122 protein-coding genes and 2 tRNA genes (1 of these 124 cut by a window edge) are annotated in these 108793 nt (G+C 62.6%); 51 read left to right on the top strand and 73 right to left on the bottom strand.

Annotation, left to right across the window (positions count from 1 at the left end; genetic code table 11):
* Positions 1–197, bottom strand: the start of a protein-coding gene (gene hisB, locus ACQ4OD_RS07270) for an imidazoleglycerol-phosphate dehydratase HisB (RefSeq protein ID WP_028688464.1). It extends 397 nt beyond the left edge of the window; the window shows 197 of its 594 coding nt (coding positions 1–197); its start codon is at positions 195–197; its stop codon lies beyond the left edge, outside the window.
* A gap of 249 nt (positions 198–446) precedes the next feature.
* Positions 447–2105: an OFA family MFS transporter gene (locus ACQ4OD_RS07265; protein ID WP_430944098.1), complete on the bottom strand. Its 1659-nt coding sequence runs from the start codon at positions 2103–2105 to the stop codon at positions 447–449.
* Positions 2106–2554: 449 nt separating this feature from the next.
* On the opposite strand from ACQ4OD_RS07265, the gene ACQ4OD_RS07260 reads away from it, so the two are divergent.
* From ACQ4OD_RS07260 to ACQ4OD_RS07235, 6 genes are all read left to right on the top strand, one after another.
* Positions 2555–4804 carry an AsmA family protein gene (locus ACQ4OD_RS07260; RefSeq protein WP_139674258.1) on the top strand — a complete coding sequence of 750 codons (2250 nt, stop codon included), beginning with the start codon at positions 2555–2557 and terminating at the stop codon, positions 4802–4804.
* Entirely contained in the window at positions 4801–5868 is a 1068-nt protein-coding gene (gene mutY, locus ACQ4OD_RS07255; protein WP_430944097.1) for an A/G-specific adenine glycosylase, read from the top strand. The genes ACQ4OD_RS07260 and mutY overlap by 4 nt, the downstream gene beginning before the upstream one ends.
* Entirely contained in the window at positions 5865–6137 is a 273-nt protein-coding gene (locus tag ACQ4OD_RS07250; RefSeq protein WP_139674262.1) for an oxidative damage protection protein, read from the top strand. The genes mutY and ACQ4OD_RS07250 overlap by 4 nt, the downstream gene beginning before the upstream one ends.
* Positions 6138–6227: 90 nt before the next feature.
* Positions 6228–6303, top strand: a tRNA-Phe gene (locus tag ACQ4OD_RS07245).
* Positions 6304–6488: 185 nt separating this feature from the next.
* Positions 6489–7499, top strand: coding sequence for a polyphosphate kinase 2 (gene ppk2 / locus ACQ4OD_RS07240; protein ID WP_139674265.1), 1011 nt, complete (start codon positions 6489–6491; stop codon positions 7497–7499).
* An 89-nt stretch (positions 7500–7588) separates the two neighbouring features.
* Positions 7589–8032 carry a hypothetical protein gene (locus ACQ4OD_RS07235; protein WP_430944096.1) on the top strand — a complete coding sequence of 148 codons (444 nt, stop codon included), beginning with the start codon at positions 7589–7591 and terminating at the stop codon, positions 8030–8032.
* A 164-nt stretch (positions 8033–8196) separates the two neighbouring features.
* On the opposite strand, the gene gabP is transcribed toward ACQ4OD_RS07235, so the two are convergent.
* Entirely contained in the window at positions 8197–9582 is a 1386-nt protein-coding gene (gene gabP / locus ACQ4OD_RS07230; protein WP_110697283.1) for a GABA permease, read from the bottom strand.
* Between the two features lie 606 nt (positions 9583–10188).
* Here gabP and ACQ4OD_RS07225 point away from each other — a divergent pair.
* The 5 genes from ACQ4OD_RS07225 to ACQ4OD_RS07205 are packed head-to-tail and all read left to right on the top strand — an operon-like array spanning position 10189 to position 14458.
* On the top strand, positions 10189–10962 hold the full coding sequence (locus tag ACQ4OD_RS07225) for an ABC transporter ATP-binding protein (protein WP_139674271.1): 774 nt from the start codon (positions 10189–10191) through the stop codon (positions 10960–10962).
* Between the two features lie 11 nt (positions 10963–10973).
* On the top strand, positions 10974–11735 hold the full coding sequence (locus ACQ4OD_RS07220; RefSeq protein ID WP_102681817.1) for an ABC transporter substrate-binding protein: 762 nt from the start codon (positions 10974–10976) through the stop codon (positions 11733–11735).
* A gap of 57 nt (positions 11736–11792) precedes the next feature.
* The gene (locus ACQ4OD_RS07215; protein WP_094010996.1) at positions 11793–12485 is read left to right on the top strand and encodes an ABC transporter permease; all 693 of its coding nucleotides are present in this window, start codon (positions 11793–11795) and stop codon (positions 12483–12485) included.
* Positions 12486–13175 (top strand): ABC transporter permease, encoded by a 690-nt coding sequence (locus ACQ4OD_RS07210; RefSeq protein WP_110697277.1) that lies wholly within the window; start codon positions 12486–12488, stop codon positions 13173–13175.
* 59 nt (positions 13176–13234) lie between these two features.
* Positions 13235–14458: a methyltransferase gene (locus tag ACQ4OD_RS07205; protein WP_430944095.1), complete on the top strand. Its 1224-nt coding sequence runs from the start codon at positions 13235–13237 to the stop codon at positions 14456–14458.
* Between the two features lie 225 nt (positions 14459–14683).
* On the opposite strand, the gene mdtI is transcribed toward ACQ4OD_RS07205, so the two are convergent.
* Both mdtI and ACQ4OD_RS07195 read right to left on the bottom strand, forming a co-directional pair.
* Positions 14684–15001 carry a multidrug/spermidine efflux SMR transporter subunit MdtI gene (gene mdtI, locus ACQ4OD_RS07200; RefSeq protein WP_023629978.1) on the bottom strand — a complete coding sequence of 106 codons (318 nt, stop codon included), beginning with the start codon at positions 14999–15001 and terminating at the stop codon, positions 14684–14686.
* Entirely contained in the window at positions 14995–15354 is a 360-nt protein-coding gene (locus ACQ4OD_RS07195; protein WP_023629979.1) for a multidrug/spermidine efflux SMR transporter subunit MdtJ, read from the bottom strand. Before ACQ4OD_RS07195 ends, mdtI begins: the two co-directional genes overlap by 7 nt.
* 457 nt (positions 15355–15811) lie before the next feature.
* On the opposite strand from ACQ4OD_RS07195, the gene ACQ4OD_RS07190 reads away from it, so the two are divergent.
* From ACQ4OD_RS07190 to ACQ4OD_RS07155, 8 genes are all read left to right on the top strand, one after another.
* Positions 15812–16390: a hypothetical protein gene (locus ACQ4OD_RS07190; RefSeq protein ID WP_198755336.1), complete on the top strand. Its 579-nt coding sequence runs from the start codon at positions 15812–15814 to the stop codon at positions 16388–16390.
* Positions 16391–16399: 9 nt separating this feature from the next.
* On the top strand, positions 16400–16606 hold the full coding sequence (locus ACQ4OD_RS07185; protein WP_023629980.1) for a helix-turn-helix domain-containing protein: 207 nt from the start codon (positions 16400–16402) through the stop codon (positions 16604–16606).
* A gap of 18 nt (positions 16607–16624) precedes the next feature.
* The gene (locus tag ACQ4OD_RS07180; protein ID WP_046853791.1) at positions 16625–17011 is read left to right on the top strand and encodes a hypothetical protein; all 387 of its coding nucleotides are present in this window, start codon (positions 16625–16627) and stop codon (positions 17009–17011) included.
* A 22-nt stretch (positions 17012–17033) separates the two neighbouring features.
* Positions 17034–17285: a hypothetical protein gene (locus ACQ4OD_RS07175; RefSeq protein ID WP_371918090.1), complete on the top strand. Its 252-nt coding sequence runs from the start codon at positions 17034–17036 to the stop codon at positions 17283–17285.
* Positions 17286–17383: 98 nt separating this feature from the next.
* Positions 17384–17459: transfer RNA gene (locus ACQ4OD_RS07170), tRNA-Thr, on the top strand.
* 108 nt (positions 17460–17567) lie between these two features.
* Entirely contained in the window at positions 17568–18167 is a 600-nt protein-coding gene (locus ACQ4OD_RS07165; RefSeq protein ID WP_430944094.1) for a DUF4145 domain-containing protein, read from the top strand.
* A gap of 480 nt (positions 18168–18647) precedes the next feature.
* Positions 18648–19007: a hypothetical protein gene (locus ACQ4OD_RS07160; RefSeq protein WP_430944093.1), complete on the top strand. Its 360-nt coding sequence runs from the start codon at positions 18648–18650 to the stop codon at positions 19005–19007.
* 587 nt (positions 19008–19594) lie between these two features.
* Positions 19595–20497: a hypothetical protein gene (locus tag ACQ4OD_RS07155; RefSeq protein ID WP_430944092.1), complete on the top strand. Its 903-nt coding sequence runs from the start codon at positions 19595–19597 to the stop codon at positions 20495–20497.
* A 37-nt stretch (positions 20498–20534) separates the two neighbouring features.
* Here ACQ4OD_RS07155 and ACQ4OD_RS07150 read toward each other — a convergent pair whose 3' ends face one another.
* The 24 genes from ACQ4OD_RS07150 to ACQ4OD_RS07035 form a co-directional block, all read right to left on the bottom strand.
* Complete coding sequence (locus ACQ4OD_RS07150) at positions 20535–21503, bottom strand: hypothetical protein (RefSeq protein WP_430944091.1); 969 nt, start codon at positions 21501–21503, stop codon at positions 20535–20537.
* Positions 21476–22186, bottom strand: a complete 711-nt coding sequence (locus tag ACQ4OD_RS07145) for a hypothetical protein (protein WP_430944090.1) — start codon at positions 22184–22186, stop codon at positions 21476–21478. The genes ACQ4OD_RS07150 and ACQ4OD_RS07145 overlap by 28 nt, the downstream gene beginning before the upstream one ends.
* Positions 22183–22725: a DNA-binding protein gene (locus ACQ4OD_RS07140; RefSeq protein WP_430944089.1), complete on the bottom strand. Its 543-nt coding sequence runs from the start codon at positions 22723–22725 to the stop codon at positions 22183–22185. Before ACQ4OD_RS07140 ends, ACQ4OD_RS07145 begins: the two co-directional genes overlap by 4 nt.
* Entirely contained in the window at positions 22722–23645 is a 924-nt protein-coding gene (locus tag ACQ4OD_RS07135) for a hypothetical protein (protein WP_430944088.1), read from the bottom strand. Before ACQ4OD_RS07135 ends, ACQ4OD_RS07140 begins: the two co-directional genes overlap by 4 nt.
* Positions 23642–24208 (bottom strand): hypothetical protein, encoded by a 567-nt coding sequence (locus tag ACQ4OD_RS07130; protein ID WP_430944087.1) that lies wholly within the window; start codon positions 24206–24208, stop codon positions 23642–23644. Before ACQ4OD_RS07130 ends, ACQ4OD_RS07135 begins: the two co-directional genes overlap by 4 nt.
* A gap of 11 nt (positions 24209–24219) precedes the next feature.
* The gene (locus ACQ4OD_RS07125) at positions 24220–26082 is read right to left on the bottom strand and encodes a phage tail protein (RefSeq protein WP_430944086.1); all 1863 of its coding nucleotides are present in this window, start codon (positions 26080–26082) and stop codon (positions 24220–24222) included.
* An 8-nt stretch (positions 26083–26090) separates the two neighbouring features.
* Positions 26091–26615, bottom strand: a complete 525-nt coding sequence (locus ACQ4OD_RS07120) for a phage tail protein (RefSeq protein WP_430944085.1) — start codon at positions 26613–26615, stop codon at positions 26091–26093.
* On the bottom strand, positions 26608–27783 hold the full coding sequence (locus ACQ4OD_RS07115) for a baseplate J/gp47 family protein (RefSeq protein WP_430944084.1): 1176 nt from the start codon (positions 27781–27783) through the stop codon (positions 26608–26610). Before ACQ4OD_RS07115 ends, ACQ4OD_RS07120 begins: the two co-directional genes overlap by 8 nt.
* Positions 27780–28100, bottom strand: a complete 321-nt coding sequence (locus tag ACQ4OD_RS07110) for a DUF2590 family protein (protein ID WP_430944083.1) — start codon at positions 28098–28100, stop codon at positions 27780–27782. The genes ACQ4OD_RS07115 and ACQ4OD_RS07110 overlap by 4 nt, the downstream gene beginning before the upstream one ends.
* The gene (locus ACQ4OD_RS07105) at positions 28100–30082 is read right to left on the bottom strand and encodes a phage tail tape measure protein (protein WP_430944082.1); all 1983 of its coding nucleotides are present in this window, start codon (positions 30080–30082) and stop codon (positions 28100–28102) included. The genes ACQ4OD_RS07110 and ACQ4OD_RS07105 overlap by 1 nt, the downstream gene beginning before the upstream one ends.
* A gap of 5 nt (positions 30083–30087) precedes the next feature.
* Complete coding sequence (locus ACQ4OD_RS07100; RefSeq protein ID WP_413697903.1) at positions 30088–30231, bottom strand: DUF6890 family protein; 144 nt, start codon at positions 30229–30231, stop codon at positions 30088–30090.
* Positions 30232–30251: 20 nt separating this feature from the next.
* Entirely contained in the window at positions 30252–30539 is a 288-nt protein-coding gene (locus ACQ4OD_RS07095; protein WP_430944081.1) for a putative phage tail assembly chaperone, read from the bottom strand.
* The gene (locus tag ACQ4OD_RS07090; RefSeq protein ID WP_430944080.1) at positions 30536–31030 is read right to left on the bottom strand and encodes a lysis system i-spanin subunit Rz; all 495 of its coding nucleotides are present in this window, start codon (positions 31028–31030) and stop codon (positions 30536–30538) included. Before ACQ4OD_RS07090 ends, ACQ4OD_RS07095 begins: the two co-directional genes overlap by 4 nt.
* Entirely contained in the window at positions 31027–31557 is a 531-nt protein-coding gene (locus ACQ4OD_RS07085; RefSeq protein WP_430944079.1) for a lysozyme, read from the bottom strand. The genes ACQ4OD_RS07090 and ACQ4OD_RS07085 overlap by 4 nt, the downstream gene beginning before the upstream one ends.
* Positions 31554–31760, bottom strand: coding sequence for a hypothetical protein (locus ACQ4OD_RS07080; RefSeq protein ID WP_430944078.1), 207 nt, complete (start codon positions 31758–31760; stop codon positions 31554–31556). The genes ACQ4OD_RS07085 and ACQ4OD_RS07080 overlap by 4 nt, the downstream gene beginning before the upstream one ends.
* Positions 31757–31969 carry a TraR/DksA C4-type zinc finger protein gene (locus ACQ4OD_RS07075; protein WP_430944077.1) on the bottom strand — a complete coding sequence of 71 codons (213 nt, stop codon included), beginning with the start codon at positions 31967–31969 and terminating at the stop codon, positions 31757–31759. Before ACQ4OD_RS07075 ends, ACQ4OD_RS07080 begins: the two co-directional genes overlap by 4 nt.
* Entirely contained in the window at positions 31969–32418 is a 450-nt protein-coding gene (locus ACQ4OD_RS07070) for a phage protein (RefSeq protein ID WP_095155755.1), read from the bottom strand. Before ACQ4OD_RS07070 ends, ACQ4OD_RS07075 begins: the two co-directional genes overlap by 1 nt.
* Before the next feature lie 12 nt (positions 32419–32430).
* The gene (locus tag ACQ4OD_RS07065) at positions 32431–33537 is read right to left on the bottom strand and encodes a DUF2586 domain-containing protein (RefSeq protein WP_430944076.1); all 1107 of its coding nucleotides are present in this window, start codon (positions 33535–33537) and stop codon (positions 32431–32433) included.
* An 11-nt stretch (positions 33538–33548) separates the two neighbouring features.
* Positions 33549–34229: a phage virion morphogenesis protein gene (locus tag ACQ4OD_RS07060; protein WP_430944075.1), complete on the bottom strand. Its 681-nt coding sequence runs from the start codon at positions 34227–34229 to the stop codon at positions 33549–33551.
* Positions 34219–34665 (bottom strand): phage tail protein, encoded by a 447-nt coding sequence (locus tag ACQ4OD_RS07055; protein ID WP_430944074.1) that lies wholly within the window; start codon positions 34663–34665, stop codon positions 34219–34221. Before ACQ4OD_RS07055 ends, ACQ4OD_RS07060 begins: the two co-directional genes overlap by 11 nt.
* On the bottom strand, positions 34662–35123 hold the full coding sequence (locus ACQ4OD_RS07050; RefSeq protein WP_330126130.1) for a head completion/stabilization protein: 462 nt from the start codon (positions 35121–35123) through the stop codon (positions 34662–34664). Before ACQ4OD_RS07050 ends, ACQ4OD_RS07055 begins: the two co-directional genes overlap by 4 nt.
* A 96-nt stretch (positions 35124–35219) precedes the next feature.
* Positions 35220–35954 carry a phage terminase small subunit gene (gpM, locus tag ACQ4OD_RS07045; protein ID WP_430944073.1) on the bottom strand — a complete coding sequence of 245 codons (735 nt, stop codon included), beginning with the start codon at positions 35952–35954 and terminating at the stop codon, positions 35220–35222.
* On the bottom strand, positions 35951–36970 hold the full coding sequence (locus ACQ4OD_RS07040; RefSeq protein WP_330126128.1) for a phage major capsid protein, P2 family: 1020 nt from the start codon (positions 36968–36970) through the stop codon (positions 35951–35953). Before ACQ4OD_RS07040 ends, gpM begins: the two co-directional genes overlap by 4 nt.
* 1 nt (position 36971) lies before the next feature.
* Complete coding sequence (locus tag ACQ4OD_RS07035) at positions 36972–37892, bottom strand: GPO family capsid scaffolding protein (protein WP_430944072.1); 921 nt, start codon at positions 37890–37892, stop codon at positions 36972–36974.
* A 170-nt stretch (positions 37893–38062) separates the two neighbouring features.
* On the opposite strand from ACQ4OD_RS07035, the gene ACQ4OD_RS07030 reads away from it, so the two are divergent.
* The 3 genes from ACQ4OD_RS07030 (at position 38063) to ACQ4OD_RS07020 (ending at position 41241) form a co-directional block, all read left to right on the top strand.
* Positions 38063–40120, top strand: a complete 2058-nt coding sequence (locus ACQ4OD_RS07030; protein ID WP_430944071.1) for a terminase large subunit domain-containing protein — start codon at positions 38063–38065, stop codon at positions 40118–40120.
* On the top strand, positions 40032–40889 hold the full coding sequence (locus tag ACQ4OD_RS07025) for a phage portal protein (protein WP_430944105.1): 858 nt from the start codon (positions 40032–40034) through the stop codon (positions 40887–40889). Before ACQ4OD_RS07030 ends, ACQ4OD_RS07025 begins: the two co-directional genes overlap by 89 nt.
* A gap of 88 nt (positions 40890–40977) precedes the next feature.
* On the top strand, positions 40978–41241 hold the full coding sequence (locus ACQ4OD_RS07020) for an ogr/Delta-like zinc finger family protein (protein ID WP_371349921.1): 264 nt from the start codon (positions 40978–40980) through the stop codon (positions 41239–41241).
* A 42-nt stretch (positions 41242–41283) separates the two neighbouring features.
* On the opposite strand, the gene ACQ4OD_RS07015 is transcribed toward ACQ4OD_RS07020, so the two are convergent.
* Positions 41284–41466, bottom strand: a complete 183-nt coding sequence (locus ACQ4OD_RS07015) for a hypothetical protein (protein ID WP_250164529.1) — start codon at positions 41464–41466, stop codon at positions 41284–41286.
* 88 nt (positions 41467–41554) lie between these two features.
* Positions 41555–41893: a helix-turn-helix domain-containing protein gene (locus tag ACQ4OD_RS07010; protein ID WP_430944070.1), complete on the bottom strand. Its 339-nt coding sequence runs from the start codon at positions 41891–41893 to the stop codon at positions 41555–41557.
* An 84-nt stretch (positions 41894–41977) separates the two neighbouring features.
* Between ACQ4OD_RS07010 and ACQ4OD_RS07005 the strand changes: the two genes are divergently transcribed.
* From ACQ4OD_RS07005 to ACQ4OD_RS06920, 18 genes are all read left to right on the top strand, one after another.
* Positions 41978–42178 (top strand): DNA-binding protein, encoded by a 201-nt coding sequence (locus ACQ4OD_RS07005; protein WP_430944069.1) that lies wholly within the window; start codon positions 41978–41980, stop codon positions 42176–42178.
* 29 nt (positions 42179–42207) lie between these two features.
* Complete coding sequence (locus ACQ4OD_RS07000) at positions 42208–42687, top strand: YmfL family putative regulatory protein (protein WP_430944068.1); 480 nt, start codon at positions 42208–42210, stop codon at positions 42685–42687.
* On the top strand, positions 42684–42923 hold the full coding sequence (locus tag ACQ4OD_RS06995) for a hypothetical protein (RefSeq protein ID WP_430944067.1): 240 nt from the start codon (positions 42684–42686) through the stop codon (positions 42921–42923). The genes ACQ4OD_RS07000 and ACQ4OD_RS06995 overlap by 4 nt, the downstream gene beginning before the upstream one ends.
* Positions 42924–42990: 67 nt before the next feature.
* On the top strand, positions 42991–43224 hold the full coding sequence (locus ACQ4OD_RS06990; RefSeq protein WP_430944066.1) for a hypothetical protein: 234 nt from the start codon (positions 42991–42993) through the stop codon (positions 43222–43224).
* A gap of 8 nt (positions 43225–43232) precedes the next feature.
* The gene (locus tag ACQ4OD_RS06985; protein WP_430944104.1) at positions 43233–45923 is read left to right on the top strand and encodes a toprim domain-containing protein; all 2691 of its coding nucleotides are present in this window, start codon (positions 43233–43235) and stop codon (positions 45921–45923) included.
* Positions 45924–45928: 5 nt separating this feature from the next.
* Entirely contained in the window at positions 45929–46192 is a 264-nt protein-coding gene (locus tag ACQ4OD_RS06980) for a hypothetical protein (RefSeq protein WP_430944065.1), read from the top strand.
* A gap of 81 nt (positions 46193–46273) precedes the next feature.
* Positions 46274–46519 carry a hypothetical protein gene (locus tag ACQ4OD_RS06975; protein ID WP_430944064.1) on the top strand — a complete coding sequence of 82 codons (246 nt, stop codon included), beginning with the start codon at positions 46274–46276 and terminating at the stop codon, positions 46517–46519.
* Positions 46520–46721: 202 nt separating this feature from the next.
* Positions 46722–47126 (top strand): DUF2528 family protein, encoded by a 405-nt coding sequence (locus ACQ4OD_RS06970; RefSeq protein ID WP_430944063.1) that lies wholly within the window; start codon positions 46722–46724, stop codon positions 47124–47126.
* Positions 47123–47356, top strand: a complete 234-nt coding sequence (locus ACQ4OD_RS06965; RefSeq protein ID WP_430944062.1) for a hypothetical protein — start codon at positions 47123–47125, stop codon at positions 47354–47356. Before ACQ4OD_RS06970 ends, ACQ4OD_RS06965 begins: the two co-directional genes overlap by 4 nt.
* A 12-nt stretch (positions 47357–47368) precedes the next feature.
* Positions 47369–47662 carry a hypothetical protein gene (locus ACQ4OD_RS06960; RefSeq protein WP_250164521.1) on the top strand — a complete coding sequence of 98 codons (294 nt, stop codon included), beginning with the start codon at positions 47369–47371 and terminating at the stop codon, positions 47660–47662.
* Positions 47663–47750: 88 nt separating this feature from the next.
* On the top strand, positions 47751–47963 hold the full coding sequence (locus ACQ4OD_RS06955; RefSeq protein ID WP_430944061.1) for a DUF4224 domain-containing protein: 213 nt from the start codon (positions 47751–47753) through the stop codon (positions 47961–47963).
* Positions 47960–49132 (top strand): site-specific integrase, encoded by a 1173-nt coding sequence (locus ACQ4OD_RS06950; protein WP_430944060.1) that lies wholly within the window; start codon positions 47960–47962, stop codon positions 49130–49132. The genes ACQ4OD_RS06955 and ACQ4OD_RS06950 overlap by 4 nt, the downstream gene beginning before the upstream one ends.
* A gap of 306 nt (positions 49133–49438) precedes the next feature.
* Positions 49439–50758, top strand: coding sequence for a tyrosine-type recombinase/integrase (locus tag ACQ4OD_RS06945; RefSeq protein ID WP_430944059.1), 1320 nt, complete (start codon positions 49439–49441; stop codon positions 50756–50758).
* 1386 nt (positions 50759–52144) lie between these two features.
* A complete protein-coding gene (locus tag ACQ4OD_RS06940; protein ID WP_430944058.1) occupies positions 52145–52999 on the top strand; it encodes a hypothetical protein in 855 nt (284 codons plus the stop codon).
* Positions 52992–53729, top strand: coding sequence for a hypothetical protein (locus ACQ4OD_RS06935; RefSeq protein WP_430944057.1), 738 nt, complete (start codon positions 52992–52994; stop codon positions 53727–53729). The genes ACQ4OD_RS06940 and ACQ4OD_RS06935 overlap by 8 nt, the downstream gene beginning before the upstream one ends.
* Positions 53730–53917: 188 nt before the next feature.
* Positions 53918–54736, top strand: a complete 819-nt coding sequence (locus tag ACQ4OD_RS06930) for a hypothetical protein (RefSeq protein WP_430944056.1) — start codon at positions 53918–53920, stop codon at positions 54734–54736.
* A gap of 517 nt (positions 54737–55253) precedes the next feature.
* Positions 55254–56399, top strand: coding sequence for a copper-containing nitrite reductase (gene nirK / locus ACQ4OD_RS06925; RefSeq protein ID WP_267302582.1), 1146 nt, complete (start codon positions 55254–55256; stop codon positions 56397–56399).
* Positions 56400–56477: 78 nt separating this feature from the next.
* Positions 56478–56711 carry a DUF3079 domain-containing protein gene (locus tag ACQ4OD_RS06920; protein WP_430944055.1) on the top strand — a complete coding sequence of 78 codons (234 nt, stop codon included), beginning with the start codon at positions 56478–56480 and terminating at the stop codon, positions 56709–56711.
* Here the strand turns inward: ACQ4OD_RS06920 and ACQ4OD_RS06915 are convergent.
* From ACQ4OD_RS06915 to ACQ4OD_RS06905, 3 genes are all read right to left on the bottom strand, one after another.
* Positions 56692–57885 carry a type II toxin-antitoxin system HipA family toxin gene (locus ACQ4OD_RS06915; protein ID WP_430944054.1) on the bottom strand — a complete coding sequence of 398 codons (1194 nt, stop codon included), beginning with the start codon at positions 57883–57885 and terminating at the stop codon, positions 56692–56694. The genes ACQ4OD_RS06920 and ACQ4OD_RS06915 overlap by 20 nt on opposite strands.
* Positions 57882–58133, bottom strand: coding sequence for a helix-turn-helix domain-containing protein (locus ACQ4OD_RS06910; RefSeq protein ID WP_094010985.1), 252 nt, complete (start codon positions 58131–58133; stop codon positions 57882–57884). The genes ACQ4OD_RS06915 and ACQ4OD_RS06910 overlap by 4 nt, the downstream gene beginning before the upstream one ends.
* An 88-nt stretch (positions 58134–58221) precedes the next feature.
* Positions 58222–60498: a TonB-dependent siderophore receptor gene (locus ACQ4OD_RS06905; protein ID WP_430944053.1), complete on the bottom strand. Its 2277-nt coding sequence runs from the start codon at positions 60496–60498 to the stop codon at positions 58222–58224.
* A gap of 159 nt (positions 60499–60657) precedes the next feature.
* On the opposite strand from ACQ4OD_RS06905, the gene ACQ4OD_RS06900 reads away from it, so the two are divergent.
* Both ACQ4OD_RS06900 and ACQ4OD_RS06895 read left to right on the top strand, forming a co-directional pair.
* Positions 60658–61377: a response regulator gene (locus ACQ4OD_RS06900; RefSeq protein ID WP_430944052.1), complete on the top strand. Its 720-nt coding sequence runs from the start codon at positions 60658–60660 to the stop codon at positions 61375–61377.
* Position 61378: 1 nt separating this feature from the next.
* Positions 61379–62758, top strand: coding sequence for an ATP-binding protein (locus ACQ4OD_RS06895; protein ID WP_430944051.1), 1380 nt, complete (start codon positions 61379–61381; stop codon positions 62756–62758).
* On the opposite strand, the gene ACQ4OD_RS06890 is transcribed toward ACQ4OD_RS06895, so the two are convergent.
* From ACQ4OD_RS06890 to ACQ4OD_RS06855, 8 genes are all read right to left on the bottom strand, one after another.
* Complete coding sequence (locus ACQ4OD_RS06890) at positions 62759–63172, bottom strand: type II toxin-antitoxin system HicB family antitoxin (RefSeq protein WP_110697254.1); 414 nt, start codon at positions 63170–63172, stop codon at positions 62759–62761.
* 16 nt (positions 63173–63188) lie between these two features.
* Positions 63189–63380 (bottom strand): type II toxin-antitoxin system HicA family toxin, encoded by a 192-nt coding sequence (locus ACQ4OD_RS06885; protein WP_102681827.1) that lies wholly within the window; start codon positions 63378–63380, stop codon positions 63189–63191.
* A gap of 179 nt (positions 63381–63559) precedes the next feature.
* Entirely contained in the window at positions 63560–64105 is a 546-nt protein-coding gene (locus ACQ4OD_RS06880; RefSeq protein ID WP_102681828.1) for a phosphonate degradation HD-domain oxygenase, read from the bottom strand.
* A gap of 91 nt (positions 64106–64196) precedes the next feature.
* Entirely contained in the window at positions 64197–65219 is a 1023-nt protein-coding gene (locus ACQ4OD_RS06875) for a putative 2-aminoethylphosphonate ABC transporter substrate-binding protein (protein ID WP_110697252.1), read from the bottom strand.
* Positions 65220–65249: 30 nt separating this feature from the next.
* Positions 65250–66974, bottom strand: coding sequence for a putative 2-aminoethylphosphonate ABC transporter permease subunit (locus ACQ4OD_RS06870; RefSeq protein ID WP_430944050.1), 1725 nt, complete (start codon positions 66972–66974; stop codon positions 65250–65252).
* A 1-nt stretch (position 66975) separates the two neighbouring features.
* Positions 66976–68034 (bottom strand): putative 2-aminoethylphosphonate ABC transporter ATP-binding protein, encoded by a 1059-nt coding sequence (locus ACQ4OD_RS06865; protein ID WP_430944049.1) that lies wholly within the window; start codon positions 68032–68034, stop codon positions 66976–66978.
* 217 nt (positions 68035–68251) lie between these two features.
* Entirely contained in the window at positions 68252–69121 is an 870-nt protein-coding gene (locus ACQ4OD_RS06860; RefSeq protein WP_139674305.1) for a LysR family transcriptional regulator, read from the bottom strand.
* A gap of 30 nt (positions 69122–69151) precedes the next feature.
* A complete protein-coding gene (locus ACQ4OD_RS06855) occupies positions 69152–71407 on the bottom strand; it encodes a heavy metal translocating P-type ATPase (RefSeq protein ID WP_430944048.1) in 2256 nt (751 codons plus the stop codon).
* A gap of 111 nt (positions 71408–71518) precedes the next feature.
* On the opposite strand from ACQ4OD_RS06855, the gene cadR reads away from it, so the two are divergent.
* Positions 71519–71962 (top strand): cadmium resistance transcriptional regulator CadR, encoded by a 444-nt coding sequence (gene cadR, locus ACQ4OD_RS06850; protein ID WP_023630699.1) that lies wholly within the window; start codon positions 71519–71521, stop codon positions 71960–71962.
* A 120-nt stretch (positions 71963–72082) separates the two neighbouring features.
* Here the strand turns inward: cadR and ACQ4OD_RS06845 are convergent, their stop codons facing one another.
* Genes ACQ4OD_RS06845 through ACQ4OD_RS06835 form a run of 3 tightly spaced genes read right to left on the bottom strand, consistent with a single transcriptional unit; the run spans position 72083 to position 74711 of the window.
* A complete protein-coding gene (locus ACQ4OD_RS06845) occupies positions 72083–73054 on the bottom strand; it encodes a thymidylate synthase (RefSeq protein ID WP_046853772.1) in 972 nt (323 codons plus the stop codon).
* 48 nt (positions 73055–73102) lie between these two features.
* Positions 73103–73912, bottom strand: a complete 810-nt coding sequence (gene lgt, locus ACQ4OD_RS06840) for a prolipoprotein diacylglyceryl transferase (RefSeq protein ID WP_110697244.1) — start codon at positions 73910–73912, stop codon at positions 73103–73105.
* 16 nt (positions 73913–73928) lie between these two features.
* On the bottom strand, positions 73929–74711 hold the full coding sequence (locus ACQ4OD_RS06835) for a sulfite exporter TauE/SafE family protein (protein ID WP_028688501.1): 783 nt from the start codon (positions 74709–74711) through the stop codon (positions 73929–73931).
* Between the two features lie 132 nt (positions 74712–74843).
* On the opposite strand from ACQ4OD_RS06835, the gene ACQ4OD_RS06830 reads away from it, so the two are divergent.
* Complete coding sequence (locus ACQ4OD_RS06830; protein WP_430944047.1) at positions 74844–75590, top strand: NRDE family protein; 747 nt, start codon at positions 74844–74846, stop codon at positions 75588–75590.
* 48 nt (positions 75591–75638) lie between these two features.
* Here the strand turns inward: ACQ4OD_RS06830 and ptsP are convergent, their stop codons facing one another.
* From ptsP to ilvA, 4 genes are all read right to left on the bottom strand, one after another.
* Positions 75639–77912, bottom strand: a complete 2274-nt coding sequence (gene ptsP, locus ACQ4OD_RS06825) for a phosphoenolpyruvate--protein phosphotransferase (protein WP_046853769.1) — start codon at positions 77910–77912, stop codon at positions 75639–75641.
* 22 nt (positions 77913–77934) lie between these two features.
* On the bottom strand, positions 77935–78414 hold the full coding sequence (locus tag ACQ4OD_RS06820) for an RNA pyrophosphohydrolase (protein ID WP_028688498.1): 480 nt from the start codon (positions 78412–78414) through the stop codon (positions 77935–77937).
* 204 nt (positions 78415–78618) lie between these two features.
* Positions 78619–79044 carry a DUF2269 family protein gene (locus ACQ4OD_RS06815; RefSeq protein WP_102684730.1) on the bottom strand — a complete coding sequence of 142 codons (426 nt, stop codon included), beginning with the start codon at positions 79042–79044 and terminating at the stop codon, positions 78619–78621.
* Between the two features lie 79 nt (positions 79045–79123).
* Positions 79124–80638 (bottom strand): threonine ammonia-lyase, biosynthetic, encoded by a 1515-nt coding sequence (gene ilvA / locus ACQ4OD_RS06810; RefSeq protein WP_430944046.1) that lies wholly within the window; start codon positions 80636–80638, stop codon positions 79124–79126.
* A gap of 134 nt (positions 80639–80772) precedes the next feature.
* On the opposite strand from ilvA, the gene rpiA reads away from it, so the two are divergent.
* The gene (gene rpiA, locus ACQ4OD_RS06805; protein ID WP_038707000.1) at positions 80773–81447 is read left to right on the top strand and encodes a ribose-5-phosphate isomerase RpiA; all 675 of its coding nucleotides are present in this window, start codon (positions 80773–80775) and stop codon (positions 81445–81447) included.
* Positions 81448–81550: 103 nt separating this feature from the next.
* Here rpiA and ACQ4OD_RS06800 read toward each other — a convergent pair whose 3' ends face one another.
* The 4 genes from ACQ4OD_RS06800 to ACQ4OD_RS06785 all read right to left on the bottom strand — a co-directional run bounded on the left by ACQ4OD_RS06800 (position 81551) and on the right by ACQ4OD_RS06785 (position 85652).
* A complete protein-coding gene (locus ACQ4OD_RS06800; protein ID WP_430944045.1) occupies positions 81551–82450 on the bottom strand; it encodes an SdiA-regulated domain-containing protein in 900 nt (299 codons plus the stop codon).
* A gap of 86 nt (positions 82451–82536) precedes the next feature.
* Positions 82537–83457, bottom strand: coding sequence for an SdiA-regulated domain-containing protein (locus tag ACQ4OD_RS06795; RefSeq protein ID WP_139674325.1), 921 nt, complete (start codon positions 83455–83457; stop codon positions 82537–82539).
* A 105-nt stretch (positions 83458–83562) separates the two neighbouring features.
* Positions 83563–84228 (bottom strand): fumarylacetoacetate hydrolase family protein, encoded by a 666-nt coding sequence (locus ACQ4OD_RS06790; protein WP_046853765.1) that lies wholly within the window; start codon positions 84226–84228, stop codon positions 83563–83565.
* Between the two features lie 26 nt (positions 84229–84254).
* Complete coding sequence (locus tag ACQ4OD_RS06785; protein WP_430944044.1) at positions 84255–85652, bottom strand: FAD-binding oxidoreductase; 1398 nt, start codon at positions 85650–85652, stop codon at positions 84255–84257.
* A gap of 171 nt (positions 85653–85823) precedes the next feature.
* Here ACQ4OD_RS06785 and serA point away from each other — a divergent pair, with 171 nt between their 5' ends.
* Entirely contained in the window at positions 85824–87053 is a 1230-nt protein-coding gene (serA, locus tag ACQ4OD_RS06780; protein ID WP_110697229.1) for a phosphoglycerate dehydrogenase, read from the top strand.
* 73 nt (positions 87054–87126) lie between these two features.
* Here serA and ACQ4OD_RS06775 read toward each other — a convergent pair whose 3' ends face one another.
* Positions 87127–87603, bottom strand: a complete 477-nt coding sequence (locus ACQ4OD_RS06775; RefSeq protein WP_277502287.1) for a DUF4399 domain-containing protein — start codon at positions 87601–87603, stop codon at positions 87127–87129.
* Between the two features lie 226 nt (positions 87604–87829).
* Between ACQ4OD_RS06775 and ACQ4OD_RS06770 the strand changes: the two genes are divergently transcribed.
* Positions 87830–88312, top strand: a complete 483-nt coding sequence (locus ACQ4OD_RS06770) for a transporter substrate-binding domain-containing protein (protein WP_139674334.1) — start codon at positions 87830–87832, stop codon at positions 88310–88312.
* A gap of 81 nt (positions 88313–88393) precedes the next feature.
* Here ACQ4OD_RS06770 and ACQ4OD_RS06765 read toward each other — a convergent pair whose 3' ends face one another.
* Positions 88394–88891 (bottom strand): DUF523 domain-containing protein, encoded by a 498-nt coding sequence (locus tag ACQ4OD_RS06765; protein WP_198755013.1) that lies wholly within the window; start codon positions 88889–88891, stop codon positions 88394–88396.
* Positions 88878–89501 carry a 2OG-Fe(II) oxygenase gene (locus tag ACQ4OD_RS06760; RefSeq protein WP_110697221.1) on the bottom strand — a complete coding sequence of 208 codons (624 nt, stop codon included), beginning with the start codon at positions 89499–89501 and terminating at the stop codon, positions 88878–88880. The genes ACQ4OD_RS06765 and ACQ4OD_RS06760 overlap by 14 nt, the downstream gene beginning before the upstream one ends.
* Before the next feature lie 121 nt (positions 89502–89622).
* Between ACQ4OD_RS06760 and ACQ4OD_RS06755 the strand changes: the two genes are divergently transcribed.
* Positions 89623–90375 carry a DUF2059 domain-containing protein gene (locus tag ACQ4OD_RS06755; protein ID WP_139674339.1) on the top strand — a complete coding sequence of 251 codons (753 nt, stop codon included), beginning with the start codon at positions 89623–89625 and terminating at the stop codon, positions 90373–90375.
* Position 90376: 1 nt separating this feature from the next.
* Here ACQ4OD_RS06755 and ACQ4OD_RS06750 read toward each other — a convergent pair whose 3' ends face one another.
* Positions 90377–91303 carry an alpha/beta hydrolase gene (locus ACQ4OD_RS06750; RefSeq protein WP_430944043.1) on the bottom strand — a complete coding sequence of 309 codons (927 nt, stop codon included), beginning with the start codon at positions 91301–91303 and terminating at the stop codon, positions 90377–90379.
* A gap of 125 nt (positions 91304–91428) precedes the next feature.
* Between ACQ4OD_RS06750 and ACQ4OD_RS06745 the strand changes: the two genes are divergently transcribed.
* Complete coding sequence (locus tag ACQ4OD_RS06745; protein ID WP_139674345.1) at positions 91429–91986, top strand: DUF6436 domain-containing protein; 558 nt, start codon at positions 91429–91431, stop codon at positions 91984–91986.
* Here the strand turns inward: ACQ4OD_RS06745 and ACQ4OD_RS06740 are convergent.
* Positions 91965–92531, bottom strand: coding sequence for a sugar O-acetyltransferase (locus ACQ4OD_RS06740; RefSeq protein WP_139674348.1), 567 nt, complete (start codon positions 92529–92531; stop codon positions 91965–91967). The two genes, ACQ4OD_RS06745 and ACQ4OD_RS06740, sit on opposite strands and share 22 nt — an antisense overlap.
* Positions 92532–92619: 88 nt before the next feature.
* On the opposite strand from ACQ4OD_RS06740, the gene ACQ4OD_RS06735 reads away from it, so the two are divergent.
* Together ACQ4OD_RS06735 and ACQ4OD_RS06730 are read left to right on the top strand one after the other, a co-directional pair.
* Positions 92620–94983 carry a penicillin acylase family protein gene (locus ACQ4OD_RS06735; RefSeq protein WP_430944042.1) on the top strand — a complete coding sequence of 788 codons (2364 nt, stop codon included), beginning with the start codon at positions 92620–92622 and terminating at the stop codon, positions 94981–94983.
* Positions 94984–95030: 47 nt separating this feature from the next.
* Positions 95031–95849, top strand: a complete 819-nt coding sequence (locus ACQ4OD_RS06730; protein WP_217867928.1) for an alpha/beta fold hydrolase — start codon at positions 95031–95033, stop codon at positions 95847–95849.
* 119 nt (positions 95850–95968) lie between these two features.
* Here ACQ4OD_RS06730 and ACQ4OD_RS06725 read toward each other — a convergent pair whose 3' ends face one another.
* The 15 genes from ACQ4OD_RS06725 to oscA all read right to left on the bottom strand — a co-directional run bounded on the left by ACQ4OD_RS06725 (position 95969) and on the right by oscA (position 108632).
* Positions 95969–96841: a transporter substrate-binding domain-containing protein gene (locus ACQ4OD_RS06725; protein WP_110697209.1), complete on the bottom strand. Its 873-nt coding sequence runs from the start codon at positions 96839–96841 to the stop codon at positions 95969–95971.
* A complete protein-coding gene (locus tag ACQ4OD_RS06720; RefSeq protein ID WP_023631066.1) occupies positions 96838–97623 on the bottom strand; it encodes an amino acid ABC transporter ATP-binding protein in 786 nt (261 codons plus the stop codon). Before ACQ4OD_RS06720 ends, ACQ4OD_RS06725 begins: the two co-directional genes overlap by 4 nt.
* Positions 97620–98279, bottom strand: a complete 660-nt coding sequence (locus ACQ4OD_RS06715) for an amino acid ABC transporter permease (protein ID WP_430944041.1) — start codon at positions 98277–98279, stop codon at positions 97620–97622. The genes ACQ4OD_RS06720 and ACQ4OD_RS06715 overlap by 4 nt, the downstream gene beginning before the upstream one ends.
* On the bottom strand, positions 98260–98925 hold the full coding sequence (locus ACQ4OD_RS06710) for an amino acid ABC transporter permease (RefSeq protein ID WP_102684747.1): 666 nt from the start codon (positions 98923–98925) through the stop codon (positions 98260–98262). Before ACQ4OD_RS06710 ends, ACQ4OD_RS06715 begins: the two co-directional genes overlap by 20 nt.
* Before the next feature lie 477 nt (positions 98926–99402).
* A complete protein-coding gene (locus ACQ4OD_RS06705; protein ID WP_094010961.1) occupies positions 99403–100188 on the bottom strand; it encodes a MetQ/NlpA family ABC transporter substrate-binding protein in 786 nt (261 codons plus the stop codon).
* Positions 100189–100369: 181 nt separating this feature from the next.
* A complete protein-coding gene (locus ACQ4OD_RS06700) occupies positions 100370–101317 on the bottom strand; it encodes a sigma 54-interacting transcriptional regulator (protein ID WP_102684748.1) in 948 nt (315 codons plus the stop codon).
* A gap of 64 nt (positions 101318–101381) precedes the next feature.
* Entirely contained in the window at positions 101382–101963 is a 582-nt protein-coding gene (locus ACQ4OD_RS06695) for an alpha/beta hydrolase (RefSeq protein WP_046853749.1), read from the bottom strand.
* Positions 101964–102155: 192 nt separating this feature from the next.
* Positions 102156–102557, bottom strand: coding sequence for an ExbD/TolR family protein (locus ACQ4OD_RS06690; RefSeq protein ID WP_198755008.1), 402 nt, complete (start codon positions 102555–102557; stop codon positions 102156–102158).
* Between the two features lies 1 nt (position 102558).
* Entirely contained in the window at positions 102559–103281 is a 723-nt protein-coding gene (locus ACQ4OD_RS06685) for a MotA/TolQ/ExbB proton channel family protein (protein ID WP_038707008.1), read from the bottom strand.
* Between the two features lie 30 nt (positions 103282–103311).
* Positions 103312–104106 (bottom strand): energy transducer TonB, encoded by a 795-nt coding sequence (locus ACQ4OD_RS06680; protein WP_430944040.1) that lies wholly within the window; start codon positions 104104–104106, stop codon positions 103312–103314.
* A 391-nt stretch (positions 104107–104497) separates the two neighbouring features.
* The gene (locus ACQ4OD_RS06675) at positions 104498–105487 is read right to left on the bottom strand and encodes a sulfate/molybdate ABC transporter ATP-binding protein (protein ID WP_008093195.1); all 990 of its coding nucleotides are present in this window, start codon (positions 105485–105487) and stop codon (positions 104498–104500) included.
* A 3-nt stretch (positions 105488–105490) separates the two neighbouring features.
* Positions 105491–106363, bottom strand: a complete 873-nt coding sequence (cysW, locus tag ACQ4OD_RS06670) for a sulfate ABC transporter permease subunit CysW (RefSeq protein WP_046853746.1) — start codon at positions 106361–106363, stop codon at positions 105491–105493.
* Positions 106364–106376: 13 nt separating this feature from the next.
* Positions 106377–107195, bottom strand: coding sequence for a sulfate ABC transporter permease subunit CysT (cysT, locus tag ACQ4OD_RS06665; RefSeq protein ID WP_023629656.1), 819 nt, complete (start codon positions 107193–107195; stop codon positions 106377–106379).
* 199 nt (positions 107196–107394) lie between these two features.
* On the bottom strand, positions 107395–108402 hold the full coding sequence (locus ACQ4OD_RS06660) for a sulfate ABC transporter substrate-binding protein (protein WP_102684754.1): 1008 nt from the start codon (positions 108400–108402) through the stop codon (positions 107395–107397).
* Positions 108403–108449: 47 nt separating this feature from the next.
* The gene (gene oscA, locus ACQ4OD_RS06655) at positions 108450–108632 is read right to left on the bottom strand and encodes a sulfur starvation response protein OscA (protein ID WP_003258557.1); all 183 of its coding nucleotides are present in this window, start codon (positions 108630–108632) and stop codon (positions 108450–108452) included.
* Positions 108633–108793 lie beyond the last annotated feature (161 nt).

Here is a 108793-nt window from a genome sequence, read left to right as displayed (position 1 = left end):
TGGTCGTCGATATGCAGGTCGCCCTTGCACTCGATATCCAGGTCGATCAGCCCATGCCGGGCGATCTGGTCGAGCATGTGTTCAAGGAAAGGCACACCGATTTCGAATCGGGCCTTGCCGCTGCCATCGAGGTTGATCGAGCACTTGACCTGGGTTTCCAGGGTATTGCGCTCGACGGAAGCCTTACGTTCGACCATCACCAGCTCCGCAAAATCATTGGGCGAAAAGGGCTCCATTATAGGCCCAGAACGCGCCGGCTTGAAACGCGGATGACATATGGCAGGGCAAGCAATTACGGGGGGATAACAGGCTTACAGGTCTATACAAGCGTGTAGTTGGGGCTGCTTTGCAGCCCTTTCGCCACGACAAACCGGCCCCCACAGAGATCGCGGCAGTGCAATACCTGCGGGAGCCGGCTTGCCGGCGATGAGGCCAGTACAGCTATATCAATGGAACAGAACGGCCGTCTTCTGCAGGGTGATCCACACCCCCCAGGCCAGCGGAATCACCACCACCGCCCAGGCCACCAGCACCAGCGGCAGGCTGCCCGGTGCCGCGTGCCACTCCAGCGAACGCGCGGAGTCAGTGCCCTTGTCATGGCTCAGTGCGCGCTCGGCCGCCAGTTCGGCGTCGCTCATGAAGTACTTGTCCGCCACCGGGCGCACCAGCATGTTGCAGATGAAGCCCAGCACCAGCAGGCCGGCCAGGATGTACAGGGTCATGTCGTAGGCCGCGGCCCGCTCCACGCCCGCCGCCAGCTGCGCCTCGCGCAGGTAGGTGATCAGCACCGGGCCGAGCACGCCGGCCGCCGCCCAGGCAGTCAGCAGGCGACCATGGATGGCACCGACCATCTGCGTGCCGAACAGGTCGGCCAGGTACGCCGGCACGGTGGCGAAACCGCCGCCGTACATCGACAGGATGATGCAGAACGCCGCCACGAACAGCGCCACGTTGCCGATGTGGCCCATGTTCGGTACCAGGCTGTAGAGGCCCACGCCCAGGGCGAAGAAGGCGAAGTAGGTGTTCTTGCGGCCGATGTAGTCGGAGAACGACGCCCAGAAGAAGCGCCCGCCGATGTTGAACAGGCTCAGCAGACCAGTGAAACCGGCGGCGATCGCGGCAATCTGCGCCAGTTGCGCGGCATTCAGCTCACTGAATGTCAGCTCGTTGCCCAACAGCTTGCCGGCGAACACTTCCTGCAGCAGTGGCGAAGCCATGCCGAGAATGCCGATACCGGCCGAGACGTTCAGGCACAGCACCAGCCACACCAGGGCGAACTGCGGGGTTTTCCAGGCCACACTGACGTGCACGTGGCGGTCGGTAACCATGGCGTTGGCTTTCTTCGCCGGCGGAGTCCAGCCTTCGGGCTTCCAGCCGGTCGGCGGCACGCGGTAGGCCAGGGCACCCGCGGTCATGAACACGAAGTAGATCGCGGCCATGGCGACAAAGCTCTGCCATACACCCACCTCGGTCGCGCTGCCGAAGTGGCCCATGAGCGCGGTGGCCAGAGGAGCGCCCACCATGGCACCTCCACCAAAGCCCATGATCGCCATGCCGGTTGCCATGCCGCGCTTGTCCGGGAACCACTTGATCAGGGTCGATACCGGCGAAATGTAGCCCAGGCCCAGGCCGATCCCGCCGATCACCCCCGAACCCAGCCACATCAGCCACAGCTGGTGGGTCTTCACGCCAATCGCCGAGATCAGCAACCCGCCGCACCAACACAGTGCCGAGACCAGGCCGGCCTTGCGCGGGCCGGCGTGCTCCAGCCAGCCGCCGAGCACCGCGGCAGAGCAGCCGAGGAACACGAAGAACAGGGTGTAGATCCAGCTGAGCATGGAGATCGGCCAGTCGCACTCGGCGCTGAACAGGCGGGCGACGAAGCCCATGTCGGCGGCGCAGGCCACCGGAGCGCTGACACCCAGGGCCTGGGACAGCGGCAGCCAGAAAACCGAGAAGCCATAGGCCATGCCGATGCACAGGTGAATGGCCAGGGCCGCCGGCGGCACCAGCCAGCGGTTGAAGCCCGGGCGGGCGATGATGCGCTCCTTCGACAGGAAGCCCGGCGTGCTTGCCGCCGCTCCCGCCGTGATACTGCTGTTCATGGATTGATCCTTTTGTAGGTGGGCTGTGCGCGTGGACGGCTCTGTATGGCTGCACGCAAGGCAGCCCGGCCGTTTCAGGCATCACCCGCGACAATGGGTCGCGGGGCGCCACGGGCGGGCGCAAGATTACCAGCAGCGGGTGACATGGAAGCAATCTGATATCGTGTTTTTTTCGTCAGCTGAATCGGTATTTCGCGTATTCAGGTGAGGTTGTGTCGCCTGTTCTGGCCTCATCGCGGGGCAAGCCCGCTCCCACGCATTGCCGAGGCAGGCGTGCTATCTGCGTGGGAGCGGCGGTGCGCCGATGCGACTTGCCCCGCGATGAGGCCAGAGCAGGCAACAAATGAACTGCCGTCAATCCCATTGTCGAAATGTCGGATAAGCAGTGCCTATACCCACGGCGCTATACTCGCCGCTGAAATTCATAATCGGACTACAAGGACTCGCCCATGAAAGCGTTCGGCAAAATCCTGGGGCTGGGGCTTCTCGGGTTGTTGCTGATCATCGTGGCGCTGGGCTTCGCCCTGACCCACCTCTTCGATCCCAACGACTACAAAGAAGAAATCCGCCAGTTGGCCCGCGACAAGGCCCACGTGGAGCTCACCCTCAATGGCGATATCGGCTGGAGCCTGTTCCCATGGCTGGGCCTGGAGCTGCACGAGGCCAGCATCGCCACGCTGAACAACCCCAAGGTGCCTTTCGCCGACCTGCAGATGCTCGGCCTGTCGGTGCGCGTGCTGCCGCTGCTGCGCCGTGAAGTGCAGATGAGCGACGTGCGGGTCGAAGGCCTCAACCTGACGCTGACCCGCGATGCCAACGGCCATGGCAACTGGGAAGACATCGGCAAGCCATTGCCCGACCCGGCCGTGGCCAATGCCCCGACCGCCACGCCGGGCGAAGCAGCAGCCGCCGAAGCGGAAAAACCGCAAGGCAACGAGCGCTCGGTCAAGCTCGACATCGACAGCCTGACCGTCAACAACGCCCGGGTGCTGTACACCGACGAGAAAGCCGGCCAGACCTACGGCGCCGAAAGCATTCAGTTGAGCACCGGCCCCGTGCACGAAGGCGTGAACATCCCGCTCAAGGCCAGCGCCTTCCTCAGCGCCAGCCAACCGAACCTGAAGGCGCGTACCGAGTTGACCGGCGAACTGCGCTTCGATCGCCGTCTCAAGCGCTACAACCTAGAGGACATGCGCCTGTCTGGCGAGACCTCGGGCGAGCCACTGGCCGGCAAGACCATGACCTTCGCCGCCCAAGGCCAGGTGCTGGTCGACCTGGCGGCCAATGTCGCCTCCTGGAGCGGTCTGAAGGTCTCGGCCAACCAGTTGCGCGCCCTGGGCGAGCTGAACGTGCGCGACCTCGACAAGGCTCCGCAGGTCAGCGGCGGCCTGTCCATCGCCCAGTTCGACCTGCGCACCTTCCTCGACGGTATCGGCCACCCGCTGCCCGCCACTGCGGACGCGGCAGCGTTCAAGAAGCTGGAACTGGTCACCCGCCTGCAAGGCACGCCGAACAGCCTCGCCCTCGAAGACCTGGCGGTGAAGCTGGACGACAGCACCTTCACCGGCCGTGTCGCCGTGGAAGATTTCGCCAAGCAGGCCCTGCGCGTGCGCCTCAAGGGCGACAAGTTCGACGCCGACCGCTACCTGCCGGCCAAGAGCGAGGAAGCCAAGGGTGCCACCGCAGCGCGCCAGGCCGAGGTCAAGCAGCAGGAAGCCACTGCCGTCGCCGGCGCCGGCTCCACGCCGCTACCCGACGCACCGACGCAAGTTGCCTGGAGCAGTGACAAGCTGCTGCCGGTCGACCGCCTGCGCGCCCTCGATCTACAGGCCGACCTGTCGTTCGGCGCGCTGACACTGGACAAGCTGCCGATCAGCGATGCACAGCTGACCGCCAGCGGCCAAGGCGGCCTGGTCACCCTGCAGACCTTGCGCGGCGGCCTGTACAACGGCACCTTCGAGGCCAAGGGCACCGTGGATGTGCGCCCTGCCGTACCGCAGATCGGCGTGAACACCAAGATCAACCGCGTGCCAGTGGAACACTTCATCAAGCGCGAATCCCCGGAGCAGGCGCCGCCGGTCAAGGGCCTGCTGACCCTGAACAGCGACCTTACCGCCACTGGCAACAGCCAGAAGGCGCTGGTCGATACGCTCAATGGCAATGCCAGCTTCACCATCAACGACGGCGTGCTGGTCAACGCCAACCTGGAACAGCAACTCTGCCAGGCCATCGCCACCCTCAACCGCAAGCAGCTCAGCGGTGAGCCCCGTGGCAAGGACACGCCGTTCCAGGAGTTGCGCGGCAGCTTGGTATTGCGTAACGGCGTGGCCAGCAACCCGGACCTCAAGGTGCGCATCCCAGGCCTGACCGTCAACGGTCACGGCGACCTCGACCTGCGCGTGCTGGGCATGGACTACAACGTCGGCGTGGTCGTCGAAGGCGACCAGCGCGCCATGCCCGACCCGGCCTGCCAGGTCAACGAACGCTATGTCGGCGTCGAAGTGCCGCTGCGCTGCCGCGGCCCGCTGGAGCTGGGCGCCAAGGCGTGCCGCCTGGACCAGGACGGCCTGGGCAAGGTGGCCGCGAAGCTGGCCGGCAATCGCCTGAAAGACAAGATCGATGAAAAGCTCGAAGAGAAACTCGGAGACAAGGTGAGCCCTGAACTCAAAGATGCATTGAAGGGGCTGTTCAAGCGATGACACCCCAGCAGTTCTCCAGCGCCGTGCTGGACTGGTACGACCAGCACGGTCGGCATGACCTGCCCTGGCAACAGGGCATCACCCCGTATCGGGTGTGGGTGTCGGAAATCATGTTGCAGCAGACCCAGGTCAGCACCGTGCTCAACTACTTCGACCGCTTCATGCAGGCCCTGCCCACCGTGCAGGCGCTGGCCGAGGCGCCGGAGGACGAGGTGCTGCACCTGTGGACGGGCCTGGGCTACTACACCCGTGCCCGTAACCTGCAGAAAGCCGCGAAGATCGTCGTCGAACGGCATGGCGGCGAGTTCCCGCGCAGCGTCGAGCAGCTCACCGAGCTGCCCGGTATCGGCCGCTCCACTGCCGGGGCCATCGCCAGCATCAGCATGGGCATCCGCGCGCCGATCCTCGACGGCAACGTCAAGCGCGTACTGGCCCGCTTCACCGCCCAGGCCGGCTACCCAGGCGAGCCGAAGGTGGCCAACCAGCTGTGGGCCAGCGCCGAGCGCTTCACGCCGATGACCCGGGCCAACCACTACACCCAGGCGATGATGGACATGGGCGCGACGCTGTGCACGCGCAGCAAGCCCAGCTGCCTGATCTGCCCGTTGCAACGCGGTTGCGAAGCGCACCTGCACGGCGAGGAGACCCGCTACCCCGAGCCCAAGCCGCGCAAGGCCCTGCCCCAGCGCAAGACCCTGATGCCGCTGCTGACCAACCACGAAGGCGCGATCCTGCTCTATCGTCGGCCCTCCACCGGCCTGTGGGGCGGCCTGTGGAGCCTGCCAGAGCTGGACAGCCTCGAGCAGCTCGAAGACCTCGCCTACCAGCACGGCCTGCGTCTGACCGGCAGCCAGGCCCTGGCAGGCCTGACCCACACCTTCAGCCATTTCCAGCTGGCCATCGAGCCATGGCTGGTGCGTGTCGACCCCGTCGGCGCGCACGTGGCCGAGCCCGACTGGCTCTGGTATAACCTCGCCACCCCGCCGCGCCTGGGCCTCGCCGCCCCGGTCAAGAAGCTGCTGCAACTCGCGGCCGACGAACTGATTGCAGGAGAGAAGCGATGACCCGCACCGTGAAGTGCCGCAAGTACAACGAAGAGCTCCCAGGCCTCGACCGCCCACCCTACCCGGGCGCCAAGGGCCAGGACATCTTCGAGCACATCTCGCAGAAAGCCTGGAAGGAGTGGCAGGACCACCAGACCATGCTGATCAACGAGAAGCGCCTGAACATGATGAATGCCGAGGACCGCAAATTCATCCAGGCCGAGATGGACAAGTTCTTCGCAGGCCAAGACTACGCCCAGGCCGAAGGCTACGTGCCACCCTCGAATTGACCCCGAAAACCGTAAGCGACGGAATTAATTTAAATTTTTTCAAAAAAGTCGTTGACGATCGGTTCGGAAATCTATTTAATGCACCTCGTCGCCCAGATAGCTCAGTCGGTAGAGCAGAGGATTGAAAATCCTCGTGTCGGCGGTTCGACTCCGTCTCTGGGCACCACCTTCAGCTTCTGGTGGTTGCAAAGTTACCCGAAGCGACACAAGAAACCCGCCTAGTGCGGGTTTTTTGTTGCCTGCGATTTTTCTTCTAGCTCCTTCATGCCCGGTTGATCGATATCAAAAAGCCACTTGCCATGCGCTCATAGGATGGAAGGTGGACATTCGAACGACCCCGCAAGGACCTCCATGAGCGAAGAATCCGCCACCCTTCTCCTGCCGTCGCCTGCCGAAACCGGCAGCAGCGCCAAGCCCACCCCTCGCACCCGCCGTCCGCGCCAGCGCAAACCTGCCGCCAGCGCCGCCGCGCCAGAGACCATTACCCAGGTCAGCCAGCAGCCCGCCGCCCTGGAAGTGGCCAACGCGCGCAAGGGCAGCAGCGAGGACAGCACCTCGGCACGCCTGCCGGCCAGCTACCCCTACCGCACGCGCATGCGCCGCCAGGACTACGAGAAGGCCAAGCACGACCTGCAGATCGAGCTACTCAAGGTGCAGAACTGGGTGAAGGAAACCGGCCAGCGCATCGTCGTGCTGTTCGAGGGGCGCGACGCCGCTGGCAAAGGTGGCACCATCAAGCGCTTCATGGAACACCTGAACCCGCGCGGCGCGCGGATCGTGGCGCTGGAGAAACCGTCAGAGCAGGAAAAGGGCCAGTGGTACTTCCAGCGTTATGTGCAACACCTTCCCACCGCCGGTGAAATGGTGTTCTTCGATCGCTCCTGGTACAACCGCGCCGGGGTCGAGAAGGTGATGGACTTCTGCTCGCCACTGCAATACCTGGAGTTCATGCGCCAGGCACCTGACCTCGAACGCATGCTGTGTAACAGCGGCATCCTGTTGTTCAAGTTCTGGTTCTCGGTGAACCGCGAAGAGCAACTGCGCCGTTTCATCTCCCGCCGCGACGACCCGCTCAAGCACTGGAAACTCTCGCCCATCGACATCAAGTCGCTGGACAAGTGGGAGGACTACACCGCAGCCAAGGAAGCGATGTTCTTCCATACCGACACGGCCGATGCGCCATGGACGGTGATCAAGTCGGACGACAAGAAACGCGCGCGGATCAACTGCATTCGTCACTTCCTGCACTCGCTGGATTATCCAGGCAAGGACCACAGCGTGGCACATGCACCGGATCCATTGCTGGTCGGGCGGGCGTCGCGGGGGTTCGAGGAAGATGAGCCGGAGGCGCTGGTGAGCTGAATACTTTGGGGCCGCTGGGCGGCCTCTTGGGTTTCTCGCGCAACTACGCTTCAATACGCGCCTTTACCAGTCAGCCCAAGGATCCACCCATGGCCACCAACACCAAGCAACAGAAACGCGCCAAGCGCGCCGCCACCAAGGCCAAGCAGAATCGCATGGTGCGCAGCGGCCAGGCGGTCAAGGCCAGCGCTGGCGACAGTGCCAGTGTCGAGCAGGTGTTCAACAAGGCCATGGAGTCGGGCAGCTACGACAGCCTGTTCGAAAAAATGAAGGAATCCCAGGAAAACGGCCTGGTGCCGATGATCTCGGTGTTCCTGGTCGACCCGCTGCTGGCGTTGGTGCTCAAGGGCCACAAGGAAGAGCACGCCACCGACTACATCGTCATGGTGTTCACCGCCTACCGCGCATGGCTCGACGGCATTGACGAGGACGCGACCATGGCGTGGCTGGAGAGCGACGAGTTCCAGAACGCCTATGTCACCGCCTCGGAGGTCGTGGCCAAGCAGCAGCAACAGCAGAAGCAGTTCGGCTGACCGAACAGTGTGTGTGGGCTTGCCCCGCGAAAGCGCTGCTGGATTCACTGACGCTATCGCGGGGCAAGTCGCAACGGCGCACCGCCGCTCCCACAACCAGCCCCAAAGGCAAACAAAAAGGCCGCGCCCTTCACAGGACGCGGCCTTTTCAGTTCACTTGTGGATCAGCTATCCAGCGCCACACGCGCAGCAGCGCCACGCTTGCGGTGCACCAGCAGACCAGCTGCCACCACACCAATGCTCAGGATTGCCGTGGCGATGATCTCGGCACGGTGATCTTCGCGCAGCGCCATCACCGCCAGCACGGCGATAATGAAGGCGATGGTCGCCCAGGTCAGACCCGGGAACATCCACATCTTGAACGAGATCTTCTCGCCCTTGGCTTCACGCTGGGCACGCATGCGCAGTTGCGACACGGCGATCACCAGGTACACCAGCAGGGCGATGGCGCCGGAGCTGGCCAGCAGGAACTCGAACACCTCGGCCGGGGCCAGGAAGTTGGCGAACACGCACAGGAAGGCCGCGGCGGTGGACAGCAGCACGGCCCAGTGCGGGGTGCCGGCCTTGGTGGTGCGCTGGGCAATGGCCGGAGCGTCGCCGCGCTTGCTCAGGGAGAAGAGCATGCGCGAAGAGGTGTACAGCGCCGAGTTCAGGCAGCTGGTCACGGCGATCAGCACGACGATGTCGACGATCAGCTTGGCGTTCGGCACACCGATCAGGCTGAGGACAGTCTGGTAGGAACCTTTCTCGGCCAGGGTTGGGTCGTTCCACGGCACCATGGCCACGACCAGGAAGATCGACACCAGGTAGAACAGGCAGATTCGCCAGATCACCGAGTTGGTGGCGCGGCTGATCTGCTTGCCCGGATCCTTCGATTCGGCGGCGGCGATGGTGACGATCTCGGTCCCCATGAACGAGAACATGGTGGTCAGCATGGCGGCCAGCACGGCGCCCAGGCCATTGGGCATGAAGCCCTGGGTATCGAACAAGTGGCTGACGCCGCTGATCTGGCTGCTCGGCACCATGCCGAACATGGCCGCGCAGCCGACAACGATGAAGCCGATGATTGCCAGCACCTTGAGCAGGGCGAACCAGAACTCGAACTCACCGTAGTTCTTCACGCTGAACAGGTTGGTGATGGTCAGCGCCAGGGTAATGATCAACGAGAACGCCCACAGGTCCACCGACGGGAACCAGGCATGCAGGATGGCGGCGGCGGCGTTGGCCTCCAGCGGAATCACCAGCACCCAGAACCACCAGTACAGCCAGCCGATGGTGAAACCGGCCCAGCGCCCGATGGCGCGGTCGGCGTAGGTGGAGAAGGAACCGGTGTCAGGCGAGGCGACGGCCATTTCGCCGAGCATGCGCATCACCAAAACGACCAAGGTACCGGCCGCGGCGTAGGCCAGCAGCACGGCGGGGCCGGCGGCGGCGATGGCGTGGCCGGAGCCGACGAACAGCCCTGCGCCGATCACGCCGGCGATGGACAGCATGGTCACATGCCGTTGCTTGAGCCCCTGAGCGAGGTCATTGGAATTGTTACCGCTCATAAAACTACCTTTGTAAGGAGGTGGACTACACGAATGACTGGCCAGCGCGCCGGGGAGTGGATAGGCGTCGCCGCATTCAGTGGTTTGCAGAGGGCAATAAGCGGGCCAGGTGAGAATGACTTTCGTCTGAAATGTTTCTGCCTCCAATAACGGCGCGGCTTGCAGGGCATTGTGCCAAGCTTTGACCGAAAGGTCGCCAAATCCCCATGCCAAGTCTGGATTACGGAAATACCCACTTACAAATGCACCAAAGGTGCTCCTCGGTAACACCTGCGCACGAATTTTGCGCAACAGAAAGCGCAACCAACAGGCGCAACCTTGCCCCCGTCAAGTCCGCGACACAGTGCCACCCGGCTAAAAACGGCTTCCCAGACCGGGCCAAAGCTGGCACCATCGCGCCTTTTTTCATCAAGGCTCCGGTGCTGGGCAAAACGCTATTGCGGACATCCTGGCGACAGTCCACTGCAGCGATGCGACAAACTGTCCCACCAGCGACCCGAGCACCCCGCGACCCGGTTGGCCGCCGTTGCGCCGCTATGCTAGCGTGGCGCTCGCCAGGAAGGCCGCCAACAGCTGGGAACGCACCCGAACACATGAGGACCGCAAATGGCTCAGGCCACGCCCGCGCTGGAAATCCGCAACCTGCACAAACGCTATGGCGAGCAGGAAATTCTCAAGGGCATTTCGCTGACCGCGCGCGACGGTGACGTGATCTCCATCCTCGGCTCGTCCGGCTCTGGCAAGTCCACCCTGCTGCGCTGCATCAACCTGCTGGAGAACCCGCACCAGGGCGAGATCCTGATCGCCGGCGAAGCCCTCAAGCTCAAGGCGCAGAAAAACGGCGACCTGATCGCCGCCGACAACCGCCAGATCAACCGCCTGCGCAGCGAGATCGGCTTTGTCTTCCAGAATTTCAACCTGTGGCCGCACATGTCGATCCTCGACAACATCATCGAGGCGCCGCGCCGCGTACTTGGCCAGAGCAAGGCCGAGGCCATCGAGCATGCCGAGGCGCTGCTGAACAAGGTCGGCATCTTCGACAAGCGCCACAGCTATCCCGCCCAGCTTTCCGGTGGCCAGCAGCAACGTGCCGCCATCGCCCGTACCCTGGCCATGAAACCCAAGGTCATCCTGTTCGACGAGCCAACCTCGGCGCTCGATCCGGAAATGGTCCAGGAAGTGCTTAACGTCATCCGCGCATTGGCCGACGAAGGCCGTACCATGCTGCTGGTGACGCACGAGATGAACTTTGCCCGCCAGGTGTCCAGTGAAGTGGTCTTCCTGCACCAGGGCCTGGTCGAAGAGCAAGGATCGCCGCAGCAGGTCTTCGAGAACCCGACCTCGGCGCGTTGCAAGCAATTCATGTCCAGCCACCGCTAACGGAGCAATACATGCAGACCTACAAGAAGTTCCTCCTGGCAGCTGCTGCCACGCTGGTGATGTCGGCCAATGCCATGGCCGCGGAAAAACTGCGCATGGGTATCGAAGCTGCCTACCCACCGTTCAACAACAAGGACGCCAGCGGCCAGGTCGTCGGCTTCGACAAGGACATCGGCGACGCCCTGTGCGCCAAAATGAAAGTCGAATGCGAAGTGGTCACCTCCGACTGGGACGGCATCATCCCCGCCCTGAACGCCAAGAAGTTCGACTTCATCGTCTCCTCGCTGTCGATCACTGACGAGCGCAAGCAGGCCGTGGACTTCACCGACCCGTACTACTCCAACAAGCAGCAGTTCATCGCGCCGAAGAACGTCGACTTCAAGACTGACGACAAATCGCTCGAAGGCAAGACCATTGGCACCCAGCGCGCCACCCAGGCCGCTACCTGGCTGGACGATCACGGCGGTATGGACGGCAAATTCAAGGTCAATCTGTATGACGGCCAGGAAAACGCCTACCTGGACCTGACCTCCGGCCGCGTCGACGCCATCCTCGCCGACAAGTACGCCAACTTCGACTGGCTGAAATCCGAAGCCGGCAAGAATTACGAGTTCAAGGGCGACCCGGTCAACGAGAGCGACAAGGTCGGCATCGCAGTACGCAAAGGCGACAACGAGCTGCGCAACAAGCTCAACGCTGCGCTGAAGGAAATCGTCGCCGACGGCACCTACAAGAAGATCAACGACAAGTACTTCCCGTTCAGCATCTATTGATTCGCCCCGACAGGCATCGCCGCCCTGGCGGTGCCTGTCCCTTGAACAAACTTACCCATGAATATCGACCTGCACGGATTCGGCCCGGCCATGATGGCCGGCACCCTGATGACCGTAAAACTGGCGCTCTGCGCCTTGCTGCTGGGGCTGGTCCTGGGCCTGCTCGGCGCCCTGGCCAAGACCTCGCCGGTCAAGCCCTTGCAATGGCTTGGCGGCACTTATTCCACACTGGTGCGCGGCGTTCCCGAACTGCTCTGGGTGCTGCTCATCTACTTCGGCACCGTCGGGCTGATGAACAGCCTTGGCGAACTGCTGAACATGCCTGGCCTGGAGCTCAGTGCCTTCACTGCCGGCGTGATCGCCCTCGGCCTGTGCTTCGGCGCCTACGCCACGGAAGTGTTCCGTGGCGCGATCCTGGCCATCCCCAAGGGGCATCGTGAAGCAGGCCTGGCCCTGGGCCTCTCCAAGGGTCGCATCCTGTCGCGGATCATCCTGCCGCAGATGTGGCGCATCGCCCTGCCGGGCCTGGGCAACCTGTTCATGATCCTGATGAAGGACACTGCGCTGGTGTCGGTGATCGGCCTGGAAGAGATCATGCGCCACGCGCAGATCGGCGTGACCGTCACCAAGGAGCCGTTCACCTTCTACGCCGTGGCCGCCTGCATCTACCTGGGCCTGACCGTGATTGCCATGACCGGCATGCACTTCCTGGAAAAGCGCGCCGCTCGCGGCTTCATGAGGGCCGAATAAATGAACTGGGAAGTCATCATCAAGTGGCTGCCACGCCTGGCCCAGGGTGCCACCCTGACCCTGGAGCTGGTGGCCATCGCCGTCATCGCCGGCCTGATCCTGGCCATACCGTTGGGCGTGGCGCGCTCGTCGCGTCACTGGTATGTGCGCGCCCTGCCCTTCGGTTACATCTTCTTCTTCCGCGGCACGCCGCTGCTGGTGCAGCTGTTCCTGGTGTACTACGGCCTGGCCCAGTTCGACGTGGTGCGCAACAGCTCGCTGTGGCCGTACCTGCGCGATCCGTTCTGGTGCACGGTGCTGACCATGACCCTGCACACCGCCGCCTACATCGCCGAGATCCTGCGCGGTGCTTTGCAGGCGATCCCCAAGGGCGAGATCGAAGCGGCCCGAGCACTGGGCATGTCGCGGGGCAAGACGCTGCTCTACATCATGCTGCCGCGTGCCGCGCGCATCGGCCTGCCGGCCTACAGCAACGAAGTAATCCTGATGCTCAAGGCCAGTGCGCTGGCCAGTACCGTCACCTTGCTGGAATTGACCGGCATGGCACGGACCATCATTGCCCGCACCTACCTGCCGGTGGAGATCTTCTTTGCCGCCGGGGTGTTCTACCTGTTGATCTCGTTTGTGCTGGTTCAGGGTTTCAAAGTGCTGGAGCGCTGGCTGCGCGTGGATGCCTGCCAAGGGCGTTGAGGCTGTAAACAACATCGGGGCCGCATGGCGGCCCCCATCGATAGTGCTGCGGTACCTGCATGCCGACCACGCCTTACCTCCACGACCAGCACCTGTTCGAGCGCTTCCAGGCCCTCGACCACTTCCTGCTCCAGCACCAGCAGTTGTGGCGCCCGCGCCCGTTCAACCACTTGCGCCTGGGCTGGGAAGACAAGCACGTCGAGCTGTCCCACTGGCTGCGCCAACGTACCCTTGAGCAAGCTGAAGCACCCGAGCAACCTGCAGCCCCAGCCCCATTTCCGCAACTGGCGGCCCAAGCGTTGGCACTGTCCGTCGTCGGCGAGCTGCCCGATGCCGGCTTGCACCCCGCCGGGCACCGTCTCGACGTCAACGTCCCTGGCCGCAAGTGGCAGCAGATCGAAGCCTTCAGCCGCCGCCTGGCGTTCAGCCAGCCTGCGCAGCACTGGCTCGACTGGTGCTCTGGCAAAGGCCACCTGGGCAGGCGCCTGCTGCAACCCGGCCAGCAGCTGACCTGCCTGGAGTACGACGCCGAGCTGGTCAGCGCCGGCAAGGCACTGAGCGAACATCACCACCTGGCTGCCACCCATGTCCACCAGGACGTCATGGCCATGGACAGCGCCCGGCATCTGGATGGCGACAAGAGCGCGGTCGCCCTGCACGCCTGCGGCGACCTGCATGTGCGGCTGCTGCAACTGGCAAGCCAGCAGGGGTGCCGACAGATCGCGGTCGCACCCTGCTGCTACAACCGCATCCAGGGCAAGCGCTATCAGCCACTCTCCGGCGCCGCCCAGGCCTCGGCCCTGGCATTGACCCAGGAAGACCTGGGCCTGCCACTGAGCGAAGCGGTCACCTCCAGCCAGCGCACTCGGCGCCAGCGCGACCAGTCCATGGCCCGCCGCCTCGGGTTCGACCTGCTGCAGCGCCAGCAACGGGACGTGGACGAATACCTGCCCACCCCTTCGCTGCCGGTCAGCTGGCTGGCAAAGCCTTTCGAGCACTACTGTCGCGACCTGGCCGAGCTCAAGCAACTGACGATCAACGGCCAACCCGACTGGGTTGCCCTGGAGGCAGCCGGCCAGCAACGCCTGGCCCAGGTACGCAACCTCGAACAGGTACGCAACCTGTTCCGCCGGCCACTGGAGATGTGGCTGGTGCTCGATCGCGCCCTGTTCCTGCAGGAGCAAGGCTATTCGGTACGGCTAGGCGTGTTCTGCGATTACCCGCTGACCCCGCGCAACCTGTTGCTGCTGGGTGAGCGCGACGCAACGCCGCAGCGCGGTTGACAGCCTGTGGATAACTCTGTGTACAAGCTTGTGATGAAAATCACGAAATCTTGGATCCTTGGGCTATTTGCGCTGCTTTGCTTATTCCGTCGTGGGCCTCAAAGCCAGTAAAAACAGGCCTTTGCGCAAAGACCGGTGGTAGCGCCTGTCGGCATGCCTTTCGCGCAAGCGGTCAATGCCACTTGTGCATAAGCAATTTTGCCAAGCGCTTTGGCGGGGTAGTTGTCAAGCCAGTTTGAGCAAGCCCATGCCTACCAGCAGCAACGCAAGACCCAACCAACCACGCCCGGCCAGACGCTGACCGAACAAGGCCCAGCCCATGGCCACGGTGGCAAGGATGCCAAAGCCACCCCAGATGGCGTAGGCCAGCGACAGGTCGATGTCCTTAACCGCCTGCGCCAGCGCGGTGAACGCCGCCAGCACGCAGAGGATCGAGGCCAGGCCCAGGCCCTTGCGGCGGAAACCGTCGGAATACTTGAGCAGCAGGTTGGCCAGTACCTCCAGCACGATGGCCAGGCCCAGCCAGGCAAATGGAATCAGCATGGCACGGCCTCACCTTCACGCTCGACGGGCTTGGCGCGGGTACCGGCCTTGACCAGCAGGATGCCGGCGATCATCACCGCCAGGCCCAGGGCCTTGGTCCAGCCCAGGCTTTCACCAAGCCAGAGCACACTGATCAAGGTGATCAGCACGATGCCGAACCCTTCCCACAGCGCGTAGGCCACACCCACCGGCACGCGCTTGACCGCCAGGGCCAGGAAGAAATACGACAGACAGATCATGACGTACATGACGGCATGCCCCATCACAGGGAAATGAGTGGCGGCGAGTTTCATCGACGCCGTGCCGATCACCTCGAAGGTGATGGCGACAATCAGGTAGATCCAGGAACGCATGGTGCCCTCCCATGGGCGACAGCGGCCGAGCGCACAGGCATCGGCGCCGGACAGAGACGTTTACGGCTGTAGAGGGAGGGTGGCGCTAGAGGTCGCCGGTCCAGTGACGTTCACGGGAGACCAGGCGGGAAGAGGAGAGGAGCTTGAAAGCTTTACTGTTCAACATAATGAACACAAGATTAGCTTAGCTGATCGATTTAGTCAAAATGATAGGTTGAGACTAATTATTTTTCGGGAAAAATGGACTTCTCAAGAAGAAACCCCGTAAAGCTTGGTGAAAGCTTCGTAAATTATAATCCCCACACTGTCCATACAGGAGCCAGCTTGCCCCGCAATAGCCAGCAAAGCCAATCCTGCGACAAACCGTCGCCATTGAGAAAAACTCAAAATTAATTATTGTTTTACGATAATTATTCAAGAATAATCCGCTCCGTTCATCACTGTACGGAGGCACCCCATGAACAGTAGATCCGTGGCCTATGCGCGTTCGCGCCTACGCACCATCGGCGCATTCGCCGCCTACCTGGCCTGGACAACCGCGGTCGTCGAGCTGACCATCACGCCCTTGCTCTTCATCTTCGACTTCCCCGAGATTTTCAACGGCTACCTGCAAGCCTACGGCGACCAGATGCCGCTGCTGCTCGAACCCGGCTACCAGGCATCCCCCCTGGCCATCGGCCTGGTACTGGCGGTGGACATGATTCCCACGCTGATTTCCGTTGTGGCCCTCAGCCTGACCGGCCTGTTCTTCCACCGCCTCTCGCGCGGGCAGACCTGGACCTCGGCCAACATCAAGCTGCTGTGGTGGGTCGGCCTGCTGTGCATCTTCACCCCGCTGCTGTGGCCGGTGACCTACACCTTGCAGGGCCTGGCCCTGGCCATCGACCTGCCGGCCGGCGAAAGGAGCTTCAGCTTCTCGATCGGTGTATCATCGCAGGCTGTCTACGAGATCATGAAAGGCATCCTGCTGTGTGCCTTCTCGCTGCTCATGCGTGACGCCAAGACCATCAGCGATGAACACAACTGTTATGTCTGACTGCTTCCTATGCCGATAATCATCCGCCTCGACGTCGTCATGGCCCGGAACAAGATGCGTTCCAAGGACCTGGCGGAAATCATCGGTATCACGGAAGCGAACCTGTCGCTGCTGAAGAACGGCAAGATCAAGGGTTTCAAGATCGAGACCCTGGAGAAGCTGTGTCGCGCCCTGAACTGCCAGCCCGGTGATTTGCTGGAGTTCAGCGACGAATGATCAAGGACTGCAACACCCATGGCACTTTTCCACAATGGCCTGGCCGCCCTCGTGCTGGCCTGCCTGGCCCTGGCCCTGACCGGCTGCGGCCCGAGCTACACCTATAGATACTCGCCACCGCCCAGCGCGCATGGCATGAACTGCATCAACAGCTGTTCGACGGAGCGCAACCACTGCCAGCAGATGGCCCGCCTGCAGGACAACAGCGAACGTGCGCTGTACCAGGCCGAGATGAGGGCCTACCAGTACTGCCAGAACGGCAAGAGCAAGAAGGAAGCGCGTCACAGTTGCCACTACCCGAGCTACCCCTTCAACACAGGGAGCAGCTACAGTTGCGGCAATGACTACGACTCCTGCTACATGGCCTGCGGCGGCACCATCCAGCGCATCCTGAACAAAGACTGATCCCGGAACGGACTCGAACATCGTGAAACACACCAAGCCTTTCGCCCTGCTGACCCTAGCCCTGGCCATGACCGGCTGCGCCAACAGCCTGCCAAGCAGCAAGCCGGCCCCGTTGAACTGGAACATGCCCGGCATGCAGCTGGGCGGTGACCGCGGCCTGCCCCTGCACAACGCCGACGGCAGCTGCCGCAAGCGCGGCTGCGACAACGGCAAGCTGTTCTTCAACCCCGGCCAGCCCGAGCCAAGCGTCAACTCCATCCACCGCGGCTGGTAGGAAAATTCTCCTTTCAGTTCGGTGACTTAGGGTTTTGTGCGGTGGATGCAACGAAGTGGTTTACAGCGCCGAATCCATCGCTATAATGACGCCCCTGTGCCGGTATAGCTCAGATGGTAGAGCAACTGACTTGTAATCAGTAGGTCCCGGGTTCGATTCCTGGTGCCGGCACCATATAAATCAAGGGCTTGCAGCAATGCAGGCCTTTTTTATGGGCGCTACACGTAACAACAGACGTAACAAGGGTGCCCGATAGCGGCTTGGTCAATCCGAGAGATCGACATGAAACAAGACCCTAACCTCGCCTTGGATCGCTGCCCCCATTGCAACGTGGCTATGCCTAACATGGGCAAAACCACCGAGGTGGTTACCACCGATCACGCCCAAAGGAGCAGACGATGGTCCACCTACAGCTGCCGCACATGCGCCGGTGTGGTCCTCACCGTTTCCAACGCCCTGCGCGTTGGCTGGAGTGACATCGATCATATATGGCCATCCGCTCAGATCGTTGACGATGCCTTACCAGCGAGAGCTCGGCAGTTTCTCTCCCAAGCCATCAACAGCATTCATGCCCCAGCGGGTGCGGTGATGCTGGCTGCCTCATCCGTAGACGCGATGCTGAAAGAAATCGGACTGGTCAAAGGCTCTCTCAACAGCCGGATCCTCAACGCAGCGGAACAGCATCTCATTACGGCTGAGATGGCCGCCTGGGCTCATGAGGTTCGCTTGGATGCCAACGATCAAAGACACGCTGATGAGCTTGCGGAGTTACCCGACGAATCGGATGCCCGCAAGTCGATCGACTTTGTCACCGCGCTTGGGCAATTCCTGTTTGTGTTACCGGCTCGCGTCCAGCGGGGTCGTGGCAAGGATGAGGCATAGCAGTATCGCAGTGCGATAGGCCGGGTTTTTCGAGCCGTCGCTGTGTATACGCGTCATACGAAACGCCCCCTGCACGTAGCAAAGAAAAATTTAGGTTGACCCCTCAAAAGCCTGTCAGATTTGTCAGATGGATATTCTTACCTCTGTCTAACCCTTCTATCTCAAGGCCTACAGCGTTTTCATGTAGTGTCAGAAAGGTGTCAGCGGAGTGTCAGAACCTGACAAAACCTGTGTGTCAGATTTAGATTTCTCAAGTTATTGATTCATAAGGCTTTTTATATTGGCCTGTCAGATTTGCCACGAATATCCCAGTTCGTTGTCAGATCGAAAACCCAGTAAATACGCGGCCTCCAGCCGAGTTCTTGACAGATATCCATGTTCTGACAGGGATTTGGGGGTCAGCCTGAAAAACCTGGCATGGGGCACCCCGAAGCTATCCTTCACACTGCCCCGCGTAGCGAATTGATCGAGAGAATCAGCATGCGCAAACCAGCGACCCAAGCGGCACTGCCCATCATCGAAATCATCCAGTCCGGCAAGGCCTGGGAAGTGCACTGGGATTATCAGGAAGCGCCGGAGAGCTCGATACTGTTCAAGCGCCGTGAGTACCTGGACGGTTACATCGATGGGGCGATGGACGCGATCGGTATTGCGCCTGAGAAAGTGGCTTGTGCGAGCGCTCGTACTGGATCAGTGAAGCGCCTGACCGAGGCTCAGGCCCTGCAACTGCGCCACGCCTTGGATAGCCTGCTGACCCCTGTGGTCGCCAAGGAATTCAAGCGCCTGCAGAAAGAAGCCAACATGCCCCACCTCCGATTGGTTGCTGTCGAGCAGGCGTGAAGCGCTGTACAAAGCTGAGGAAACGCAGGAGCCCCACCGCTCGTGGGCTCCAGGCGAATGAACGCTCTGCACCTGGTGCGATCTGCAGCGGTTGAAAAGACCAGGACCAAAATGGAAAACCCAGCAGAACCTGGATTTTCTCACTGCGCCCTCCCGGATTCCGTGGCCTGCAGCGGGACTGCCCACCTACCCCTCCCCCGCCACACAGTGCAACCGAGCCTGCACAATCTTTCATTTCCTTTCACTGTGTGAAATGGCTGGCCCTCTACCAGGCCCCGTAATCGGCGCGGCCTGCAGCTTGGATTGCACCCCACCGCTGGTTTGCACTTTTTCGCGACGAAAAGCGCGTCGGCGGGAGGGGGATAAGTGAATTTCTGCCACTTTTTTTCTTGCGCTGATAAGTTTTGATCGGGTCTCGAGCCTCCTATGCTACGGACGATAGCCCCCATGAGACTGTCGCTGAAGCTGGCAGGAGTATCCAGAAGCCTCGATTTAAATCATAGACTCTGTGATCCCTCCTGATTCATCTAAAAGCACTGGAATGAGCTACTATGTTAGGCTGACATAAAAATCATGAGGGTTACGACATGGAGCTTGGTCGTCTAAAACCAGTCTTGCCGGCACTTATAGCCGTGGCTTTGCTGATCGTTATAAACTTGCTTTATTTTTTTAACTTTGGGCCGGGGATTTCCAAGGATCCTGGTGCTTGGGGGCAATATGGCGACTTCATCGGCGGGGTCTTAAATCCAATCGCCGCACTAGCAAGTGTTTATTTTTTGTATATAACTCTCGCAAGACAAATGGACGATAGTGAGGAACAGGCCAAACTGGCAAGGACGAACTTGGAACTCGCGATGCAGAATATGCAGACGCAACAAGAGCAGCTGAATCTCGCGAGTTCAAATCTAGAAATTTCAATGAGAAGTATTAATGTACAGCAGCAGCAAATAGAGATATCTGCTCGGCAGTTGCGAGATGGTCAGGCCTACAGGCTTATCGACCTGTATAGGGAAATGAGTGATCGTTTCACTACTGCGGGAGGGGATAGGTCTGGTGCAGCAGCATTCAAGTATCTGCGAGAATGTGCAATTGATGAGATGAGGGAGTTTTTAGCTCGTGGGCAAGCAGCCGTCCCGGAACACCTGCACGCTGCTTACGCGAACGCTGCTGAGAGATACTTTTCTGCCGAGCAGCGACATATCAAACAGTTTGTCCTGTCTACGACGTTAACGTTAAGTCTTTTAAGAGACATGGACGAACTCAATGAACAGAAGACATATATTGACATCCTTAAATCTCAGATGACACAGGATGAATTATTTGCGCTGGTGTTTTGGTATATTTCGCCGCACAGCGATGCTGACTTTCGAAGCATGTTTCGCCATAGCAACCTGGCCGAGCATCATATCTCTGACATACCCAGAACAAATGCTGTGGACTTGGTTAGGCGCGCTGATCACAGAAGAGAGATGGCGCAAAGGCCAATTTAGCCCCATGCCAGCAAGGGAGTTCAATTACTCCCTGCGTTTAATTTTCGTCAGAACTGTCTGTGTAAATTATTTGATCTAGCTCAAGATTTAGAGAGGAGGAGGTTTGCGCGGCAATGCTGAACGCTCCCGCATTGTTTGCTATAGGACTTGGCCCGTGGGTGTGTTGCGCCAACTGGATATTCATATTCTCTACGATAATGATTAAATCACTGAGTACCTGAAGTACGTTAACGCTCGAAGATCCGAACCATATCTTTGATGCAATACTACGGCGGATGCCCTGGATCCGCTCCTGCAGGTCGCCACCGACTGTGGTGTTCAGCTTCTGGCCCACCACCAGGTTCAGGTCGCGCCCGGTGGCCTGGTGCAGGTCTCCGACCGCCGCCAGGCTCGCGGATCCGCCCGACAGCAGCTTGAGCGCGCCCAGGGCCTCGATCTTCTTGATGCCGCCCACCGTCTCGGTACTGTGGTCGTCGACCTTCCTGGTGTGGCTCTGGTACTGCTCGGTGTTGCCCAAGGCCTCCACCTCGCGCTCGATCGCCTTGTCCTGGATCTTTCCGTCCGTCTGGCGCAGCCAGTTCCCCTCAGCGTCGACGCGCTGCTGGCAGGCCTCGCTGTGCTGCCACACCTGGTCGCCCTTCGGTACCCGGGGCAGGCTCAGTCCGTGGGCCAGGATCTGCTGGATGAAGGGCTTGTGCGGCAGACCGTAGGCGAATCCCACCACCACGGTGGTGCCTTCCTCGGGGAAGCCGAACATGCCCGCTTCCTGGCCGCCCATCGGCGCCGGCAGCGGCAGGCCGGTCAGCACTGGCAGGTCAGGGTCGGGCTCGCCGTCCGGCAGCAGGATTTCGACGTCGACGCCGAAGCGCGGCCGGAAGTCGTCGCACAGCCCGGGCGCGGCCGGGGCGTCTGGTACCGCGACCACGCGGCCGAAGCGAGGCAGGTGGTAGCCCCCGGTGAGTTCGGGAAATTGCCGCTCTACGCTGCGCTTGATTGCGTTGTCCATTTGATGGCCATCTGGTTGCCGGCCAGCGTCACGTTCGTGATCCGCTCGCCCTGGTTGATCGTTGCACCAGGTCGCAGCCCGGGAAGGGCCGAGATCGTGGCGCTCTGGTTGCCCTGGTACCCGTCGAACAGCTCGATCGGCAGCTGCAGCGGCGAGCGTGCGCCGAAGAAGCTATCCGCCCAACTGCCGGCGAATACCTCGCCGTCGCCCTGCTGCTGCCAGATGAAGTCCGGCACGCCGAACACCTTGGCCAGGTTGTCCATCGCCTGGTACCCGCCGCCCAGGCTATAGAAGTACGGGGCTTTCACCTGGGCGTAGGCCTGCGCCGGCACGCGAAAGCGCAGGTCGGTCTTCTTGCTGATCTCCTCGAGCACGCCCTGCAGGCTGATGTGGCGCAGGTTGAGCGGCAGCGGCGCCTCGAGCACGGTGGCCAGCTCGCGACAGAATAGGATCTGCTGCTGACCGTTTACCGCGGTACTGCGCTCGACGTAGCCGATGAAGTGGCGCTGCAGCGGGCTGTCGTTGTAGCCAATGTCCAGGGTCACCAGGCCCTTGACCGGCGCGCCGGCCTGGACGGTGAAGGACGCGCGCCCAGGGTGACGCAGTTGCAGACGGACCTCGTCCTGGATCAGCGGCAGCTCGACGCCGGCAACGGTCAGCACCTTGTGGAGCTTCATGCTCATGAGCCACCGCCCAGGTAGTCGTCAACGCGCTTGAGCACGGATTCGAAGCCTGTCAGCTCCTGGGCGCCGGTACCGCTGCCCGATTCGCCGCCGGCACCGACCGACTGGCCTGGGGCGGACTGCGCGGTCGTGCCGTTGGCCTTGCGCCGGCTCTCGACCTTTTCCGGGTTCGACAGCTTCTCAGACAGGGTGAACTGGACGATCCACTGGGCCAGCACGTCGTCCTCGCGGGCGCTGACCCCTTCCGCGAACTGCACCTGGCGGATGCCGAACGCGGTAGCCGTGTCGTTCACGACGCGGTACGTCTTCAACTGCCCGCCGCCGGCCGTGGCCTCGGCCAGGCGCATCAGGCTGCGCAGGTTGTCCTTGTCGACGTAGGGAATCGTCAGCGAAACGGTCAGGGTTTTCGGCTTGAAGCCCTTGTGCGCGGTCTCGGTACCGCTGGTTTGCCCCGACATGTCGTCGGCTTCGATGCGCAGGTTCGCGGTGACCTTCATGCGCTTGCCCTGGACCTTCTGACCATCGAGGAGCAGCGTCATAGGCCCACCATTTCCCGCACCAGGGCCAGGCCCGGGAGCGAGCCGACCAGGACAACGCCGGCGCTCAATACCCACTCATGCCCTGGTGCCTCCTCCTGCAGGAGCGCACGGCGCAACTGGCCGACGTCGCCGGGCCCAACCAGGCGGGCTTTCATCCGCTCATCCGGCATGCCGCCGGCAAGCAGTGCGCGCAGATCGGCCATCTGGCCGTCACGCTGCAGCTGCTGCGCGGCCTTGCGCTGCGACAACGCGGCCAGATCAGCCATGGGCGAACTATCGGCCGCATAGCCTTCCAGGACGGCGACCTGGCCGGCCATGGCCTGTTTCATCGTCTTGAGCACCGTGCAGCGCTCCATCGGCAGCGACTGCCAACGCGGCAAAGGCCCAGCAACGGGAATCTCCCACTTTTCGCTCTCCAGGCGGGACAACTGGCCGGCGCGGCGCTCAGCTCTCACCAGGTCAGGCATCGGCATCAAGGCATTGAACCGCGACAGGACGCTGGCCAGGTCGGCAAAACTGGTGCCCAGGAACATGATCGACAGGGCATGAAGTTCGCCGCTGGCCTGGCCCACGGCGCCGTCCTCGAGGAGCTTGTCAGCCATCACCTGGAGCAGGTTCGGGGCCGACAGATAGCGCTGATGCCCGGGCCCTTGGCCAACCCCGCTTTGGAACGGTGTCACCAGCAGGCAGGCCGGCGCCTGGCTCAATTGCTCCTGGAGCGCAGCCCGGCCGGCGGCGATCGCGCCCTGGGCGGCCTCGCCGACCGGCCCCGGGTTGGTCTGCACCTGGTCGGCCAGGCTGGCCAGCCGATCGCCCGTGCTCCCCAGCTCGTGACTGGCCAGCGCTTGGGCGCCGGCCAGTTGATCCATCCAGCCCGTGCTCTGCGCAGGCCATTGCATGTTCACCGACGACCAGGTCATGACGCAGGAGCCTCCCAGCGCAGCGACTCCAGGGTCACCAGGTCGCCCTCGGCCAAGGCCTCGTCGGCCAGTTGGCACTGCTCGTCGGCGCGCTGCAGGAGCTGCATCTTGAACAGCGTGAATTCGTCGCTGACTTTGCGCAGTTGCTCTGCGGTGTGCATCCGGTAGGCCTTCACCAGCCACAGGTCGCGGCACGGGAATGCCATGGGCTCGCCGCGTAGCACCGCGCCGGTGAGGTTCAACTGGTCCTCCTGCTGGCTGTTGTAGCGGTGACGCTCGCCCAGGGCATTCGACCAGAAGCCGCCCGTGATAGTGGCCTCGCACTGGCGCTTGATCTCCGCCACGGTCTGCTGGTGCAGCTTTTTCAGCGCCTCGGCGGGCTCGATCCCGGGGCCCACGGCCGGGACGGCGATCGGCCGGCCGGTGGCCGGATCCGGAACCAGGCGCATGCCCAGGGTTTCAGCTGTCAGCAGCCGCGTGTGCTCCTCTTCGCCGATTTCGTGCACCCCTTCCGAGAGGCGGAAACCAAAGCGCTGATCCTTTTCGATCCAGGTGGCGAACATGGTGATTCCTTTTAAGCAGGGTCGCCGATCGCCAGCCAGAAGGCCGGCCCGACGTTGAGTGAGGTGGATTCGATGACAGCCTGGTTTTCGACTGTGAAACCGGTGGTGGTGACGCCAACCGGCGCGAAGCTGCTGGTGCGCAGGGCGCTAAACGTTGGATACGTCATGTTGCCGATCACAATCGGCTCACTGGCGTACTGCAGCGGGAACGTGACGTTGATCGAGCCGTCCGAGGGGACGTTGGCAGTCTTGCCGAACTGCACCAGCTTGAACTGGACGCGGCCACCGGCGCGGGACGGAATCATGATGTGGCTCGGGCTCGCAGAGCCCAGCAGACCGTTCAGCAGAATGTCGAAGGTGGGGATCCGGGTCGGATAGGCCCCGGTGTGCAGCTCAGACGAGGTACCCAGCCGAGTGCTGTCGAGCGATTCGATCCAGGGTGCCCACGTGTCGTTCAGACCACGCCACCAGTGTTTTCCGGCGTGGTTCGGTGCTGCATAGGGCTCAGCGAACTGTTGCAGGACCGGCGTGCCGCCGGCATTCCCGCGTGCGATCACCTTCACGTAATAGAACCGGTCGTCGCCAGGGCCACCCGGGTTCTGGCCGTGGACGAGCTTGTAGTGATAGCCCACGGCCGTGATGGAGTCCCAATGCGTGGTTGCGGGCTCGACCTCCGAGGTGATCCGGAAAAAGCGGCTGGTGGCTGCAGTCGGGCTCCCGTAGTCCCCAGGAATCAACGCATCCGTGACGCCGAGGTCGCGGATCTTCGTCGGTCGGCTGCCACCGGTGACCTGGCCCCGCGTGTTGACCGACACCTGCGTGTAAGGACCGGCAGGCGTGCCCAGGTCGAACCCAGCGGCCAACCGGCGCAGGGCCTTTGTGGTCGCCAGGATGTAGCTGCTGTCGCTGTCTGGGTCGTCGCTCTTGGCATTCGGCAGGTTCCCCAAGCCGACGTCGTCTGCAGTGGTTGCCCGGGCGCGAAGGTTCGGGTAATCGCCGACGCGGGCGGCGAAGTGCTGGATCAGCGGGCCGGTGATCGACTCCACCGATCGCCGGTCAGTGACGACGCCGGCAGCGGAGATATCGGCCAGCGCGACGCAGTAGTGAGGCACGCCGGAGGCGTCGGTGTAGTCGCTCATCGCGGCGCCGAAACTCACTTTCCAGGTGGCAACGACGTCGCTCAGCTCGCGCTGCAGCGCGACATCGAGCCAGACAATGGTCGGGTAACTGGTGGGGGTGATAGGAACCGTCGCACCGCTGTAGACCCGAACGCCTTCGATGTAGGCGACGCCACCGCCCAGGACGTACGTCGTGTTGACTTTGTTGACCTGCAGGCCGGTATCGAAGAAACAGGCGCGGCCGAAGACGTCCCGGTTGTCCAAGCGCTCGCGCTCATCGATGCCCTTCAAGCGCACAGTGAAGTCGTGCTGCCAGGTCTTGGCGTCGATTGTGATCGCCGTCAGCGCCTTGGCGCCGTCGAAGGCCACCAGGAAGTTGCGGGTGATGTTGTTGCCCACCTGCAGCGGCGGGATGTTCTTGCGCTTCTGCTGCAGCGGCACGTGGGCAGCAGCAAACAGGGTGCCGTCCTCGGCCTCGAGGCCGATCCAGTTGAAATCCCAGTCGCCCAGGTCGGACCCGAGCTGGCAGCTGTAGACGACCTGGTTCGGGTTGACGTAGCCGGCGTTTTCCTGGGGCATTTCGTATGTATGGACGATGCGGGCGGCCGAGGGCCTGCCGGCGGCAGTGCGGTCAACCGCCGCGTTGGGGTCCAGCCCGGGCACGTTGGCAAAGAGGAAGCGGCGAATCACCAGCGGCAGCCGGGCGGCTTGCTGGCGGGCGATCAGGCTTTCCCCGGCGAGGGTAATAGTGGCCATGGGGGCTCCTACAGGCGAGCGACCAGCGTCTGCTGATCGTCATTGAAGTGAACGGCCGCGATCTGCAGCGTCACGGGGGTGATGGTGATGAAGTCGTAGCGCCGGCAAGTGCGGCCGTATTGCTGAATGAGCACGCGCAGCAGCTCGGGGTTCTGCGACAACTGCGAGTCGGACAGGCGCAACATGATCACGTCCCAGTCCCGGCCCGGGTCGCGCTCCTCGATCTCGGCATAGCCGACGCCGAGGCGCACCAGGATCCGCTTCATCCCCGCAACGCTGCCGGCGTCGACGGCGTTGATGTAGGCGTACTTGACCCGCAACCGGTAGAGCGATTCGGGTTCACCCTTGAAGCGGGTGATGTCGCGCTGCCACGCGAGCAGATCCAGGATGACCAGGTGGCAGGCTTCGGCATCGAGCTGCAGCAGCGGCCAGCGCAGCCAGTCCTCGACCCGCTCCCACCAGGACTGCGCGGCGTCCCGGAACTTGGCCAGCTCGACGCCCTCAAGCCAAAACGGCAGTTTCAGCTTAATCATGGGGCTGCACCGTCAGCTTGTTGATGCGCGGGATTTCCAGCTTCGACTCGATGTCCAGGTTCGCGAAGCGTAGCGACTCAATGGCCGGGAACTGCTGGTGCAGCTCCTCGCCCAGGCGGCTGAACGAGAACCGCGACTGCGGGTAGGTCAGGGTCGGGGTGAAGTCGGCGGTTGTGCTCTCGCGGAATGCGGTGCGGATGAACAACGCGACGTCGTCCTGCAGTTGCGCCAGTTGAACGGCGGTCAGGTTGGCCCGGGGCCACAGCTCGACGGTGACGTTGTGCAGCGTCTCCGGCATGACGAGCACAAGGAGGTCGTCGCCATGGCCATGGTTGCCCTGGTCGCGGATGTAAGCGTTGATCTCGGCCAGGAACGTGTCCGCCGGCACGCCGGCATCGAACAGTACGTAGGCGTTCGCGCTGCCCGGGCCACGCGGCGCGCCGTGCTCGAAATACACGCCGTCCGGCCGCACGCCCGGGAAGGCCGAGATCATCGCCCGGTACACGGCGTCGGTGTGGTACTGGTTGACCGCGCTGAACTGGTTGCGCGTGCGCAGCCTCAGCTCGTCGTCGGGCTCGGCGTCGGCGCCCGGGGTGGTCAGCCAGTTTTCGCCGTTGACCACCAGCGCAATGCCGTCCACCGGTACCGGCAGAATTGCGTAGTAGCCGGGGGCAAGGTTGAAGCCGGCGCCGGCCTCGACGGCCTCGACCGGGACATCCAGTTGCATCAGGCCGTCGCTGAAATGCCCCTCCGCCGTGGTCACCAACTGGTAGATGTGGCCATTGATTGCCGGCGACTGGACCACCGTGCCCACCGGCACGGTCAGCGTGCCGCCTGGTGCGGTTCGCGTGAACTGGACGACGCCAATTGCCTTGGTCGAGCCTTTGCGTGTCACATCCACCGCCCATGCCAGCATGTCCAACCAACTGCCGGTCGCGGTCTTGACGAAGAAGTTCGGTAGAACAGTGGTAACCAGGAACTGCAGGATCCACAGCACCGGCGTGGTCACCAGCGCGGTCATCACCCGCCAGAACGGCGAGTAGGCACTGGTGTTGCTCAGCTTGCTGCCCTGGGCGACAACCTCAGCCTCCCAGGCCTGGCGCAGGCCAGCCTCGGTGGTTGGGATGCCGGCGTCCTTGAGCGCCTGGGTGAAATCAACGTCACTCATACGGTCACTCCGATATCGCCGAACCCCAGCGTGGTCGCGGTGACCAGGTAGACGCCGTTGCCCTGCTCGACAATCTGCGCCGTGCCCGGCATCAGGCGCTCGTCTTCTTCCACCAGCAGCTCCAGTTGCTGGATGCAGTCGCGCTGCCGCAAGCGATCACGCTCGGCCACCAGGGTCACCAGCAGGCCGCTGTCGCGGATCATGTGCGCGATGTCCTGGGCGATGCTCGCCCGGTCCTGGATTGGCTCAGGCTGGCGGGCCAGGTCCAGCACCAGGTCGTTGTTCTGGATCAACAGGTCGATGTATTGGCCGTCCATCAGCCCACCGCCATTTCGAGCATGCCTTCCAGGCGCTGGGCGTCCATCGGCTGGCTGTTGTAGATGTTCATGTTCTCTACCTTGTTGCCGGTGTTGTTCTGGGTGTTGGTGTTCTGGATGCTGCTCAGCAACCCGCCTTTGGGCACGGCGTTGGGCCTTGCCGGCGCAAGGCTTGGTACCGAGGGACTTAGGGCCTGCGCGGCGTTCTGCGAGACGCTGGCCGTCTCGACGGCCATCACCGCCTGGTCGACGCCCGGGATGGTCGGCATGTCGCCCAGGCGGGTTTCGATGTTCACGCCGGGGATCTTGTTGATCAGCTCGATCAGGCCGTTAATGGCGCTCTGGAAGATCGAGACGATGCCGTCCCACGCTGCCTTGGCCATGCCAGACCAGCCGCCCATGGTGTCGAACCATGCGGATAAGGCCTGCAGCTGCTCGCTGATCCACTGGAATGCTGCGGTGTTCATCAGCGCGCTGGTCCATTCGTCCCAGTACGCAACGGCGAGGACGACCACGGCGATCAGGGCCGCGATGCCGATCACGATCAGGCCGACCGGGTTTGCGCTGAGTGCCGCGTTCACCAGCCAGATCACGCCCTGCCAGGCCAACATCGCACCCCGTACAAGGCCCATCCAGGTGTACATCGCGACCATGCCGACGACGAACAGGCTCACCATCACGGTGTGGTACAGGAACATCGCTATGCTCTTCCACCCGGTCCAGGTCAGCACCTTCCAGATCGTCACCAGGGACAACCAGGTCGACCTGGACAGGCCCACAACAAAGGTGAGCAGACCCATGCCGGCGGCCATGCCCAGGATCACCAGCGTGGTGATACCGATCACCCGTGTGATGTTAGGGAACAGCTGGGACCAACGGGTCAGTGTTCCGGCGATGCCGACCAGGCGATCCATGAGCGGGGTCAGGATCGGTATCAGGGACTGGCCGAAAGCGATGCGCAGGGCTTGTACTGCGGCGCCGAACTGCTGCCAGGGGTCCACCATCGCCTTGGCCATGCGCTCGGCCTGCTCCAGGCCGTGCACCTTACCCAACTGCTCGATGCCGTTGCGCAGCCGGCCGGTGTCAGTGGCTAGAGCGCCGATCACTTGGGCGCCTTCGCCACCGAAGGCCTCCACCAGCTTGGCGTTGGCCGCGGCATTCTTGAGGTCACCGTACTTACCCTCGAGCTTGCCCAGGATGTCGAGCATCGGCAGGGCCTTGCCGTTGGCGTCGGTGAAGTTCATCCCCAGCTTGTCCGAGGCGTTGGCGATGTTCTCGAAGAACGCCTTGTAGCGCCCGCCAGCATCGCCGCCTTCCATGGTCGACGAGAGAGTGCCGATCACGGCCATCTGCTCCGCCAGGTCAATGCCGGACGCCGTCGCAATCGCGCCGGCTTCCTTGAATGCGTCTTTCATAGCCTCGCCACTGGTGCGGAACAGTTGGGTGGCCAACGCTGTCTGGCCGCCAAGCTTCTCGACCCACTGGCTCGCGCCCATGGCGTCGGCTTGCTGCTTCTGCAGGTTGTAGAGCGTACCGACGTACTCGCTCATCACTTCCTTGTCGGCCTTCGTGGCCTTAGCCAGCACGGCGCTGGTGTTGGTGAAGGCGGCCAGCTGGGTGCCGGCCAAGCCTTCGACCGCGCCCTGAATCTTGTACGCCGAGGCGACGAACTCCTGCGCGTTCTCCCCATAGGCTACGGAAAACTCCAAGGCCTTCGCGTTCAACGACTCAAGGGCGTTCTCAGCCACGCCAAGTGAGCGGACGTCACCCAGGGCGCGGTTCATCTCTAGCGCAGGCTCAAGCGAGGCGTTGATCGCGACGAAGCTGCCAGTCACCCCGGCCAGGCCGATGCCCATCTGCTTGAAGTTCTCCTGGCTCTGCTCGGCCAGGTCGGAAAAGGTCGTCTTCACCTTGCCGATCGGCGCGGTGACCTTGTCGGTCAGGGCCAGGATGAAGTCCAGGCGGGAGGAGCGATCAGCCATGGGGGTTATCCATTGAGCGCATGGGCGATGCCGTTGGCCACAGCGATCTCCATGCGTCTCCAGTGTTCGTCATCCAGCCACTTGGCCAGGCCCATGTTCTCTATCGAGGGCTCTGCACCAGGCAGCCAGCGATTGGTGAGGGCCAGCAACTGGCCCAGCCCGTTTTCCGTCAGGCGGTCGGCGTGCTCGAGGACTTTTTTACGATCACGTCAACGTTGGGGGCGTACTCCTCCATGAGAGCGCCGGCCAGTTGCATGGTCATGACCGGGTTGCCCAGGAGCGGTTTCAGGTTGGCACGCTGGTCTTGGTGCACGGTGGTGACGAGCAGGTTATTGGCCGGTGCGACCTTATTGTTCTGGGTCATGCTGTTGAAGTACTTAGTCACGTCAGCAGGGGTCAGGGTGAAGGTGAAATCCTGTTCGCCCAGCTCCAGGGTGATCTCGCGGCGGTCGGTCATGGTGTTGCTCCAGTGGTTGGTTGGTTGGTGGAAAAGGTGCGAATGTGGTCCTGCAGGCCGAGGATCATTTGCCGGCTGAGGACGAGCTGATCCCGGAGGGTGAAATAATCCGATCGAGCGTCTGCTGCGAGTTCGGCGGGTCCTGCATCAGCCATGCCGGCGCCGGCGGAATCGGTGCGCACAGCGACGGTGGGGCAACTGGCTTTGACGAGCAGCCGCTGATCGCGAAGATCAACAGCGAGCTGCAGATCCTTGTTGTTCTTGAGCGCATCGTTCAGCTCCTGGGTGTGTTTGCTGTCCAGGGCGGCGGCTTTGGCCAGCCGCTCACCGGTGATTCGGGCGGCTTCGCGCAAGCCTGCGGCCTCGTCCTGGGCCAGGTCGCGCTCCGACCGGGCGTTGTCGCGCTGTTGCAGGACTAGGTCGATAGCGAACCAGGCCGCGCCGGCGGCGAGCAGCACGACCAGCAGCAGGCGGAATGGGGAAATGGTCATGCGGCGCACAGCCTCGCTTCATCCAGTCGGCGAGCGTGCAGCCCGGGTACGAACCGCTTGTAGCCCTTGGCATCGCTGACGTAGGCCCAGACAGGGCGGCCATCAGCGCCCCAGGCAAGCGCCCGACAGCCTTCCGCGATGCGGCCCGCATTGATGAGACCCACGGCCCGGCTCGCACAGGTCGACGGTACGCCCACGTTGTGGCCGTGGCTGCTCAGAGCGTCGAACGTGTCCTGGGTGATGTTGGGGTTGGTCAGGCAGTCGGCCAGGGCCAGCTGGCCCTTCTCCACCACCAGCTTTTCCACCTCGGCGCAGCGCTCGGGGGACCAGTAGTCGCCCACGATTACCGGATAGGGGCTGGTGTGGCGGGTGACGCCCATGCACACAGTCGGCAGGCCCCGGGCCAGCTTGTCGGCGTAGACCACGTTCTGGCCCTCGCCTTCCCACTTGCCCAGGAACGCCATCAGGGTGCTGCTGCCCAGTACCAGGCTGATGGTGCCGGCGATGATCCGATTGCGCAGGCTCATGACTTAATCTTCCAGGTGCGGAGCATCTGCCTGTACTTGGGGGCCAGCAGAACGATCTGCAGCACCATGTAGAGCGCGGTCAGCATGTAGGCGACTGAGGACCAGTCGACGGTGCCCGTTGCGCCGGTCGCGGCCACGCCGATCGCGGGTGCGGCCTTGGCAACGGCGATGGCGGTGTCTTGGGCGGCCTGGTTCGCGCTCATCGCTGGGCCCCTTTCTCGAAAGTGGATTGGCACGGTACGCAACGGGTCTTTCCGCCCAGGGCGCGGCGAGCCTGGGGGATCTCGTTGCCACAGTCTTCGCAGTGGCTCAGGCTCGGCCCACTCGACGGCGCCTGGGCCAGGGCTGCGGCGATCGCCTGGTCACGCTGACGCTGTTCCAGGGCTTGGGCGCGATCGAACGGGCAGACCATCAGCTCAGGCCCTCGATCTCGGACGCGGCGAGATACGGCACGCCGTTGATGTGGATGAAGTCCGGACTGGTGACGTCGAACGGCACCTTGTGCTTCGACTTCTCGCCGCCTTTGGGGTCGACGCTGAGCAGGCTGGAGACTTTCAGGCGGCAGCCGAAGGCCTCCACCTTCAGCTCCTGGTCACCTGCAGAGCCGAAGAACACGCTGTCGAATACGCCCAGTTGGCGGAAGCTGCCGGCGGTGCGCGCAGCCTCGATCAGCAGGTTGAAGTTCATGCTGTCGAATTCAAATTCACCGCTGGCCGAGACGTCACCGTCGACGTAGCCGTCCGGTACGCCCCGGGTTTGCGCCACGGCGCTGTTGTCGGTGATATCGAGAGTGCAGGACTCGACGTGCACCTGCAGGTCGCCCACGCTGATATCGAAGTTCTTGCCGCCAATGCGGGACATAGGGACTCCTGGTTACTCGTTGGAAAGGTCGAGGGCGATGTTCGCGGTGAGGTCTTTCGGGCAGTTCAGCGGGGTGAGCTTGATGTAAACCTCGATGCGGGTCTTGGTGACCCAGGTCAGGACGATGTCGCCATCCTTCGGGTGTTCGATCTCCCCAGGGAACTGCTCGCCCGCGAACGTGGTGGACTTGGCCATCGCTCGCAGTGGTTTCATGAACGCAGTGACGGCGGCCGCCATGCTGGCCGGGCTGTTGTTGAGCCGGCGATCACCGACACGGCGGATCAGCAGCGGCCGGATCTGGCGAGCGGCCTTGTCGGCCAGGCGCAGGTACTCGATCACCAGGTAGTCGCTGGCCGGCGCGTCCAGCATGTTGCCATCGCCCCAGTACACTCCCGGGTAGTCCGGGTAAGTCTGGGAAACCGAGAATCGATCGGCATCCAGTGCAGCGCGGACAGCGGATGGGAGCGGAATGCCTTCCTTGTCCTTCGGTACCGCGCCGAGCCCAAGCACTGCGCCGGTTGCCACGCGCATAGGGCTGTCGGCGATGCTCACGGCGGCGTTGGCCAGCCGGCCGGCGAGCACGCCCAGGTCGTTGCCGTGCAACTGAGGCACAACCAGGACACGGGCCGCCATCAAGTCCTTGATGATTGCCTTCTGCGCTGCTGCGTATTCCGCCCAGGTCTGTTCAGCACCGATGCCTACAGTGGCGGCCATCACAAACAGACGACGCCCGTAGGTGTTGCTGACTGCGGTCGCGGCATCGTTCATCGCGGCCAGCTCGGCGCCGGCGGTCACGGGGGTGGTGATTACTGCGGCTTCGACGGAATAGCCCTGCTGCTGGGCCTTTTCGAGCGCGCCCTGCCAACTGCCATCTGCGCCGATCGGGGCCGCGATGCATGCCCAGCGGTCGCCACCGTTCAATCGTGCAGCTGTGATCTGGGTTTTCAGGTCGCTTGCCGGCACGCCCAGCATGGCGTCCAAGTCGCTGTCAGTGTTGAGCTGCAGCAGCTGTCCGACGTTCTTGCCGGCGGGGCCGATGAAAAGGAAATAGCGCTCGATCTCGGTCACGGCACCCTGGCCGAGGTTGAGATTGTTCACGCTGACTTTGCCGAGTGCCATGCGATGCCTCGTTAACGGGGTGAGTTGATGATTTGATCAAGCAGGAGGTTGAGCAGGTCGCGGTTCTCCTGCTCGTTGCCAGCGCCCAGGAACTGCCGCTTGGGCAGCTTGATTTCCCAGCTCTGCGCGCCGGTGGACTCGCCGCGTTCCTCGTCCAGGACGCGGATCAGCACGCCGGCCTGCATGTAGCTGACGTTCTCGAGGATCCATGACACTGGGGGACGGCTCAGCCGCTTCTTGCCGGCCTGGCGCACGCGAAAGCCCAGTCGGCGCAGCCGCTTGGCCTGCTTATCGGTGCTCTTGGCGCCTTCCTCGACTCGGTTCCAGCGGCGCATCTGCTGCGCGGTGCGGCGTTCGGAAGCGCCGTTGTGCTGCTGGGAGGCCACCCAACTGGTCAGGTTGTTCTTCCAGCCCAAGACAGCCTCGTCGGCCTCCACGCGGGTGACCTGCAGCAGCTTGCCCAAGCCGGCCTCCATCTTCTTCTTGCCAGCGTCAGCATCGCGACGCGGTGCGAATGGCGAGCCGTCCAGGTTCTGCTGGTTGCGAATGCGCTTGCGGCTCAGGCTTCGGGCACGGGTGCCCAGGCGGTTGAGCAGGCGCCGGCGCAGCTTAGGCGGCAGTACCAGCAGATCTAGCTGGGCCTGTGCATCGAGTAGGCCGCGCACGTCCATGTCGAGGGTGCTACGCGCCATGCGCCACCTCGCCCTGCTCTGCTACCCACAGCTCGGCCTGGCCCAGGCCGTACTTCTTGCCGCCGGACTCGATCTGACCGTTCGGATCCTCGACCAGGTGCTGCCCTTCCTCGAATTCGATGGTCAGTTCTACGTCGAACAGGTCGTTGTCCAGGGGCTCGACAGCGAACGCGGGCACCGGCAGGTCGTCGCCACGGTCTGGATCGTTCGACTCCAGCCACGAGCCGACCAGGGCCATGAGCAGCGACGGGTTGCCGGCAAAGCGCTCAAGAACGATCACGGCCCGGTAGCGCAGGTCGCCCATGTGCATGCCGCCGTTGCCGGTGGGTTTCCAGATCAGGTCCAGACTCAGCTGGTCGGTCCAGCTGTCCAGCTGCTCCGGCAGTACCAGGTTGGCCTCGAGGAGGTAGGCCGTCATGGCCTGGAGCTTGTTCACAGCAAGGCCGCCGTGATGCGGCTGCGGCCCTGCAGGGCACGGACAGCGGCCTGACTGAACGCCAGGAAGGTGTCGGCGCGCTCGGGGGCTTCCTTGCCGGTGTTCTCGGCCACTTCGCGGCGGGTAACGGTCGCAAAGTCGGTCAGGGCGGTGGCCTTGGCCCGGCAGTACACGGCGCGCTTGTACAGCTTCACCTTGTAAGCCCGCTCCTGCAGGAGCAGCGGGTCGGCGGTGGCCACTTCGGTGATGCCGAGGCTTTGCCAGCTCGCCATCAGGCGGGCCAGGTCAGTGTTCACGTCGCCCATGGCCAGTACAAGTTGAGTGACCAGCACCTCGCTCAGGTACTCACCCGGCAGGCGGTAAGCCTTCTGGTATTCAGCCAGCGAGAGGTCCGGCCAAAAGCCGTTGTTCTCGATGGTCTGCTCTACGACCGTGGTAGGTTTGCCTGAAAAGCTCATTGCTGGCCACTCGAATAGGGCGGGAAACACCGTTGCCACGGGGCGGGCCATAAATGGTCGACTCGTTTCACGGGTTCCCGCTGGGGGGGTAGTCGGTTACGGGGTGATGGCCGCCGGCACCACTGGCGCCGACTGCAGCTTGGCCAAGGCCTTGTGAGCGTTCTCGATCCGAGTGCCTACGCCGACCTTGGGATACAGCTTGACCGCGCGTTCCAGATGCACGATCGCCTTGGCCCATTCCTGGCCTTCCACGGCTCGAATACCGAGCAGCTTGTGGTACTTGGCCGGGATCTGCTCCGGTACATCCCACTCACCATCCACTCGCGGCAGCAGCTCGGACAGGTAAGGCTCAGGGCTACGACCGGCCTTGTGCTCGTCGTAGGCCCATGCGTACACGGCATCAGCGACAAAGGTCGGGATGTCGCGCTTGAAGCGCTCCGGCATTACCTGACCCTGCTCGATGGCGATGTCTGCCAGCGCCAGGGCGTCCTCGAACTGGGCGGTATCGAACAGCCAGACCATGACCATCACCATGACGCGATTCGGGTACACCATGCCGGACGCCAAGTAGCGGTCGATGTACTCCTGATACTTGGGCAGCAGCTCGTTGCGCTTGAGGTCCTGTTTGGTGGTCAGGGCCTTGATATCGCTCAAGCGAGCCAGATCCTCATCCAGACCAGCCTCCATCAGCGCCAAGTGCTTGCGAGCGTTCGCAGGGCTACTCAGCGCCTCAGCAGGCGAGTACGCCAGCGTGGCGGCGGTAGCTGCAGCTGTCACAGCTGCAGCCCCCATGGCAAGGGTCCGGCGCTTGTGCGCCAGGGCCAGGCTCACTTGGCCACCTCGATGTTCTCCATCAGGCCGGCCTTCTCCAGCTGCTCGACCACATAGCCCTCGTTGCGGCTGTTGTAGTCCTCGACACGGGAGCGCTTCGGATTGTCGACGGTCTGCTTACGCCAGCTGGTGTCCTGGTAGTAGATCGACAGGTTGTCGAAGCTGGTGACCAGGATCGCGTCCACCGGGAAGTTCGGCACGCTGTAAGCCGCCAAGCCGCCATAGGTGGCGATCACCTGGGCCAACTCGATGCGCTCTTTCTCGGTCGGGGTATCAGCCTGCTTGCTGTACAGCTTCGCCTTGTCAGCTGCCAGCAGGTCGGAACCGATGATGGCCACCAGGTCGCCGTTCTCGCGCAGACGCTCATCCACCAACTGCTTGGCGTCATGTACTGCGGCGTCGAGGTTCGCGTAGTCGCCATCGGCGCCAATGACGATCTTGCCGGCCACCTTGCCTTGGGCCACCACCTGGTGCGGTGCCTGGGTGCGCAAGATCTGCAGCCAGCCGATGTTCACGTCCTGGAGCAGCGGGTACTGGGTGATGTCGGTATCGATGGCCACGTGGGTACCGTGGAAGCCGATCATTATGCGGTCCAGGGCGATCTGCTTCTGCACGGCGGCAGAATAACGCTGATGGAAGTCAGGGAACTTGGCCCAGGCATCGATCTTGGCGTACGGCAGGCCGACATCGGACTGGGTGTCGTGCAGCTCGTACTGATTGTTGTCCAAACCGGAGGCATCCTTGGCCTCACGATCGGTGGTCTTGGTGTTGGTGCGGCCAGTCACCGGGCCATTGGTACCGATGAAGACCTTTTCGCCCTTGATCTCGGTCACCGGAACGACGTTGATCCGCTCCAGGAAGTCCGACTTCGCAGTGATCGCGTCGTTCAGTTCCTGGGTGATCGACGGTTCTACACTGAACTGCGTGCTGACCAGGTTAACGCCATAGCTCTCGGCCATGGCCAACTGCAGATTGGCGAACATTTCCGCGCCGTAGGCGCTCAGGTTACGGGCCATGTCAGAACACCCGCTTCTTCGGGGTGGCGGCAGGGCCGGTGGAGCGCGGCAACTTGCGACCGGTTGGGGTGTTCTGCAGGGCGGTGAACTGCTGCTGGAGGCCCGCCAGGGCTTTCAGTACAGCTTTGTTGCTGGCACCGCCGTTGCGGGCGTACTCGCGCTGCTCCTCGGCGGTCGTGACGATGTCGTCAACCGCGGACTGGACGTCATCGATCGGAGCCTGCTCAGGCTCTGGTGCATCCTCGGCGGCGGGCTCGATCACTGCCTGAATGCCGGCGGCGACAACGAGCAGCTGAGCCAGCAGGGCCTTCAAGGCCGTTGCGGTAGCTTCATCCATTGGGGGTTTGCTCTCGGTGGTGGTGGGTTCGGTTTCGGTGTTGCCTTCGTCGGCGGCGAAGCGCTTGAACAGCTTGGTGAGGAGGTTGGTCAGCTTGCCGATTTCGCCCTTCGGCTCGTCCTCAAACGGACCCAGCTCCTGAGAAGCCGCGAAATAGGTGTGCTTGCCGGCCCTGGCCGAGAAGTAGAGCTCCTGGGTGCCGACGCTGGCCGGCTCGTCGGTCACGGCGATACCGCGCAGGTAAGCCTTGCCGCGACCCCGGAAGTTCGGGTCGATTTCGATGCTGGAGAACAACTTTTCGCCCATGTCGTTGAGGCGCAGAAGTTTGTCGTTGGGCTTCAGTTGCGCCTCCAGCGCCAGCGCCCCCTCCTCAAGGTCGTCAGCCTTCTCAACGAGGCGAACGGCGTAGACGGTTCCGAACGCGCCGTAGCACCGTTCGTGCTCGCACCAGATGACCGCCGTGTAAAGCGCAGGGTCATAGGTTTCCGCCATGTCGCGCAGTTCCTGAGGAAGGATCTCGCGCCCATCAACGGTCGGGCCGCTTACGGCTACACGCTTCCAGTAGGAGACAAGGGATCGAGGCATGTCGGGACAGTGCTCAGTAATGGTCGACGAGGTCAGAGGCCCCCACCATAGGCACCGGAAACAGCCCGGCCAAACGCTTTAATTCCGGATGTTTCCTACTTTTCAAATCTAGGAGAAACGCGAAGTTTTCCCCGGCGTTTCGGCGCGGTTCGCCGCATAGACTGCGGCGCATGAACTACTCCATCGAAGTCAAAGAGGCCGCCAAACGCCTCTACCTACGCCGGGCATCGGTGAAGGAAATCCAGGCTCAGTTGAAGCTGCCCAATGTGCGGATCATCTATTACTGGATCCGCCAGGGATCGTGGGACGAGATGCTTACGGATGAGGAGCCGGTCACTGCAGTGAGCCGGCGAATCACGCTCATCCTGGAAAAGACTGATGCCTTGACGAAGGGCGAGCTGGACGAGCTGGAGCGCCTGACCGCACTGCGCGAGCGCCTGCTCAAGCAATCGAGCAGGCCGCCGGCGCCGGTGAATGACGCTGCAGCTGATCACGACCAGGACGAACGGCGCGGGCAACGCCGTGAGCGTCGAGATCGGGGCGACAAGGGCGATCGAGGGGGCAAGCGCAAAGAGAAGAAGGCCAAGAACGACATCAGCGGCCTGACCGAGGTGGACTTCCTGGACAAGTTCATCTCCAAAATGTACGGCTACCAGAAAGAGCTGTTCGCCGCCAAACTCAATCCTCTCACCTGCAGGATCCGCAACATCCTCAAGAGCCGGCAGGTCGGGCTGACGTACTACTTTGCCGGCGAGGCCTTCATGGACGCCGTGCTGACCGGCGACAACCAGGTGTTCCTGTCGGCCAGCCGCGCCCAGTCGGAGATTTTCCGCAGCTACATCGTGTCGTTCGCCCAGGAGTGGTTCGGCATCGAGCTGACCGGCAACCCGATCACGCTCAGCAACGGTGCCGAGCTGCGGTTCCTGTCTACCAACAGCAGCACCGCACAGGGCTACCACGGTCACGTCTACGTCGATGAGTATTTCTGGATCCGTGACTTCGAGAAGCTGAGCAAAGTGGCCAGTGCCATGGGCACCCACAAGAAGTGGCGCAAGACCTACTTTTCGACACCCAGCGCCGTATCGCACCAGGCGTACCCGTTCTGGACCGGCGAGGGCTACCGCAACAGCAAGCGGGGCAAACCCACTGCCAACGACTGGCCCGGCGAAGCGGCATACACCCAAGGCGCGCTGTGCCCGGATGGTCAATGGCGCAAGACGATCACCCTGGACGATGCCATCGCCGGCGGCTGCGACCTGTTCGACGTCGACCAACTGCAGCAGGAGTATGACGAAGACAGCTTCCAGCAGCTGTTCTACTGCAAGTTCATCGACAGCACGCAGAGCGCGTTCGGCCTCAAGGACCTGGAACGCGCCTACTCCGACCTCTCGCTTTGGGACGACTTCAACCCAGACGATGCGCGTCCGTTCGCTAATCGCCCTGTCTGGGTCGGCTACGACCCGAGCCGAACCCGGGACGACGCCACGTGTGTGGTGGTCGCCCCGCCGGACGACCCAGGCGGCAAGTTCAGGATCCTGGAGAAGCACAGCTGGCGTGGACAGTCGTTCACGTTCCAGGCCGCCCAGGTCAAGAAGATCACCGAGCGCTTCAACGTGCAGCACATCGGCATCGATACAACCGGCGTCGGCTATGGCGTCTACGACCTGGTCAAGGACTTCTACCCACGGGTGATGCAGATCCACTACAGCCTCGAGACGAAAACCAGGCTGGTACTCAAGGCCCAGGACGTCATCCAGGCGGGCCGCATCGAGTGGGACGCCGGCTGGACCGACATCGCCCAGGCCTTCCTGACGATCAAGCGCGGCACCACCAACGGCGGGCAGATCACGTTCAGCGCGTCCAGGACCGAGGCCACCGGCCACGCCGACATCGCCTGGTCGATCATGCACGCCCTCTACAACGAGCCACTGAACACCAATAAGCGGCGCCGCAGCCGCTACCTCACGAGCGGAACCAATGCCCAAACGACGCAGAAACAGCAAGGCAGCGCCGCCGGCGCGGTCGCAACAGCCCACCAGGATGTTCACCTTCGGAGAGCCGGAGCAGGTCCTCAGCGGCAACATCGGCGAGTACCTGGGCGTGTTCCCGAGCGACGACGGCGAGATCTACAAGCCGCCGGTGTCGCGGGCAGGCCTGGCCAAGCTGTTGCGCGCCAACGCGCACCACGGCGCAATCCCCAAGTTCAAGCGCAATCTGATGCTGCGTGAGTTCATCGCCTCCCAGGGCTGCAGCGCGCAGACCATGGCCAAGGCCGCGCTGGACTACATGGTCTTCGGGGAGGCGTATTTCTACCGGATCCCGAACGCCTTCGGGCAGACGGTGGAGCTGGACCACCTGATGGCCATCAACATGCGGGTGAAGGTCATGGGCGGCTATCGCATGCTGCTGCCGGACAACAAATTCGAGGACTTCGACCAGGACGAGATCGTCCACATCAAGGATTACGACGTCGAGCAGAACATCTACGGGATCCCCGACTACCTGGGCGGCCTGCAGGCTCTGCTGCTGAACGAGGCCGCGACCCTCTTCCGCCGGCGCTATTACAGCAACGGCGCGCACGCTGGGTACATCTTCTACACCAACGACCCGGACCTGACCGAGGAGGACGAGAACGAGCTGCGCGCCCAGATCAGCGCGAGCAAGGGCGTGGGCAACTTCCGATCGATGTTCGTGAACATCCCCGGCGGTGCCGAGAACGCAATCAAGATCATCCCGGTGGGCGACTTCCAGGCCAAGGACGAGCTGGAGAAGGTCAAGAACATCACCCGCAACGACGTTATCGCCGCCTGGCGTATGAACCCGGCCCTGGCGGGGATCATCCCCGAAACCACCGGCGGTTTCGGGGACATCGAAAAGATCGATCGCGTGTACACAAGCAACGAAATTCGGCCCATCTGCCAGCTGTTCTGCCAGGTGAATGACCACCTCAGGGAGGACAGGAAAATTGGCTGGAAAGATCCGCAAAAGACCGATTAAAGCACTACATCTAGTAACGTTTCATAGGTGATTCAACTGCCAAATGACGGCATAATGATGGCGCATCTGAACCCTGGGGAGGGACACCATGCGAGTCAACTGCACGACTTGTGGCCATAAAGGCCGGATCAGTTCGCGGGAGGAGGTCACCCGCGCCTACGTCAAGCTCTACTGCCAGTGCCTGGACGCCCAGTGCGGCCACACCTGGGTATCAACCCTGTCGTTTTCGCATACGTTGAGGCCGTCAGCCCAGCAACTGGACACCCTGATCCTCGATCGCTTCAAGAGCCTGCCGGCGGATATGCAGCGGAAGCTGTTCGAACACATGGGGCAGACCAGGCCTACAGCCTGACAGCACCGCCGGCCTTCGGGTCGGCGGCTTCGTTTGAGTGGGTCAGGACTCAGGGTCGTCGGGGTGCTTGGCCAACTGGTCAATCAGGCGCCGCACCTGGTGCCGCTCGCGTTCAGCCATCTGGCGAAAACAACCGATCAACCGGCGTTCGTTCTCGCTCAGACCAACCCACTGAAACTCGACCTGGTCGACGCAATCCTGCTCAGCTACTGCCAAATTCAACATTTGCTAACTCCTTGATATGCAAAGTGAATCAGGAGTTAACAGGGCTACAGTTGGGCTTTACACGGGGACATGACGAATGGCTAAAAGCTCACTGGCTAGCATCGTCGAACATGGCTTTCAGGAAGCGGCGCAGGGCCCGCTGGTCCTGCTCGGGGATAGCGCGATATTGCTCCAGGAGTACGGACTCCTCGCTGGGCAATCCGGCGGCCAAGGTGCGCGAAGCCGTCACTATGTAGGTAGTGTCCACACCGAAGGCCTCTAGTGCAGCCAAGTACTTCAAGTCCATGGAGCTCGACCCGGTACCCAGCTCGTACTTCTTCTGCGTTCCGCGGCTTACACCAACGCGAATACCGAACTCCTCCTGCGATAGCCCCAAACGCTCACGCTCTTCCCTGAGCCTATTGCCCACTCCGTCAGCGATTAGCATTTTTTTGACCACAACACCTTGACTTGAACATTTTTCTGACCAAGAATCACCACAGACGAACACAAACAAACAGGAACAAACACTATGCCCGCGCCAGTTACGCCTGAGCAAGCCCGCGCTTCGCTTGATCGAAAGGGGATGAGCATTGCCAAGTTCAGTAGGATTCATGGTTTGAACAAAAATTTGGTCAGCGGCCTGCTGGCAGGCCGCATCAAGGGACTTCGGGGGGAGGCACACCGTGCAGCGGTACTACTCGGTATCAAAGACGGCGTGATTGAAGACTAAGGCCAGTGGCCACCAGGGAAAATCAGAACATGAATCGTTCACTTCTCAAGACCCGGAAAGACGTGATGAAGGAGATCATCCGCGCCTACCCAGGCGGTCGCGTCCAGGCAGCTGCTCACCTCGGCCTGAAACTTAAGCAGTTCGACAACTACGCCTACGAGAACGGGCACTCCCGCCCTCTCCATGACGTCCAGATCCGCCAGCTGGAGGCCAAACTCGGCACCACCCACCTGCCGGACTACATCGCCTCGCTCTACGGTGGAATCTTCGTGCATGTCGCTGACGTCGATGCGCTGGACAACCTCGAGCTTTACGCCATGTCGATGAACACCTCCGCGAAGCGCGGCGCTGTTGATCTGGAGATCGCCAAGGCCCTAGCGGATGGATCGATTTCCCAAGCCGAAGCCGACGAGATCCTGCGAGCCCACGAAGCCCACATGTCGGCCCGCCACACCGAGGTCCTGTCGGCCATCGCGCTGCACCGCGCCCGTGCGGGGGCTGCAGCATGAACATCCAGCCGACCGACTACCAGGACGTGCTCCAGTGGTCCGCCCGCCACTACCTGCAACGCCACCAGGCCGAACACCTGAGCGGCGACAACCAGCTGTTCACGCGCGCCGTTTGCCACCTGGTGGCAGACCACAACGTTTCCGACCCAACGGCTGAAAAGGCCGTGTACCTGGCCATGACTGACCTTGGCCTTGGCGCAGCTGATCGCTCGCCACCCCGCGCAGCGCGCACCTAACCCCTACACATCGCCCCACCCCGCTTTCCGTGGGTTTGGGTGAGTTGCGTCCGAAGTCGAGGTTTTCATGGAGAACAAGGTGGTAATCACAGCGGAAATGAGCCCCGAACAGGCCAACGCCCTGCTGGCTTCCCTCAAATCGGACTACAGCGCCGCCCTGAACGAGCACTGGTACGCCGACACGTACCGCTACGTCCCGGCGGAAGACCGGCACACCGCAATCGTCCAGAAAAATCCCGCCATGGGCGCACAACGCCGGCTGATCGGCGCGCTGACCTACAGCCTCAAAACTGCGAAGTAATCCTGATGATGAACGAAGATATCCTCTCCCAAGTTCTGCAGCGGCTCGAAAGCGATTTCGGGCTCAAGCATCGCGTTGGAACAGACTACATGCGGGGCGGCACTTGCCCTGCCTGCAGCAAGAAAGAGCTGTACGCACGCTATGACCGCCCCTGGCAGATCCGCTGTGGTCGCCCCGAGCGCTGCGGCCACATCGAGCACGTCAAGGACCTGTACGAAGACCTGTTCGAGGACTGGAGCAAGCGTGCCCCGGCCACCGAGAGCGACCCGAACGCCACCGTTCGCTCGTACCTGGAGTTCGCCCGTGGGCTGGACAGCTGGAAGATGACCGGCTGGTTCACCCAGGAAAGCTACGTCAATCAGGAAACAGGCGAGTCCAGCGCCACGATCCGCTTCCCCCTGCCCAACGACGGCTGGTGGGAACGCCTGATCGACCGCCCTGCGCGCTTCGGCAAGATGAAGGCGCGGTTCAAGTTCAAGTACAGCGCCCAAGGGCAGTGGTGGTGCCCTCCCAGCCTCGATCTCAGCAAGGTCAGCGAACTGTGGATCGTGGAAGGCATCTTCGACGCCGTGGCTCTGCTGCAGAACGGCATCGATGCAGTCTCGGCCATGTCCAGCGTGAACTTTCCCATTGAGGCCTTGAAGCAGCTGGCCGAGCAGCGCCGTGGCGACCTGCCCACCCTGGTCTGGGCCCTGGACAACGAGCCGACCGCCCGCGGCTACCTGCAGCGCTGGGCGAAACAGGCCACCGAACTGGGCTTCGAGTGCAAGGCTGCACTGATCCCCCAGCGAGACCGCAAGGTCGATTGGAACGATCTGCACCAGCGCTGGCAGTTCGAAGACGAGGGCCACGCCCGCAACCACAAGCGCAAGCGTGACCTGGACGCCGCACGCCACGAGGGTGACCTGCTGCTGGCCAGTTCAGCCCGGGAGAAGGCCCTGCTGATGTACATGTGGGACGAGGGGTTCACCGAGTTCGCCTTTGAATACGGCAACCAGACCTATTGGGCCAAGTTCGACCTGTCCAAGCTCGAGGATGAGCAAAAGAAGAAGCTGGCAGCCAGCCAGGACCAGGACGACGACGAGGAGCGCCAGGATGTGCTCAAGACCCTCTGCTCGTTGAAGCTGCTGGCCAACTGCAGTTTCCAGGCGCTTTACAAGCAGGTGAGCGACGTCACGAACGAGGCCTGGTTCTACTTCCAAGTAACCGGCACCCGGGACGACAACGGCGCGAACTACACCTTCACGCCCAAGCAGATCGCCTCGAGCAGCGAGTTCAAGACCCGCCTGATGTACTCCGGCGCCACCTGGCTCGGCACTCAGAAGCACCTGGACCAGATCATCCTGCGGCAGACCGAAGGCCTCAAGACCGTCGAGACGATCGACTTCCTGGGCTACAGCCGCGAGCACCAAGCCTACATCTTCAACGACATCGCCATTCACAACGGCGCCATCTACAAGGCCAACGACGAAGACTACTTCGAGTTCGGCAAGCACAAGGTCAAGTGCCTCATGAAATCCGTGAAGATCAAGAACGCCTTGGACGCCAAGGGCTACAGCGAAGCCTGGTTGAAAAACCTGTGGACCTGCTTCGGTGAGAACGGCGTGCTCGCCCTGACGTACTGGTTTGGCTCCCTGTTCGCCGAGCAGATCCGCGCCGAACACGAGAGCTTCCCGTTCCTAGAAATGTCGGGTGAGCCGGATTCGGGCAAGACCACGCTGATCAAGTTCCTGTGGAAGCTGTTCGGTCGGCTGTACGAGGGCTTCGACCCCGCCAAAAGCTCGTTCTCCGGCTTGAGCCGCGCTATGGGCCAGGTGGCCAACCTTCCGCTGGTACTGCTCGAGGCCGACCGCAACACCAACGAAGACAACGCCAAGGCCTTCGAGTGGGACCAGTTCAAAGACTTCTACGGTGGCGGCACCCTGCGTACCCGGGGCGTGAAATCGAACAGCAACGACACCTATGAGCCGCCGTTCCGCTCCTCGATCGTGATCGCGCAGAACGCCATCGTCACGGGCCACGAGGCCATCATCAGCCGGATCTTCCGCCTGCCGTTCCTCAAGCCGACGATCACTGACGACAGCCGCCGGGCCGCTGACGCGATCGTCCAGACCGAGCTTGAAGACGTCAGCCACTTCATGGTCAAGGCCATGCGCGCCGAACAGCAGGTGCTTAAGCGCTTCGCTGAGCTGTACCCCAAGTACCGTGCAGAGCTGTGGGCCAGCCGCAAGCTGACCTCCGATCGGGTCATCAAGAACCACGCCATGATGCTGGCCCTGGTGGACTGCCTGCAGCTGGTGATCAACGTGCCGGACCACATGGTTCAGGCCTGCCGCAAGTACGTGGTCAAAGCCGCCAGCGAGCGCCAGGCCGCGATCACCACTGACCCGAAAGAGGTGAACGAGTTCTGGCAGGTTTACGACTTCCTGGAATCGCTGCCCGAGGCCCCGCTGGTCAACCACAGCAAGAAACCCGGCGAAATCGCCATCAACCTCAACCAGTTTCAGCAGGTGGCCACCGAGTACCGCCAGCGGATCCCCGAGCTGGGCACCCTGCGCCGTCTGCTCAAGGACTGCCGCACCCACCAGTGCCTGGCTGACCAGAAGCGGGTCGAGAGCGCCATTCGGGCCCGCCAGCAGCTCGCAGCGCCCACCGCCAGCATTCCGCCGACCGTTCGCTGCTTCATCTTCCGGGAGTAACCGCGATGGACGTGCAAGTTATCACCAGCCCACGACCAGGTACGGCAGCAGATCGCCGGCTGCCGATCGTCCAGGCCGACGCCTACGCCGTAGAAGGCCTGCTGGACATCTTGGAAGTGCGTGCTGGCCGTGGTGAGCGGGAGATTCTGGTGTTGGCCTGTTCGCCGGCTCAGGTCCAAGCGGTTCTGGAATGGAGCTGCCTTCACGACGACGGCGAGCTGCAGGGTTTGGAGATTTACCTAGTACGGCGTGGAAGCGCCGACAGGTGAAAGGCCGGCGTAGGCCGGTAGAAAAACGGCGCCGAGGAGATTGCAGCTCCTCGACGCCAAACCACCACAGAGGAACGATCTATGAACCATAACCAACGCAGCGGCACCGCAGATCCTACCACAGCTGGGCCGTCTCACAGCCCGCGCCTGCTGGCCATTGGCGTTGTCGGCGCCGCCCTGATCGACCACCAGGTGCACCGCACCGCCGACAGCCGTGCCCGCCTTGAGGGCGCCGCCGACATGGCCCGCCGCCTGGGCGTGCTCGACGGCGCAGAAGCCCAGCTCGTTGCCAACCTGATCGCCCGCTACGGCAGGAGGCCCGAATGAACGCCACCTTCTACCCGAGGAGGGTCCGCTGTGACGGCTGCGCAAAGCGCGACGCTGACTGCACAGGCCTCCCCTTCGACTCAATGCCGGTTCACCGGCGCGACGGCGCCGACATCGTTGTGATCTGCACCGAGTTTCGCCAGACCAACCACTGCGCGTCCCACCGCGACAAGCGCGAACCACTCCGTAGGAAGCATGCGAAATGACCAACATCAAACGCTACAAGGTAAAGGACACCTGGAAGGGCTACGAGGTGACGCTCGAGGTCGACCTAAAACGCCTGACAACAGAGCGCGCTCAGCAGATCAACAGCTTCTGGACTGGTGCTGATGACCGCCTTGAGGAACAGGACGGGGACCTGGTGCAAACCGTCATCCGAATGGCCGGCCACGAAGTGATGTGCGAAATGCTCGTAGATCGAGGTGCCGACTTCGGCGACGGAGAGAAGTGGTACTGCCAGCAGACCAGCAAAAAATTGCACAACGGCGAGGGCTGGGGCGGCGAGAGCGAGGTGGACGACTTCGGTTGGTGCGGGATCCGGGTTGTGGGGGCTTATGTCCAAGTGCCCGATTTCAATGACGTTGCAGTGTCGGAGGTGAGCCCGTGACGACTCAGAAGACCGACGACCTGGTTATCACCGTCCGCCTCAGCGCCGGCGCTTACACAGCCCGGGCGCGTGGCGAGAAGGCCACCGCCAGCAGCTCGATCAGCGCCGAAACCGCAGCCCGTGCTCTGGCCAACAAGCTTGGCCTTGAGGTGGCCCAGCCGGATCTATTCGCCGCGAGCCGCAGCAGCACCGACCCCCATGTCCAATACACCATCCAGCGCAACAGCTGAGGGAACACCATCATGACCTCTGTTCAGTGGAAAACTCTGCCGACCAAAGCGAACCAGGCCATGGAGCGCGCCGGAGCCGATGCGGCCCGGGAATACCTCGAACGCACCGGCTGTAACAGCCTGTTCGCCATCTACGAAGCAATGACTGCAGCAGCTCCAGAAGCACCAGCGGCTCAGCAACCTGGCGAGGCTATTGCGTGGCTCGTTGGCTCAGCCATCTGGTGGAGCAAAGCCGCTGCAGAACGCGACTCCAGCGAGACCGGCGAGCCAGTGATACCGCTGTGCCCCTGCGCAAGCCCGACGTAACAACACTAGAAAATCTGCTCACAACTTCTAATAACGACCCCGCCGGTGTTGAACCACAATGCCGGCGGGTGCTTTTGCGAGACACAACATGGGGCATGCAACCACCGACGTTCTCAGCTTCGAGGACCTGCAACGGATCACCGGCTACCAGCGCCGATCGGACGTAGAGCGAAACCTGGTCGAACAGGGTATTCGCATGTTCCGGGGCAAAACCGGCCCCTGGACTACCATTGATTTGATCAACCGTGCCGCCGGCGTAGGGCCAGGCCACCCGGAGCGATACGACGCTGACATCCTATGAAGAAGGCCCGCAAGCGGAAGCACAATCCGCACATCCCCAGCCACATCGACCAAGCCGCGCTCCCCGCGGCTATTTACTTTGACCACCGTGGAAACGGGATCTGGTACACCTCGTACCGTGATGAAGAAGGCAAGCAGCGCCGGCACAACGTTGCACCGGCCGACGCAACGCTGGCCGAGCTGCACCGCATCATGGACGAAGCCAGCAACCCAGCCCGGGACACCCTGAATTACTTGTGCCAGCAGTACCACGAGAGCCCTAAGTTCAAGGGGCTCTCCTCCCGCACCCAAGACGACTACACGTACTGCCGTGAGGTGCTGACCAACCAGAACACCAGAATGGGTAAGCCGCTTGGCGAACTCGCCGTTCGCGGTTTCTCCCCCGCCCTGGTGCAGCGCCTGGTGGACAAGATCGCCGGCGAGGGCACCCCATCGAAAGCAGCCCACGTGCTCAGGTACCTGCGCCTGGTGCTGCAGTGGGGCCGCAACCGTGGCATAGGAAACCTGGACAGCAATCCCGCTCAGGGCGTCGAAGCGCCAACCGAGCGAAAGCAGCGCCGCCTTCCTGCAGCTGACGTAATGGACGCCTTGATCGATCGGGCAAAGGCACTGGGCAGGCTGCACCGTAATGAGCCTGGCAGTTGCCCCTCATACCTCAGCACCGTGATGGAGCTGGCATATTTGTGCCGGCTTCGCGGCATTGAGGTCGTGACCCTCACTGATGCCAACGAACTCGAAGAAGGTGTACTGACGAACCGCCGGAAGGGCAGCCGCGACAATATCGTCCGCTGGACGCCGCGTTTGCGCGCCGTGTGGGACGAGGCGAAGGCCCAGCGCGCCGCGATCTGGGCTCAGCGCAACATCCCTGTCCACCTTCACCCTGGACGACGTCCTCTCATCGTAAGCAGCCACGGCACGGCACTGAGCAAGTCAGGCCTGGACACGGCCTGGCAGCGCTTCATGGCCAAGGCGATCGCGGCCGGTGTTCTCCTTGAGGAGCAGCGCTACGGCCTGCACGACCTCAAACGCCGTGGCATCACCGACACACCAGGTACGCGGGCCGACAAGCAACAGGCCAGCGGGCACCGCAACGAGTCAATGCTGGACATCTACGACCTTGGCCTACCCCTGGTGAATCCCTCCGATACTCCCCCTCTCCCCCATGCGTAACAAGCGCACGCACTGCCCTGAAAACATAGGGTTTTCGGGTGGCCGTACGTAACAAGGATGCGACCTAAGCCCTTGATTTTATTGTTGTGCGTAGGTGCCTTGTAATCAGTAGGTCCCGGGTTCGATTCCTGGTGCCGGCACCATTCAAGGTTCCATAGAAAGCTTTTAAAATCTCTGGAACCCCCGAAAAACCCGCCTTCTGGCGGTTTTTTTCGTTTTGGCGTTCCGTCGGATTCCGAGGGTAGCCAGCGCTAATAAGGGTAGTTTTAAGGATAGAGGTCCGTTTCGATATCGGAGACTACCCTTATGGCCCGCACCACTGCCCCCCTTACAGACACCGCCTGTCGCACGGCAAAGCCCAGAGAGCGCGAGTACAAGCTCTTCGACGGCGACGGTCTTTACCTGCTTGTGCAACCCAACGGCCGCAAAGGCTGGCGGCTCAGGTACGTGAAACCCGATGGCCGCGAAGGCCTGACTGCCCTCGGCAGTTATCCGGTGGTTGGCCTGGGCGACGCCCGCCGCAAGCGCTTCGAGATCAAGCAGCAGCTCGCCAATGGCATAGACCCCATCCAGTACAAGCAACAAACCAAGACCCAAGCCGTGATCAACGGCCGCACCTTCGAAAGCGTTGCGCTCGACTGGTATGCGAGCATGGTGCCGAAGTGGGCGCCCGGCCACGCCAAGACGGTGCTCAGCCGATTGAAGACCCATGTGTTCCCTTTAATCGGTGCCAGAGCAATCGTTGAGCTGGACACCCACGACCTCATGCAGCCACTGGAAGCCGTGACGAAGCGCGGCACCATCGACGTGGCGCTCAGGATCAAGAACTACCTGCAAAGCATCATGCGTGAAGCCAAACGGCTACGACTGATCACGGCGAACCCGGCTCACGACCTCGATGGCTCGATCAAGACACCACGGGTCACTCACCGACCCACACTACCCCTATCGCGACTCCCAGAGCTATTGGCATGCATCGAGGACTACAGAGGCCGCCCGCTCACGCGCCTCACGGTGATGCTGTCGTTGCATGTATTCGTACGCTCCAGCGAACTGCGCTTCGCCCGTTGGAATGAGTTCGACCTCAAGCGCGGAATCTGGGAGATCCCCGACACCCGCCCGGCGCTGGACGGAGTGCCCTTTTCCACAAGGGGTACGAAGATGGCCGGGGACATTCACGTTGTACCCTTATCGCTGCAAGCCGTGGACTTGCTCGAGCAGATCCACGCGATCACCGGCAAGTTCGAGCTGGTGTTCGCGGGGGATGCCAAGCCGTGGAAACCGATGTCCGAGAACACGGTGAATGCCGCGCTCAGGACGATGGGCTACGACACCAAGGTGGATATCTGCGGCCACGGGTTCCGAGCCATGGCGTGCAGTGCGCTGGTCGAGTCCGGGCTGTGGTCAGAGACGGCCATCGAGCGACAGATGAGCCACAAGGAACGCAACAACGTGCGCGCCGCCTATACCCACAAGGCCGAGTTCCTCGAAGAGCGCCGGATGATCATGACCTGGTGGAGCCGGTTTCTGGAGGCGAACCGCGAGGACCATGTGACGCCGCATGAGTTTGCCAAGCAAACGGGCGAGAACGTCACGCGCCTTCGCAGTGCCAAGAGGACCGAGTAACCCGCCGCACCACCGCATCAAACTCGCTGTGAAGTTACCCACAGCACCGCATGAAGCTCCTCCGCGCGGGCCCTTTCAAACGGGGCTGCAAAGCCGCCCCGTTTGGAAGGACCATACCTAAGAAAAAACTGCTGGCACAGAGTACGTTTGTGGAAAACCACCGATGTCCACCGGGGGATAGTTTTATCCACAGGCGCTAAATCCCTGAAATCGCTTTGCTTGACGAATATTGTCCACAGGAGTAGACCGGGAGTTGCAAGCGCTGTCGATGAAAGCACCCAGGTGACCCGAACCTACAAGGTCACGCCGCTCCCACGGTGGTTCTCCCCAAGGGCGATTAGCATTCGGCAGCTCGCCCAGGCACTACCCATGTGAGGGATGCTCTTAAACATATAGCGTTCGTGCGCCAGATACACCGTACCTCGCTGCCCTGCAGCAACCTATCCGCTTGGCCGAATATTGCGCCAACCTGTGCCCGTCTCTTTCTTCTGGAAAGAGACGGGCGCTCCTACCGCTGCTGCAGCCCTCATCGCACATGGCTTTGCGGCAATTCCCCTCGTGACAATCGGCGTGACAAACGCCGATGTCACCAGCAACAGCCATGTAGATGATGGTGCCGCAGACCAGGGAATGGACTGCACCTGACTGACAGTCAGGCATGCCCCAGTCATCGCATTGCTGCTTGCACCTGGCTCAGGATCTCGCGGCACTGGTCTCGTCAGCCAATGCAGCCTCCACCCGCCCACCGGTAACGGTGCTCAGGAGGCCAGATCATGAGATGCCCTTGCTCCCGGACGTAAGGAGCCGCCAGTCCCACGTTAGAGGACATCCCCACAGGTCGCAGGGGCCTTGATCCCTGATAACACTCAGCATTCTTGGCGGGATGACGTGGGGCGAAGACTGGAGAGCGAGGATGAGGTGACCGATATGACACTGGAGGGTAACGTGATGGCCGTAATTTTGGCTACGTCTGGAAAGTGGATAAGGCAGGACGCGCACGCGCTGAACTCATAGCATAGCGCCAGCCCGGCAGCGGGCATTAATGCAATAATTACCTGAAATTTGTGGTGAAACCTTGCGGACTTTGCGACGCCCCCGTATGCCCCGTGTCAGCACTAATGACTAAGCAAATTCACGCCCCCTAGGGGAAAGGATTGAAAATTCTGGTAGGTCTAATCCGCACAAACACAGAGACGACCTGCCGAAAACACTTGTGACTTTGATTAGTACCGCATTTTTCTCGCTGTTGACTAGAGAGGCTTGTCAAAATCAAGTATCTACCACGTGCACTTGTACGCTCAGTGAGGTATAAATGCCAAGATGGCAAACCGCCACCAGCCGTAGACTGCTCCGGGAAAAGTCACTGCACTCGACTAAAAAATATACTTGAAGCCATTCTTATTAACTGGGAAAAATATGCTACCAAATCTAGATATTGTTATTGACACACAAGATTACGAAGTAGATATGAAGGCAGGACTAGAGACACTTCAAGGAGCTTCCGAGGCAACTCTGAGCATTGTAGAAACTCTTGTTACCGGAAAAGTTTCTCAAAGGCATCGAGGGGCACGCAGTGTAAGAACAATATTAAAGAAAACTTTTAAAGGGTCTTACGGACAGATTTTTTCAGTTGAGATCTCTGACGAAGAATTACTCAAAGAATACAAAAAAATTGGAAACCCTATATTTATCGAGCTAATGTCCTACTTCATGAAAGAGTCTCTTTACCTTGAGTCTCCCGAGCTTTCTACAAAAGCTCAAAAAATTGTCGATAATTTAGGTGGCACTGCTGAAGCTCTAATAAAAAAGCTGCGCATCTCATCCATGGAAAACATCCATAAAGTATCAACAACCTTTGATCACGATGTAAAAATCAGATACAGAAAGAGCTTGAATGAAAAGCTGGTGATTGCCAACTTTAACAAAACCACGGTTTTGGCTCTACAGGCTAAGGAATCCGAAAAAACCACGGACATTGTCGCAAGCATTACCAGATTAAATATTAACACTGGGAATGGAAGACTTCTCCTGAAAGGCGCAGAAGAAACAGTCGCATTTGGGTTTGGAATTGAATACAAAGAGGTGAGGCTTGAAGCCAAGAAGAAATTCTCCGAAAACCTTGACTACAACAACGGAATCGATAGTGATAAATGGAAGTTCTTGAAAGTCATTGCCAGGCCCATTATGCTTCGAGACGGAAAAATCGTCAAATATATAGTTACGGGCTTTTACAATGATTAACAGATATGCAACAGCGGCGGCGCTATTACTTCTTGGCGTTATCGCTTCATATGTATTTCATTTTTACTTTGAACTGAAATACGGCATATCAAATGACCCAGCCGTTTGGGGGCAGCTCGGTGACTATTTCGGCGGTCTGCTGAACCCCATGCTAAGTTTTATCTCGCTTGTGCTCCTCATAAAATCACTAACCTTACAAAATCAAGCAAACCAAGACCTTAGACATGAGATAAGCGAAACGAGAAAGTCTGAAAAACTACGTTCATTTGAAGTACAACTGTTCAACATGATTGACTCTCAGCGCGCCTCACTGAGCACATTTAAATTAGAATTCGAGGAAGGAGGTACGACAATAACAAAATATGGCGCCGAAGCGATAATCATGTTAGAAGATGCAATCGAAACATTACGAAACGAATCTGGAAACTCCAATGACGCCACAGTATACCTTGAGGAGATAGACAGCACCGATCAAATATTCGGAGCAACAAGAGTATTCTACAACATGGTAAAAATGATTTCCGAAAAACTAAACAATACTAACGGCTTTTCCCCAGAAGATAGAGCCGCACACTATTTAACTCTAATTAACTTTACAGATTTTTCTTTGCTACGACTCGTGATGATGAGTGCGCAGTTCCTGGAGTACCCCTCTACCGAATACTTAAAATCCAACGCTGAATTTAATGCCGTGCTAAAAGAAACCGGCTTAGACTATGAGCTTTACTGAAGAATAAGCACACACGATTTAACACAAATAAAACCAACACCAGATAGAACCATGACTATATTCTGCCCTAACCCCAGGCATAGCTTCGAACTGAGAGCCTTTTATAAATTAAGACACTCTTGAGTTAATGCCCGTTTTCACAGACCTGAAGCAAGAAGAATTGCTTATAAATTGGAAGGATAACTTAAATGGTCGAAAAATTTAATTACCAGTCAGATAATTACGATAGGAATGCACAGCGCCATGTGATCCCAATATATATAAAGGACAGCTTGGGGAATTATGAATTTTCGTCTACAGGCACTCTAGCCAAGTACAATCAACACCATTATATTTTGTTTGCTGCACATGCTTTGTCTGGGAGCGTATCAATTGATCGCCTTTATACACTCATGACAAATGGTTCGTTCTACAAGCTTTGCGAAAGCGCTATCGGCCACAAGATATTCGAACAAGAAGACATTGCTATAATCGACCATTTCAATGTCGCTTTTGAGGGAAAAAACTATTTCAACCTTAACCTCAGCAGCTTAAATGGTTTTGATAAAAACAAGTTTGCCTGGATCGGCTTCCCAGCGAGCAAATCTAAGTCGAAAAAAATTCACAAATCAAAATCCTCAGAGTCTTTGGCCTCGCAATACATTGTAGATGGAGGCGACGGTCTTTATTTTACAAGTGGGAAGTATTTTTCTATCTGTTCAAAAATAATTACCAATAACAATGCAGAAATTACTGGAAAATACGTCCGCGAAAACAGCAGCTTAAAATATGCTGGCCCTGTTAGCATGGCTCCCCATCCGGCAGGAATGAGCGGTGGCGCCATGTATTTTTTTGCTAAAGATCAGAAAATGAAAAGCACCATTGATGATACCTTTAGATTTGCAGGCATAGGTATAGAATACAGGAAAGACAACAAAATAGTCGGCGTTCCGAGGGTAAAGATAATTGACCTTCTGCAGCAGTTTGACAAAGAGAGTCCTTTAAAGTTTGAGCTCATCGACAGCTAAAATACGAAAGAAGCAGTCGAGCAACAGCTTAGTCGCCACACCACCCCTCTGAATCCGGCAGGAAATTAGAGGGATGGGATGCTGGAGCACTCAATGCTATAGCTAAATAGATTCAGCATAGCTGGCAAAAATTACTTTTCATCAAAAACCAAAATTTAGCTGCTCTTAGTTAGGCTAGTTGCAATATCAGTGACCACATAAATACGACTAACAATTAATGCCTCCGTCACCCTGAATATTTCTAGAGACCAAGAGCGGACATGTGCATAAGGGTACCTTTAGAGGTAGCCAATCCGCCATAAATCTAAATAGTCAAAAAAAACATATGTTTATGTAATTTTTCGACTCCTGGTGCCGCACCATCCTCAAAAGCCTCGACGAATGTCGGGGCTTTTTCGTTTCCGCTCCTGCGACACATTGTCCACCCTCTCCACTTCTTGTTTTCGCTCAATAAACCCTACTTTCAAAGCGGCTATTCCTGTGCCCGACGACTTTCGTCGACTTAAGGAGAAGTCCCATGAACGAGCAAGAAGGCGTGTCCCTGACCCGGCGTGGCATGCTGGCCGGCACTGTGTTGCTGGGCGTCGGTGCCTCGGCGCTTGGCAGTGGCCTGGCCCAGGCCGCTACCGCTTCACCCGCCGCCGGCCCGGTGCCTGACCTGGCGAAACTGGAGCGGGTGAGCGTCGAACTGGTGGCGCCGCCGCAGGTGCACCCTCACAGCCAGCGCGCTCCCGGCAAGCCGCGCATTGTCGAGTTCCGCATGGTCATCGAGGAGAAGGAACTGGCTGTCGACAGCGCCGGTGCCTATATCCACGCCATGACCTTCAACGGCTCGGTGCCCGGCCCGCTGATGGTGGTGCACGAAGGCGACTACGTGGAGCTGACGCTGGTCAACCCGGCCAGCAACAGCATGATGCACAACATCGACTTCCACGCCTCCACCGGCGCCCTCGGCGGCGGTGAGCTGACCCATGTGAAGCCTGGCGAGCAGGTGGTGCTGCGCTTCAAGGCCGACCGTGCCGGGGTGTTCGTGTATCACTGTGCGCCAGGCGGGGCGATGATTCCCTGGCATGTGGTGTGTGGCATGAACGGCGCGATCATGGTGCTGCCCCGTGACGGCCTGAAAGACCCCGAAGGCCGCCCGTTGCAGTACGACAAGGCCTGGTACATCGGCGAGCAGGACTACTACATCCCCCGTGACAAGGACGGCAAGTACAAGCGCTACGCCAACCCCATGGCCAGCTTCGGCGACATGAGCCAGCTGATGAAGGGGCTGGTGCCCAGCCATGTGGTGTTCAACGGCAGCGTCGGTGCCCTGACCGGCAAGCAGGCGCTTACCGCCAAAGTGGGCGAGACCGTGCTGATCGTTCATTCCCAGGCCAACCGTGATACTCGCCCGCACCTGATCGGCGGCCACGGCGACTACGTCTGGGCCTCGGGCAAGTTCGCCAACCCGCCGCAGCGCAACCTGGAGACCTGGTTCATCCCCGGCGGCGCGGCGGGGGCGGCGTTGTACACCTTCCGCCAGCCCGGCCTGTACACCTATCTCAACCACAACCTGATCGAGGCGGTGATGCTCGGCGCCGCCGCGCATGTGCAGGTGGAGGGGCAGTGGAATGACGACTTGATGAAGCAGGTGCAGGCGCCCGGGCCGATCCGCTAGCGGTATTGATCCGGATCAAGCCCCTTGGCCATGCGCGGCATAGCCTGAGCGCAGGCATCCACTTCATGGAGGGAGACCATGGCCAAGCGATTTCCCACGAACCCCAGCCATCCCGAACGGATCTGCTGGGGCTGCGACCTGTACTGCCCGGCCAAGGCGCTGGCCTGCGGCAATGGCGCGGACCGGACCATGCACCCGGTGGAGTTGTTCGGCGAGGATTGGGAACAGCTCGATGATCATCTGGATGCGGCCATGGCCACTTCGCATGCCGCGCCCGGACAGGAAATGCCGCTCAACCAAAAGTCTGAATGAACGGCGCCGCGCTCGCCTTGATGGCGGCAACCACCTTGGGTGCCTGATCGCAAAGCGCGGACTCCCTGGCCAGTGTTCGCTCCAATGCTTCAAGCTGATTGCGAATGACTTCAGCCGGGTTGCTCACGTCGCAAAGCGGTGCGAAGTCCAGCAAGCCTTGCCGCGACGCAAACAAGGATTTGTTGCCGGATAGCGAAAGCGCCAGCACGTCTTCCGGTATGTAAGCCGTGGTATTGACGATGTCGTACGCCGGAGCCAGGCGCGCATCGCCTCGAAGAGGATCGGTGTACAACAACCCGAAATTTTTCAGATGGGCATCACCATTTCCGACGATACAGCTGAGCGCAACCATCTCGAACAGTTGCCGCAGCGATAGCCGAAGATGCTCAGGCGCGCAGAACAGGCGGATCGCCTTGGCAATGGCAGCGTAGCTCTTGCTGTACTTCTGTTCGGCGCCAAGCCCCATCAAGGCAGCCATGTCTTCGAAACCAAGTGGATTGTTCTGCTCGTCACGATCGAAGCGGCGCATGACGAACAGCTTGCCGTTGTCGGACAAGAAGAATTGAGGCACTGGCAGGCCAGAGGTTTGCGCAACCGACATGCACAGGAATTCGTTGATCGCCAAGCCCGGGAACTCGTCGCGCCCGCTCTTGATGATCAGCTCGGCTGTTTTCGAGGTAAAGCGCTGTGACAACGGGTCCAGTTGCTCCGGAACCAGGACCTTCGGCTGCACACCAGAAATGCCTGCGCGCAGAATGTAGCGATCCACCAGATCGGCGAAGATATCCTCTCCCCCATCCCATGAAAGAATGTTCGCCAGCTTCTCTCCCGGAAACGTCTGCCGCCGCAGCAATGTGTCCACTACCTGCGAACTGACATGCACACGCCCGATCGGCGAACTGCTGCCGGACAACGCCAGGAGAAGCATGGGATCGACCTGAACGATCTTCGCCAGGCGGTTGCGCAATTGCTCGAGCACATACCCTTCGGGCAAGTTCATCTGGAACACCGGATGCAGCTCGCGATACCTGTATTCCTCGGTTCGGACCGGCATCAACAGGCTGATCGCCGCATCAGCAACGGTGTGCGGGCCATAGCGGAAGAGGTAGTCGCCTGAACTGGTCAGCAATGCTCCACTGTCACCCTCGGGTGTCGCGACTATCAGCGGCGTCATTCGAACATCCCCTCGATTTCGTCAAGCGTCGGCATCACCGCCGCTATGACCTGCAGTTCGCAGCCGAGCGCCGCCAATGCACGTGCATATGCCCCGATGGCCACTGACAGGCTACCTTTCTCCATGGCAATGATCTTTTGCCGGGTGATACCGGCCAAGGTTGCGAGCGCCTGCTGGGTCAATCCCCGGTTAAGCCTTCGCGTGCGAACCTGCGCGCCCAGGCGCTCAACGATCAATGAGTGGTCCATGTTCTTTATACGTGACAAATTTAGATGAATGTAACGTATAAGGAACATGATCAAAAATCAACCAGCATCAACGGTGTAAAAAGCTGTTCTAGAACGCCGTGCTCACCGTCACCGCCAGGTTGCGCGGGTCGCCATAGATTGCCCCGGCATAGAACCCGTAACGGGTGTAGTAGTGCTTGTCGAACAGGTTGTTGGCGTTGAGGCTGACGCTGGTGTCGTCGGTCAGCTGGTACTTGGCCATGGCGTTCCAGATCGCATAGCCCGACCAGTTGACGTCGGTGGCGCTGCGGCTGACGCCGTTGCTTGGCTGCCCGGCAGGGGTGGACACCGCGCGGATGTTGCTTTGCGCGGTCACGCCAGCGCCCAGGGTCAGGCGGTCCAGCGGGCCAGACAGGCGATAGGTGGTCGAGGCCTTGAACAGGTGCGAAGGATCGCTGCGCCCGTCGCTGTCCAGGCGGCGGAAGTGCAGGTAGGTGTAGCCGGCATAGACGTTCCAGTTCGGGGTCAGGGCGCCGGCGACTTCCAGGTCGATACCGTCGGTTTCCTGGCCGGAACCGGCCTTGTAGGCAGTGGCGCCGGTCGGCGTCAGCAGGTCGCCGTCCATCACCGCCTTGTTTTCCTGCCTGGTGCGGAAGTAGGCCGCGGACGCGTTCAGGCGGCCATCGAACCATTCACCCTTGATCCCGGTTTCGTAGCTCTGGCCACGGATCGGCTCGACCTTGGTGCCGCTGGCGCTCTCTTCGCTCTGCGGATTGAAGATGTCGGTGTAGCTGGCGTACAGCGAGTAGTTGTCGTCCAGGTCGTACACCGCGCCCAGGTAAGGGGTGACGATGCCGTTGTTCTGCTGGTTGCTGCGCGCACCGTTGACGCTGACGGTAGTGGCCGAATAGTCGGTGCTGCGCACACCGAGGATGAGCGACAGGGGGTCGGTGACACTCAGGCGGGTGGCGGCATACATGCCCTGCAGACGGGTGGTGGTCTTGCTGTGCAGGCCGGTTTTCGAGGCCAGCATGGCGTAGTCGTCGTCCACGCCGTCGAGCCAGTTGCCCAGCCCCAGGCCATTGTTCGCCCGGAACTGGCAACCCACGCCGCTGTTCACTGCCTTGCCGTCGCCTACCATGCTGCAGGTGTACTGCGGTGACCAGGCCACGGTGCGGCTGTCGTTGTAGCCGACCATCGCCTGATGGGTGCGCCCGAACAGTTGGAATGGGCCGGACAGGTCGATCTGCGCCGATTGCTGGGTGGTGTCGGTGGAGCTGTGCAGGCCGTTGAGCACAGCGCCGCTGCCGTCCTGGTTCCAGTAGCCGCCGTAGACACCGCGACCGGACGAGTTGACCTTGGCCAGGCCACGGTGGTTGAGCGCCTCGCCGCTGCTCTGGGCAACCTTCAGGTCCAGGCTCCAGTCGTTGTCGAAACGGTGCGCCAGCGAGCCGAAGGCGGTGCGGGTGATGTACTCGCCAAAGCTCCAGCTGGGTACCACGTTGGTGCTGCGCGGCAGGTCGGTCTTGCTGCCGTCGCCGTACCAGATCGGGATGTTGGCGCCCCAGCCGCCGCCGACCACTTTGCTGTACTCGTACTGGTAGCCGGCACCCAGGGTGGTGGCATCGTCCAGGTCGAATTCGAAGTTGGCCAGGGCCGCGCGGGAGCGTTCGGACTGGTTGTCGCGGAACGAGCCGGCGTCCTGCTGGGTCATGACCAGACGCGAACGCAGGCGGCCGTCCTCGGACAGCGGCAGGTTCAGGTCGGCACCCAGGCGGCGCTTGTCCCAGCTGCCGTAGGTGGCGTAGGCGCTGCCGCCGAAGGTCCGGGTCGGCGCCTTGCGGATCAGGTTGACGGTGGCCGAGGGGTCGCCGGTGCCACCGAGCAGGCCGTTGGCGCCACGGACGATGTCGATGCGCTCGTACAGGTCCATGTTCAGCGCATTGCCGCCGCCACTGAAGTCCGAACCGCCGGGGAACTGCAAGCCGTCGATCTTCCAGTTGCTGATCGAGTAGCCACGGGCGCGGAAGTCGGTGCGCCCGCCCACTTCCATCTTGCTCATGCTCACGCCCGGCGTGGTGTCCAGGGCCTGCTCGAGGGTGTGGATATCACGGTCTTCCATTTGCTGGCGGGTGATGCTGGTGACCGACTGCGGCGTCTGCCGGGGTGTCAGCTGCAAGCCTGTGGAGCTGCGTGTGTTCTGCACGGTGTAGCCGATCTGGCCGCTGTCGTCGGCCTGTGGCAGCGCACTGCTGTCGATGTTGGTGGCGCCCAGTTCCAGCACCGGACCGTCAGCGAAGGCTGTGCCGCTAAGCCCGAGGGCCACGAAGAAGGCAAGCGGGGAGAGGCGACTGCCGCCTCGGACCCAGGGGGTTGTGTCAGTCATGATGCTCTTGCATACCATTTGGGAAGGCTTCGTATTCGCAGATGATTTTTTGTTACGATTCTAGGCATCTGCCCCTTCGGCTCCATGGACGGGATGTACGGGGATGTAATCGAACGTAATGAGCCTCACGGTTCCCCTTTGCACAGGTACCCCACAACCATGAGCACAACCTTGCTGGTCGTCGACGATGACGACGAGATCCGCGAACTTCTCTGCGATTACCTGACAGACGCCGGCTACCAGGTAATCGCAGCCGCCGATGGAGAGCAAATGCACGCGCAGTTGACCCGGCACAAGGTCGACCTGGTGGTACTCGACCTGATGCTGCCCGGCGAGGACGGCCTGAGCCTGTGCCGGCAGTTGCAGGCGCAGCCGGGCTTGGCGGTGGTGATGCTGTCGGCCAGGGGCAGCACCCTGGACCGCATCATCGGCCTGGAAGTAGGCGCCGATGATTACCTGGCCAAACCCTTCGAGCCGCGCGAACTGGTCGCCCGGATCAAGGCTGTGCTGCGCCGCCCCCAGCGTCTGGAGGCAGAGCCCGAAACGTCGGCCAGCGAGGCACAACTGTTTGCAGGCTTGCGTCTCGATCACGTCAAACGGTTGCTCGTTCACCCGGACGGCCAAGCCTTCAACCTGCCACGCTCCGACTACCGTGTGCTGCGTGAACTGCTGGACGCCAACAACCGCGTGGTCTCGAGGGACTACCTGACACGCAGCGCGTTCGGCCGCGACCATCTGCCCGACGACCGCTCGGTGGACATGTGCATCAGCCGCCTGCGCCAGCAACTGCGCCGGGCGCCAGGCCAAGGCGCGCAGATCCTCACCATCCGCAACGAAGGCTATCTGCTGAGCCTGGCCCGCGAAGCGCTGGGCGCCTGAGGTGCGGCTGCTTCGCCGGCTGTGGCCGCGCACGCTGTTCGGCCAACTGCTGCTGATCATGATCAGCGGCACCCTGGTGATCCAGCTGATGTCCAGCAGCATCTGGTTCGACGTTCGCTTCGCCCAGGTGCTGGAAGCGCCGGTGCGATTGATCGCGGCGCGCAGCGCCCCCCTGATCGCCCAGGCCGAGTGCCATGGCGCGGCACGCCAGGTACCGAAGCATTACCAGCTACGTTGCGCCGAAGCGCCGCCCGAGGGTGAGCATGACCAACGGCGAGGCTGGCGGCGCATCGAGCTGTTGCTGCATCAGGCATTGGCCTACGAACTGGGGGGCGATGCGCGGCCGAGGTTGCTCAAGGTCCGGCTCATCGACGAACTGGGCCAGCCCATCGTCTGGCGCAGCCTGTTCGGCTTGCGCACCGCCCAGGCGCATATCGAGTTTGCCGTACCCCTCGCCGATGGCCACTGGTTGGTCATCGATGGCCAGGAGTTGCAGGGCTGGAGTGGCGAGTCGGCGTGGGTGCTGATCAGCGACTACCTGCTGCGGGTCTATGCCCTGCGCATCGCCGCCGTGCTGGTGGTGTGCCTGGTGGCGGTACGTCTGTGCCTGCGCCCGCTGCGCCGCCTGGCCGATGCCGCCCGTGGCCTGGGAGGCAATCTGGAACAGGAGCCGTTGCCGCTGGACGGCCCCGAGGAAGTGCGGCACGCCGCCCAGGCCTTCAACGCCATGCAGCAGCGGCTGATCCGCATGGTCAACGACAAGGCCTACTTCCTCGCCGCCGTGTCCCACGACCTGCGTACACCGCTGACGCGCATGCGCCTGCGCCTGGAACGGCTGGAGGACAGCGAACACAAGGAACGCCTGCGCCAGAACATCGCGCAGATGGACGGCATGATCGGCCAGGTGCTCGACTACTTGCGGGCGGGCGAGCAGCAGAACCTGCAAGCGGTCGACCTCGACCGCCTGGTGGCACGCCAATGCGCGGATTTGGCCAGCGCCGAAGAGCCCTTGCCGATCCATGGTCAGGTGGGCCTGGCCCAGGTAGACGCCCTGCTGCTGCAACGGTGCCTGCAAAACCTGCTGGTCAATGCCCTGCGCTATGCCAGGGAGGTCGCGGTGGAGCTGGAAAGCACGCCAACCGATGGGTACATCCATATCGACGATCGCGGCCCGGGCATCGACCCGGGCTTGCTGGCGACTGTCACCGAGCCTTTCGTGCGCGGCGAGGGCTCACGCAACCAGGCCTCTGGCGGCTATGGGCTGGGGCTGAGCATCGCCCAGCGCATCGTTTCCAGCCATGGCGGCGAACTCACGCTGGTGAATCGGCAAGGAGGCGGGTTGCGGGTCAGCGTGCGATTGCCCAAGGGCAAGATCGCCTGATCATTTGCCGTCACCCTGCAGGATCCTGAGCGCCGCTTCGGCCAGGAAGCCCGAACGGCTCTTGTGCTCCGGGTGGTTCTGTACGTAGCTGTCGATGCGGGTGAGCAGGTACGCCGGCAAGGTGATGTTGAGCTTCTCGGCCTTGCCCAGGTAGCGGGTGATGTCGATATCGATCAATGCCCAGGTGCAACCGGCATAGGCGGGATTGGCCGCATGCACGCCGACCTTGCTGGCCCTGGGGATTTCCTGCTGGTCCTGTGCCAGCAGTTCGAGGTGGCCTTCGATCGCTTCACGCGCCATGGCGATGGCGTCGTCGAGGTCTTCGCCCGCCGAAAAGCAGCCGGGGATATCCGGGACTTCCACGCCCCAGGCGTGCTGGTCGTCACCGGGGAGGATCGCGATGGGGAACAACATGGTGATGGTCTCCTCGTCAGCTGGCGTAGCTGATGCGTGCCTGGCGCAGAATGCTGGCCGCAGTCGCGGGCAGCAGGTCTTTCTTGGGATGCGGGATGGTGACCAGCCCGGCTTTTTCAGGATGCTTGAAATGATGGTGGCTGCCTTTGGAGCGCACCAGATACCAGCCATCCGCCTCGATCACAGCAATCATTTCACGGCTGTTCATTCACCCATTCCTTGGGCCGGCCGATCGGTGGTTAGTATAACCACCGAAAGACAATTATCAACACCATACCCACCATTACGACAAGCGGGCTGCCAGGATGAGAAGTATGGGGAGAGGAACGGAGCAAACACCGGGAGAAGTGATGCGGGATCTTGCAGCAGGGAGAATCGCCAGATTGTTCAGAGCACGGCCAGTGCCTTTGCCTTCAAAACTTGCAGATCCATCACTGGCACCCCGACCTGCTTGGCCATCTCGTCCCACTCGCGCAGGCGCAGGCTGACCCCGAACAACGGGTCGGCCTCGAACGCATCGGCTTCGGCATCGTTCATCACTCCACCCTGGTACGCCAAGGTGCGTCGGCTGGCTTCACTCAAACGGTCGTAGTATCCGGGCTGGCGCAAGGTCAGGTAGCGCTTGGCCTCGACGTGGTACTGCACCAGCCTGGCCAGCCGCTCGCTGAAACCACACCGGCGCAAATATTCGGCACCAATGCGCTCATGGCTGACGACGCCATAACCGCCCATGTCCTCGCCCTCGCACAGGTGGCCGATGTCGTGGAAGAAGGCGGCCAGGATCACTTCGTCGTCGTAGCCTTCGGCCATGGCCAGTTGGGCTGCCTGGGACATGTGCTCGAGCTGGGTGATGGCCTCGCCGATGTAGTCGGCGCTGCCATGACGCTCGTACAGGGCGAAGGTGTCGTCGATGATCCGGGAAGAAGTTGGCATTGCGTGGACTCCTGCGTTGCCTGGGCTGACGCTATCGCGGGGCAGGCCCGCTTCTTGAGTGTAGAAGCCGGCTTGCCCCGCGATGAGGGCCTTACTGCTGGGCGACTTTCTCCGACTTGCCGTCGTAGCGCTTGCGCCACTCAGCGAGAATCTGGTCGCGGTTCTTCGAGGCCCAGGCGAAGTCGTTCTTGATCAGGCGCTGCTCATAGTCGGCCGGCAGTTCGGTCTGCGGCTTGGCGATGCCGGGGGCGGCGAGCACCGCGAAGTTCTCCTTGTACAGCTCCATGGCGGCAGGGCTGGCGGAGAAGTCGGCCAGGCGCTTGGCGGCATCGGCTTTCGGCGAGCCCTTGATCACCGCCGTGGCCTCGATCTCCCAGCCCAGGCCCTCCTTGGGCAGGACAATGTCCAGCGGTGCGCCCTGGCGCTTGAGCTGCACGGCCGGGTACTCGAACGAGATGCCGATCGGGAACTCACCTGCCGCCGCCAGCTTGCATGGCTTGGAGCCGGAATGAACATACTGGCCGATGTTCTGGTGCAGTGCGTCCATGTAGGCCCAGCCCTGAGGCTCGCCGAAGGTTTGCAACCAGGCGCTCACATCGAGGAAGCCCGTACCGGACGAGGCCGGGTTGGGCATGACGATCTTGCCCTTGTACTCAGGCTTGGTCAGGTCCTGCCAGCTCACCGGCTTGCTCAGGCCCTGCTTCTCGGCTTCGACAGTGTTGAAGCAGATCGTCGCGGCCCACACGTCCATGCCCACCCAGGCCGGTGGATTGGCGGCGTCGCGGTAGTTGGGCGAGATCTTGCCCAGGTCCTTCGGCGCATAGGCTTCAAGCATGCCGTTCTGGTCGAGGATGGCCAGGCTGGAGGCCGCCAGGCCCCACACGGCGTCAGCCTGTGGGCGCTCTTTTTCGGCCAGCAGCTTGGCCGTGATGATGCCGGTGGAGTCGCGCACCCATTTGATCTCGATGTCCGGGTTGGCCTTCTCGAAGGCCTGCTTGTAGCTCTTGAGCTGCTCGGCCTCCAGGGCGGTGTAGACGGTCAGCTGGGTCGCGGCCGAAGCCTGCAGGCTGAACACGGCGGATACGGCAGCGGCAAGTGCGAGGGGCTTGAACATGATGCGGTTCCTATTGGTATGGGCAGTCGGTCAATGGCCGGGAGCGCGTTGGCGCCAGGCCTGGGAGCGGCGCAGCAGGCCGCGCGAAGCGCCGGCCAGCAGCAGGGAGGCGGCGGCGCTGGTCAAAAGGATCAGGGTCGACATGGCAGCGGCGCCGCCAACGTTGCCGGCGTCATCCATGTTCAGCACGGCAACGGCGGCGAGGATGGTGTCGGGGCTGTAGAGGAAGATCGCCGCCGACACGGTGGTCATCGCCGAGACGAACAGGTAGCGGATGATGTCCAGCAGCGCGGGCAGGCAGATCGGCACGGTGACCCGCACGAAGTGCTTGTACAGCGGCGCCTTGAGCGACAGCGCGGCGGCTTCGAACTCACCGTCGAGCTGGCGCAGGGCGGTGGTGGCGGTCATCTGCGCGGTGGTCAGGTAGTGGGCGATGGTACACACCACCAGCAGCGCCATGCTGCCGTAGAACACGTGTAACGGGTTGCCGTTGAGGTTGAAGAAGAACACGTAGCCCAGGCCCAGCACCAGGCCGGGCACCGCCATGGGGATGAAGCTGAGCAGGCGCAGCAGCTGATTGAGCAGGCGCTGGCCTTGGGTCTTCTCCATCAGGTAGGCACCGGTGAAGATCACCACGCTGCCGATCAGCGCGGTGCCGATGGCCATGGTCACGCTGTTGCGATAGGCCAGCCAGCCGCCGCCGGCAGTGTCTTCGAACATGTAGTGCTTGAGCGACAGCGACAGGTTGTACGGCCAGAACTTGACCAGCGACGAGTACACCGCCATGCCGATCACCGCCAGCAGCGCCGTGCAGACCAGCAACACGATCGCCAGGTAGCAGCCATCACGCAGCCTCGACGGCTTGGGCTCGAACACCTGGGCGCGGCCGCTCATGGCCTCGCCCTGGCGGCGGCGCAGCCAGGCATCCACGGTAAAACTGAGCAGCGCCGGCACCAGCAGCACCATGCCGATCAGCGCACCACGGCCGAACTGCTGCTGGCCGACCACCGCCTTGTAGGCTTCCAGCGCCAGCACCTGGTAATCACCACCGACCACTACCGGCACGCCGAAGTCGGTGATGGTCAGGGTGAACACCAGGCAGAACGCCGCGAACACCGCCTGACGCGTGGCCGGCCAGGTGATGCTGAAGAATGCCCGGGCAGGCCCCGCGCCCATGCTCGAAGCGGCATCGAACAGCCGTGCGTCGGCCAGTGACAGCGCCGAGAGCAGGATCATCAACGCATGGGGGAAGGTGTAGATGGCCTCGCCAAGCACGATGCCCCAGAAGCCGTAGATGTTGTCGCTGAGCAGCCCGCGCAGCAGGCCCTGGTTACCGAACAGATAGACCAGCGCGATCGCCGGCAGCATCGACGGCGCCAACAACGGCAGCAGCGAAATGCCGCGCCACAGCCCCTTTGCCGGGATCAGCGTGCGTTGCAGGGCATAGGCGAACAGGTAGGCGAACGGCACGACGATGGCGGCAACGGTGAGGGCTACCGACAGGCTGTTGCCGAGCAGCCAGTGGAAGTTCGCGCTGGCAAACAGTTCGCGGGCGGCCAGCAGTCCCCCGCCCTGCCCGGCTTCAGCGCTGAAGCCACGCCAGAAGATCGCCAGCAACGGCAGCAGCACCGCCAGCACCAGCAGGCCCAGCAACAGGCTCTTGCCACCGACGACGAACAGTCGGTCCCCCAGGGCGACGCCGGTGCGTGGCCTGTCGTTGCCGTGAGTGAGCGGCAGGGTCATGGGCGCGGCCATCTCAGGCGAACACCTGCAGGCTCTGCGGCGGCAGGGCCACCCAGATGTCCTGCGAACCCAGGCGCGGCATGGCTTCGGGCGCAAGCTCCGCGAGCAGCGCATGGCCTGGCAGGGCTTCGAGTTCGAAGCTCATGCGGCAGCGATTGCCGAGGAAGGTGACTTCCCGGACCTTGGCCGGGAACAGGTTTTCCTCGTGCACCACCGGGTTGACGGTGATCGCCTCGGGCCGGCAGAACAGTCGGCCGCTGCTGACGGCGCTGGCGTTGTCGGCCAGGCGCATGTGCATACCACCGACCTGGGCGTGGCTATTGCTGCTGCGCTGGAACGGCAGCCAGTTGCCCTGGCCGACGAACTCCGCGACGAAGGGTGTGGCCGGCTGGTCGTAGATTTCCTGGGGCGTGGCGTATTGCTCGACCTGGCCGTTGTTCATCACGGCGATGCGGTCAGCCATCAGCATGGCCTCGTCCTGGTTGTGGGTGACCATCAGCGTGGTGATGCCCAGCTGGCGTTGCAGCTGGCGCAGCTCGGTGCACAGGTGCTCGCGAACACGGGCGTCGAGGGCCGACATGGGTTCGTCGAGCAGCAGCAGCGAGGGCGACGGCGCCAAGGCGCGGGCCAGGGCCACGCGCTGCTGCTGGCCACCGGAGAGCTGGCCGGGATACTTCTTCTCACTGCCGGCCAGGCCCACCAGTTCGAGCATCTCGCTCACCCGCTGGCGCGCGGCCTCGCGGTTGCTGCCGGTCAGGCCATAGGCGATGTTGGCTTCGACGGTGAGGTTGGGGAACAGCGCGTAGGACTGGAACAGGATGCCGTAGTCACGGGCCTGGGGCGGCAGCTCGGAGATATCGCGGTCGCCAATGTACAGCGTGCCGCGGTCCTGGCGCTCCAGGCCGGCGATGCAGCGCAGCAGGGTGGTCTTGCCGCAGCCCGAGGGGCCGAGCAGACACACCAGCTCGCCAGCGGCGATGTCGAGGGACACGTCGTTGAGCGCGGTGAAAGCGCCGAAGCGTTTGTGGATGCCGCGCACTTTCATCTGTGCGCCCGGAGTGACGTGGTTCATGGCAGGTCCTCATCGAAGCGATGGGGGCCATGCTAGGCAGGCTGTGCGAAGGTTCTGTGGCGTTGGGGCAAAAGCCGGTGATAGTGGTATAGGCAGATTTTGTAGTGGCCTTGAGGGCCCTATCGCTGGCAAGCCAGCTCCCACAAAAGCAAGTCGGCGCCAACCCTGTGGGAGCCGGCTTGCCGGCGATGAGGCCGGTGCAACCAGTAGAGAACTGTCAGAATTGCGATCCAACCACCTCCTGCGCCACCCCCAGGAACGCCGCCGGCAACCGCGCCTGGCGCCGCTCCTTCAGGCAGTACAGGTACTCGTGCATCACCGGCGCGTCGTCCAGCGCCAGCACCCGCAGCTCGGGATTATGCGGCACCTCATGGCGAGCAATGATGCTGATCCCGATGTTGCGCAGCACCGCCTCGCGGATCGACTCGCGGCTGCCGATCTCCAGCAGCGCCCCGGCCTTCACCCCGGCGTCCTGCATCATCTGCTCGGTGAGCTTGCGGGTGGTCGAGCCCTTCTCGCGCATCAGCAGGCAATGCCCGGCCACCACCTCGATCGACACTGCCTGGCGTTGCGCCAAGGGATGATTGCGGTGCACCGCCAGTACCAGCGGGTCGCTGCCCAGCACCCGGCGTACCAGGCGTGCGTCTTCGAGCAATTGCGACGAGGCGGCGATATCCACCCGGTAGTCCTCGAGCATTTCCAGCACCTGCTGCGAGTTGCCGATCTCCACCGCCACCTCCACCTGCGGCAGGCGCTCGCGGAAGATCTTCACCAGGTCGAGGATGTAGTACGGCGCCGTGGCGGCGATGCGCAGGCTGCCCTGGGCCTGGCCGCTGTTGCGCAACTCGAACTCGATGTCGGCCTCCTGTTGCAACAGCGCCTTGACCATCGGCAGCAGGCGCACGCCCTCCTCGCTCAACACCAGGCGCCGGCCGCCGCGGTAGAACAGCTCGACGTTGTACTGGCCCTCAAGGTTGCGGATCTGCGTGGTCACCGTGGGCTGACTGAGCCCGAGCTTCTTCGCCGCCAGGGTGATGCTGCCCAGGCGGGCCACCATGTAGAAGGCTTTGAGCTCGGCGCTCAGCATTGGCAGAACCTCTTTTTCACGCCACAGGCGTTATTTGCGCAACAGGCGCAGACCGTTGAACACCACCAGCAGGCTCACGCCCATGTCGGCGAATACCGCCATCCACATGGTGGCCATGCCGGCGAAGGTGATTGCCAGGAAGATTGCCTTGATCCCCAGGGCCAGCACGATGTTCTGGGTGAGGATCGCCGCGCTTTGGCGCGACAGCCTGACGAAGGCCGGGATTTTGCGCAAGTCGTCGTCCATCAGCGCCACATCGGCGGTCTCGATGGCGGTGTCGGTACCGGCGGCGGCCATGGCAAAGCCGATCTCGGCGCGGGCCAGGGCCGGCGCGTCGTTGATGCCATCGCCGACCATGCCGACACGATGCCCCTGGGCGTACAGGTTCTCGATGCTGGCGAGCTTGTCAGCGGGCAGCAGGTTGCCCTCGGCGCGGTCGATCCCCACCTGGGCCGCAATGGCCTGGGCGGTGTGGGGATTGTCGCCGGTCAACATGACCGTCTTGATACCCAGCGCGTGCAGCTCGGCAATCGCCTGGCGGCTGCTGTCCTTGACCGTGTCGGCCACGGCGAACAACGCCAGCGGGCCGGAGCGGTCGAGCAGCAGCACCACGGTCTTGCCCTGGCGCTCCAGCACATCCAGCTGCGCTTCCAGCTCCGGGGAGCACAGGCCGAGTTCCTCCACCAGGCGATGGTTGCCCAGGTGGTAGGTCTGGCCCTCGATATCACCGCGCACACCGCGACCGGCCAGGGCGGCGAACTCGGTGACTTCGCTCAGAACGAGATCCTGGCCCTTGGCGAACAGGGCGATGGCACCCGACACCGGGTGGTCGGAACGGGCAGCCAGGCTCGCGGCCAGGGCCTGGGCGCGGCCTTCGAACAGTGGGTCGAGCACCTTGCTATCGGTCTGCACCGGCTTGCCGTGGGTGATGGTGCCGGTCTTGTCCAGGGCCAGGAAGTCCAGCTTGCGCCCGCCCTCCAGGTACACACCGCCCTTGATCAGGATGCCTTTGCGCGCCGCCGCGGCCAGGCCGCTGACGATGGTCACCGGGGTGGAGATCACCAGCGCGCACGGACAGGCCACCACCAGCAGCACCAGGGCACGGTAGATCCAGTCGAACCAGGCACCGGCCATGAACAGCGGCGGGATGAGCGCCACGGCGAGCGCTACCGCGAACACCACGGGGGTGTAGATGCGCGAGAACTGGTCGACGAAGCGCTGGGTCGGCGCACGGGCGCCCTGGGCTTCTTCGACGGCCTTGATGATGCGGGCCAGGGTCGATTGACCGGCGGCGGCCGTGACGCGGTATTCCATCGCGCCGGCCTGGTTGATGGTGCCGGCGAACAGCTTGTCGCCGACCGCCTTCTCGACCGGCAGGCTTTCCCCGGTGATCGGCGCCTGGTCGACACTGGACTGGCCACCGACCACCTCGCCGTCCAGGCCAATGCGCTCGCCCGGGCGCACCCGCACCCGTGCGCCGATTGCGACCTCGCGCACTTCGACCTCACGCCACTGACCATCGGCCTGTTGCACGGTGGCCATGTCCGGGGCCAGCTGCATCAGCCCGCCGATGGCATTGCGCGCGCGGTCCAGGGAACGGGCTTCGATCAGTTCGGCAACGGTGAACAGCACCATGACCATGGCCGCTTCAGGCCATTGGCCGATCAGCACGGCGCCGGTCACGGCAATACTCATCAGTGCATTGATATTGAGGTTGCGGTTTTTCAGGGCAATCCAGCCCTTCTTGTAGGTACCGAGGCCGCACCCGAGGATGGCCGCCAGGGCCAGCGCGGCGACCACCCACTCCGGTGCCTTGCCGGAGAAGTGCACGATTTCGGCGGCAATTGCCGCAACACCGGACAGCGCCAGCGGCCACCAGCGTGTCTTGCTGGCCTGGGGCGCGCTGGCGGCGCCATCATCCTCGGCGGCCATGGGTTCGGCCTTCATGCCCAGGCTATCGATGGCCCGCTCGATCTCGGCGGTGCCCTCGAGCGTATGGCGCACGCCGAGCACACGATTGATCAGGTTGAATTCCAGTTGCTCGATACCGGCCAGCTTGCCCAGCTTGTCCTGGATCAGGGTCTGCTCGGTAGGGCAGTCCATGGCCTCGATGCGGAAGCGGCTGAGCTGCGCCTGGCCACTGGCCTTTTCGGTCAGCTGCACCAGGGCCGGGGCGGCCTTGCTGGCGCAGCAGCCGTGGGCGTGGGGCGCGTGGCCATGATCGAGGTCATGATCGAGGTCATGGGCGTGATCATGCTTGTGGTCGGGGCTGACAGGCTGGTTCATGGAATCATCCTTAACTGAGCGCTGGCCTCTGTAGAGATCCACAGAGTGGGTTGTTGCCAAGTGAACACCCTGTAGCCACTATAGGGTCAAGCCCTTTGCAGGAGATTTGCCATGAAGATCGGAGAACTGGCCAAGGCCACCGACTGCGCCGTGGAGACCATCCGCTACTACGAGCGCGAACAGCTGCTGCCGGAACCTGCCCGCAGCGACGGTAACTACCGGCTCTACACCCAGGCCCACGTCGAGCGCCTGACCTTCATCCGCAACTGCCGCACCCTGGACATGACCCTGGACGAAATCCGCAGCCTGTTGAACCTGCGCGACAGCCCCGACGGCTCATGCGGCAGCGTCAACGCGCTGATCGACGAGCATATCGAGCATGTGCAGGCGAGGATCGATGGGCTGGTGGCGCTGCAGGCACAGCTGGTGGAACTGCGGCAGCAGTGCAATGCGCAGGGGGCGGAGTGCGCGATCTTGCAGCAGTTGGAGACGAATGGGGCGGTGTCGGTGCCGGAGATCGAGCATTCCCATGTGGGGCGCAGCCACGGGCATTAGAGACTTGGGGCCGCTTTGCGGCCCATCGCCGGCAAGCCGGCTCCCACAGAGTCACGCGTCCCCCTGTGGGAGCCAGCTTGCCAGCGATGGGCTGCGAAGCAGCCCCCCGACTTCCTTGAGTTAGACCGCCATCGGCGCCGTCATCGGCGCATGGTGCTCGTAGCCTTCCAGCCAGAAGTCGCTCGGCTCGATCTTCTCCAGCCACTCCGGCTCGTACTTGCCGGTCTCGGCGAACGCCGGCACGCGGTCGCTGATCACCAGCTTCGGTGCCGCCAGCGGTTCACGCTTCATCTGCTCGCCCAGCATATCCAGGTGGTTCTCGTACACATGGGCATCGCCGATGAAGTAGGTGAACCAGCGCGGGGTGTAGCCGGTCAGGCGGCCGAACAGCGACAGCAGCGCCGCGCCCTCGGTGAGGTTGAACGGCGTGCCCAGGCCCAGGTCGTTGGAGCGGATGTAGAGGGTCAGGGAAATTTCCCGGGTTTCGACATTCGGGTGGAACTGGTACAGCAAGTGGCACGGTGGCAGGGCCATCTCGTCGAGCTGGGCGCAGTTCCAGCCGTGGAACAGGATGCGGCGGCTGCCCGGGTCGTTGGCGATGGTGTCCAGGCACTGGCGCACCTGGTCGATGGCCTTGTAGAGGATGACGAACGCCTGGCCGTCCTCCTCGTCCTGGGCGATACGGCGGAAGCCGGCCTTCTCGGCCATCTCGATGGCGGCCGGGTTGCTCAGCGGTATGCGCTTGTAGCCGGGCCACTGGCGCCATTGCACGCCGTAGATTTCGCCGAGGTCGTCATGCCCCTGGCGGAACGGGTTGGCCAGCCACTGGGCGTTTTCGTTGGCGTTCTGGTCCCAGACCTTGCAGCCCAGCTCGCGGAACTCGCCGGCGTTCTTCACGCCGCGCAGGAAGCCGACCATCTCGCCGATCGCCGACTTGAACGCCAGCTTGCGCGTGGTGATGGCCGGGAAGCCCTTCTGGAGGTCGAAACGCAGCATCGCGCCCGGCAGGCTGATGGTGCGGATACCGGTGCGGTTTTCCTGCAGCGTGCCGTTGTCGATGACGTCACGGACCAGATCTAGATACTGTTTCATGGCTTACCTGTAACAAGAACGGCAGGGGGAGCGCCCCTGCCGTGGAAATCAGACGGTGGCCTTGGCCGACGGTTTGCGGTTGTAGGCCCACCAGATCAGGAAGATGCCGCCGAGAATCATCGGCACGCAGAGCAACTGACCCATGGTCAACCAGCCGAAGGCGATGTAGCCAAGCTGGGCGTCGGGTACGCGCACGAACTCCACGATGAAGCGGAAGATGCCATAGAACAGCGCGAACATGCCGGAAACGGCCATGGTCGGGCGCGGCTTGCGCGAGTACAGCCAAAGGATGACGAATAATGCCACACCTTCGAGGGCGAACTGGTACAGCTGCGACGGGTGACGCGGCAATTGCGCCGGGTCGCTGAACGGCGGGAAGATCATTGCCCACGGCACGTCGGTGGCCTTGCCCCACAGTTCGGCGTTGATGAAGTTGCCGATACGCCCGGCGCCAAGGCCGATCGGCACCAGCGGCGCGACGAAGTCCATCAGCTCGAAGAACGACTTGTTGTTGCGTTTGCCGAACCACAGCGCGGCGAGCATCACACCGATGAAACCTCCATGGAACGACATGCCGCCCTTCCATACCTCGAAGATCAGCGTCGGGTTGGCCAGGTACTGGTGCAGGTCGTAGAACAGCACGTAACCCAGGCGCCCGCCGACGATCACGCCCATCGACAGCCAGAACACCAGGTCGGAGAGCTTCTCGCGGGTCCAGGTGGGGTCGAAGCGGTTCAATCGGCGCGAGGCCAGTAGCCAGGCGCCGCCGATGCCGATCAGGTACATCAGGCCGTACCAGTGGATTTTCAGTGGACCGAGGGCCACGGCCACCGGGTCGATCTGCGGGTAAGGCAGCATTGTCTTTCCTCTAGGTTCAGATAAGGAAGCTGAGTCCGACGCAGAACAGCAGTGCGGCGAACAGACGCTTGAGCACGCGTGGCGACAGCTTGTGGGCCAGACGCGCGCCGTAGCGGGCGAAGAACATGCTGGTGGCAGCGATGCCGACCAGCGCCGGAAGATAGACGTAGCCCAGGCTGTGGGCCGGCAGATGCTCCTCATGCCAACCCAGCCACATGAAGCCCAGGGCACTGGCCAGGGCGATCGGCAGGCCACAGGCCGACGAAGTCGCCACTGCCTGCTGCATGGGCAGGCTACGCCAGGTAAGGAACGGCACGGTCAATGAGCCGCCGCCGATGCCGAAAATGGCCGAGGCCCAACCGATCACCCCACCGGCGGCGGTCAATCCGGGCTTGCCGGGAATGCCGCGGCTGGCCTTTGGCTTGAGGTCCAGGGCCATCTGCGCGGCGATCACCAGGGCGAACACACCGATGATCTTCTGCAGCATCGGGCCCTGTATCAGCGAGGCGGTCTTGGCCCCGACCAGCGCGCCGAGCAGGATGCCCACGGTCATCCAGGCGAAGATCGGCCATTGCACCGCGCCCTTGCGCTGGTGCTCGCGCACGGCATTGATCGAGGTGAAGACGATGGTCGCCAACGAGGTGCCGACCGCCAGGTGGGTCAGCACCGAAGGGTCGAAGCCCTGCAAGGTGAAGCTGAACACCAACACCGGCACGATGATGATGCCGCCACCGACGCCGAACAGCCCGGCCAGCACGCCGGCGCAGGCGCCCAACAGCAGATAGAGAGCGAATTCCATTCGTGGCCCCAGTGGAAAACAATCCGGCATGGTAACGGAACCCACGCCCGGCGCTCTAGTGAACTCTGTGTCAGAAGATGGATAGCGGCCAGCGGCGCGGGTAGAGTGGCCCAATACACAAGGGGACAACCTATGTGCCTGATCGTATTCGCCTGGCGGCCGGGGACAGCCCGGCCACTGATCGTCGCGGCCAACCGCGATGAGTTCTATGCGCGGCCGACCCAGGCCTTGGGGAGCTGGGAGGACGCGACGGGTGTGCACGCCGGGCGTGACCTGGAAGCCGGTGGCACCTGGCTGGGTGTCGGGCCGAACGGGCGTTTTGCGGCGCTGACCAATATCCGTGATCCACGCCAGCCTTTGGGGCCGCGGTCCCGCGGTGAACTGGTGGCAGCCTACCTGCAGGGCGAACTGGGGGTCGAGGCCTATCTGGACCGGGTAGCCAGCCGCAGTGACCAGTATTCAGGGTTCAACCTGCTGGTCGGCGATGACAAGCGCTTGGGCTACCTGCATGCCCGTGAGCCGGCGCCACGCCTGCTTGAATCGGGGGTGTACGGGCTGTCGAATGCCGGCTTGGATACGCCATGGCCGAAGCTGATCAAAGCGCGCAGCGGGCTTGAGAAATTGCTCGAAAACGCCGATCCACAGCAACTATTGACGCTGCTGGGTGATGCACAGCCCGCGCCGGACGGCGAACTACCCGAGACCGGCGTGGGGCTGGCCACCGAGCGGCTGCTATCGAGTGTATTCATCGCCAGCCAGAACTACGGAACGCGGGCGAGCACGGTGCTGATCGTCGATGGCCACGGCCGTCGGCGCATGATCGAGCGCAGTTTCGGGCCGTTTGGGGGGCATCTGGGCGAGGTTAGCCTGGAGATCTGAATTGACCTCATCGCGGGGCAAGCGCCGCGATGAGGTCGGAACTGACGATCAGAGGGTCTTGTTCGGCCCGATCATCCGCGCCAGCCCAAGATTCTTCAGCGCCAGCTGCAACGAGCTGTGGATAACTTGCGGGTTGTCATGACTCATGGCATCGGCCAGCAGCTCCCTGGCCTTGCTCAGGTTGATCTGGCGCAGCATCCACTTCACCTTCGGCAGGTTGGTGGCGTTCATCGACAGACTGTCGAAGCCCATGGCCATGAGCAGGATTGCCGCGGCCGGGTCACCGGCCATCTCGCCGCAGATACTGACCGGCTTGCCTTCCTCGTGGGCCACGCTGACCACGGTCTGCAGGGCTTGCAGCACTGCCGGGTGCAGGTAGTCGTAGAGGTCGGCGACCCGCGGGTTGTTGCGGTCGACGGCCAGCAGGTATTGCGTGAGGTCGTTGGAACCGACCGAGAGGAAGTCAACCTGGCGCGCCAGTTCGCGGGTCTGGTACACCGCGGCGGGGATCTCCACCATCACCCCGACCGGCGGCATCGGCACATCGGTGCCTTCGTCGCGCACTTCGCCCCAGGCGCGGTGGATCAGGTGCTGGGCTTCTTCGAGCTCGTGGATGCCGGAAATCATCGGCAGCAGGATGCGCAGGTTGTTCAACCCTTCGCTGGCCTTGAGCATGGCGCGGGTCTGCACCAGGAAGATTTCCGGGTGGTCGAGGGTGACGCGAATGCCGCGCCAGCCGAGGAACGGGTTCTCTTCCTTGATCGGGAAATACGACAGCGACTTGTCGCCGCCGATGTCGAGGCTGCGCATGGTCACCGGCAGCGGATGAAACGCCTGCAGCTGCTCGCGGTAGATCGCCAGCTGCTCCTTTTCGCTGGGGAAGCGCTGGTTGATCATGAACGGCACTTCGGTACGGTACAGGCCCACACCTTCGGCGCCGCGCTGCTGGGCGCGGGCCACATCGGCGAGCAGGCCGGTGTTGACCCACAGCGGCATGCGGTGGCCGTCCGGGGTGATGCACGGCAGCTCGCGCAGGGCATCGAGCCCCTTGGCCAGCTGGCGCTCTTCCTCGACCACGTCGCTGTACTGCTTGCGCAGCACTTCGCCAGGGTTGGTGAAGACTTCGCCCTTGTAGCCGTCGACGATCATCTCGATGCCGTCGGCCTTCGAGTAAGGCAGGTCGACCACCCCCATGACCGTGGGAATGCCCATGGCCCGGGCCAGGATCGCCACGTGGGAGTTACCCGAGCCGAGTACCGAAACCAGGCCCACCAGCTTGCCCTCCGGCACCTCGCCGAGCATGGCGGGGGTCAGTTCTTCACTGACCAGAATGGTGTTGTCCTGGTAGACCAGCGACTGCGAACGGGCCTCCTGCAGGTACGCCAGCAGGCGCCGACCCAGGTCCTTGACGTCCGATGCCCGCTCGCGCAGGTAGTCGTCATCCATCAGCTCGAAGCGATTGACGTGTTCGCCGACCACCTGGCGCAAGGCGCCCTGGGCCCACTGGCCAGTCTTGATGACTTCGACCACCTCGCCACCGAGGGCGGCGTCCTCGAGCATCATCAGGTACACGTCGAACAACGCACGTTCTTCGGGGCGCAACTGGGTGGCGAGCTTGGCCGACAGCTTGCGCATGTCCTCGCGCACGCCTTCGAGAGCGTTGTTGAACAGCTTGAGTTCGTTGTCGATGTCCTCGACAGTGCGGTCGGGCACCACCTCCAGGTCGGCGGGCGGCAGCATCACCACCGATCGACCGACCGCCGCGCCCGGCGAACCCGGCACCCCGACGAAACGGGCTTCCTGGATGCCCTTGCCCTGACGGCCCAGGCCACGGATCGAACCCGTCGCCTCGGCGTGGGCGATAACCCCGGCGAGCTGCGCGCTCATGGTGACCAGGAAGGCCTCTTCGCCTTCGTCGAACTGGCGGCGTTCCTTCTGCTGGATGACCAGCACGCCGACCACGCGACGATGGTGGATGATCGGTGCGCCGAGGAAAGAGGCGAATTTCTCTTCGCCAGTTTCGGCGAAGTAGCGGTAACGGGGGTGATCGGCGGCGTTCTCGAGGTTAAGCGGCTCCTCGCGGGTGCCGACCAGGCCGACCAGGCCCTCGTTGGGCGCCATGCTGACCTTGCCGATGGAGCGCTTGTTCAGGCCCTCGGTGGCCATCAGCACAAAGCGGTTGGTGTCCGGGTCGAGCAGGTAGACGGAGCAGACCTGGCTGCCCATTGCCTCCTTGACGCGCAAGACAATGATCCCCAACGCCGTCTTGAGATCTTTGGCGGAGTTCACTTCCTGGACGATCTTGCGCAGCGTATTGAGCATGGCTCGGGGTCGGACTCCGTCGTCAGTCGCGCGTCAGCAGGCGCGGGGCTAGCTCTTTCAGGGCGCGGCGGTATACCTCGCGCTTGAATGTCACCACCTGGCCCAGCGGATACCAGTAGCTGACCCAGCGCCAGCCATCGAATTCCGGCTTGCCGGTCAGGTCCATGCGCACCCGTTGCTCATTGCTCACCAGGCGTAGCAGGAACCACTTCTGTTTCTGGCCGATACACAACGGCTGGCTGTGGGTGCGCACCAGGCGCTGGGGTAAACGATAACGCAACCAGCCACGGGTGCAGGCAAGAATTTCCACATCCTGGCGTTCCAGGCCTACTTCTTCGTTCAGCTCGCGGTACAGGGCATCTTCCGGCGTTTCGTCAGGGTTGATACCCCCCTGTGGAAACTGCCAGGCATCCTGGTTGATCCGCCGAGCCCATAGCACCTGCCCGGCATCATTCGTGAGAATGATCCCGACATTGGGGCGAAAACCATCCGGGTCGATCACGGCAGCAACCTCGCAAACGCATGTCGCCGCATTGTTCCACAAAGCCTGAGCGCGCAGCAACGCGCCCGCCACGCTTATGTGCGGCGAGGTGAAGACTGCGTATTGAGCGAGCGTCGCCACACCGGGCGTGGCACTGGTATACAGGGTTTGCATGAAGGCAAGGTGACGCAAGGTTTACCGATGGGAGCGGGCTGGCGGGTGTCATCAGACCGGCTTGGCGCCCATCAGGCCGGCGATGGACAGGAAGCACACACCGCTGAACACCGCCAGCGCCAAGGTGAACTTCAAGCCGACGGCTTCGGCCTTGCGCAGCCGGTTGAGGCGCGCCACCAGCCACCACACGGCAAACGCGCCAAGGGTATAGATGACGCTGGAGGCCAGCACCCAGGTCTGCCCCAGCGGCCAGCCGACCAGATGCACCAGCCACCAGCCGGTGAACGGCATGCTCAGCAGGCACAGCCCCATCAGCAGCCAGACGAACACCAGCGGGCGGCGCAACAACTTGCCATAGGCCTCGGCGTCGCCCTTGCGCCGGGCATGCCAGGTCCAGCCCGCCAGGCCCAGGGCGCCAAGCAGCAACAGGGCCGTGGCGAGGATGTGCAGGGTCTTGAGGGTGGTCAGGTGTTCCATGTGAAAATCATCCTTCAGCAGGCTTTTTCGCTTTCGGCCTCATCGCGGGGCAAGCCTGCTCCCGCGAGGTGAAGCGTGTTCAGCCCAAGAATAGCCGGTAAGCCGGGTTCTCGGTCTCGTCCCAGTATGGATAGCCGATCTTGGCCAGGGCCGCCGGCACCAGGTGACGCTCATCCTCCGGCACCTGCAGGCCCGCGACCACGCGCCCGTCGGCGGCACCGTGGTTGCGGTAGTGGAACATCGAGATGTTCCATCGCCCGCCCAGCTTGTTGAGGAAATTGAACAGGGCACCGGGCCGCTCCGGAAACTCGAAGCGCAGCACCATTTCGTCGCTGGCGCCGGCCGAGTGGCCACCCACCATGTGGCGGATATGCAGCTTGGCCAATTCGTTGTCGGTCAGGTCTGTGACTGGGAAACCTTGCTCCGTCAGCTGTTGTACCAATGCCGCACGCGGGTCGGTTTCCGGGTGAGTCTGCACGCCGACGAAGATGTGCGCCTCGTCAGAAGTGTGCTTGCGGTAGTTGAATTCAGTGATCTGGCGCTTGCCGATAGCCTCGCAGAAGGCCTTGAAGCTGCCCGGGCGCTCGGGGATGGTCACGGCGATGATCGCCTCGCGCTTCTCGCCCAGCTCGGCGCGCTCGGCCACATGCCGCAGGCGGTCGAAGTTGACGTTGGCGCCCGAGTCGATGGCTACCAGGGTCTGTCCGGCCACACCCTTGAGCTCGACGTACCTCTTGATCCCGGCAACACCGAGAGCACCGGCAGGTTCGGTGATCGAGCGGGTATCGTCGTAGATATCCTTGATTGCTGCACAGATCTCATCGGTGCTGACGGTGATCACTTCATCCACATGATGACGGCAGATATCGAAGGTGTGCTGGCCGATCTGCGCCACCGCCACGCCGTCGGCGAACAGCCCGACTTGCGGCAGCACCACGCGCTCACCGGCGGCCATCGCGGCCTGCAGGCAGTTGGAATCGTCTGGCTCGACGCCGATGACCTTGATTTCCGGGCGCAGGTATTTCACGTAGGCAGCGATACCGGCGATCAGACCGCCGCCGCCGACCGGCACGAAGATCGCGTCCAGCTGGCCCGGGTGCTGGCGCAGGATTTCCATGGCCACCGTGCCCTGTCCGGCAATTGTGTGTGGATCATCGTAGGGGTGGATATAGACGAAGCCTTTCTCCTCCACCAGCTTCAGCGAGTAGGCCAGCGCCTCGGGAAAGCTGTCACCATGCAACAGCACCTTGCCGCCCCGCGAGCGCACGCCTTCGATCTTGATCTCCGGGGTGGTCTTGGGCATGACGATGGTCGCCTTGATACCCAGCTCCCGCGCCGCCAGGGCCAGGCCCTGGGCGTGGTTGCCGGCGGAGGCGGTGACCACCCCACGGGCCAGTTCCTCGGCGCTCAGTTGCGCCAGCTTGTTGTAGGCCCCGCGGATCTTGAACGAGAACACCGGCTGCAGGTCCTCGCGCTTGAGCAGCACCGTGTTGCCCAGGCGCTTGCTCAGTTGCCCGGCAGTGTGCAGCGGGGTTTCGACAGCAACGTCGTAGACGCGCGAGGTGAGGATCTTCTTGACGTACTGTTCGAGCATCGGAAAGCATCACTGGGCCGCGGGACAAGGGCTGGGAGTCTACCGCAGCGCCACGTCGGGCGACCACAGCAAAGCCGCGGGAGCCGTTATACTAGGCAACTTTCGATATCCGCCCTGCCCCTCCCGGAGCCCGCATGACCCAGGACCAACTCAAACAGGCCGTCGCCCAGGCCGCCGTCGACCTCATCCTGCCGAAACTGGATGAGAAAAGCGTCGTCGGCGTTGGCACAGGCTCGACCGCCAACTTCTTCATCGACGCCCTGGCCCAGCACAAGACCGCCTTCGACGGCGCCGTCGCCAGCTCCGAAGCCACCGCACAGCGCCTGAAGGGCCATGGCATCCCGGTGTACGAGCTGAACAGCGTCAGCGAGCTGGAGTTCTACGTGGACGGCGCCGACGAGAGCGATGCCCATCTCAACCTGATCAAGGGCGGCGGCGCGGCCCTGACCCGCGAGAAGATCGTCGCGGCAGTGGCCAAGACCTTCATCTGCATCGCCGACGCCAGCAAGCTGGTGCCGGTGCTGGGTGCCTTCCCTCTGCCGGTCGAGGTCATCCCGATGGCCCGCAGCCACGTGGCGCGCCAGCTGGTCAAGCTGGGCGGCGACCCGGTCTATCGCGAAGGCGTGGTAACCGACAACGGCAACGTCATCCTCGACGTGCACAACCTGCAGATCACCAACCCGGTGGAGCTGGAAAGCCAGATCAACGCGATCGTCGGCGTGGTTACCAATGGTCTGTTCGCGGCGCGGCCGGCGGATGTGCTGTTGTTGGGGACCGCTGAAGGCGTGAAGAGCCTGAAGGCCGAGTAATCGCAAGCGAGGGCTGCGCCCTCGAATCGCTGGCAAGCCAGCTCCCACTGTGGGAGCTGGCTTGCCAGCGAATACCGGCGAAGCCGGTGCCATCCTCTACCCATCAAGGCTGCTTGAACACATAGAACAGGTTCGGCTCACTGACCAGATAGATGGTCCCGGCATCGTCCATCGCAATTCCCTCCGCTTGTGGAACGGTCTGCTTCAACCCCTGGAAACCCTTGCGCAATGACAGGGTACTCAGCGGCCGCCCCTTCACATCAAGCTCCAGCACCAGCCTCGACTCGTCGGACAGCGCCAGCAGGTGCCCGCTGCGTTCGTCGAACTGCAGGCTCGACAGATCCCTCACGAACAACCGCCGGTCGCGCTTGCGATCCTGCACCACATGCACAGCGTAGGGTTTGTCGGGATTGCCATGGGGAAAGCCGTGCACCTCGTAGATCATCATCGGGTCCCGTTCCTTGGCCACGAACAGGCGCTTGCCTGCCGAGTCGTAGGCCAGACCCTCGAACCCCTTGTTGCCGTTCAGGCCGATGCCCAGGGACAGCTGCTCGGCATCGCTGGCGTCGAGGAACAGGGTGTCATCGTCCAGGCGCACACGAATCAGCCGCTGCTGGCGCTCATCGGTGATCACGTAGCTGTTGGGCCCGATGTACTCCACCGCCTCGGGGTCGCCGAAGCCGGTCAGCGGGACACGGCGCAGGATACGGCCATCCAGTGACAACTCGATCAGCTCCGACCGAGCATTGGTGACGGTGAACAGGCTCTTGCGGTCGGGGTCGTAGGTCAACGCCGAGATGTCGTCGTCCAGGCCCTCGATAGGCCTGGCCTCGAGCACCACCTGGTAACGATCCAGGCCGATGCTCTGCTCAGCCGGCTGCCACCAGGTCTTGAGGTTGAACCAGCCCCGCTCGAACAAGCGGAACTCGTGCCCGGCAGCCCCCAGCACGAGCAGGCAGACAAACACGAAGAGGGCGAAGATCAGGCGAACGTGGCGGCGCATGCGGGCAGACTCGGCAATAGGAGCGCGTAGCTAACCACTATCAACTGAAGCAAAGCTTAATGCCATCATCAGAAATGGCTGATCGGTCAGTTCTTTTTGAAGCGATAGAACAGATTCGGCTCGCTGACCATGTACAGGTTGCCCTGATCGTCCATTGCCACTCCCTCGGCCCGCGGAATGGTGTCAGCCAGGCCATTGAAGCCGCCCAGCAGGGTCATGAAGCTGACCTGCTCACCCTTTTCGTCAAGCTCGAGCAGCATGTTGGAGTCTGCCGACAATGCCAGCAGATGCCCTGTGCGCGGGTCGATACCCAGCGCGGACAAGTTGCGCAGATCCAGTTCGTCGCTGGCCAGCGGCTGCTTCTGGCCCTTGAGCGGGCTTCGCCCATCGGTGTTCCAGGTGAACATCCTGGGCGGCCGCTCGGCGCCGATGACCAGGCGCTGGCGCATCAGGTCCCAGGCAATGGCCTCGAAGCCCTTGTTGCCTTCATCAGCGTCGCCCAGGTCGTAGGGCTGGTAGTCGGCGCGGTTCAGCGACGTGGTGCCGGCATCCACCTTGACCAGCGTCAGGTCATGGTTGCGCTCATCGACGATGGCGATCTGGCCATCCTCAAGCACCGCCACACCTTCCGGGTTGGACCAGCCCACCAGGGGAATCTTGCGCAACACGTCGCCATCCAGGGTGAGCTCGACCAGGAACGGGTGCTTGCCCATGACTGCGAACAACGACCGGGTGTGCGGGTTGAACGCCAGGTCCGACGCCTCGTCACGCTCCATGCCGGGCAACGGCTTGGCATCGATGTCGACCACGTAGCTGGGCAACCAGATGCTTTCCTGGCGTTCAGCCTGGCTTTCGAAACCTTCCTTTATCCACAGCAGGCCGCGGTCGTCCCAGTGCATGGCAGATATGACGCCATAGCCGATAACCGCTGCTGCTGCCAGGCCGAACGGCCAGCGCCGGTAAAAGGGGCGCTTGGGAGACACGGAAGCGCGGGAGGGAGAGGGCATGCAAGGGTCCTGAGGATAGGCGTAGGTTCGCGCATTATCCGCAAAGGGTGTGAAAAAACGGTAAACGTCTCTGCACTTTTTCCAGGAAAGGCGCGAACCTTCGGCTCAGAGCACCCGGCTCTCGAACCGGCTGACGCCTGGAAGCTCCAGTACCAGCTCGTCGCCAACCTCGAACGGCCCCACACCCGCCGGAGTGCCGGTGAGGATCACATCACCCGCCTGCAACGAGAAGCACGCGGCCATATGCTGGATCATCGGCACGATGGGGTTGAGCATCATCGCGCTGTTGCCGTCCTGGCGCACCTCGCCGTTGATGGTCAGGCGTATACCGATGTCCTTCACATCCTCGAAGGCGCCTGCCGAGACAAAAGGCGGCAGCACGCAAGCACCATCGAAGCTTTTGCACAGCTCCCACGGCAGGCCCTTTTCCTTCAGTTTGCTCTGCAGGTCGCGCAGGGTGAGGTCCAAAGCCGGGGCATAGCCGGAAATGGCGTCGAGCACCTCTTCCTCGGTCGGCTTGGTCGACAACGGCTTGCCCAGCAACACCGCGATTTCCGCCTCGTAGTGCACCGAGCCACGCTCGGTCGGAATCTTGAAGCCACCTTCCAGGGGCACCACGCAACTGCCGGGCTTGATAAACAGCAGCGGCTCGCTGGGGATGGGGTTGTCCAGTTCCTTGGCATGCTCGGCGTAGTTGCGGCCAATGCACACCACCTTGCCCAGCGGGAAGTGGATGCGCGTGCCGTCTACGTACTGGTGCTGGTAACTCATGGCCGACTCCTGTGAACACTGCTTTTTTATTCGGGAGCGAAGATCTTACCCGGATTCATGATGCCGTTCGGGTCGAACACCGCCTTGATCGCCTTCATGCAGGCGATTTCTTCCGGTGAGCGGCTGTAGCCCAGGTAATCGCGTTTGGTCATGCCCACGCCGTGCTCGGCGGAGATCGAGCCGTTGTAACGCTCGACGATCTCGAACACCCACTTGTTGACCTTGGCGCAGGAGGCGAAGAAGTCGTCCTTGCTCATGTGGTCGGGCTTGAGGATGTTCAGGTGCAGGTTGCCGTCGCCGATATGGCCGTACCAGACCACCTCGTAGTCCGGATAGTGCTCGCCGACGATGGCATCGATGTCGCGCAGAAACGCCGGCACTTTCGAGACGGTGACAGAGATGTCGTTCTTGTAGGGCGTCCAGTGGGAGATGGTCTCGGACAGGTACTCGCGCAGCTTCCACAGGTTCTTCAGCTGGGTGTCGCTCTGGCTCATCACCCCGTCCAGCACCCAGCCCTGCTCGACGCAGTGCTCGAAGGTGGCGAGCGCCTCGTTGGCCACCTCCTCGGTGCTGGCTTCGAACTCCAGCAGGGCATAGAACGGGCAGTCGGTTTCAAATGGCGCGGGCACATCGCCCCGGGCGAGGATCTTGGCCAGGCCCTTGTCGGAAAAGAACTCGAATGCGGTGAGGTCGAGCTTGCCCTGGAAAGCGTGCAGCACTGGCATGATCGCGTCGAAGTCAGGCGTGCCCAGCACCATCGCCGTAAGGTTGCGCGGCGCACGGTCGAGGCGCATGGTCGCCTCCACCACGAACCCCAGGGTGCCTTCGGCGCCGATGAACAGTTGGCGCAGGTCGTAGCCGGTGGCGTTCTTGATCAGGTCCTTGTTCAGCTCGAGCAGCTCGCCCTTGCCGGTGACCACCTTCAGCCCAGCCACCCAGTTGCGGGTCATGCCGTAGCGGATCACCTTGATTCCGCCGGCATTGGTGCCGATATTGCCGCCGATCTGGCTGGAGCCGGAGGAGGCGAAGTCCACCGGATAGTAAAGCCCCTGGTCCTCGGCGAACTGCTGAAGCTGGCGGGTCACCACGCCCGGCTGGCACACGACGGTTCGATCGAACTCATTGAAGGCCAGGATCTGGTTCATGTAGTCGAAGGCGACCACCACCTCGCCATGGGCGGCCACGGCAGCGCCCGACAATCCTGTACGCCCGCCCGATGGCACCAACGCGACCTTGTACCGGTTGGCCCAGCGCACGATAGCCTGGACTTGATCGATGGTTTTGGGGAAGACGATCGCGCTTGGCGCAGGCGGATAGTGCTTGGTCCAGTCCTTGCCGTAGGCGTCGAGCGAGGCAGGGTCGGTGAGGACCTTGCCAGGGTCGACCAGGGTCATCAGTTCATCAATTACCACGGACTGGGTCATCGCTGGAACTCTCGACTTATTCATAGTCACCCTGAGCACGCTTCACCTGTCGGGATGGGCTCAGATTGTGTCGCGTATGCTAGCATAGCCCTCCCGCTGTTCGTGCTAAGGCCGACGCCGCGCCGCTTCACCCCCCCTCGCCATTTTTCTCCGGGATACAGGTTTACGCAGATGAGCAAGACTTCTCTCGACAAGAGCAAGATCAGGTTCCTTCTTCTTGAAGGCGTCCACCAGAATGCGGTGGATATCCTCAAGGCTGCCGGGTACAGCAACATCGAGTACCTCACCGGCTCGCTGCCGGATGCAGAGCTGAAGGAAAAGATCGCCGATGCCCACTTCATCGGCATCCGCTCGCGCACCCAGCTGACCGAAGAGGTCTTCGACTGTGCGAAGAAACTGGTCGCGGTCGGCTGTTTCTGCATCGGCACCAACCAGGTCGACCTGAGCGCGGCCCGCAACCGCGGCATTGCGGTGTTCAACGCGCCGTACTCCAACACCCGTTCGGTGGCCGAACTGGTGCTGGCCGAAGCCATCCTGTTGCTGCGCGGCATCCCCGAGAAGAACGCCTCCTGCCACCGCGGTGGCTGGATCAAGAGCGCGGCCAACTCCTTCGAGATCCGCGGCAAGAAACTGGGCATCGTCGGCTACGGCTCGATCGGTACCCAGCTGTCGGTGCTGGCCGAAAGCCTGGGCATGCAGGTCTACTTCTACGACCCGCTGACCAAGCTGCCGCTGGGCAACGCCACCCAGGTCACCAGCCTGAACGAGCTGCTGGGCCTGGCCGACATCGTCTCGCTGCACGTGCCCGAGCTGCCATCCACCCAGTGGATGATCGGCGAGAAGGAAATCCGCGCGATGAAGAAGGGCGCGATCCTGATCAACGCCGCCCGTGGCACCGTGGTCGAGCTGGACCACCTGGCCGCCGCGATCAAGGACAAGCACCTGATCGGCGCCGCCATCGACGTGTTCCCGGTCGAGCCACGCTCCAACGACGAAGAGTTCGAAAGCCCGCTGCGTGGCCTGGACAACGTGATCCTGACCCCGCACATCGGTGGTTCCACCGCCGAAGCCCAGGCCAACATCGGCCTGGAAGTGGCCGAGAAGCTGGTCAAGTACAGCGACAACGGTACCTCGGTGTCGTCGGTCAACTTCCCGGAAGTCGCGCTGCCGGCCCACCCAGGCAAGCACCGCCTGCTGCACATCCACGAAAACATCCCGGGCGTACTCAGCGAGATCAACAAAGTGTTCGCCGAGAACGGTATCAACATCTCCGGTCAGTTCCTGCAGACCGACGAGAAAGTGGGTTACGTGGTCATCGACGTCGATGCCGAGTACTCCGATCTGGCCCAGGAAAAACTGCAGCATGTGAAGGGCACTATTCGCTCGCGCGTACTGTTCTAAGTTTGCCGGCTGCATGAGAAAGGGAGGCCCTGGTGGCCTCCCTTTTTCGTTGCGTGCGTCTACAGAGCAAGCGTCATTTGACGATGACGGTGATCTTCTGTGACTCGACGCTCGGTTTGAACGGCACATGGTACATGTCGCCCAGCACCAGTTGCAGGGTGTGCTTGCCCGGGGTGAGGGTGATGGTCGCCTCGGTCTGCGCCTTGCCGAAGTGCAGCACCTGGGGACCTGCCGGCAGCGGTGCGTTGTTCTCAGGCATCAGGCTGGTGGGCAGCGGCTGGTCGGCCAGAGGAGCCTTGTCCACATCTACCAGCAGATGGTGATGCCCGGTGTGCGGGGTCTGGTCACCCGCAGGCTTGAGGCCCATGCCCTCGATACCGAACTTGACGGTGAAGGTCTTGTCGACCGTGGCCCCGTCGGCGGGGGAAACGATGAAGACCTTGGCGCCCTCCGGTGGCTGCTGGCTCTTCAGCGCATCCGCGGCACTGGCGAACACCGACGCCCCCATCAGCAGACCGGCGACGGCAGCACGCGAAAATAGGCTTTTCATTCACTTCTCCTGTGATTCACTTCAATTGACCGCTATCACTTAAACGAAGCACAGCGGTACTTCACCATAGTCCAACCAGCCAGGCAGAGGTTCAAAAACAGGGGCAGAAATATTTCAGGCCGGCGTAAACATTAACGCGGCTACACGGTCATAGGCTGCGTTCGACCGCGGCAGAAAAGAAAGCCTCGGCGAATGACATTCACCTGCCGAACAAGAAGGGGCACTCATGCGTTTGACCATTGGCATTCTGCTGGCGGTATTGTTCAGCCCACTGGCCCAGGCCGAACTGATCGACGAAATCAACGACCGTGGCGAACTGCGCATTGCCGTGCTGAGCGATTCACCACCTTATGCGTTCAAGGAAAACGAACACCTGACCGGCTTCGAGATCGAGTTGGGCCAGGCCCTGGCCAAGGAGCTGGATGTGCGGGCCGAGTTCGTCGAGACCCCAGCCGAAGAGGTGCTGCCTGGGGTGGAGAGCGGCAAGTTCGACATGGCCTTCAATAAGCAAGGCATCGAACCGAGCGACCAACTCGACACCATTCGGACCCTCGCCAGCCAGAAACTGGTGATTCCGTACTTGAAGGGCAATCCAGCCTTCGAGACGGCTGTGAGCAATGCCCTGCAACGGATCGAGGACGATGGCCGCCTGGCTGACCTGGAAAGCAAATGGCTCAAGGGCACCAAGCAGGCAAGCGCCGGACAGTAACACCGCATCGCGAGGCAAGCCCGCTGTCGCGCAACGCTGCCGTCATGCTCAGCATTGCGTGGGAACGGGCTTGCCCCGCGATCAGATCTGGCTCAACGCTCGCTGCGCGTCTTCCAGCTCCAGCTCGCTGAACACGAGCACCCCTTCGCGCCGCAACAAGGCCGTGGTCACGCCCTCACCCGCCACCTTCACACCGCTGAAACTGCCGTCATAGGTCTGCAGATTGCCACACGAGGGGCTGCCCGACTTGAGTACCGCCACACGGATGCCATGCCGACGCACCAGTTCCAGCGCCACGCGGGCCCCGGCGAGAAAGGCGCCGCTGACATCGTCGCCGGTCACCGTCAGCACCTGTGCCTGCCCATCCAGAACCGCCCCGCCCTGCCCACCGGGTATCTCCGCAGGCGGTCGTGGTGTAGGCAAGCCACCGGCAACCTCCGGGCACAGTGGCACCACCCTGCCTTCTGCCTGCCAACGCTGCAATACGTCGGGATGGCCGCTGGCACGCCCGTCATAGCGTACCGGCTGGCCCAGCAGGCAGGCGCTGACCAGCACCTTCGCCAGCTCAGAACGGCTCATTGCCACGGCGCCGGAACCAACCGGTCAACGACAGGCGTTCACGCCCTGCCGGGAGTACCTCGTGCGGGACTTCACCCGACAGGAACACCACCAGGCTACCGGCCAACGGCGCCACGTCGTGTTCGACATCGCCCTTCAGGAACATGCGCAATTGTCCACCGTCCTGCGGCTGCCAACCCTCGTTGAGGTACAGCACGGCCGACACCATGCGCCGGTCATCGTCGCGGAAGCGGTCGAGATGGCGCTTGTAGAAGGCGCCCGGCGGATACAGGGCAAAGTGGCACTCAAAGTCCTCGAGCCCCAGGAACAACCCCCGGTTGATGGCCTGGCGCAGGCTGTCCATTGCCCCCAGGTAGCGATCGCAGACCTCCGATTCACCGGGGTCGATCCACTGGATCTGGTCGCCGCGGATCGCCTCGCGGATCTCCTGCGCGGCGCCACGCCCTATGCCGGCGGGGTTCAGCTCACCCTCGGCGTAGCGACGACGGCATTCGGCCGCCAGCGCGCGCGACAGTTCGTCGGGCAGGAAAAGAGATTGCTGCGACCAGCCACGGGTGGCCAGGTCATCGACAATGGTCGACAGCAGCGGATGTTCGGAAGGAATGTGCATGGCGCATCATAGCCATTCGGCCAGCGCTCGCACAGCGCCACTTGGTCAGGAAGCGCCGCTGGCGACTCGACAAAGCCCCGCCACGCCAAGGACAATAGCGGCCTGCCGACAGGAGTCCTGAATGCGCCGTCTGTTTTCCCTGCTTCTGCTGATGATCTGCACCATGCCTGTCTGGGCAGACACCCTCGATCAGCTGTACAAGGTCGCTGGCTGGCCCGACCAGCGCGCCCATTTCAACGATGCCGTGAGCGCCGCCCAACAGCGCTACCGCAACAGCTTGCCGCCTGCGGTTTACCAGGCCCTGGTCAACAACAGCAACCAACGGTTCCAGGCCCAGGCCATGGACCAACGGGCCCAGGCGCAACTGCGCGCCAACCTGCCCAACCCCTCGCCGGCGCTGGCATTCTTCCAGTCGCCGCTGGGGCGCAAGGTCGTGGCCGCCGAATTGCTTGCCACACGCAAGGACCAACTGGCCAAGCACGCCAAGGGCCTGCCGAAGATCCAGGCCAGCGACAACCGCGTGCTGATCGTCGGCCACCTGGCCCAGGCCTTGCCCGCCCGCGAGGCCGGCGCCGAGGTCAGCCTGGCGATCGCCGGCGTGGCGGCCGACAGCCTGAGCTCGATGCTGCCCGGCCTGTTCGGCGGCGGCCAGGCCCAGAACCTGCTCGATGGCCAACGCCAGCGCTTGATGAGCCAAGTGGGCGAGGACCTGAACAACACGTTGTTGTACGTCTATCGCGACCTGTCCGACGCTGAGCTCGAGCAGTTCGCCACCTTCGCCGAATCGACGGACGGCCAGGCCTACTACAAGGCCGCAGTGGCCGCGATTCGCGCCGCCCTGGCCGTGGGCCAGAACGCCGCCAACCTGAAGTAAGTCAGTCCAGGCGCTGGCCGATGAACTCGAAGTAGCGCTGGCGGATGCCAGGCAGCTCGTTGGCCAGGTGGTGCCGTGCCTCAGGCAGCATGAGGATCTGCGGCTCTGCGAACTTGGCCTTGAGCACCTTGAGGTTGTACGGCCAATCTACCGTACCATCCGCCTCGCCCTGCACGATCAGCGGCCGCCGCGTACTCCGGGGAGCGGCTTCGATGCGCCGGACCCACTTCATCAGCGCACCGACCCAGGCGGTCGGCAGGCGCCGTGGCTGTAGCGGGTCAGCTTCGAGAAAAGGCAGGAAGGCCGGGTCGTTGGTGTTTTCGCTGAAGCGCCGCTCGATGCCATTGACGAAGTGGCGCAGCACGCAATAGCTCAGCTTCGACCAGCGCCAAGCGCGCGGGCGCACCAGGGGGGCCAACAGGATTGCCTCGCCGTCGACAGGGCTGCTTTCGCCCTGATGCAACAGATGGTCGACCAAGATCGCCCCACCGGTGCTTTGGCCACAGAGATGCCAGGGCCGTGGCAGGTCGAGCAGGCGGGCCTGTTCGAACAGCGCCTCGAGCACCTGCTGGTAGATGCCGAAATCATCGATGCTGGCCCGTTCGCCACTGGACAGACCATGACCTGGCAGATCGCAGCCGATCACGGCGTAGCCGCGTCCCAGGGCCCATTCGATCACGTGGCGGTATAGCCCCATGTGATCGTAGTAGCCATGCAACAGGAACAACGTCGCCTGTGGCCGTTCGGGCAGCCAGACCTGGCCGACCAGGTCGAAGCCTGCCACCTGGAAGCCGCCCAGCCAACTGTGTGCGGACAGGCCCAGGCCGTAGAAGCCCTGGTAGGCCTGGCCCTGGGTGGACAGCAGGTGGCGATCGGCAAGGGGCGACAGGCTGGCGCGCAGCAGGTCGGGGTGGAAACTGGCGGGCATCGGTACATCCAGAGTGAAGCAAGTATTGATCTGCGATATTCAGCTCTGGGCCGCGTCATGGCAAGCTTGGCCCTCTTCCGACGAACAATGCGAGCCCGCTCCCACGAGCATCGCGCAAGGCCCCTATGGCGAAGCAACTTCTGATATTCCTTGCCCTGCTGCTCTGCGCTGCCACCGCCTGGTGGGCCTACGACAGCTTCCAGTCCCGCTACCTGCGTCCGTTCGACAACCAGGCCACCTTCTTCGACGGCAGCCAACTGCGCCTCCCAGCCGAGCTGGCCGGCCCGGGCCCGATCCGCGTGGTGCACTTCTGGGACCCGGCCTGCCCGTGCAATGTCGGCAACCAGCAGCACCTGGGCGAGCTGGTCGAGCACTTCGCGCCGCTCGGGGTCAGTTTCCATGTCGTGCAAAAGCCTGGCAGCCATGGCCAACTGCCGGCCAACCTGGGAACACTGAAGCCCCTGGCCAGCCTGCCCGGCAGCGAGCACCTGCCCGCCAGCCCCGCCGTGGCGATCTGGGACCACGACGGCAACCTCGCCTACTTCGGCCCCTACAGCGAAGGCGCGGTGTGCAACTCGAGCAACAGTTTCATCGAGCCGATCCTCAAGGCGCTGGCACAAGGGCGTCGGGTGCAGGCCTCGAATACCCTGGCGGTCGGCTGCTATTGCCCCTGGATCGATTGACGCACCCGCGCCGGATTACCCACCACCACCGCCCCGGCCGGCACATCCCGGGTCACCACGCTGCCGGCGCCGACCACGGCGTTATCACCGATGGTCACCCCCGGCAGGATGATCGCCCCGCCGCCGATCCAGACATTGTCGCCAATGATCACCGGCCGCCCGCTTTCCAGGCCGCTGCGGCGCAGCGCCGGGTCCAGCGGGTGGTCGGCGGTGTAGATCTGCACCGCCGGGGCGATCTGGCAGTCGGCGCCGATGCGCACCGGCAGCACGTCGAGGATCACGCAGTTGAAGTTCATGAAGGTGTTGGCGCCCACGCTGATGTTGTAGCCGTAGTCGCAGTGGAACGGCGGACGGATCACCACGCCTTCACCCACGTTGGCGAAATGCGCCTTCAACAAATCATGGCGCGCCTCGTTGGGTTGCTCGACGCTGCCGTTGTAGCGGTGCATCCAGTGCCGGTTGGCCGCCTGCTCGGCTTGCAGCTCGGGGCAGCCGGCATGGTAGAGCTGGCCTGCCAGCATTTTCTGTTTTTCGCTGAGGGACATGGAAACTCCTTTCAGAGGGCTATGCTCAGTTCGCGAATCCGCCGATGATCGGACCACATTCTTTCGCTCGAGTGCACAAGGAGTCTCGATGAAGCGCAGCCTGACCTTGCTGGCGGTGGTGATCGCCGTGGCCGCCGCGGGCGGCGGTTACTGGTACGTGCAGGGCAAGCAGCCCCAGCGTGATGGCGAAGCGGCCATCAACGGCTTGCAGGCGCCGGTCAGCGTGCGCTTCGATGCCCGTGGCGTGCCGCACCTGCAGGCGCAGAACGAGCAGGACCTGTACCGCGCCCTGGGCTACGTACAAGCCCAGGACCGTCTGTTCCAGATGGAGATCATGCGCCGTCTGGCTCGCGGCGAGCTGGCCGAGGTGCTGGGCGAGAAGTTGCTGCCCACCGATACCCTGTTCCGCAGCCTGCGCATTCGCGATCAGGCGGCCTTGATGGTGCAACGCCAGGACCGCCAGTCACCGGCCTGGCAAGCGCTGCAGGCCTACCTGGACGGCATCAACCAGTGGCAGGCCAGCCACCCCAAGCCGATGGAGTTCGACCTGCTCGGCATCACGCCGCGCCCCTTCACCGCCGAGGACACCCTGAGCATTGCCGGCTACCTCGCCTACAGCTTCGCCGCCGCGTTCCGCACCGACCCGGCGCTGACCTACATTCGCGATCAGCTCGGCCCCGAGTACCTGAAGATCTTCGACCTCGACTGGCAGCCCGACGGCGCCGTGGCCACGCCGTTGGCCGCCGCCGACTGGCACAGCCTGGAGCAGTTGGCGCGGCTCAGTCACGAGGCCCTGGGCGATGCCGGCATTCCGCAGTTCGAGGGCAGCAACGCCTGGGCCGTGGCCGGCAGCCATACCCGCAGCGGCCGGCCACTGCTGGCGGGTGACCCGCACATCAGCTTCGCGGTGCCGGCGATCTGGTACGAAGCCGAGCTGTCGGCACCAGGCTTCAACCTGTATGGCTACTTCCAGGCGCTCAACCCGTTCGCCCTGCTCGGCCACAACCGCGACTTCGGTTGGAGCCTGACCATGTTCCAGAACGACGACGTCGACCTGATCGCGGAACAGACCAACCCGCAGGACCCCGAGCAAGTGATGGTCGATAGCCGCTGGCAGACACTTGAAAAGACCGAGCAGAAAATCGCGGTCAAGGATGCGCAGCCGGCCAGCATCACCTTGCGCCGATCGCCCCACGGTCCGATCGTCAACAGCGTGCTCGGCGACACCGCCGGCCCGACGCCCATCGCCATGTGGTGGGCCTTCCTGGAAACCGAGAACCCGATACTCGAGGGTTTCTACCAGATCAACCGCGCCGACACCCTGGACAAGATGCGCGAGGCGGCAAGCAAGATCCACGCGCCGGGGTTGAACCTGGTGTGGGCCAATGCCCGTGGCGACATCGGCTGGTGGGCAGCGGCGCGCCTGCCGATCCGCCCGGAGGGCGTCAACCCGGCGTTCATCCTCGACGGCGGCAGCGGCCAGGCCGCCAAGCCGGGGTTCTACCCGTTCAGTGCCAATCCACAGCAGGAGAACCCGGCCAGCGGCTATATCGTCTCGGCCAATTACCAGCCACCCGGCGCGATGCCCGTGCCCGGCTATTACAACCTGGCCGACCGGGGGCGCCAGCTCGATCGCCTGTTACGCGACCCGGACATCAAGTGGGACACCCAGAACAGCCAGGCCTTGCAGCTGGACACCAGCACCGACTATGGCCCGCGTACCCTGGCACCGCTGCTCGGCACCTTGCGCAACGTCGCCCAGGGCGACGAAGAGAAGGAGCTGGTCGAGCAACTGGCGGCCTGGCGCGGCGACTACCCGCTGGACTCCACCAACGCCACGCTGTTCAACCAGTTCCTCTACGAGCTGGCGTTCGCCGCCCTGCACGACGAACTGGGCGACACCTGGTTCCCGGTGCTGATCAGCACCCGTGCCATCGACGCCGCGCTGCCTCGCCTGGCTGGCGACCCTCAATCGCCGTGGTGGAATCTGCGTGGTAGCAATGAACACACCGATCGCAACGCCATCGTGCGCCTGGCCTGGCAGCGCAGCCTCAAGCACCTGCGCGCGACCTTCGGCAAGGATCCGGCCAGCTGGCAGTGGGGCAAGGCCCATACCCTCACGCACAACCATCCGCTGGGCGTGAAGAAGCCGCTGAACCTGTTGTTCAATGTCGGGCCCTACGCCGCGCCGGGGACCCACGAGGTGCCGAACAACCTGTCGGCGAAGATCGGCCCGGCGCCCTGGCCGGTCACCTACGGGCCATCCACCCGCCGCCTGATCGACTTCGCCGACGCCGGCGCCGCGCTGACCATCAATCCGGTCGGGCAGAGTGGCGTGCCGTTCGACCGGCACTATGGCGACCAGGCCGAGGACTATATCGAGGGGCGCTATCACAAGGCGCGGATGGGGGTGATTCCGGCGCAAAGCACGCTGCGGCTGGTGCCCAGATAGAAACCGGGGCCGCACAGCGGCCCTCTCGCAATCCATGAGGTCACGCAATGCAGAAACACTTCATCGAGATCGACGGAGCACGCATGAGCTATGTCGACCAGGGCCAGGGCTTCCCGGTGCTGCTGGGTCACAGCTACCTGTGGTCGTCCGCCATGTGGCAACCGCAGATCGACGCCCTGTCACGGCACTTCCGGGTCATCGTGCCTGAGCTGTGGGGCCACGGCGATTCCGCCGCCCCGCCCGCCAGCACCGTCGACATGGCTGCCCTGGCCCGCCAGCACCTGGCGTTGCTCGATGCCCTGGATATCCAGAAGTGCCACCTGGTCGGGCTGTCGGTTGGCGGCATGTGGGGCGCGCAGCTGGCCATCGACCACCCTGAACGAGTCGACCGCCTGGTGCTGATGGACACCTACCTGGGGGCGGAGCCCGAGGCGACGCGGCTGAAGTATTTCGGTTTGCTGGATGCGGCAAGCAAAGCGGGAGCCTTCATCGACCCGTTGCTGGACGTCGTGGTGCCGATCTTCTTTCATGCCGGAGGGGAAACCGTGCCTGACGTGCGCGAGCAGTTCCGCGCCGGGCTGAAGGCGAGCACTGCCAAGACCATCCGCGAAAGCCTCGACCCCATGGGCCGGGTAATTTTCGGCCGGCCAGACCTGCTGGCGCGACTCGGTGAGCTGCCGGGAGAGCGGACCATCGTGCTCTGCGGCGACCAGGACATCCCAAGGCCACCGGCGGAGTCCGCCGAGATGGCGCAGCTGATTGGATGCCTGGCGGCACAGATTCCATTCGCCGGGCATATCTCCAGCCTGGAGAATCCGCAGGTGGTGAATGATTTCCTGTTGAACTGGTTACCGCGCAATTGCTGAGACCGAAAGGGGCTGCTTTGCAGCCCATCGCCGGCAAGCCGGCTCCCACATGGGCTACGCGGGTTCCTGTGGGAGCCGGCTTGCCGGCGATGGGCCGCACAGCGGCCCCGTTCAGGCGATCAGCCCTGCCAGTTGCCGCCCTCGACGATCACGCTCTCAGGCTTGGTGTCGTCGCTCAGTTCCTTGCGCACGTACTGGTCGTACAGCTTGAGCAGGAACTTCTCCTCGCCGAGCTTGGCCAGTTCGGCGTTCACCCAATCGCGCAACTCGGTATTGCCCTTCTTCACCGCCGGGGCGATCGGTGCTTCGTCACCCAACAGCTGTGGCAGCACGCGGTAGCCCGGGTTCTGCTTGGCCCAGCTAAACAGGATCAGGTTGTCCTGGGCATAGGCATCACCCCGACCGTTGGCCAGCGCGGCCAGCGACTCGGTGTTCTTCTCGAACTTGAGCAGTTTCCAGTCCGGGTGGGTCTTGGTCAGCCAGATATCGGCGGTGGTGCCGGTGGTGACAATGATGGTCTTGTCGGCCAGGTCGTCGAGCTTCTGCACCGGACTGCCGTCGGCGACGATGGCCTGCACCGCCACGCGCAGGTTGGGGTTGGTGAAGTCCACGGCCTCCTTGCGCTCCGGGGTAACGGTCATGTTGGCGAGGATCAGGTCGACCTTGTCGCTCTGCAGGAACGGGATGCGGCTGGCAGGCTCGACCGCGACGAACTCGACCTTGTTCTCGTCGCCCAGCAGGTCCTTGGCGAAGCGACGGCCGATGTCGGTGTCGAAGCCCACGTAGCGGCCGCTTTCATCGACGAAGCCGAACGGTGGCTTGTCGGTGAACACGCCGACGATCAGCTTGTCACGGGCCTTGATGGTTTCCAGGTAGCTGCTGGCCGGCGAGGCGGCGGCGGGCTTGGCCGGATCTTCGGATTTGTTGCAGCCGGCCAGCAGGGCCAGGCCCAGCAATGGCGCGAGCAGTTTGGCGAACGGGGCAGTCTTCATGACAGTTCCTTGTGCAGTGGCTTAGACAGTGTCTTGGGCAGGCTTTCGACGAACGAGAATTTCTCCAGGAACTGCTGCGCGCGTGCGGTCTGCGGTTGAGTGAAGAAGCGCTCAGGGTGGTTCTGTTCAAGGATCCTGCCGGCCTCCATGAACACGATGCGGTCGGCCACCGCGCGGGCGAAGGCCATTTCGTGGGTGACGATGAGCAGGGTCATGCCTTCGCGGGCCAGACCCTGGATCACCTGCAGCACCTCCTTGACCATCTCCGGGTCGAGGGCGGCGGTGACCTCATCGAAGAGCATCACCTGTGGGTTCATGCATAAAGAACGGACAATGGCGATGCGTTGCTGCTGACCACCGGAGAGCTGGCGCGGGAACGCGTCACGCTTGTCCAGCAGCCCTACCCGGGCCAGCAGAGCCTCGGCCTGGGCCTGGGCCTCGTGGCGTTCGCGCTTCTGCACCTTCAGCGGCCCCAGCAGCAAGTTGTCGATCACGCTCATGTGGCCGAACAGGTGGTAGCTCTGGAACACCATGCCGACCCGCTGGCGCACCTGGCGCCAGTCGGTGTCGGGGCCGAGCAGCTCCTGGCCGTCGAGGCGCAGGCTGCCGCCCTGGGCCTCTTCCAGGCCGTTGAGGCAGCGCAGCAGGGTGCTCTTGCCGCAGCCGCTGGGGCCGAGGATCACCACCACCTCGCCGGCCTCGACCTTGAGGTCGATGTCTGCAAGCACCTGGTGCTGGCCGAAGAACTTGTTGAAGCCTTGGAATTCGATCAATGGATTCATGCGTGGGCCCAGCGCCGCTCCAGCACGCGGGAGGCGGCTGACAGCGGATAGCAGACAAGAAAGAAGAACAGGAACAGCGCGCCGTAGATCAGCACCGACTCGTAGGTACGTTCGATGATCTGCTGCCCCGCCTTGATCACTTCGACCACGCCGATCAGCACCGCCAGCGAGCTGGTCTTGATGATCCGCGTGTAGATATTGATGGTCGGCGGGGTCATGCGCTTGAGCGCCTGGGGCAGCAGCACATAGGCATACAACTGCCAGCCGCCCAGGCCGATCGACAAGCCCGCCTCGCGCTGCCCGCGTGGCAGCGACTGCAAGGCGCCGCGCACCACCTCGCCGACCTCGCTGGCGCCCCACAGGCCCAGCACCAGCACCGCGCACCAGAAGCTGGGGATGCTCAGGCCAAAGAAGATCGGCAAGCCGAAGAACACCAGGTACAGCCAGACCAGCACCGGAATCGCCCGGAACAGCTCCAGGTACACCTGCAGCAGGATGTTCAGCCAACGGCTGCCGAGGGTCGCCAGCACGCCGTAGAGCACGCCGCCCAAGGTGGCGAACAGGATGCCCAGCGCCGAGATCGCCAGGGTCTGCCCGGCGCCCGTGGCCAGTTGCGGCAGCGAAACCAGCAGCAGCTCAATGCCCGAACTGGCCATGTTGCAGCCTCCGTTCCAGGTAGCGCAGCAGCAGCGACAGCGGCAGGAAGATCAGCACGCAGAGCAGGGTCAGCACGGCGAGCATTTCGTAGGTCTTGTAGTACAGGGCGATGTAGTTCTTGGTGGTGTAGAGAATCTCCGGCACCGCCACCGCCGAAACCACGGTGGTTTCCTTGAGCAGGAAGACGAAATTGGCGAACAGTGCCGGCAGGCTGAGGATGCCGGCCTGGGGCAGGATCACATGGCGCAGCAGCTGGCCCTCGGAAAGCCCGATGGAGCGCCCGGACTCCAGTTGCGCCCGCGGCACCGCCTCGACCCCGGCGCGCAGTACCTCGGTGAGGTAGGCGCCGCCCATGAACGTCAGGGTGATGATCGCGGCGGCGAAGCCGGATACCTTCACCCCCAGGCTCGGCAAGGCGAAGTAGACGAAGAACAGCTGGATCAGCAACGGTGTGTTGCGCGCCAGCTCCACATAGCCCTTGACCAGGCGCCACAGGTACGGCGTGCGCAACACCAGGATCGTCGCATTGAGCAGCGCCACCAGCAACGAGGTGACGATTGCGATCGCCCCGACTTGCAGGGTCACGCCAACGGCCTTGAAGAAGGCCGGCAGTGTGCTAAGCATGAAAGCAGTGTCGAAGCTCATGGAAGGGGCCTCGGCACGGGGTCACGAAGGTACGGCATGGGAAGGTCCAGGGTCGGCACGAGGGTAGCTCGGCGTCATTTCACGAATAGTGGCGCTGTGCCGGTAAGCACGATTCCTAGACTCTAAAGGCATAAAAATATTTTTATAAATATCTTTATTGCATATCTATATCACCACCCCGTGACGTTCGGAAATTTCCTTCCCTAGACGCGGATCTTTCCGAGGATTTTCCCCTCCAAGGGATTTCAAACTGTGACTTGCACGGCCCATCACATTCAACAAGGAAGACAACGATGAACAGCCCCTGCTTGCCTGCTTCGAACGAACAACTGCTGTGGCTCCTGGCGCTGCGCCGGGCCCTGGCGACTCAACGCTGAGGCTTGCGCTGCACTACTCCAGACCGGCCTGCCCGTCAGCTCAGTACAAACAAAAACGCCGACGCAAAATGCGTCGGCGTTTTTCGTTCCAGGTCGCGTATCAGAACGCTGGCAGTACCGCGCCGCTGTACTTCTTCTCGATGAATGCCTTCACTTCCGGGCTGGTCAGCGCCTTGGCCAGCTTCTGGATCGCCGCGCTGTCCTTGTTGTCCGGGCGGGCAACCAGGAAGTTCACGTACGGCGAATCGCTACCTTCGATCACCAGGGCGTCCTTGGCCGGGTTCAGGCCGGCTTCAAGCGCATAGTTGGTGTTGATCATGTCCAGGTCGACCTGATCCAGCACACGCGGGAGCATGGCCGATTCAAGCTCCTTGAACTTGAGCTTCTTCGGGTTCTCGGCGATATCCTTCGGCGTGGCAAGGGCGTTCTTCGGATCCTTCAGGGTAATCAGCCCGGCCTTCTGCAGCAGCAGCAGGGCACGGCCACTGTTGCTCCCCTCGTTGGGGATGGCCACGGTCGCGCCGTCCTTCAGCTCGGCCAGGCTCTTGACCTTCTTCGAGTAGCCACCGAACGGTTCGACGTGCACGCCGATCACGGTCTCCAGGTGGGTGCCCTTGCCTTCGTTGAAGTTCTTCAGGTACGGCAGGGTCTGGAAGTAGTTGGCGTCCAGGCGCTTCTGGTCGACCTGCACATTGGGCTGGACGTAGTCGGTGAAGACCTTGATCTCCAGGTCCACGCCTTCCTTGGCCAGGGTCGGCTTGATCAGTTCGAGGATTTCGGCATGCGGCACGGGCGTGGCGGCCACCACCAGTTTCTCGGCGGCGTTGGCGAGGCCCGCGAACGACAGTGCGGCGGCCAGGGCGGTGGTCAGCAGGGTCTTTTTCATGGTGATCCTTGTTCTAAAGCTGGGCCATCGCAGATGGCGAGTCGGGTGCCCATCCGTTCGGGTGGGCGTGCAGCGGACAATACCGAGATTTTTTATTCCGGAACAATATCTTTTGATTAGCTGCTTATGCCAAAAACAAATGGCCATCACGCCCTTTGCTTATGAACGGCGGCAGACTGCTCTACGGCGAGCTTTTCCCCAGTCGTGCCAGCGCCGCGCCGAGCAGATCGCGCAGTTCGGCCAAGGTATCCGCCTCTCGACTGCCGCCTAGCTGCATGAGCTGGCGGGCCAGGCTGGCGAGGGGAGCGGTATCGGGCAGGTCGAGATGCGCGGGGAGGATTTCCTCGCCATCGCTGACCAGCAGGGCGAAGTGAATGACGTTCTCCAATTCGCGGGTATTGCCCGGCCAGGCATGCGCTTCGAGCGCCTGCTGGGCGGCCTCGCTGATGAGGGGAACCGGCCGATCCAGGCGCACGCTGTAGATCCCCACGAAGTACTCGGCCAACGGCAGGATATCGCCGACCCGATCACGCAGCGCCGGCAACTCCAGCTCACCTTCGTACAGGTAATGGTAGAGCCGCTCGTTGAAACGCCCCGCGCGCACTGCCAGCGCCAGGTCGATGCTGGACGCGGCCACCAGCCGCACATCGACCGCCTGCGGTTGCGTGGCGCCGACCCGGATCACCTCGCGATTCTCCAGGGCGGCCAACAGCTTGCCCTGGATCGCCAGGGGCAGGTCGGCGATCTCGTCCAGATACAACGTGCCGCCATTGGCCGAACCGAACCATCCGGCGCGACTGCTGGCAGTACCGCCCTGGCTACCGGCGCTGTAGCCGAACAGCTCGGCATCGGCATAGGTCGGGCTGATGGCCGCGCAGTTGACCGACACGAACAGGCCGCCCCGATCGCTGGCGCGATGAATCTGCCGGGCCAGCAGCTCCTTGCCAGTGCCGGTCTCGCCGCGGATCAGCACCGGCAACGGTTGTGGCGCCAGCCGCTCCAGGGCCTGGCGCAGCGCCTGGGAGCGCGGATCGACGAACACCAGCGCCTTGGCGCGGATGCTCAGTGGGCTCTTGTCCAGTTCGGGGAAGGTCAGCAGCGGCTGACCGAATGGGGTGTGAAATGTCATGGAATACTCCCGCCCCGGCCGCAAGCGGTCGAGGGATTCAGCTCAGTCGATGAAAACCTGTGGGTCAGGCGCGGCGCAGGGCGCGCTGGTCGACACGGGCCTGCAGCCGGTAGAGATAGGCAAAGCCCTGCTCCCAGCGCTGGTGCCCGGACTTGACGTTGATATGCCCGGCGTTGGCCAACAGCCCGGCTTCGGCGCCCCAGGCCTGCGCCAGGTACAACGCGCGCGGCACGCTCACCGCCGGGTCGTTGTCGGAGCTGACCACTTGGCTGGGAAACGGCAGGGCCTGCAGGGGAATCGGCGCGAAATTGCGCAGGGCCGGCGCGCAATTCGGCCGCTCGACATCCGCCGGTGCCACCAGCAGCGCGCCGCGCACCCTTTGCTGCAGATCAGGGCTGGCCTGGGCGGCCCAATGCGCGACCGTGATGCAGCCGAGGCTGTGGGCGATGAGAATCACCGGCGAGCGCTCGGCGGCAATCGCTTGCTCCAGCGCCTGTACCCAATCGCGCCGTTGTGGCGTGAGCCAGTCGCTCTGCTCGACCCGGGCACTATTGGGCAGGCTGCGCTGCCAGTGACTTTGCCAATGGTTGTCTGGCGATCCTTGCCAGCCCGGCACAATCAGGTAACGAATCGACTCATTGCGCATGGGGACGCCTCCGGAAGTTTGCGTGCTTGGGTGCAAGTATAGGGAGGCGGTTATATTCGTAAAGGAATAAGAAGCTATTTATTAATAACCAAAATATCCATATGGAAGAGGCTGGCTTCGCGCATAAAAAAAGGGCCATCCCCTGCCAAGGAAAATGGCCCCTAAGCACTTGCCTGAAGAAGGTATCGACGGTCAGCGCGAGGTGATCACCGCCAGCTTGCTGATCCCGGCACGCTCGATCGCCGCCATTGCGCGGGCGACCTCGCCGTAGTTCACACCATCGTCGGCCTGCAGCTGCACACGCAGCTCGGCGTCCTTGTCCTTGGCAGCCTTGAGGTTGGTCTCCAGCAGGTCGGGCTGGATCTCGTCCTTGTTGATGAACAGCTTGCCGCTGCCGTCGATGCTCACTACCAGCGGGTCCTTCTGCTCCACCGGGGCCACGGCCTCGGTCTTGGGCAGGTTGATAGGGATGGCGTTGGTCAGCAACGGCGCGGTGACGATGAACACCACCAACAGCACCAGCATGACGTCCACCAACGGCGTGACGTTGATTTCACTCAACACTTCATCGCTGTCCTGGGTCGAGAAGGCCATGTCAGGACGCCTCCTTCACAGGTTGGGTGAAGCCGGTGTGCTGGCGCTGTACCGCCGGGTGCACCAGTACGCGGAAGGCACTCTTCTGCGCCAGGCTGTAGAAGTCGTGGGCGAAGTCGTCGAGGTCGGCGGCGGTCAGCTTGAGGCGACGGAGGAAGTAGTTGTAGACCAGCACCGCCGGCACCGCGACGGCGATACCCACGCCGGTGGCCACCAACGCCGCGCCGATGGGCCCGGCCACGGTCTCCAGGCTCGCCGAACCCGCCGCGCTGATGCCCTTGAGCGCCTCCATGATGCCCCACACCGTGCCGAACAGGCCGATGAAGGGCGAAGTGCTGCCGATACTGGCCACCACCGCCAGGCCGGTTTCCAGCGAACGACGCTCACGGACGATCTGCTGGCGCAGGGCTCGCTCCAGGCGGTCCTGGTGGTTGATGGCCTGGCTCAAATCGTTAGCGTGACCAGGCTCGCCAACCGCGATCGCCGCAAAGCCCGCCTGGGCGACACGGGCAGCCGGGCCTGGCAGATCGTGGGCCGGCTCGGCGGCGGAGTCGAGGCTGGACGCGGCCCAGAACTGCTGGTGGAAGCGCTTGTCCTGGTTCTTCAGGCGCACGAACTGCACGACCTTGACCAGGGCCAGCGCCCAGGTGGCGACGGAGAAGCCGACCAGCAGCCAGATGACCGCGCCTTCAACGGATTCGAGGGGGGATGCCAACAAGCTCATGATGAAGTCCTTCCTGTGTGCGCTCGCAAGTTAACGAAGCTTGAAATCGATCGGTACGCTGACCCAACCCACCTGGGCCACCTCGCCCTGCTTGGCCGGGACGAAGCTCCAGCGTTTCACCGCCGCCAGCGCGGCGGCGTCCAGGGCGTCGCGACCACTGCTTTTCTGGATCTGGATCTGCCCTGGCTTGCCACTGGGCAGCACCTCGACGCGCAGCAGCACGGTGCCCTCCCAGCCACGGCGCTGGGCCATCTGCGGATATTCCGGCGCCGGGTTCTTGAGGTACGCGGCGTTGGCCGAGGCTGGCGTCACCGGGGCCGGGGCGGGTGGCGCAGACGGAGCCGGCGCGGCCACGGGCGTCGGCGTGGGTGGCGGCGCTTCGACCGGTTTCGGCTGCGGTTTTGGCTGTGGCTTGGCCACAGGCTTGGGCACGACTTTCGGCTTGGGCTTTGGCTTGGCAGCCAACTCGTCGAGCACCGGCGGTGGCGGTTCGAGCACAGGCGCTGCCGGGGCTGGCGGTGGCGGCTCGACGACTGGCGGCGCGGGCGCGGCGAACTCGATGGTCATGGGCGGAATCTGCGGCGGCACGATGGGCAACGCCGGGGTCGGTGCCTGGTTGATCCAGTAGGCGACGGCACCGTGCAGGGCCAGCACCAGCAGCACCAACGCCAGCTTGTCGCGTCGTTTGAGGCCGCTCAGCGGCGTGCGTTGCAGGCGTAACTGACCAAGCGGCAGGCGTAGCGTGCGTCCGAGCTCGACCAGGTCGCCCGATGCCGGGTGCCATGGCTGCTCAAAGGCCCTGACGGCCGTCTGGACATTACCCATTGCTAGAAACTCCTGGGGTGTTGATTCAGGTGTGTGGCTGAATCATCGGGCCTAGGGGCTTAGCTCATAAAGAAATGTTTAAACGTAAAACTAGACCAAAACGGAATAATTATTTCGATGGTCTGTCCACAACCCGCGTCTTTCGCGGCCTGCCGCAGAACAGCTTGCGAACGATGCCTTATCAGCATGCAAAATATTCGCTCAAGGCATCAATCCGCTGCGAGGGCTTTGCCCTCGATCGCTGGCAAGCCAGCTCCCACAGGTCATTGCAGCAGACCCTGTACTGTGGGAGCCGGCTTGCCGGCGATGGGCTGCAGCGCAGCCCCGACTATCCGCCAGCACATAAAAAAACCCGGGACCATGCCCGGGCTTTTCCTTTCATGCCTGCAACTCAGATATCCGCCACCTTCTGCCACACCTTCGGCCGGAAGAACAACGTCTCCCCCCGCGCCAACCCAGTCAGGCTGTCGTGATCCTTGACCACTTCGGCCTCGATCAGCTCGCTCTGCCCTTCCACCTTCAAGGTGACCCGGGTGGTCGCGCCCAACGGGCGGATATCGCGGACCTCGGCGGCATGGTGGCCTTCGGTCTCATGGCGCGACAGCGACACCTCGTGCGGGCGGAACAGCACATGGTGGCCTTCGCTGAGCGCCAGGCGGTTGGAGTCACCCAGGAAGTGGTAGACGAAGTCGTTGGCCGGCTTCTCGTACACCTCGCCCGGCGAGCCGATCTGTTCGATCACACCCTTGTTCATCACCACGATGCGGTCGGCGACTTCCATGGCCTCTTCCTGGTCGTGGGTAACGAATACCGAGGTCAGGTTGATATCCTCGTGCAGCCGCGCCAGCCAGCGGCGCAGCTCCTTGCGCACCTTGGCATCCAGCGCCCCGAACGGCTCGTCGAGCAGCAATACCTTGGGCTCCACCGCCAGGGCTCGAGCCAGGGCGATACGCTGGCGCTGGCCGCCGGACAGCTGCTCGGGGTAGCGATCGGACAACCAGTCGAGCTGGACCATGTTCAGCAGCTCGTGGACCTTCTCGGCTATCTTGCTCTCGCTCGGGCGCTCGCCCTTGGGTTTCATGCGCAGGCCGAAGGCGACGTTGTCGAACACGCTCATATGGCGGAACAGCGCGTAGTGCTGGAACACGAAGCCGACGTTGCGATCACGCACGTCGTGGCCCGACACATCTTCGCCATGGAACACGATGCTGCCGTCATCCGGGGTTTCCAGGCCGGCGATAATGCGCAGCAGGGTGGTCTTGCCGCAGCCCGACGGGCCAAGCAGGGCAACCAGCTCGCCGCTGTGGATGTCCAGGTTGATGTTGTCCAGGGCCTGGAAGCTGTTGAAGCGCTTGCTGACGTTACGAACTTCGATCGACATGAATCATTCCTCCGCGGCGCTGTGGCGCAGGCGGTTAATACGGTTCTCGCTCCACTGCTTGAGCAGCAGGATGAAGAGCGCCAGGATCAGCAGCAGGCTGGCCACGCTGAAGGCCGCGACATGGTTGTACTCGTTGTAGAGGATCTCCACGTGCAGCGGCAAGGTGTTGGTGACGCCACGGATATGCCCGGACACCACCGACACCGCGCCGAACTCGCCCATGGCCCGGGCGGTGCACAGCACCACGCCGTAGATCAGGCCCCACTTGATGTTCGGCAGGGTCACGTGCCAGAACATCTGCCAACCGTTGGCGCCGAGCAGGCGCGCGGCCTCCTCTTCCTGGGTACCCTGCTCCTGCATCAGCGGGATCAGCTCGCGGGCCACGAACGGCACGGTGACGAAGATGGTCGCCAGGACGATGCCCGGCAGGGCGAAGACGATCTGGATGTCGTGGTCCTGCAGCCACGGGCCGAACAGGCCCTGGGCGCCGAACATCAGCACGTAGACCAGGCCGGCGATCACCGGTGACACCGAGAACGGCAGGTCGATCAGGGTCACCAGGATACTCTTGCCACGGAAGCTGTACTTGCTCACGCACCAGGCGGCGCTGACCCCGAACAGCAGGTTCAACGGTACCGAGATGGCCACCGCCAGCAGGGTCAGCTTGAGCGCAGACAACGCATCGGCCTCGAAGATCGCCTCGAAGAAGGTGCCGAAGCCGTTTTTCAGGGCCTGAGACACAACGATCACCAGCGGCAGGGCCAGGAACAGCGCAAAGACGATCCAGGCCAGGGTGATAAGCACGCGGCGCGAAGTGGCACTGCCACGCCGAGCGGCGTTGGCGGCGGCGGTTGCGCCAAGGGTTGATGAAGACATAAGCGGGCCTCCTTCAAGGGGTTTCGATGCGCCGCTGCAGCAAGTTGATCAGCAGCAGCAGGATGAAGGAAACCACCAGCATCAATACGCCGATGGCAGTGGCGCCGGTGTAGTCGTACTGGTCGAGCTTGACCATGATCAGCAACGGCAGGATCTCGGTCTTCATCGGCATGTTGCCGGCGATGAAGATCACCGAGCCATACTCGCCAACGCCACGGGCGAAGGCCAGGGCGAAGCCGGTCAGCCAGGCAGGCAGCAAAGCGGGCGCCAGCACATGGCGGAACACCTGCAAGGGTTTCGCGCCCAGGCAGGCAGCGGCCTCTTCCACCTCACGCGGGATGTCAGCCAGCACTGGCTGCACCGTGCGCACCACGAACGGCAGGGTGACGAACGTCAGCGCCAGGGTAATGCCCAGTGGGGTGTAGGCGATCTTGAAACCAAGATCCGTGGCGAACTGGCCGACCCAGCCCGCAGGGGCGTACAAGGCGGTCAAGGCGATGCCGGCCACGGCGGTGGGCAGGGCGAACGGCAGGTCGATCATCGCATCAATGACCTTGCGCCCGGGGAAGGTGTAGCGCACCAGCACCCAGGCCAGCAGGGTGCCGATCACGCCGTTGATGATGGCGGCGAACAGGGCGGTGCCGAAACTCAGCTTCAGCGCGGCGATGACCCGCGGCGCGCTGACGATGTTCCAGAACTGCTCCCAGGTGAGCTGCGAGGCATGGATGAACATGGCCGCCAGCGGTATCAGCACGATCAGGCTGAGGTACACCAAGGTGTAGCCCAGCGTCAGCCCGAAGCCGGGTATGACGGGGGAAATGCGACGTGACATAAAGGTCCCTGGTTGAGCGCACGAAGCCCGGGAGTCATCCCGGGCCGGTGCAGGCTACTGGAGGGTTTTGTTTGTGGGGCTGCTGCGCAGCCCTTTCGCTGGCAAGCCAGCTCCCACAGTGGCGGTGCATTCCCGCTTCCTGTGGGAGCCGGCTTGCCGGCGAAAGGGGCGCGAAGCGGCCCCGCTTGTTCATTGCCGATCACTGTGCCTGATAAATCTGGTCGAACACACCGCCATCGTTGAAGAACTTCGGCTGCGCAGTCTTCCAGCCACCGAAGTCCTTGTCGATGGTCACCAGGTCCAGTTTCGGGAACTGCTTGCCGAATTCGGCGGCGACCTTCGCGTCACGCGGACGGTAGAAGTTTTGTGCAGCGATCTTCTGGCCAGCCGGGCTGTACAGATGCTTGAGGTATTCCTCGGCGATCTTCTCGTTGCCCTTCTTCTCGGCGTTCTTGTCGACCACCGCCACCGGCGGCTCGGCCAGGATTGACAGCGAAGGCACGACAATCTCGAACTTGTCGGCGCCACCGTCTTCCTTCAGCGCCAGGAAGGCTTCGTTTTCCCACGCCAGCAGCACATCGCCCTGCCCGTTGTTGACGAAGGTGATGGTCGAGCCGCGGGCGCCGGTATCGAGCACCGGCACGTGCTTGAACAGCTCCTGCACGTAGGCCTTGGCCTTGTCTTCGCTGCCGCCGGTCTTCAGGCCATAGGCCCAGGCGGCGAGGAAGTTCCAGCGGGCGCCGCCGGAGGTCTTTGGATTGGGCGTGATCACCGAGACGTCTTTCTTGATCAGGTCGCCCCAGTCCTTGATGCCTTTCGGGTTGCCCTTGCGTACCAGGAACACGATGGTCGAGGTGTACGGCGTGCTGGCGTCCGGCAGGCGCTTCTGCCAGTCCTCCGGCAGGGTCTTGCCAAGCTTGGCGATCTCGTCGATATCGCCGGCCAGGGCCAGGGTCACCACGTCGGCGCGCAGGCCGTCGATGACCGCGCGGCCCTGCTTGCCCGAACCGCCGTGGGACTGCTGGATCTTCACCTTGTCGCCGGGGTTGGCGGCTTGCCAATGCTTGATGAACTCGGCGTTGTACTGCTGGTACAACTCGCGGGTCGGGTCATAGGACACGTTCAGCAATTCGTAGTCCTTGGCGATCGCGGAACCGGCAAAAACGGCACTGGCCAGGGCGGCAAGCGCATAACGGCGGATGGACATGGTGAAGCTCCCGATTGGCATTTTTCTAGTTTTGAAGGGGTGCGGTGTCAGCCGGTCTTGTTACCGGGCTGCTGCAGGCGGAACTTCTCCTTGCGTTCGATCTGCACCACCTGGGCGTTGTGCACGGTGATCTCCACCGCGCCAAAGCGCAGGTCGCGCAGGGCACTCTGGATTTCACGCAGAATGGTGGCTTCGTCCTGACCGTCGATGCTGCGCAGAGATGCACTCATGCTCGTTCTCCTGTGAGTAAGGGAGCCGGGCAGAGGTTTTGAAGGGGATTTGCGCCTGGCTTGAGGGCAATACTAGTGAGGCGCGGATATTCTTAAAAATACTGTTTAAGAATGTTTATATAACCATTAGCGCGAACACTGAACCCTGTGGAAGCTGGTTT

The organism is Pseudomonas sp. WC1, from assembly GCF_050586565.1.
GTDB lineage: Bacteria > Pseudomonadota > Gammaproteobacteria > Pseudomonadales > Pseudomonadaceae > Aquipseudomonas.
The sequence above is the reverse complement of the archived record's forward strand: the minus strand, read 5'-3'. Positions and strand labels throughout refer to the sequence as shown.

Bases quoted from the DNA above. Each gene is read 5' to 3' on its own strand.
- ACQ4OD_RS07265 (WP_430944098.1), bottom strand. From the start codon at position 2,105: ATGAACAGCAGTATCACGGCGGGAGCGGCGGCAAGCACGCCGGGCTTC.
- ACQ4OD_RS07260 (WP_139674258.1), top strand. From the start codon at position 2,555: ATGAAAGCGTTCGGCAAAATCCTGGGGCTGGGGCTTCTCGGGTTGTTG.
- mutY (WP_430944097.1), top strand. From the start codon at position 4,801: ATGACACCCCAGCAGTTCTCCAGCGCCGTGCTGGACTGGTACGACCAG.
- ACQ4OD_RS07250 (WP_139674262.1), top strand. From the start codon at position 5,865: ATGACCCGCACCGTGAAGTGCCGCAAGTACAACGAAGAGCTCCCAGGC.
- ppk2 (WP_139674265.1), top strand. From the start codon at position 6,489: ATGAGCGAAGAATCCGCCACCCTTCTCCTGCCGTCGCCTGCCGAAACC.
- ACQ4OD_RS07235 (WP_430944096.1), top strand. From the start codon at position 7,589: ATGGCCACCAACACCAAGCAACAGAAACGCGCCAAGCGCGCCGCCACC.
- gabP (WP_110697283.1), bottom strand. From the start codon at position 9,582: ATGAGCGGTAACAATTCCAATGACCTCGCTCAGGGGCTCAAGCAACGG.
- ACQ4OD_RS07225 (WP_139674271.1), top strand. From the start codon at position 10,189: ATGGCTCAGGCCACGCCCGCGCTGGAAATCCGCAACCTGCACAAACGC.
- ACQ4OD_RS07220 (WP_102681817.1), top strand. From the start codon at position 10,974: ATGCAGACCTACAAGAAGTTCCTCCTGGCAGCTGCTGCCACGCTGGTG.
- ACQ4OD_RS07215 (WP_094010996.1), top strand. From the start codon at position 11,793: ATGAATATCGACCTGCACGGATTCGGCCCGGCCATGATGGCCGGCACC.
- ACQ4OD_RS07210 (WP_110697277.1), top strand. From the start codon at position 12,486: ATGAACTGGGAAGTCATCATCAAGTGGCTGCCACGCCTGGCCCAGGGT.
- ACQ4OD_RS07205 (WP_430944095.1), top strand. From the start codon at position 13,235: ATGCCGACCACGCCTTACCTCCACGACCAGCACCTGTTCGAGCGCTTC.
- mdtI (WP_023629978.1), bottom strand. From the start codon at position 15,001: ATGCTGATTCCATTTGCCTGGCTGGGCCTGGCCATCGTGCTGGAGGTA.
- ACQ4OD_RS07195 (WP_023629979.1), bottom strand. From the start codon at position 15,354: ATGCGTTCCTGGATCTACCTGATTGTCGCCATCACCTTCGAGGTGATC.
- ACQ4OD_RS07190 (WP_198755336.1), top strand. From the start codon at position 15,812: ATGAACAGTAGATCCGTGGCCTATGCGCGTTCGCGCCTACGCACCATC.
- ACQ4OD_RS07185 (WP_023629980.1), top strand. From the start codon at position 16,400: ATGCCGATAATCATCCGCCTCGACGTCGTCATGGCCCGGAACAAGATG.
- ACQ4OD_RS07180 (WP_046853791.1), top strand. From the start codon at position 16,625: ATGGCACTTTTCCACAATGGCCTGGCCGCCCTCGTGCTGGCCTGCCTG.
- ACQ4OD_RS07165 (WP_430944094.1), top strand. From the start codon at position 17,568: ATGAAACAAGACCCTAACCTCGCCTTGGATCGCTGCCCCCATTGCAAC.
- ACQ4OD_RS07160 (WP_430944093.1), top strand. From the start codon at position 18,648: ATGCGCAAACCAGCGACCCAAGCGGCACTGCCCATCATCGAAATCATC.
- ACQ4OD_RS07155 (WP_430944092.1), top strand. From the start codon at position 19,595: ATGGAGCTTGGTCGTCTAAAACCAGTCTTGCCGGCACTTATAGCCGTG.
- ACQ4OD_RS07150 (WP_430944091.1), bottom strand. From the start codon at position 21,503: ATGGACAACGCAATCAAGCGCAGCGTAGAGCGGCAATTTCCCGAACTC.
- ACQ4OD_RS07145 (WP_430944090.1), bottom strand. From the start codon at position 22,186: ATGAGCATGAAGCTCCACAAGGTGCTGACCGTTGCCGGCGTCGAGCTG.
- ACQ4OD_RS07140 (WP_430944089.1), bottom strand. From the start codon at position 22,725: ATGACGCTGCTCCTCGATGGTCAGAAGGTCCAGGGCAAGCGCATGAAG.
- ACQ4OD_RS07135 (WP_430944088.1), bottom strand. From the start codon at position 23,645: ATGACCTGGTCGTCGGTGAACATGCAATGGCCTGCGCAGAGCACGGGC.
- ACQ4OD_RS07130 (WP_430944087.1), bottom strand. From the start codon at position 24,208: ATGTTCGCCACCTGGATCGAAAAGGATCAGCGCTTTGGTTTCCGCCTC.
- ACQ4OD_RS07125 (WP_430944086.1), bottom strand. From the start codon at position 26,082: ATGGCCACTATTACCCTCGCCGGGGAAAGCCTGATCGCCCGCCAGCAA.
- ACQ4OD_RS07120 (WP_430944085.1), bottom strand. From the start codon at position 26,615: ATGATTAAGCTGAAACTGCCGTTTTGGCTTGAGGGCGTCGAGCTGGCC.
- ACQ4OD_RS07115 (WP_430944084.1), bottom strand. From the start codon at position 27,783: ATGAGTGACGTTGATTTCACCCAGGCGCTCAAGGACGCCGGCATCCCA.
- ACQ4OD_RS07110 (WP_430944083.1), bottom strand. From the start codon at position 28,100: ATGGACGGCCAATACATCGACCTGTTGATCCAGAACAACGACCTGGTG.
- ACQ4OD_RS07105 (WP_430944082.1), bottom strand. From the start codon at position 30,082: ATGGCTGATCGCTCCTCCCGCCTGGACTTCATCCTGGCCCTGACCGAC.
- ACQ4OD_RS07095 (WP_430944081.1), bottom strand. From the start codon at position 30,539: ATGACCGACCGCCGCGAGATCACCCTGGAGCTGGGCGAACAGGATTTC.
- ACQ4OD_RS07090 (WP_430944080.1), bottom strand. From the start codon at position 31,030: ATGACCATTTCCCCATTCCGCCTGCTGCTGGTCGTGCTGCTCGCCGCC.
- ACQ4OD_RS07085 (WP_430944079.1), bottom strand. From the start codon at position 31,557: ATGAGCCTGCGCAATCGGATCATCGCCGGCACCATCAGCCTGGTACTG.
- ACQ4OD_RS07080 (WP_430944078.1), bottom strand. From the start codon at position 31,760: ATGAGCGCGAACCAGGCCGCCCAAGACACCGCCATCGCCGTTGCCAAG.
- ACQ4OD_RS07075 (WP_430944077.1), bottom strand. From the start codon at position 31,969: ATGGTCTGCCCGTTCGATCGCGCCCAAGCCCTGGAACAGCGTCAGCGT.
- ACQ4OD_RS07070 (WP_095155755.1), bottom strand. From the start codon at position 32,418: ATGTCCCGCATTGGCGGCAAGAACTTCGATATCAGCGTGGGCGACCTG.
- ACQ4OD_RS07065 (WP_430944076.1), bottom strand. From the start codon at position 33,537: ATGGCACTCGGCAAAGTCAGCGTGAACAATCTCAACCTCGGCCAGGGT.
- ACQ4OD_RS07060 (WP_430944075.1), bottom strand. From the start codon at position 34,229: ATGGCGCGTAGCACCCTCGACATGGACGTGCGCGGCCTACTCGATGCA.
- ACQ4OD_RS07050 (WP_330126130.1), bottom strand. From the start codon at position 35,123: ATGAGCTTTTCAGGCAAACCTACCACGGTCGTAGAGCAGACCATCGAG.
- ACQ4OD_RS07040 (WP_330126128.1), bottom strand. From the start codon at position 36,970: ATGGCCCGTAACCTGAGCGCCTACGGCGCGGAAATGTTCGCCAATCTG.
- ACQ4OD_RS07035 (WP_430944072.1), bottom strand. From the start codon at position 37,892: ATGCCTCGATCCCTTGTCTCCTACTGGAAGCGTGTAGCCGTAAGCGGC.
- ACQ4OD_RS07030 (WP_430944071.1), top strand. From the start codon at position 38,063: ATGAACTACTCCATCGAAGTCAAAGAGGCCGCCAAACGCCTCTACCTA.
- ACQ4OD_RS07020 (WP_371349921.1), top strand. From the start codon at position 40,978: ATGCGAGTCAACTGCACGACTTGTGGCCATAAAGGCCGGATCAGTTCG.
- ACQ4OD_RS07015 (WP_250164529.1), bottom strand. From the start codon at position 41,466: ATGTTGAATTTGGCAGTAGCTGAGCAGGATTGCGTCGACCAGGTCGAG.
- ACQ4OD_RS07010 (WP_430944070.1), bottom strand. From the start codon at position 41,893: ATGCTAATCGCTGACGGAGTGGGCAATAGGCTCAGGGAAGAGCGTGAG.
- ACQ4OD_RS07005 (WP_430944069.1), top strand. From the start codon at position 41,978: ATGCCCGCGCCAGTTACGCCTGAGCAAGCCCGCGCTTCGCTTGATCGA.
- ACQ4OD_RS07000 (WP_430944068.1), top strand. From the start codon at position 42,208: ATGAATCGTTCACTTCTCAAGACCCGGAAAGACGTGATGAAGGAGATC.
- ACQ4OD_RS06995 (WP_430944067.1), top strand. From the start codon at position 42,684: ATGAACATCCAGCCGACCGACTACCAGGACGTGCTCCAGTGGTCCGCC.
- ACQ4OD_RS06990 (WP_430944066.1), top strand. From the start codon at position 42,991: ATGGAGAACAAGGTGGTAATCACAGCGGAAATGAGCCCCGAACAGGCC.
- ACQ4OD_RS06985 (WP_430944104.1), top strand. From the start codon at position 43,233: ATGAACGAAGATATCCTCTCCCAAGTTCTGCAGCGGCTCGAAAGCGAT.
- ACQ4OD_RS06980 (WP_430944065.1), top strand. From the start codon at position 45,929: ATGGACGTGCAAGTTATCACCAGCCCACGACCAGGTACGGCAGCAGAT.
- ACQ4OD_RS06975 (WP_430944064.1), top strand. From the start codon at position 46,274: ATGAACCATAACCAACGCAGCGGCACCGCAGATCCTACCACAGCTGGG.
- ACQ4OD_RS06970 (WP_430944063.1), top strand. From the start codon at position 46,722: ATGACCAACATCAAACGCTACAAGGTAAAGGACACCTGGAAGGGCTAC.
- ACQ4OD_RS06960 (WP_250164521.1), top strand. From the start codon at position 47,369: ATGACCTCTGTTCAGTGGAAAACTCTGCCGACCAAAGCGAACCAGGCC.
- ACQ4OD_RS06955 (WP_430944061.1), top strand. From the start codon at position 47,751: ATGGGGCATGCAACCACCGACGTTCTCAGCTTCGAGGACCTGCAACGG.
- ACQ4OD_RS06950 (WP_430944060.1), top strand. From the start codon at position 47,960: ATGAAGAAGGCCCGCAAGCGGAAGCACAATCCGCACATCCCCAGCCAC.
- ACQ4OD_RS06945 (WP_430944059.1), top strand. From the start codon at position 49,439: ATGGCCCGCACCACTGCCCCCCTTACAGACACCGCCTGTCGCACGGCA.
- ACQ4OD_RS06935 (WP_430944057.1), top strand. From the start codon at position 52,992: ATGATTAACAGATATGCAACAGCGGCGGCGCTATTACTTCTTGGCGTT.
- ACQ4OD_RS06930 (WP_430944056.1), top strand. From the start codon at position 53,918: ATGGTCGAAAAATTTAATTACCAGTCAGATAATTACGATAGGAATGCA.
- nirK (WP_267302582.1), top strand. From the start codon at position 55,254: ATGAACGAGCAAGAAGGCGTGTCCCTGACCCGGCGTGGCATGCTGGCC.
- ACQ4OD_RS06920 (WP_430944055.1), top strand. From the start codon at position 56,478: ATGGCCAAGCGATTTCCCACGAACCCCAGCCATCCCGAACGGATCTGC.
- ACQ4OD_RS06915 (WP_430944054.1), bottom strand. From the start codon at position 57,885: ATGACGCCGCTGATAGTCGCGACACCCGAGGGTGACAGTGGAGCATTG.
- ACQ4OD_RS06910 (WP_094010985.1), bottom strand. From the start codon at position 58,133: ATGGACCACTCATTGATCGTTGAGCGCCTGGGCGCGCAGGTTCGCACG.
- ACQ4OD_RS06905 (WP_430944053.1), bottom strand. From the start codon at position 60,498: ATGACTGACACAACCCCCTGGGTCCGAGGCGGCAGTCGCCTCTCCCCG.
- ACQ4OD_RS06900 (WP_430944052.1), top strand. From the start codon at position 60,658: ATGAGCACAACCTTGCTGGTCGTCGACGATGACGACGAGATCCGCGAA.
- ACQ4OD_RS06890 (WP_110697254.1), bottom strand. From the start codon at position 63,172: ATGTTGTTCCCCATCGCGATCCTCCCCGGTGACGACCAGCACGCCTGG.
- ACQ4OD_RS06885 (WP_102681827.1), bottom strand. From the start codon at position 63,380: ATGAACAGCCGTGAAATGATTGCTGTGATCGAGGCGGATGGCTGGTAT.
- ACQ4OD_RS06880 (WP_102681828.1), bottom strand. From the start codon at position 64,105: ATGCCAACTTCTTCCCGGATCATCGACGACACCTTCGCCCTGTACGAG.
- ACQ4OD_RS06875 (WP_110697252.1), bottom strand. From the start codon at position 65,219: ATGTTCAAGCCCCTCGCACTTGCCGCTGCCGTATCCGCCGTGTTCAGC.
- ACQ4OD_RS06870 (WP_430944050.1), bottom strand. From the start codon at position 66,974: ATGGCCGCGCCCATGACCCTGCCGCTCACTCACGGCAACGACAGGCCA.
- ACQ4OD_RS06865 (WP_430944049.1), bottom strand. From the start codon at position 68,034: ATGAACCACGTCACTCCGGGCGCACAGATGAAAGTGCGCGGCATCCAC.
- ACQ4OD_RS06860 (WP_139674305.1), bottom strand. From the start codon at position 69,121: ATGCTGAGCGCCGAGCTCAAAGCCTTCTACATGGTGGCCCGCCTGGGC.
- ACQ4OD_RS06855 (WP_430944048.1), bottom strand. From the start codon at position 71,407: ATGAACCAGCCTGTCAGCCCCGACCACAAGCATGATCACGCCCATGAC.
- cadR (WP_023630699.1), top strand. From the start codon at position 71,519: ATGAAGATCGGAGAACTGGCCAAGGCCACCGACTGCGCCGTGGAGACC.
- ACQ4OD_RS06845 (WP_046853772.1), bottom strand. From the start codon at position 73,054: ATGAAACAGTATCTAGATCTGGTCCGTGACGTCATCGACAACGGCACG.
- lgt (WP_110697244.1), bottom strand. From the start codon at position 73,912: ATGCTGCCTTACCCGCAGATCGACCCGGTGGCCGTGGCCCTCGGTCCA.
- ACQ4OD_RS06835 (WP_028688501.1), bottom strand. From the start codon at position 74,711: ATGGAATTCGCTCTCTATCTGCTGTTGGGCGCCTGCGCCGGCGTGCTG.
- ACQ4OD_RS06830 (WP_430944047.1), top strand. From the start codon at position 74,844: ATGTGCCTGATCGTATTCGCCTGGCGGCCGGGGACAGCCCGGCCACTG.
- ptsP (WP_046853769.1), bottom strand. From the start codon at position 77,912: ATGCTCAATACGCTGCGCAAGATCGTCCAGGAAGTGAACTCCGCCAAA.
- ACQ4OD_RS06815 (WP_102684730.1), bottom strand. From the start codon at position 79,044: ATGGAACACCTGACCACCCTCAAGACCCTGCACATCCTCGCCACGGCC.
- ilvA (WP_430944046.1), bottom strand. From the start codon at position 80,638: ATGCTCGAACAGTACGTCAAGAAGATCCTCACCTCGCGCGTCTACGAC.
- rpiA (WP_038707000.1), top strand. From the start codon at position 80,773: ATGACCCAGGACCAACTCAAACAGGCCGTCGCCCAGGCCGCCGTCGAC.
- ACQ4OD_RS06800 (WP_430944045.1), bottom strand. From the start codon at position 82,450: ATGCGCCGCCACGTTCGCCTGATCTTCGCCCTCTTCGTGTTTGTCTGC.
- ACQ4OD_RS06795 (WP_139674325.1), bottom strand. From the start codon at position 83,457: ATGCCCTCTCCCTCCCGCGCTTCCGTGTCTCCCAAGCGCCCCTTTTAC.
- ACQ4OD_RS06790 (WP_046853765.1), bottom strand. From the start codon at position 84,228: ATGAGTTACCAGCACCAGTACGTAGACGGCACGCGCATCCACTTCCCG.
- ACQ4OD_RS06785 (WP_430944044.1), bottom strand. From the start codon at position 85,652: ATGACCCAGTCCGTGGTAATTGATGAACTGATGACCCTGGTCGACCCT.
- serA (WP_110697229.1), top strand. From the start codon at position 85,824: ATGAGCAAGACTTCTCTCGACAAGAGCAAGATCAGGTTCCTTCTTCTT.
- ACQ4OD_RS06775 (WP_277502287.1), bottom strand. From the start codon at position 87,603: ATGAAAAGCCTATTTTCGCGTGCTGCCGTCGCCGGTCTGCTGATGGGG.
- ACQ4OD_RS06770 (WP_139674334.1), top strand. From the start codon at position 87,830: ATGCGTTTGACCATTGGCATTCTGCTGGCGGTATTGTTCAGCCCACTG.
- ACQ4OD_RS06765 (WP_198755013.1), bottom strand. From the start codon at position 88,891: ATGAGCCGTTCTGAGCTGGCGAAGGTGCTGGTCAGCGCCTGCCTGCTG.
- ACQ4OD_RS06760 (WP_110697221.1), bottom strand. From the start codon at position 89,501: ATGCACATTCCTTCCGAACATCCGCTGCTGTCGACCATTGTCGATGAC.
- ACQ4OD_RS06755 (WP_139674339.1), top strand. From the start codon at position 89,623: ATGCGCCGTCTGTTTTCCCTGCTTCTGCTGATGATCTGCACCATGCCT.
- ACQ4OD_RS06750 (WP_430944043.1), bottom strand. From the start codon at position 91,303: ATGCCCGCCAGTTTCCACCCCGACCTGCTGCGCGCCAGCCTGTCGCCC.
- ACQ4OD_RS06745 (WP_139674345.1), top strand. From the start codon at position 91,429: ATGGCGAAGCAACTTCTGATATTCCTTGCCCTGCTGCTCTGCGCTGCC.
- ACQ4OD_RS06740 (WP_139674348.1), bottom strand. From the start codon at position 92,531: ATGTCCCTCAGCGAAAAACAGAAAATGCTGGCAGGCCAGCTCTACCAT.
- ACQ4OD_RS06735 (WP_430944042.1), top strand. From the start codon at position 92,620: ATGAAGCGCAGCCTGACCTTGCTGGCGGTGGTGATCGCCGTGGCCGCC.
- ACQ4OD_RS06730 (WP_217867928.1), top strand. From the start codon at position 95,031: ATGCAGAAACACTTCATCGAGATCGACGGAGCACGCATGAGCTATGTC.
- ACQ4OD_RS06725 (WP_110697209.1), bottom strand. From the start codon at position 96,841: ATGAAGACTGCCCCGTTCGCCAAACTGCTCGCGCCATTGCTGGGCCTG.
- ACQ4OD_RS06720 (WP_023631066.1), bottom strand. From the start codon at position 97,623: ATGAATCCATTGATCGAATTCCAAGGCTTCAACAAGTTCTTCGGCCAG.
- ACQ4OD_RS06715 (WP_430944041.1), bottom strand. From the start codon at position 98,279: ATGGCCAGTTCGGGCATTGAGCTGCTGCTGGTTTCGCTGCCGCAACTG.
- ACQ4OD_RS06710 (WP_102684747.1), bottom strand. From the start codon at position 98,925: ATGAGCTTCGACACTGCTTTCATGCTTAGCACACTGCCGGCCTTCTTC.
- ACQ4OD_RS06705 (WP_094010961.1), bottom strand. From the start codon at position 100,188: ATGAAAAAGACCCTGCTGACCACCGCCCTGGCCGCCGCACTGTCGTTC.
- ACQ4OD_RS06700 (WP_102684748.1), bottom strand. From the start codon at position 101,317: ATGACATTTCACACCCCATTCGGTCAGCCGCTGCTGACCTTCCCCGAA.
- ACQ4OD_RS06695 (WP_046853749.1), bottom strand. From the start codon at position 101,963: ATGCGCAATGAGTCGATTCGTTACCTGATTGTGCCGGGCTGGCAAGGA.
- ACQ4OD_RS06690 (WP_198755008.1), bottom strand. From the start codon at position 102,557: ATGGCCTTCTCGACCCAGGACAGCGATGAAGTGTTGAGTGAAATCAAC.
- ACQ4OD_RS06685 (WP_038707008.1), bottom strand. From the start codon at position 103,281: ATGAGCTTGTTGGCATCCCCCCTCGAATCCGTTGAAGGCGCGGTCATC.
- ACQ4OD_RS06680 (WP_430944040.1), bottom strand. From the start codon at position 104,106: ATGGGTAATGTCCAGACGGCCGTCAGGGCCTTTGAGCAGCCATGGCAC.
- ACQ4OD_RS06675 (WP_008093195.1), bottom strand. From the start codon at position 105,487: ATGTCGATCGAAGTTCGTAACGTCAGCAAGCGCTTCAACAGCTTCCAG.
- cysW (WP_046853746.1), bottom strand. From the start codon at position 106,363: ATGTCTTCATCAACCCTTGGCGCAACCGCCGCCGCCAACGCCGCTCGG.
- cysT (WP_023629656.1), bottom strand. From the start codon at position 107,195: ATGTCACGTCGCATTTCCCCCGTCATACCCGGCTTCGGGCTGACGCTG.
- ACQ4OD_RS06660 (WP_102684754.1), bottom strand. From the start codon at position 108,402: ATGTCCATCCGCCGTTATGCGCTTGCCGCCCTGGCCAGTGCCGTTTTT.
- oscA (WP_003258557.1), bottom strand. From the start codon at position 108,632: ATGAGTGCATCTCTGCGCAGCATCGACGGTCAGGACGAAGCCACCATT.